Origin of the sequence: Halomonas sp. SL1, from assembly GCF_003030865.2 — a bacterium.
Taxonomy (GTDB): Bacteria; Pseudomonadota; Gammaproteobacteria; order Pseudomonadales; family Halomonadaceae; genus Halomonas; species Halomonas halophila.
The window spans coordinates 288,358-399,840 of sequence record NZ_PYUQ02000011.1; the positions used below are offsets into that span (position 1 = coordinate 288,358).

The following is a 111,483-nucleotide window of genomic DNA, read 5'->3' on the forward strand; positions in this document are numbered from 1 at the left end:
CCGTCGCTGACGCTGTCCTCGATGACGCGACCCTGGTCGTCCAGCCCGGCCACATGCACGGAGTAGCCGTCGCCAGCACGGCCACGGGTGCCGAAGCGTTGCCCCTCGACGCGCAGCACGTAGTCGCCGGGCGCCAGCCGCTGGCGCATCTCCAGGCCGCCGTTCTGGCCCAGCGCCTCGCCGCGAGCGATCACGTCACCGTTCTCGTCTTCCAGCACCGCGGCGATGCGGTAGTCGTTTGAGTAGCCGGAGGTCACCCGGCTGGTGAAGCGATAGTTCCCCGCCTCGGTGACTTCGAAGGCATGCTCGTTGGTACTACCGAACAGGAAGCTGCGGCTATGGGCATCGGTCTCGGCATTGAAGAAGCCCGTCAGGTCCATGCCCTTGCCTTCCTCGCGGAAGCGCTCTTCCATCTCGCTGGCAAGCGCCGTCCCGGCGGAGAGCGCCACGCCCAGCGCCAGCAGGCTCGCGGTCACGATCGGCCGTTTCATAACACCTCACTTGATGACTTGCTTTGCATTCAATGAAAAAAGCCGACCCCGGGGGATCGGCTTTCGATGTTCACACCCTAGTGCAGGGTAACCCTGCGCATGGGATCAGAACAGGTATACGACACCGGTACCGATGAAGTCACCGTCATCGCCAGAACGGTCGTAGACGCCGGCCTCACCGAAGACATACATGGCATCGGAGATGTTATAGGTCACGCCGCCCAGCACTTCGTTGAAGGAGTCATCACCTTCATACTGGCCGGACACCGGGTTGAAGCCATTGGGGTTGGCAACAACCCCCGCCAGATCGTCATCTGCCTCGACGCGCTGGTAGGCCAGGTAGACATCGCCGGGACCGTAACCGTAGCGAGCACCCAGGCCATAACGATCGATCTCACCAGACTCATCCATGAAGTCGATATCGGTGCGCTCATACTTGAAGGACAGGCGCAGTGCGTTCATGGAGTAGTTGGCAGCGAAGCTGTACGCATCAAAATCGGCAATGTCATTGCTACCGACCTCGACGCTATGAGTCTCGAGATCGTCATAGACGGCAGAAAGCTGCAGGTTGCCAACCGTATACTTCACGCCGCCGAAGAAGGAGGCATTACGCTCCATGCGACCGCTGGAGTCATACTTGAAGTTGGAGTTAACGTCTTCGCCATCGCCTTTATACTGAGTACCCAGGGCGAACTGCAGGCCATTGAACACCGGGGAAGTGTAGGTCAGCTTGTCGCCTTCACGATCACCGCCGTCAATACCCAGGAAATCGAAAGCGTTGCCCAGGTCAGTGGTCGAGTCTGACACATCGGCCAGTTCGTTGTTGGTGATCCAGTCCTGAGACCAGTCGTCGATCAGCGGATCGTAAGAACCAAGGCGAACGTCACCGAAGTTGCCCTTCAGACCAATATAAGCCTGGTCACCAGTATCACGACCGGTGATCTTCTTCTCGTCGGCCTGGAAGTCGTCGAACTCGAGCTTCAGGTAGCCGGTCAGACCGTCGTAGATCACGTGCTCGGCGGCGAAGCCGAAGGTCGAGCCGTTATCGAAGAGGGAGTCAGTGCTCTCGGAGCTCAGGTTACCAGCCTCATCACGCTCGGCCTCATCGAAGCTGGCCACAGCCAGCTGGATGTTGCCGTAGATGTCGAGCTTGGTGCCGTCCTGGTTGTAGACGGTGGCGGCCTGGGCGCCGGAGGCAGCCATGGCACCGGCGATGGCAGTCGCTAACAGTGTCTTTTTCATTGCGATAATCCTTTTGACTAGCTTGCTGTTTCGATCGATAGCCGCGCGCTCTTTTCGAGTCTTTGCGGCGGGTTTGCCGGTCTTGGTGCCGGTTCTCGTTGTTGCTCGCCTCCTCTCGGGAAGCGGCAGCAGCGAGCCTGACCACGGCGAAACCTTGTTATAGTCCAATGCTCGCAGAAGAAACTCTATACCGGGATTTGCAGGAGCGCAACAAGAAAAAAACACTGTTTTCCTTCGTCACATCCCCCGATCACCGTCAGTTCCCGCCACGATCGAGGCCGAGTCGCCTCACGGCGCCTCTCCGCCGCTACCGTTCGTCAAGCGCGGCAGGGCAACGGCACCTCGCCACGCTTCACCGTGTCCTAAAACAGCGTTCGGCAGCGATGAGCGGACTCATCATGCCCCGGGGATATGACGGTTTCAAGTCAGACGAACGATGAAACAAGGCCCACCGTCAACGCTGGCGGCCCCCTCTTCAACGCCCGTTATGGCGTGCCATCAGCTCACCGAGCTTGCGGTGAAGCCGGTCATCGGCGGGCTCGTCCTGGGGGGAAGGCTCGGCCGTCGCTCGAGCGGCGGCAGGCGAGGCAGCATCGGGCGCGCCGCTGGCTTCCTTCGGCTGAGAGGAAGGCTCGTCGGTACGCGACTGGCGAGGCTTGCGCGCCTTCGCCGGCTTGCCCTTGCGCTGACGCTCGGCCTGCAGGCGTTCCAGCTTCCGGTGAGCATGCTCGGCGGCACCGCGATCCACCACCCCCGCCGGCGACCCCTCGAGGTCGATCCGCTCGGCACCCTCACGCACCGATTTCAGGTAGCGCGGCAGGTTGACGTAGCAGGCCAGGGCGCGGCGTACCAGCTTCTCGGGCCAGGGCTCCAGGGCGCTCAGATCCTCGTGGATGCCGACCTTGAGCGGCCGGGTATGGCCCTTGAAGAAGGCGTCGCCGTAGCGCTGATACCACTGGGCGAGCAGGGCCTGGGGAGAAGGCGCCTCCTCGACGGGCAGCGCGGCCTGCTGTGGGGCATCGGACGAGGCGGAAACGGCGGCAGTCTCTTCGGCATCCGCCTCATCGGCCGCCGGCGCCGCGGCACGATGATGCCCCATCAGGGCGGAGAGCCCGAGGCCCTGGCGGTGCGTCGAAACGGGCGGCTCCGCCACGGTCTCGTCGAGCCGGGCCTGGAGCCGCTGGGCATGCGCCTCGAGTTCACGGCCCTGCTCATCGAGCTCGCGGTTCTCCTCGACGAGTTCCAGCCGCGCCGCCTCGGACTCGGCCAGCGTCGCCTCCAGCGCCTTGATGCGCCGCGCCAGCTCATCGCGCTGCTCCTGGGCCGCCACGGATCGCGCCTGCAGCTCGGCGTTGCGCGCTTCCAGGGCCTGACGGTTCTGCTCCAGTTCGCTCAGCCGGTTCTGCAGGGCCTGATGCTGCACCCGACCCTCGACGCGCGCCTCGAGCAATGCCTCGACGCGAGATTCCAGGGTCGCCATGAGACGACGGGGGCGTTCATCGATCAACTCCGGATCCTCCATGCATGCCCGGGGTAAGACGACTGGGGTCCATATGACGTCGCCTCAGGGCCGGCGGCGCCAGTCGTCAGTCTGTGTCACTCCGCGGCGTCTGGCAAACCCCGGCGCCGGTATTGCACGAAGTCATAGGCCGGCTGCCCCTCGGCGGGCTGGCCCGGCACGCGCTGCCGCTCTTCCCACTCGGCCTCGTCCAGTTCGGGGAAGCGGGCATCGCCCTCCACCTCGACGCCCACCTCGGTGAGATAGAGCCGGCTCGCCTTCGGCAGCGCCTGGGCATAGATCTGGCCGCCGCCCATCACCATGATCTCGTCGACGCCGTCGATGGTGGCCTGCCGGTCGGCCAGCGCCAGCGCTTCATCGAGGTCGTGGCAGACCCGCACGCCCTCGGGCTGGAAACCGGAATCACGCGTGACGACGATGTTGAGCCGCCCGGGCAGCGGCCGGCCGATGGACTCGAACGTCTTGCGCCCCATGACCAGCGGCTTGGACTGGGTCATGCGCTTGAAGAACTTCAGGTCCTCGGGCAGGTACCAGGGCAGCTGGTTGTCCACGCCGATGACCCGGTTCGCGGACATCGCGGCGATCATCGCCACCGGGACGAGCGTCTCGTCGTTCATACGGCCACCTCTGCCTTGATGTGGGGGTGCGGGTCGTAGCCCTCGATGGCGATGTGCTCGAAGTGGAAGTCGAACAGATCGGTCACGCTCGGGTCGAGCGCCAGTCGCGGCGCCGGGCGCGGGTCACGCGACAGCTGCTCCCGGGCCTGGTCCAGGTGATTCAGATAGAGATGGGCGTCGCCCAGGGTGTGCACGAAGTCGCCGGGCTCGAGGCCTGCCACCTGGGCGATCATCTGCGTCAGCAGCGCGTAGCTGGCGATATTGAAGGGCACGCCGAGGAAGATGTCGGCGCTGCGCTGGTAGAGCTGGCAGGAGAGCTTGCCGTCGGCCACGTAGAACTGGAACAGGCAGTGGCACGGCGGCAGCGCCATCTCGTCGACCAGCGCCGGATTCCAGGCCGAGACGATCAGCCGGCGCGAGCGCGGATTGGTCCGCAGCTGCTCCAGCAGATTGGCGATCTGGTCGACGTGCCCGCCGCGCGGGTCCGGCCAGCTACGCCACTGATAGCCATAGACCGGGCCCAGCTCGCCGTTCTCGTCGGCCCACTCGTCCCAGATGCGCACCCCGTTGTCCTTGAGGTAGGCGATGTTGGTATCGCCGGCCAGGAACCACAGCAGCTCGTGGATGATCGAGCGCAGGTGCAGCTTCTTGGTGGTGACGAGCGGGAAACCACGGGACAGGTCGAAGCGCATCTGGTGGCCGAACAGCGAGCGGGTGCCGACGCCGGTGCGGTCGTCGCGCTCCACGCCGTGATCGAGCACGGCGCGCATCAGGTCCAGATAGGGCTGTTCGAGGGCGGGAGGGGCGTTGGCGGTCACGGGCATGGTCGACGGCTGAAAATGGGCCACACATTCTACATGCCCGGGCGGTGGCCGCCCATAGCGGCCACCGCCCTGCTGCGCTCAGGCCGCAGCGTCGACCCTGGCATCCACTGGCCGGCCGCGGGACCAGGCCATCAGCGCCACGCCGGCGATGATCATCGGCAGCGACAGCAGCATGCCCATGGTCAGCCAGTCGAAGGCGATGAAGCCGAGCTGCGGGTCCGGGCGACGCACGAACTCCACGCCGAAGCGGAACACGCCGTAGAGCGTCAGGAACAGCCCCGACACCAGGCCGCGACGGCGCGGCGTGGCCGAGACCCACCACAGCACCGCGAACAGCACCGCCCCTTCCAGCACCGCCTCATACAGCGATGAAGGATGGCGCGGCTCGTTCCCCAGACCGGGGAACACCAGCCCCCAGGGCAGGTCGGTGACCCGGCCCGGCAGCTCGTGGTTGATGAAGTTGCCGATGCGCCCGGCTCCCAGGCCGATCGGCACCAGCGGGGCGACGAAATCGGTGAGGGTGAAGAACGCCAGCCGCTTCTTGCGAGCGAAGTAGAGCGAGGCCAGTAGCACGCCAATCATGCCGCCGTGGAAGCTCATGCCGCCGTCCCAGACGCGCAGGATCCAAAGCGGATCGCCCAGCCACTGGTCGAGGCCGTAGAACAGCGCATAGCCCAGCCGTCCGCCGAGCACCACGCCCAGGGCGGCATAGAAGATCAGGTCACCCACATCGTCGCCATTGAGGCCGATGCGAGCGGCGCGGCGGCGGCCCAGCCACCAGGCGGCGATGAAGCCGATGACGTACATCAGGCCATACCAGTGAACCTGGAGCGGACCAAGCGAGATGGCCACGGGGTCGATATCGGGATAGCGCAGCATGGGGGCCTCGAACGATGCGGGGAAGAAAGGTAAGGACAGGGGCAGACCGCGGTGGCGCCGCGGTCGGGATCATAGCAGCAAGCCGGGGGCGACCGTCACCGGCTGGCCGGCGAAGGAGAGGCACCGCTGGCGAACGGGAGGCGGCTCATGCGTCTTCCTCCCCCATCAGGCGCCCGGGCAACCAGTGTTGCACGCGATCCAGCAGGTCCTGGGGACGATAAGGCTTGGCCAGGTAGTCATCCATGCCGGCCTCGCGGAAGCGGCGGCGATCGCTTTCGCCGGCATTGGCGGTCAAGGCCACCAGCACGCTGCGCCCCCGATCGCCACGCTCGGCTTCCCGGGTCCGCCAGGCACGACAGGTCTCCACGCCGTCCAGGCCGGCCATGTAGATATCCAGGAAGACCATGTCGAAAGGCGACGCCTCCAGGCTGTCGAGGGCTTCCCGGCCGCTGGTGGCCGTGACCACCTCGAGCCCCCGCCCCTCCAGCACCTTGCGCGCCAGCATCAGGTTGACCGGACCATCGTCGACGACCAGCACCCGGGGGGCGGACGCTGTCGGCAGCGCTGCCTCCGTCGGTTCCGGGTCGCCAAGGTTCTCCAGCAGCACCGCGGTCTCCGCCAGCCGCTCCCGCAGCCCCGCCAGAGCGTTGCGCTCGGCGTCTCCGTCCGGGCGCTGAAAACGCTCGCCCTGCAACACCTCGGACACGGAAGCCATCAGCGGCTGCAGCATCTGTTGCAGGTGGCTGAGATAGCCGGACTTGAGCCGCGACTCCTCCTGGGCGCGCACGCGTCCGGTCTCGAGCCGAGCCAGGCGGCCCTGCTGGGCCTGAAGATCATCATTGAGGCGACGCTCCACGCCGCGCACGGCCTCCAGCTCGGCCCGCCAGCGTGCGCCGAGGGCATCGCAGCTCTCCGCCACGGCCTCGAGGCGTCGCTCGAGCGGCAGGCCGGCATCCTGGAGCCGTCCCGCCCCGGGGGCATCGTCGCCACCGATGGCGACCAGCCGCTCGTTGAGCCGGCCGAAGGCCGCCTCGACTCGGGCTTCCTCGGCGCGGAGGCGCTGGCGCAGCAGCATCAGGAAGGCCGTCACGTTGAGGCCGCTGCCGACCGCCAGCACCAGCAGCCACCAGAACGTATCGCCCCAGGAGACCGGGGACAGCACCGGCCAGCGGCCGCTCAGTCCTACCGCCAGCCACAGCCCCACCAGCACCACCTGGAGGGCCAGCAATGGCCAGAGAATCGGCGTGACCAGACGTGGCCAGGCTCGCTCCTTGCTTGTCTCGACACTCATTGTCATCCCTGTATCGCGTCGATTGTCGTCGGCAGAGTGTACGATGCCGGGCCGACCCTGTCATGACGGGGCTTTGCGCGTGCCGACGAGCGGGGTAGTCTGGCAGCCATGTGCCTGATTGCCCTCGCCCACCGGCCCGACGCCTCCGTCGTGCTGCGCCTGGTGGCCAACCGTGACGAGTTCCACGCCCGCCCCACCGCGCCGCTGGCGGCGTGGGACGACGCTCCCGGCATCGTCGGCGGCCGCGACCTGCAGGCCGGCGGCGGCTGGCTCGCCGTGCACCGGCGCGGACGCTTCTCCGCCGTGACCAACGTCCGCGACCCGGCGCTTTCGGCCCCCGAAGACGCCCCCAGCCGCGGCGACCTGGTGCGCTCGGCCCTGGAGGCCGATGATCTCGAAGGCTGGCTGGGCGCGCTCGCCGACGGCGACGCCCGACGCTACGCGGGTTTCAACCTGCTGGTCGGCGACGGCCGGCGACTGTGGTATCTCCATCGCGGCCGCGATCGTGTTCGGCTCGAGCGCCTCGCCCCCGGCCTGCACGGCCTCTCCAATGCCGAACGGGACACGCCCTGGCCGAAGCTGATGGCCGCGCGCCGCGGGCTTGCCGACAGCCTGGGCAACGGACGCTGGCCGGATGACGCCCTGGCGCCGCTCGCCGACGCTCGCGAGGCAGAGGACGCACGGCTGCCGGATACCGGCGTGGGCCAGGCACTCGAACGCCGCCTCTCGGCGGCGTTCATCGTCGGTGAAGACTACGGTACCCGGGCCACCAGCTGGCTGGAATGGCGCGCCGACGGCCGACTGACTCTCGGCGAACGGCGCTTCGGTCCGAACGGCACCTCACTCGGCGAGCATCGGCTGACGCTCGACACGCCACCGCCTGCCGGCGGCACTGGCGCCTGACCGAGCGTCAGGCATCCTTGGGCGGCAGCAGGTGGGCGAGCTGCCAATCGCTCATGCTCGCCTCCAGGCAGCGCCTGACGCCCAGCGGCGAGGATTCGGCCAGGGCGTCTTCCACCAGCGTCTGCGCCGACGTCAGGCTGACGCGGCGGATGGCGGCCCGCACCTTGGGCAGGCTCGGCGCGTTCATCGACAGCGCATCGAAGCCCATGCCCATCAGCAACAGCGCCCCGGCCGGATCGGCCGCCAGCTCGCCGCACACCGAGATCGGCACCTTCAGCGCCGTCGCCTCCCGCGCCAGACGCGCCATGGCCGACAGCACCGCCGGATGACAGGCGTCGTAGAGATCCGCCACCCGGGGGTTGTTGCGATCCACCGCCAGCAGGTACTGGGTCAGGTCGTTGCTGCCCACCGAGAAGAAGTCCACCCGCTCGGCCAGCGCATCGAGCTGATAGAGGGTCGCCGGCACCTCGATCATCGCCCCGACCTGAGGCCTGGCCACCTCGACGCCGTCCTCGCCGAGCTCGCGAATGGCCCGTTCCAGCAGCCGCAGGGCGTCGTCGACCTCGTCGACGTTGGTGATCATCGGCAGCAGGATCTGCAGGTTATCGAGCCCCTGTGACGCCCGCAGCATGGCCCGCAGCTGGACCATCAGCACCTCGGGGTGATCCAGGGTGACGCGGATGCCGCGCCAGCCGAGGAAGGGGTTGGCCTCCTCGATGGGGAAATAGGGCAGGTCCTTGTCGCCGCCGATGTCCAGGGTGCGCATCACCACCGGCAGCGGGGCGAAGCCCTCCAGCTGCTCGCGGTAGAGCCGGGTCTGCTCCTGCTCCCCGGGGAAACGTTCGGTGATCATGAACGGCACTTCGGTGCGATACAGCCCCACCCCGCCGATCCGCGACTTGAGCGATGCCATGGCGTCCACCGCGAGGCCGGTGTTGACCAGCAGCCGCACGTCGTGACCGTCCGGCGTGCGACTCGGCAGATCCTGTTCGTGCTCGAGCAGCTCCGAGAGCGCCCGCTCCTCCTCGATCAGGCCTTCGTAGTGGCTCTCGATATCGGGGCTCGGACGCACGAACAGCCGCCCGCGGTGGCCGTCGAGCACCAGTCTGGCGCCGTTGAGCCTGGGCAGCGGCAGATCGACCATGCCCAGCACGGTGGGAATACCCATGGCGCGGGCCACGATCGCCACATGGGACGTGCTGGAGCCGCGCACCGAGACGATGCCCGCCAGCTTGTCCCGCGGCACCTCGCCGAGCATCGCCACGCTGATCTCGTCGCTGACCAGCACGGTGCGCTCCGGATACACGTCGGGCGTCGCGGAGGTGTTTTCCTGCAGATGGGCCAGCACGCGCCGCCCCAGGTCGCGCACGTCCGCCGCCCGTTCGCGCAGGTAGTCGTCGCTCACTCGCTCCAGGTACTGCACGTGGCGACGCACCACGTCGGCCAGCGCCCCGGGGGCCCACTGTCCCTCGCGGATGCGCTTGACCACCTCCTGGAACAGCGCCTCCTCGCCGAGCATCTGCTGATAGACGTCGAACAGCGCCAGTTCCTGGGCGGAAATGCGGTTGGCCAGGCGCTCGCCGGCGGCGCGTATCTCGTCGCGAACCCGACCGATCGCCTCGCTGAGCCGCTCGATCTCGTACTCTTCGTCGGTGGGGATGAGGTCGGGCACGCTGTCGAGATCGGCGGGCGGCGCGATCACCACCGCCTCGCCGATGGCCATGCCCGGCGAGGCCGCGACCCCGGTGAAGGTGGCCTGACCGCCGGGCAGCGACGGCCGAGTCAGGCTGCCGGTGGCCAGCGCATGAGCCAGCACGCCGGCGAGCTGTGCGGCCATCGTGACCAGGAAGGCCTCGTCGGCCTCGTCGAAGCGACGCTTGTCGGCCTGCTGAACCACCAGCACGCCGAGCATGCGACGCTGATGGATGATCGGCACGCCGAGGAAGCTGGAATAGCGCTCCTCGCCGGTGGTCTCGAAGTAGCGGAAATAGGGATGGGCCCGGGCGTCCTCGAGATTGAGGGGTTCCTCCCGCTGGGCCACCAGCCCGACCAGGCCCTCGCCCACCGGCAGGCTCACATGGCCCACGGCCTGGGTGCGCAGGCCGATGGTCTCCATCAGCACCAGGCGGTCGAGCTGGGTATCGAAGAGGTAGAAGGAGCATACGTCGGTACGCATGGCCTTGCGGATGCGCCGCACCATGGTCGACAGGGCGGCCTCCAGATTGCGAGCCCCGTTGACCTCCAGGATGATGCGGCGCAGTACCTCGAGCATCGGCGTTTTACTGTCCATTGTCGTTATGCCTCGCTGAGGGTATAGCCGGGGCCGAGCCCGGCGCGTGTCGTGGCGTCAGCCATGCCCCAGCGCCAGGCGCTGGGCGCGCGGTGACAGCTCGCGCAGCGCGCGCCGGTAGACCTCGCGCTTGAAGGGCACCACCTGGCCCAGCGGGTACCAGTAGCTGACCCAGCGCCAGCCGTCGAACTCCGGTTTGGCCGCACCGCCATCCATGCTGATGCGGGTCTCGCCACAGCGGATCCTGAGCAGGAACCACTTCTGCTTCTGGCCGATGCACACCGGCCGGGAACGGGTTCTTACCATGCGGCGCGGTAGGCGGTAGCGCAACCAGCCTCGGGTACAGGCAAGCACCTCGACGTCATCGGCCGTCAGGCCGACCTCCTCGTAGAGTTCGCGAAACAGTGCCTGTTGCGGTGTCTCGTTCGCCTTGATGCCTCCCTGGGGAAACTGCCACGCATTCTGCCCTACCCGACGCGCCCATAGCAGTTGCCCTTCGTCGTTGGCGAGAATGATGCCAACGTTGGGGCGAAAGCCATCTGCGTCGATCACGGACTTCACCTTATGAATCCAGTCTTCACTGCATTCTTCCACAAGGCCGTGAAACGTATCAATACGCCAATGGGGCCATGCTCGTAGGGGCCGGGCGGTTCTGCCATAATCCCGGGCTCGACGCGACAACGATACCGACGCGCCCCAACCCGCGACGCGCGCCCGACAACCAAGAGGAAAGCCGTGAGCCTCGCCATCTTCGACCTGGACAACACCCTGCTCTCCATCGACAGCGACCACGCCTGGGGGGAGTTCCTGCTCGAGCAGGGCGCCGTGGACCCGGTGGCCTACAAGGAAGCCAACGACCGCTTCATGGCCGACTACGAGGCCGGCACCCTGGACATGAACGAATTCCTGGCGGTGGCGCTCAAGCCTCTGGCCGACAACTCTCCTGCACAGCTGGCGGCCTGGCACCAGCAGTTCATGGCCAGCAAGATCGAGCCGCACATCCTGCCCCGCGGCGAAGAGCTGATCGCCCGCCACCGGGCCAGCGGCGACACCCTGCTGATCGTTACCGCCACCAACCGTTTCATCACCGGCCCCATCGCCGAGCGCCTGGGCATCGACGAGCTGATCGCCGTGGAACCGGAGATGGTCGACGGGCGCTACACCGGCCGGGTCAGCGGCGTACCGAGCTTTCGTGAAGGCAAGGTGACGCGCCTGGAGCAGTGGCTCGAGCAACGCGAACTCTCCCTGCACGGCGCCTGGTTCTACAGCGATTCCCACAACGACCTGCCGCTGCTGGAGCTCGTCGACCACCCGGTGGCCGTGGACCCGGACGACTCGCTTCGCCAGGCCGCCGAGCAGCGCGACTGGCGGATCATCAGCCTGCGGGACTGAGCCGGCCCGGCTTCGCCGGGAGCTCGAAGCTCGAAGCTGGAAGAGCGGCGCTTCGCGCCTGGAAGAAAGACAAAAAACCCCGCACAGGCCATGCCGTGCGGGGTTTTCTTACAGCTTCAAGCTTCAAGCTTACGGCTGGCGTCAGCCCAGCAGATGCTCCACCGCGGCACGCTCTTCGCGCAGCTCGTTCTCGGTGGCGGTCATGCGCTCGCGGCTGAAGTCGTCGACCGCCAGGTCCTGCACGATCTCGTACTTGCCGTCCTTGCACACCACCGGGTAGGAATACATGATGCCCGGCTCGATGCCGTAGCTGCCGTCGGCCGGGATGCCCATGCTGACGATGCCGTCGCTGCCCAGCGCCCAGTCACGCATGTGGTCGATGGCCGCGGACGCCGCGGAGGCGGCGGAAGAGGCACCGCGGGCCTTGATGATGGCCGCGCCGCGCTGCTGCACGGTGGGGATGAAGTCGTTCTCGTACCAGTCGCGCTCGACCAGCTCCAGGGCCGGCTTGCCGTCGACCTTGCAGTGGGCCAGATCCGGATACTGGGTGGCGCTGTGGTTGCCCCACACGATCATCGACTCGACGTCGGTGCTGTGCTTGCCGGTCTTCTGGGCCAGCTGGGTCAGGGCGCGGTTGTGGTCCAGACGCATCATGGCGGTGAACTGGCCGGCATCGAGGTCCGGCGCGTTGCAGGACGCGATCAGGGCATTGGTGTTGGCCGGGTTGCCCACCACCAGCACACGGACGTCGCGGCTGGCGACGTCGTTCAGGGCCTTGCCCTGGGCAGAGAAGATGGCGGCGTTGGCTTCCAGCAGGTCCTTGCGCTCCATGCCCGGACCGCGCGGACGAGCGCCGACCAGCAGGGCGAAATCGGCATCCTTGAAGGCGACGTTGGGGTCGTCGGAGGCGACGATGTCCTGCACCAGCGGGAAGGCGCAGTCGTTGAGTTCCATCACCACACCGTTGAGCGCGTCCATGGCCGGCGTGATCTCGAGCAGCTGCAGGATGACCGGCTGGTCCTTGCCGAGCATGTCGCCGGAGGCGATGCGGAACGCCAGGGAGTAGCTGATCTGGCCGGCAGCGCCGGTAATGGCAATACGGACGGGGTCTTTCATCGTGGCTCCTTCGGTTGTCGCCGTGAGGATCGGCCGGGGCGCCTGAGCGGCCCGGCCAGGATCAAAACCGAGGGAAATGGTATGCCTGCGCTGCACAAAACTCAATTCGACGTGCGACGCACTCGCAGGAGGCCAGGATCAGGCGCCGCTGGAGGCGCGAACCTCGGGGGCGTGTGCCGCGTGCAGTCGGGCGATCAGGCGGTCCTCCAGGGAGAAGCGCTCGTCGAGCCCCTTGGACAGGCGATCCAGCCAGGCCGGCAGCCGCGTCAGATAATGCTGGCAGCGTACCGGCGTGGCGTAGTCCTCGTCGAAGGCCAGCACCAGCTCGGTGGACATCTCGAGACGCTCGAGCAGGCGATCGGCGAGTTCGAGGGCGCCGCCGTCCTCGAAGGCCTCGGCCTCGGCCTTGAGCTGGGGGTAGATCTCGAAGTGCCCGGCGCTGATGTAGTCCATCAGCAGCTCGCTGAAGGCATCGATGCGTGGCTTGGTGATCTCCTCCAGGTCGGCGTCACAGGCCGCCTTGAGCTCGTCGAAGTGCGCCAGTAGCGTGCGCCGCTCGCCGAGCCAGCGATCGATCAGCCTGTGAACGCCTCCCCAGCGCTCCTGCGCGCTCTTGCAGTCTTCCAGCATGGTGCTTCCCTCGCTCGATGAATCCGACCTCGGACACCCAACCGCCCGGTGGAGACTCAGAGTCCTCCCTGGGGCGGGCGCTGTCAATCCTGCGGCGCATCCTCCGACCAACGATAGCCGGTGCGCGACCGGCAGGCACGCCACAGCAGCCCCAGCGGCACCACCGCCAGCATCGCGAAGCCGATCAGCGTCCAGCCCGGCAGCGACAGCCCCAGGAAGCGCGCGCTGATCTCGGCACACTCGCCGGAGGCGTTGAGCACCATGGACACCACCTGCTGCAGGGGCAGCACCTCCATCATGTAGTCGAGGCCGGGGCCGCAGCTCGGCACCTCGTCGGCGGGCAGCGACTGCAGCCACAGGTGACGCCAGGCCAGGCCGATGCCGGTGCCCACCGCCCCCAGCGACAGCAACCCGTAGAGCGCCCCACCGAGGCGCCCTTTCGGGTCGTGCAGTGCCGCCACGGCGAACACCACACCGGCGGCGATCACCGCCACCCGCTGGAAGATGCACAGCGGGCAGGGCTCTAGCCCGCCGAGGTGCTCGAGGCCCAGGGCCACCGCCATCATCATCACGCAGAAGGCCAGGCCCACCAGGCTCCAGCCGCGCACGCGCGCCTCGCGCATCGCATCGATCATGCTGCCCCCCCCGAACGCAGCGGGCTGAAGGCGCGAGACTCACGCGCCCGGGCGAAGTAGTCGGCCAGGAAGTCGGCGAAGGGTTCGACGTCGGCGGCCTCGATGTCGCCCTGCTGCTGATGGGAGGTCTCCACCAGCTGGTCGAACAGCGCCTCGCGGGCGCGCTCGATGGGCTCCTCCCGCAGGCGCTCGCCCTGCTCGCCGGCCAGCGCCAGGATCGCCTCCACGAACTCCTCGCCGCCGGTTTCCAGGCGCTCGAGCATCCGCCCGGACGGCGTCAGCGACGGATCCTCGAGGCGTGGCGCCAGTGCCGCCAGGGCGGCGGCGTGGGGCGCACCCTCCTCGAGACGATCCAGCAGCGCGGCGATCTCGCCGAGCCCCTTGAAGATATCGCCGCCCCAGTCGGCGATGGAGCGCTTGGCGCCATGGTGATCGAGGCGCAGCTCGGGATCGCGCCCGCGGGACACCACCAGGCGGCGGTTGAAGTCCAGGTGCTCGCACTCCTCGTCGGAGATCCAGGGGCTCTCGGTGAGCAGGCACCACAGCAGGAAGACGTCGATGAAACGGCTCTGGTGGGCGTCGATGCCGAGCGGATCGAAGGGGTTGAGGTCGAGGCAGCGCACCTCGATGTACTCCACGCCGCGGGCCTCCAGCGCCTGGCTGGGCGTCTCGTCGTGGCGCGCCACCCGCTTGGGCCGAATGTCGCTGTAGTACTCGTTCTCGATCTGCAGGATGTTGGCATTGAGCTGGCGCCACTCGTCGTCCACGCGCACGCCGCGGGCCTCATAGTCCGGCCAGGGCGTGAAGATGGCGTGGCGCAGGGTGTTGACGTAGTTCGACAGCGAGTTGAAGCAGATCTTGAGCTGCTCCTGCACCTTGTTCTGGTAGCCCAGGTCGGACATGCGCAGGCTGGTGGCGTAGCGCGATACCAGCGTCTGGTCAGCGTGGGGCTCGAGCCCCTCCGGCACCCGACCGTCGGGCAGGAAGCTGCGGTCCACCGCCGGCGAGGCGCCGAACAGGTACAGCAGCAGCCAGCTGTGGCGGCGGAAGTTGCGGATCAGCGCGAAATAGCGCGCCGAGCGATAGTCCTGTATCGCCGTCTCGCCCTCGCCGTCGAGTTCGCGCAGCAGCGCGAACAGGTCGTCGGGCAGCGAGACGTTGTAGTGCACCCCGGCGATCGCCTGCATGATGCGCCCGTAGCGCACGTCCAGGCCGCGGCGATAGACGTGTTTCATGCGACCCACGTTGGAGTCGCCGTAGTCGGCGATCGGCACGCTGTCGTTGCCGTCGAGCCGGGCCGGCATGCTGGCCGGCCAGATCCGCTCCTCGCCCAGCTGGCGATAGCTGAAGCGATGCAGGTCGGCGAGGAAATCCAGGGCGTCTTCCGGGCGGCTGTAGACCGGGGTGATGTACTCCAGCAGCGCTTCGGAATAGTCGGTGGTGATGTGCGGATGGGTGAGCTTGGAGCCCAGCGCCCGGGGATGCGGGCTCTGAGCGATGCGCCCCGCGCCGTCGACGCGCAGCCCTTCCTTCTCGATACCGCGGCGCAGACGACCGAAACGCCCCTGGTCGGCCAGCCGGCCGAGGCGCTCGATGTGGGGGGAAAGCGATTCGGACAAGGTGATCACCCCGTGTCGGGGACGCCGATGCCGGCGTCCCGGTGGACGTTTCGGGCGCCGCGGCACCCGCAAAGACCTCAGATTATGGTGCCGAAACTCGGCGATTCAAGGTAAGCCGGCTAATCGATCGCCCGGCCTACTGCCCCTTCTTGGCCTTGAGCAGCGCCGCGCCCAGGGCACCGAGCTGGCCGTCGTTCTGGCCGCCGCCCTGCTGGCCCTTGCCGCCCTGGGCCTTGCTACCCTGACCTTGGCCTCGACCGCCGCCCTTGCGTGGGGCCTTCTGGCCCTGGCGCTCGCCGCCGCGCCGGGTCGGCTGGCCGTCTTCGCCGGGCTGGTCGTCGAGGCGCATGGAGAGCCCGACGCGGGCGCGCTCGAGATCCACGCTCATCACCTTGACCTTGACGATGTCGCCGGCCTTGACCACCGAGCGCGGATCCTCGACGAACGTGTCGGACAGCGCCGAGATGTGCACCAGGCCGTCCTGGTGCACGCCGATGTCGACGAAGGCGCCGAAGTGGGTGACGTTGGTGACGCTGCCCTCGAGCACCATCCCGGGCTCCAGGTCCTTGAGCGTCTCGACGCCCTCGCGGAACTCGGCCGCCTTGAACTCGGGACGCGGGTCGCGACCCGGCTTGTCGAGCTCCTTGAGGATATCGCTGACGGTGGGCACGCCGAAGCGCTCGTCGGCGAAGTCGGCGGGCTTGAGGGCCTTGAGGGTCGCGCTGTCGCCGATCAGCCCGCCCAGCTCGCGCTGGCTTTGCTTGGCGATGCGCTCGACCAGCGGGTAGGCCTCGGGGTGCACGGCACTGGCATCCAGCGGATTGTCGCCGCCCATGATGCGCAGGAAGCCGGCGCACTGCTCGAAGGTCTTCGGCCCCAGGCGGCTGACGTCGAGCAGCTGCTTGCGGCTGGCGAAGGCGCCCTCGGCGTCGCGACGGGCGACGATGTTCTCGGCCAGCCCCGCGTTGAGGCCGGCCACCCGCGACAGCAGCGCGCTGGAGGCGGTGTTGAGATCGACGCCCACGGCGTTGACGCAGTCCTCGATCACCGCCTCCAGGCTGCGCGACAGCTGCACCTGGGAGACGTCGTGCTGGTACTGACCGACGCCGATCGACTTGGGCTCGATCTTGACCAGCTCGGCCAGCGGGTCCTGCAGCCGACGGGCGATGGAGACCGCACCGCGGATGGTCACGTCGAGCTCGGGCAGCTCCCGGGCGGCGTATTCCGAGGCCGAGTACACCGAGGCGCCGGCTTCGCTGACCATCACCTTGGACAGCCGCTTCTGACTGGCCCCGGTGCTTGAAGAGAGGGCCTTGACCAGGTCGCCCGCCAGTTTGTCGGTCTCGCGGCTGGCGGTGCCGTTGCCCACCGCCACCAGGGTCACGTCGTGCTTGTTCACCAGCCGTGCCAGCACGGCCAGCGACTCGTCCCACTGGTTGCGCGGGGCATGGGGGAAGATGGTGGCGTGCTCGAGGAAACGCCCGGTGGCGTCGACCACCGCGACCTTGCAGCCGGTACGCAGGCCCGGGTCGATGGCCAGCGTCGCCTTCTGGCCCGCCGGTGCGGCCAGCAGCAGATCCTTGAGGTTGGCGGCGAACACCTCGATGGCCTCGAGCTCGGCGCGCTCGCGCAGCCGGCCCATCAGCTCGGTCTCGAGATGGGTGTAGAGCTTGACGCGCCAGGTCCAGCGCACCACCTCGGCCAGCCAGCGATCGGCGGGACGGCCGCGGTCGGCGATCTCGAAGTGCCTGGCGATCGCCACCTGGGCCGGATGCAGCGGGGCCTCGTCCTCGCCGGGCAGGCGCAGGGTCAGCGCCAGCACGCCCTCGTTGCGGCCGCGGAACATCGCCAGCGCCCGATGCGAGGGCACCTTGGCCAGCGGCTCGTCGTGCTCGAAGTAGTCGGAAAACTTGGCGCCCTCCTGCTCCTTGCCGGCGATCAGCCGCGAGGAGAGCTCGCCGTCGCTCCACAGCCGTTCGCGGAGACGGCCGACCAGCTCGGCCTCCTCGGCGAAGCGCTCCATCAGGATCTGCTTGGCGCCGTCCAGGGCGGCCTTGGCGTCCTCGATGGCCGGGATGTCGCCATCGGCGGCACGCAGGTAGCGGGCGGCTTCGGCCTCGGGGTCGAGCGTGGGATCGGCCAGCAGCTCATCCGCCAGCGGCTCAAGGCCGGCCTCGCGGGCGATCTGCGCCTTGGTGCGACGCTTCTTGCGATACGGCAGGTAGAGGTCTTCCAGACGCTGCTTGGTATCGGCGGCGCGAATGCTGGCGGTCAGCTCGGGCGTCAGCTTGCCCTGCTCGTCGATGCTGGCCAGCACCGCCTCGCGGCGCTCCTCCAGCTCGCGCAGATAGCCCAGCCGCTCGTGCAGCTGGCGCAGCTGGGTGTCATCCAGCCCGCCGGTGACTTCCTTGCGATAGCGGGCGATGAAGGGCACGGTGGCGCCGCCGTCGAGCAGTTCCACGGTGGCCGAAACCTGAGGGCCGCGAACGCCGAGTTCCTCGGCGAGACGATCGATGATCTTGGCTTGTGCGTCCATGTAATCCTTGGCAATCCGGGACAGACGATCGCGACAAGGTATCACACCCCCGGCGGCGCCGGGAGGCGCAGGCGCCTGTGGGCTGCCTAGCCGCTGGTGGCGGGCACGAAGCGCAGCGCCAGGCCGTTGTTGCACCAGCGCAGCCCGGTGGGCTCGGGACCGTCCTCGAACACGTGGCCCTGGTGGCCGCCGCAGCGGGCGCAGTGGTACTCGGTGCGCGGAATCAGCATCACCAGGTCGAGCTCGGTGAGCAGATGCCCTTCCACATGGGTGAAGAAGCTCGGCCAGCCGGTGCCGGAGTCGTACTTCATGTCGCTGGTGAACAGCAGCAGATCGCACCCGGCGCAGCGGTACTCGCCGTCACGGGTCTCCTTGTCCAGCGGGCTCGAGAAGGCCCGCTCGGTACCGGCCTCGCGCAGGATCTCGAAGCGCGCCTCGGACAGCCGCTCGCGCCACTCGGCCTCGCTGAGCGCGAGCGGCTCGATGCCCGGAGCACGCGCGAGATCGAGCTTGGGCCGCGCCGAGACCAGCCCCGGCATCGCGCCGGCCAGGCCGCCGATCCCCAGCAACCCGAGAAAGATGCGTCGTTTCATGATGCGCCTCCGTTGATGCGAGATGGCCCTTGGTCGGCCCCATCACGACATCCTTACCTTCCCGACGGATTCTCTGCCGAAAAAACGAGAGGGAGCCGCCGGATGGCGCCTCCCTCTGGGACCCGACACCGAGGCGCCGGTTCATCGAACGATCGGCCCGGCCTCGACGATCGCCGGGCTCACGCCCTCGAACTTGCGGAAGTTGTCGACGAAGCGCGCGGCCAGGTCGTCGCGGCGGCGGTCGTAGGCGGCCTTGTCGGCCCAGGTCTCGCGCGGGTCGAGCAGCGTGGCGTCCACGCCGGGCACGGCGGTGGGCACGTCGAGATTGAGACCCTCGAGTCGGCGGGTCTCCACGCCGCGCAGCGCCCCGCTCTGGATCGCCTCGACGATGGCCCGGGTGGTGGGAATCGAGAAGCGCTCGCCGCCCTCGCCGTAGGCGCCGCCGGTCCAGCCGGTGTTGACCAGGTAGACCTGAGCCTCCTGTTCGGCCACGCGCTTGACCAGCAGATCGGCGTAGACCCGGGCCGGCCGCGGGAAGAACGGCGCGCCGAAGCAGGTCGAGAAGGTCGCCTCCAGGCCCTCGGAGGCGCCCATCTCGGTGGAGCCCACCTTGGCGGTGTAGCCAGACAGGAAGTGGTAGGCCGCGGCCTCCTTGGAAAGCACCGAGACCGGCGGCAGCACGCCGCTCATGTCGCAGGTCAGGAAGACGATGGCGCTGGGCTCGCCGGCGCGGTTCTCGGCGACGCGCTTGTCGATGTGCTCGAGCGGATAGGCGGCGCGGGAGTTCTGGGTCAGGCGATCGTCGGTGTAGTCCGGCACGCGGTGCTCGTCGAGCACCACGTTCTCCAGCACGGTGCCGAAGCGGATGGCGTTCCAGATCACCGGCTCGTTCTTCGCCGAGAGGTCGATGCACTTGGCGTAGCAGCCGCCCTCGATGTTGAACACGGTGCCCGGTCCCCAGCCGTGCTCGTCGTCGCCGATCAGGTAGCGCGACGGGTCGGCGGAGAGGGTCGTCTTGCCGGTGCCGGAGAGGCCGAAGAACAGCGTGGTCTCGCCGTTCTCGCCGACGTTGGCACTGCAGTGCATGGGCAGCACGTCGGCCTCGGGCAGCAGGAAGTTCTGCACCGAGAACATGGCCTTCTTCATCTCGCCGGCGTAGCGCATGCCGGCGATCAGCACCCGCCGGCCGGCGAAGTCGAGAATCACGCAGCCTTCGGAGTTCGTGCCGTCCCGTGCCGGATCGCATTCGAAGCCAGGCGCATTGAGGATGCGCCACTCGGGCTTCGACGAGGGATTGAAGGCCTCGGGGCGCACGAACAGGGTACGGCCGAAGAGGTTGTGCCAGGCGGTCTCGGTGGTCACCCGAACCGGCTGGTAGTGAGCCGGATCACTGCCCACATGGAGCTCGGAGACGTAGCGCTCGCCGTCGGCCAGGAAGGCCTCGACGCGCGTCCACAGCGTCTCGAACCGCTCGGCGTCGAAGGGCCGGTTGACGCTGCCCCAGTCGATCTCGCCCCGGGTCGAGGGCTCGTCGACGATGAAGCGGTCACTGGGTGAACGTCCGGTGCGCGCGCCGGTATTGACCACCAGCGCCCCCTGGGCGGACAGGCGGCCCTCGCCGGCCGCCAGCGCCCGCTCGATCAGCTCGGCGCGGGACAGGTTGAGGTGGGTGGTCGCGTGTCGTGTCGTTGTCATGTGGCAGTTCCTGGGCCTCGAGGCCGTTCTCTCTCGTTTGCCGGGCGTCCGCGATGCGGTCTCGACCCATCCCCGGTGGCCGCATGCGGTTGACCGTCTTGTGAGGCGACGACCGGAACGCGGATGAGTCCGGGGAGTATGGCAAACAAGTCGAGCGGCAGGAAATGCCGTCAGATCAACGACTTTCTCGTAACTTTACTAGCGCACCGGCGCCGGGTCAGTGGACGGTGGGAGGCGGACCCTCGGGGTCCTCGAGCATCGCTTCCACCTCGGCGAGGGTGAACTCGTAGCGGGTGTGGCAGAAGTGGCACTGGGTGGCGATGCCACCCTGCTCGGCGAGGATGTCGCGCAGCTCGTCGCTGCCCAGCGACAGCAGGGCGCCGGCGATGCGTTCGCGGGAGCAGGTGCAGGCGAAACGCAGTGCCTTGGGGTCGAAGACCCGCACGGTCTCCTCGTGATAGAGGCGATGCAGCAGTTCGCGCTGCTCCACCTCGAGCAGCTCGGCGTCGGTGAGGGTCGAGGCCAGGTGAACGGTGCGCTCCCAGGCGTCATCGTCCTGATTCTGCGCCTCGTCGGGCAGGCGCTGGAGCAGCAGGCCGGCGGCGCGCTGACCGTCGTCGGCCAGCCACAGGCGAGTCGGCAGCTGCTCGGACTGGGCGAAGTAGTCCTCCAGGCAGCCGGCCAGGCTGTCGCGGGTCAGCGCCACGATGCCCTGGTAGCGATGGCCCTCGCGCGGGTCCAGGGTGATGGTCACCTTGCCCTCGCCGACCAGCTCGGTGAAGCTCGCGTCCTCGGCGGGGATCGCCGCCTCCTCGTCGAGCCGGGCGATGGCGCGCAGTTCGCCGCCCGGGTTGGACTCGGCCATCAACAGCGACAGCGGGCCGTCGCCGCGCACCTCGATGCTCATGGTGCCGTCGAGCTTGACGGTCTCGGTGAGCAGGGCCACCGCGGCCAGCAGTTCGCCCAGCTGGCGGGTCACCGCCGGCGGATACTCGTGGCGCTCCATGACCTCGGCGTGCGCCTCCTGGAGGGTGACGATCTCGCCGCGGACATTGGTCTCCTCGAAGAGGAAACGCTGAATCTGATCACTCATGATGCTTGCCTGATCGTAATGAAATCGGGAATACGGAATGAAGGTTGGACGGGGCACGACACTGGAGCGAAGAAGACGCGCCCTGCGCGTCTTCCCTCTCTGGCGACCCCGGTGTCTCGCGCCGCTCGGCTCAGTCGCCACGCATGAAGCGCTTGATCTCGCGTCGCTGCTTCTTGTCGGGGCGCTTGAGCGGATGCTGCATGGCCTGGTTGGCCTGGCGACGGCTCTCGGCTTCCTTAGTCCGGCGCGCCTGGCTCTCCGCGGTCTCCTGGTAGAGCTCGCGGGCCTCCGGGGCACCACGGCGCTGCTCGGACAGCGCCACCACCTCGACCTCCCAGGTATCCCAGCCCTGGGGCACGCGGATCAGGGCGCCGACTTCCACGGTCTTGCTGGTCTTGGCGCGGCCGCCGTTGTAATGGACCTTGCCACCCTCGATGGCCTTCTTGGCCAGCGCCCGGGTCTTGAAGAAGCGCGCCGCCCATAGCCACTTGTCGAGACGCACGCCGCTCATGCGTTCTCCTCGTCGTCGGGCCGCTCCTCGGGCAGGATGGCGGCGAAGCGGTCCAGGGCGATGAATTCCTCGAGCGCCTTCTCGGGTCGCCGGCTGTCGGGCTGCTTGATGCCCAGCAGGTGGCGGATGCCGTACTCGCGGGCGCTCTCCAGCACCGCCGCGTTGTCGTCGATGAACAGCGTGCGGGCCGGGTCGAAGGGCTCGACCTCCTGCAGCGAGAACCAGAATTCCTGGGCCTCCTTGGGCACGCCGAGGTCGGCGGAGGAGACGATGGCGTCCAGGTAGTCCTCGAGCCCGGTGAGCGGCAGCTTCAGCGCCAGGCTCTCGCGGTCGGCGTTGGTGGCCAGCACCACGCGCGGATGGGCGCGCTTCAGCCAGCGCAGGAAGTCCAGGGCGTCGCTGCGCAGGCCGATCAGGTGCTGAACCTCGCGCTTGAGCGCCAGGATGTCGACGTCCAGCTCGCGGCTCCAGTAGGCCAGGCTGTACCAGTTGAGCGTGCCCTGTTCGCGCAGGATCCGCGCGCGGATCGCCTCCTGGCTCGCCTCGTCGAGCCGATGCAGCTCCACGTAGCGGCGCGGAAGGTGCTCCAGCCAGAAGTGGCTGTCGAAGTGCAGGTCCAGCAGGGTGCCGTCCATGTCGAGAAGGACGGTATCGATGGCACGCCAGTCGATCATGGGACTCCTTAGGGATGGACGCCTTTCGGGCGGGTCGGCGGCGGTGCGGTGACGTCCGCCAGGGGAAAGACGTGGTAGTGTACCCAAACGATGCCGAGGACGCATTCCAGCGCCCGACCGCTCCGGGCTATCGCCCCGATTGGCGGGATTGATCGGACGCCCGCGACCGGCATCCCAAGGGCACGACAGACGCCGAACGACCGGAGATCCCATGACCGACGACCATGCCCCCCACAAGCCGCACGTCCTGGCCCGGCGCAGCGTCGCCCGCAGCCGGCTGTTCAACATCGAGGAGATGGAGCTGCGCTTTTCCAACGGCGCCGAGCGCACCTTCGAGCGGCTGGGCGGCACCGGACGCGGCGTCGGCGCGGTGATGATCGTGGCCATGCCCGATCCCGAGCACGTGCTGCTGATCCGCGAGTACGCCGCCGGCGTCGAGGACTACGCCCTGACCCTGCCCAAGGGGCTGGTGGATCCCGGCGAGGACATCGTCACCGCCGCCAATCGCGAGCTGATGGAGGAATGCGGCTTCGGCGCCCATCGCCTGGAGCCGCTGGTGGAACTGACCCTGGCGCCGAACTACATGCGTCACCGCATGCAGGTGATGCTGGCCACGGACCTCTACCCCAGGCGCCTGCCCGGCGACGAGCCGGAGCCGCTGATCGTCGAGACCCACGCCATCGACGAGATCGGCGCGCTGCTGACCCGGGAGGACTTCCACGAGGCCCGCGCCATCGCGGCCCTCTACATCGCCCGGGACAAGATGCGCGCCGAGAACGCCAGCCCCTCGATCTGGTAGGCCCGACCGAAAAACGCCGCTTCCCCGACCCACGGGGAAGCGGCGAGCATGTGAGCCCTGGTCGTGTCAGCCCCTGGCGTCTCAGCCCTTGGCGTGCAGCCGGCGCGGCAGGCTGCCACCCTCCTTGAGCTTGACCCAGCGCCCCTGGCGATAGCTGTCCAGCCCCGCCTCGAGCAGACTCATCACGTCCAGCGCCTCGTCGACGCTCACCGGCGGCGGCGTGCCGCGCAGCAGGGTACGGGCGATGGCGTCGTAGTAGGCACGGTAATCGCCCGGCACGGCCTCGACCTCGTGATGGACGAGCTCGACCGCGTCGCCCTCCCCTTCGTTCAGCGTCAGCCGTCCCGGCGACGGATCGACGCCCCAGGCCGGCTGCGGAATCTCGCCGGCCTTGAGCCAGTCCTCCTGCGGGTCCAGGCCGTACTTCACGAAACTGCCACGGGTGCCGTTGACCCGCCAGCGCGGCGTGGGCTCGGCCACCAGGGCACTGGCCTTGAGGGTCACCCGCAGCCGGTCGTATTCGAGCACCGCCTGGAAGTCATCGTCGATCTCGGCGCCGTCGCGCAGGCTGGCGAGTTCCAGCAGGATGGCCCGAGGCATGCCGAACAGCGACCGGGCCTGGTCGAGCAGGTGCGGGCCCAGGTCGAACCAGATGCCGCTGCCGGGACGATGCTGCTCGCGCCAGCGGTCGGGCACCGTCGGTCGGAAGCGGTCGAAGCGCGATTCCACCTCGACCACCCGACCCAGGCGTTGCTCGTCGAGCAAGCCCTTGAGGGTCAGGAGGTCGCTGTCCCAGCGACGGTTGTGGAAGACGCTGAGCAGGCGCTCGGCGCCGTCGGCCAGGCTCTTGAGCTGACGCGCCTCGGCCAGCGACACGGCGAAGGGCTTGTCGAGCACCACGTGCTTGCCCTTGGCCAGCGCCGCCTTGGCCAGTGGAAAGTGGGTCTCGTTGGGCGTGGCGATGACCACCAGGTCGATGTCGGGATCGGCGAACAGCGAGGCCGACTTGGCATGCACCGCCACTTCGGGATAGACCGCCTGGACCCGTTCCGCGTCGCTGGAGACCACGGCGGTGAGCTCGAGGCCCGGTGCGGTCTGGATCAAGGGCGCATGGAAGGTGCGTCCGGCCATGCCGAAACCGATCAGGCCGACGTTGAGGGTCTGGGTCTTCATTGCAAGGCTTCCCTGCTGGATCGAATCGTTATCTGGGTGATGGTCGCGCGTGGAAGGGAAATCGGCCCCGGCCGATGCCGGGGCCTTCGGCTCAGTCGAGCTTGGTCAGGTCGCGCACCGCACCCTTGTCGGCGGAGGTGGCCAGCAGCGCATAGGCCTTGAGCGCCGCCGAGACCTTGCGCACGCGCTGGATGCTCGGTTTCCAGGCATCGCGGCCGCGGGCTTCCTCGGCGCGGCGACGCTCGGCGAGCTCCTCGTCGGAGAGCTTCACGTCGATGGTCCGGTTGGGAATGTCGATGCGGATGATATCGCCGCTCCGGACCAGGCCGATGGCACCGCCGGCGGCGGCTTCCGGCGAGGCGTGGCCGATCGACAGGCCCGAGGTGCCGCCGGAAAAGCGGCCGTCGGTGAGCAGCGCGCAGGCCTTGCCCAGGCCCTTGGACTTCAGGTAGGAGGTCGGGTAGAGCATCTCCTGCATGCCCGGGCCGCCCTTCGGCCCCTCGTAGCGGATCACCACCACGTCGCCTTCCTTCACCTTGTCGCCGAGGATGTGCTCCACCGCCTGATCCTGGGATTCGACCACGTGGGCCGGCCCCTCGAAGACCAGGATCGACTCGTCGACGCCGGCGGACTTCACCACGCAGCCGTCGAGGGCGATATTGCCCTTGAGCACGGCCAGGCCGCCCTCACGGGAGAAGGCGTGTTCCAGGTCGCGGATGCAGCCGGTGGCGCGGTCGCCGTCGAGGCTCGGCCAGCGGGCGCTCTGGGAGAACGCGGTCTGGGTCGGGATGCCGCCGGGGCCGGCCTTGTAGAACTCGACCGTCTCGGCGCTCGGCGAGCGCATGATGTCCCATTCCTCGAGGGCCTGGGCCAGGCTGTCGCCGTAGACGGTGGGCACCCGGGTATCCAGCACGCCGGCGCGGTCCAGCTCGCCGAGGATCGCCATGATGCCGCCGGCGCGGTGCACGTCCTCGATGTGGTACTTCTGGGTGTTCGGCGCCACCTTGCACAGCTGCGGCACCTCGCGGGACAGGCGATCGATGTCGTCCATGTCGAAGTCGATGCCGGCTTCCTGGGCCGCGGCCAGCAGGTGCAGGATGGTGTTGGTGGAACCGCCCATGGCGATGTCCAGGGTCATGGCGTTCTTGAACGCCGGCTTGGCGCCGATGGCGCGCGGCAGCAGATGCGCCTCGTCGCCCTCGTAGTAGCGCTTGGCCAGCTCGACGATGCGATGGCCGGCGGTCTCGAACAGCCGGCGGCGGTCGCCGTGGGTGGCCAGCAGGGTGCCGTTGCCCGGCAGCGCCAGACCCAGCGCCTCGGTCAGGCAGTTCATGGAGTTGGCGGTGAACATGCCGGAGCAGCTGCCGCAGGTCGGACAGGCGCTGCGCTCGACCTCGCTCAGGGTCTCGTCGTCCACCGAGTCGTCGGCGGCCATGACCATGGCGTCGACCAGGTCGAGGCCGTGGTCCAAGAGCTTGGTCTTGCCGGCCTCCATGGGGCCGCCGGAGACGAATATCACCGGGATGTTGAGGCGCATGGCGGCCATCAGCATTCCGGGGGTGATCTTGTCGCAGTTGGAGATGCACACCAGGGCGTCGGCGCAGTGGCCGTTGACCATGTACTCGACGCTGTCGGCGATGATGTCGCGGCTCGGCAACGAGTAGAGCATGCCGTCATGGCCCATGGCGATGCCGTCGTCGACGGCGATGGTGTTGAATTCCTTGGCCACCCCGCCGGCCTTCTCGATCTCGCGAGCCACCAGCTGGCCCATGTCCTTGAGGTGGACGTGGCCGGGCACGAACTGGGTGAAGGAGTTGGCCACCGCGATGATCGGCTTGTGGAAGTCGTCGTCCTTCATGCCGGTGGCGCGCCACAGGGCGCGGGCACCGGCCATGTTGCGGCCGGCGGTGGTGGTGCGGGAGCGATACTCGGGCATGGTGTCCTCTTGATATGCTGCTGCCGTCCGTGGCCTCGCGCGCACGATCGCAATGAGCTCGCGCGACGCGTCGGCGAGGTCCCGGGCGGTCTTGATGTCCAGTGATCCGATTCTGTCATGCCCCCGGGCGACAGGCCAGCGCCACGCCCCTCCAGCCGGCCCCTGACGGCTAGTCGCCGACCGCCACCAGCCGCCCGCCTTCGAGCCGGCAGCGGCGGTCGGCCAGGGCCTCGATGTCGTCGCGGTCGTGGCTGACCAGCAGCACCGCCACGCCGGCCGCCTTCTGACGACGCACCAGCGCCCACAGCCCGCGCCGGGTGGCGTCGTCGAGCCCGGTGAAGGGCTCGTCGAGCAGCAGCAGCGGCGCGCCCCGCAGCAGCGCACGCAGCAGTGCCACCCGCTGGCGCTGGCCGCCGGAGAGCTCGTCGGGCAGCCGGTCGTGGAGCCCCTCGAGCCCGACCTCGGCCAGCCCCTCGCGGATGCGCCGTTTCTGCTCGCGAGTGAGCTTCATGTCCGGCGCCAGGCCGAGGCCCACGTTGAGCCACACCGGCAGGTGATCGAACAGGTTGTGCTCCTGGAAGACGGTGGTGATGCCGCGCTCCCAGGGCGGCCGCGCCAGCAGGTCCTCCCCCGTCCAGTCGAGCCGCCCGCCGCCGGGCTCGAGGAAGCCGGCCAGCAACGCCAGCAGCGTGCTCTTGCCGGACCCCGACGGCCCCTCCACCGACAGGCATTCCCCCGGCGCGAGCCGGAAGGCAAAGCGGAAGTCCGGCGTCTCGCCCGGATCGCAGCGCGTGTAGTGGAAGGTCAGGTCATGGCAGTCGAGCATCGGGGCGTCCTTGCGGCGAAGCGGCCCGCCAGCGGTGGCGCGGCGGGTGTCGGGTCAGGCGGTCGAGGGCGGCGAACACCAGCGCCACCAGGGCCAGCAGCAGCAGCGCGGTAGCCGCCGCGCCCTGCCAGCGGTAGCCGCCCAGCTGCTGGAACAGCAGCATCGGCAGGGTCGGCGCCGCGGGGCTGCCGAACAGCGCGATGACGCTGAAGTCGCCGAGCGACAGCGTCATCGCGTAGGCCAGCGCCAGGGCCAGCGGGCGGCGCAGCCGCGGCCACTGCAGCCAGCGCAGCCGGGCCATGCCGCGCACCCCGAGCTGGTCGGCCAGCCGCCGCTCCGGCGCCGAGAGGCCCGGCAGCGCACCGCGGATCACCTGCATGGCGAAGGGCAGCGCCATGAAGGCATTGACCAGCACCACCAGGGCATAGCCCTCCCAGCCGCTGCCGAGCCTCGGGCGCAGCAGCAGGAACAGGCCGGTGCCGAACACCAGCGCCGGAATCACCAGGATCAGCTGGCCGCCGCCCTCCATCAGCGCGGCGGCAAGCGGCCGCCGCCGGTCGCGCAGCCACTGGCGCCCGGCGAGCAGCGCCACGGCCAGCGCCAGCGAACCGAGCCCGGCGGCGAATGCCATCGAGAGACTGCGCAGCGCCGCCGGCCAGAGGCTCGCGCCGCGGGGCATCTCCGGCAGGCCGAGCACGCCGGCCACCAGCACCGCCACCAGCGGCGGCAACAGCAGCGCGGCCAGCCCGATGAGCCAGAAGGCATCGGTGAGGCGCGAGAGCCCCTGAGCGTCGCGGCGCCACCAGCGCCCGGCAGGCCGGCCGGGGCGCCCGCCCACCGCCAGCGACGGCGTGCCGCCGCGGGACAGCGCCACGAGCCACAGCGTCAGGCAGATCGCCAGCTGGGTCAGCGCCAGCAGCGCCGCCAGGGCCAGGTCATGGTCGAACTTCATGGCCTGGTAGAGCGCCACTTCCAGAGTCGAGGACGCCGGCCCGCCGCCCAGGGTCATGACGATGGCGAAGCTGGTGAAGCACAGCGTGAACACCAGCGCGGCGAGACGCGGCAGCAGCGGTGCCAGCCGCGGCCACTCCAGCGCCCGCCACAGCACGCCGCGAGACAGCCCCAGCTGGCCGGCCAGCCGCCACTGGGCCGGCGGCGCCTCCTCGAGCGCCTGCAGCATCAGCCGCGCGGCCAGCGGCAGGTTGTAGAAGACGTGGGCCAGCACGATGCCGGAGAGGCCGTAGAGATAGTCGTCGGGCAGCCCGCCCAGCCAATCGCTCAGCGGCGCCAGCCAGCCACGCCGGCCGTGAACGGCGACCAGCCCGAACAGCGCGATCAGGCTCGGGATCACCAGCGACAGCTCCATGGCCCGCAGCAGCAGGCGCCGGCCGAGGAAGCGCGGCCGCCGGGCCAGCGCCAGGGCCACGGGAATCGCCAGGCCGATCGACAGCAGCGTGGAGAGGCTGGCCTGCCACAGGGTGAAGCGCAGCACGGCGGCCAGCCACGGCTCCTGCCACAGCATCGCCGGATGCAGCTCGCGGGCCTGCCACAGGAGCGCGCCGAGGCTGCCGAGGCCTAACCCCGCCACCGCGACGAGCGCCACGATGCCGGCTCCCAGGGGCCAGCGCGAATGCGTGGCCCAGCGCGTGATCGGGCTCATCGGGCGGCGGCGTTGCGCCACTCGCGGATCCACTCGCGGCGATGGGCCTGCACCGCTTCGGGCGTGAAGGTCAGGCTCTCGGGGGCGATCAGCCGCTCATAGACCTCGGGCAGCTCATCGCCGAGGTCGATGGCCGGATGCATGACGTTGCCCAGCGGAATATGGCGCTGGAAGTCCGGCGTCAGCATGAAGGCCAGGAACTCGCGAGCGAGCGCGGGATGCTCGCTGGTCGCCACCCGGGCGGCCGTTTCCACCTGCAGGTAGTGGCCGTCGTCGAATTCGGCGGCCTGGTAGCGGTCGGTGCCCTCGACGGCCATGTGATAGGCCGGCGAGGTGGCGTAGGAGAGCACCATCGGCGCCTCGCCGTTCATGAACAGCGAGAAGTAGGCCTGGCTCCAGCCGCTGGTGACGGTCAGCACGCGCTCGTTGAGGCGCGCCCATATCTCCGGCGCCCGCTCGCCGTAGACCTTCTTGATCCACAGCAAGAGCCCCAGGCCGGTGACGCTGGTGCGCGGGTCCTGGAGGATCACCTTGACGTCGTCCGGGGCGTCGAGCAGTTCCTCGAAGCTCCCGGGCGGCGTCTCGAGCCGCTCGGTGTCGTAGACGAAGGCGAAGTGGCCCCAGTCGTAGGGCAGGAAGGTGTCGTCGCTCCAGTCGATGGGCAGGTCGAGGGCGCCGGTGTCGACGCCGTGGGGCGCCAGCAGGTCCAGCGCGCGGGCCTCGGCCATCAGGTTCATGTCCAGCCCCAGCACCACGTCGGCGGCGGTGTCCTGCCCCTCGAGACGCAGCCGCTGGAGGATGTCGACGCCGCCGGGCAAGGCGACGAACGCGAGATCGCAGCCGCAGCGGGCCTCGAAGGCCTCCTCGATGCCGGGCCCCGGCCCCCACTCGGAGACGAAGGAGTCGTAGGTATAGACGGTGAGGGTCTCGCCGGCCTGAACGGAGCCGGCGACCAGCAGCGCGGCCAGCGAGGCACCGACGACCTGAACCTTGGGAGCCATGGACATTCCTGTTGTTCGAGAAGTGGGAAGCGAAGAGTGAGGGGTCGGACACGAAAACGCGCCCGCCATTATGCCATCGGCGGGCGCGTTACGGAGGGATGGGGCGGTAGGTAATGCGATGCTTTCCTGACAATCGGGAAAGCGCCGATTTATGTCGCGAGCGAAGAGAGGCTGGCCGCCGCCGGAGCGCAGCTACCGGAGTGTAGCCTGCTACATGAGGATAGCGACGGTTCGACGCCTCGACACCGCCGGCGGCCAGGATATCGAGCGCAGCAATAAATCGGTGTTTTCCTCAGCCGAAAACGACCTTCGCCACATCCCGATAATGCCCCGCGAAGTGCACCGTGACGTCCTCCTTGAGGTAGTCCGGCAGCTCCTCGTAGTCGCGGCGGTTGGCCTCGGGCAGGATCACCTCGAAGATCTCGCTGCGCCGGGCGGCGATCACCTTCTCGCGGATGCCGCCCACCGGCAGCACGTGGCCGGTCAGGGTCAGCTCGCCGGTCATCGCCAGCGGCCGGTCGATGGGCCGGTGCTTGGCCAGCGACAGCAGCGCGGTGGTCATGGTCACGCCGGCCGAGGGGCCGTCCTTGGGCGTAGCGCCCTCCGGCACGTGCAGATGCACGAAGGCGGAGTCGAAGAAGTCCGGGTCGGCGCCGTACTCGCCGAGATGACCCAGCGCGTAGCTGTAGGCGATGTTGGCGGACTCCTTCATCACGTCGCCAAGCTGGCCGGTCAGCTTGAAGCCGCGATCCAGGGCGTGCACCTTGCCGGCCTCCACCGACAGGGTCGCGCCGCCCATGGCGGTCCAGGCCAGCCCCGTGACAACGCCCTCGCCCTTCATCACCTTCTCCTTGCGGAAGGTGGGCGCACCGAGGAACTCCTCGAGGTTCTTCACCGAGACCTTGACCGTCTGCTGGTCGTTCTCGAGCAGCTTGACCGCGGACTTGCGCACGATGCGGTGCAGCTGCTTCTCGAGCTGGCGTACCCCGGCCTCGCGGGCGTAGCCCTCGATCACCTGACGCAGCGCGGCGTCGGTGAGATTCAAGCGCTTCTTGGGGATGCGATCGCGCTCGAGCAGCTTGGGCCACAGGTGATGCTTGGCGATGGCCATCTTCTCCTGGGCGATGTAGCCGGAGAGGCGAATCTGCTCCATGCGGTCGAGCAGCGCCGCCGGGATCGAGTCCAGGGTATTGGCAGTGCACACGAACAGCACCTTGGACAGGTCCAGCCGCACGTCCAGGTAGTGGTCCAGGAAGTCGACGTTCTGCTCCGGGTCGAGCACCTCGAGCAGCGCCGAGGCCGGGTCGCCCTGGAACGACTGTCCGAGCTTGTCGATCTCGTCGAGCATGATCACCGGGTTCTCGACGCCGACCTCCTTGATCGCCTGCACCAGCTTACCGGGCATGGCGCCGACGTAGGTGCGGCGGTGGCCCTTGATCTCGGCTTCGTCGCGCATGCCGCCCACCGAGAAGCGATAGAACTCGCGGCCCAGCGCCTCGGCGATGGAGCGCCCCACGGAGGTCTTGCCGACGCCCGGCGGGCCCACCAGCAGCAGGATGGAGCCGCCGACGTCGCCCTTGAAGGTGCCCTCGGCGAGGAACTCGACGATGCGCTCCTTCACGTCCGTGAGGCCGTCGTGGTCGCGGTCGAGCACTTCCCGGGCGTGGCCCAGGTCGAGCTGGTCGTCGCTGGTCAGGCCCCAGGGCAGCGAGGTCAGCCAGTCCAGGTAGTGGCGGGTGGTGCCGTACTCCGGCGAGCCGGTCTCCAGCACCGAGAGCTTGTCGAGCTCGTCGTCGATGCGTTCCTGGACGCGCTCCGGTACCGTCTTGTCCTCGAGGCGGGCGCGGAAGGTATCGACGTCGTTCTCGCGATCGTCCTTGGAGATACCCAGCTCACGCTGGATGATCTTGAGCTGCTCGCGCAGGAAGAACTCCCGCTGGCGCTCCTGCATCTGGGCGTTGACCTGCTCGCTGATCTCGCTCTGCAGCCGGGCGACGTCGATCTCCTTGCGCAGCAGCGGCAGCACCTTCTGCATGCGCTCCATCACCGGCAGCGACTCCAGCACGTCCTGCAGCTCCGGCCCCTTGGCCGAGGTGATGGCGGCGGCGAAGTCGGTCAGCGGGCCCGGCTCGTGGGGGCTGAAGCGGTTGAGGTAGTGCTTGAGCTCCTCGCCGTAGAGCGGGTTGATCGGCAGCAGCTCCTTGATGCCGTTGATCAGCGCCATGGCGTAGGCGCGGGTCTCCTCGTCCTCGGCGTCCACCGGCTCGCGGGGATAGCTGACCTCGACCAGGTAGGGCGGCTCCTTGGACAGCCAGCGCTGGATGCGGAAGCGGCGCATGCCCTGGGCGATGAACTGCAGCTGGGAGTCCTCGCCCTGGAGCTTGTGCACCTTGACCGCGGTGCCCATCTCGGGGAAGTCGCCGGGGCTCAGGTCCTCGACGCCGGCCTCGCCGACGAAGGCCAGGCCCACCATGTGGTGCGGCGTGTTGCCGACCCGACCGATGGTGTCCTCCCAGCGCTCGCGGTTGATCACCAGGGGCTGGACCTGGGCGGGGAAGAAGGGACGATTGTGGATCGGCAGCAGGTAGAGCCGCTCGGGCAGGGTATCGCTGGCCGGCACCACCGCGTGGCCGGCGCCCTCGTCGAGGTCCAGCTCGTCATCCGTGTCGGCCTGGACCCATTCCAGGCCGTCCTGTTCGTAGCGCTGATCGTCTTCGCTCATGCGTACCTCATCCTGAAGGGACGGGACATCTCGACCCGTGATGTTTCCGCAATGCGGGCGACGACGCCGAACTTCAAGTCATCGCCAGCGTTCGAGCACCGGCGGCAGCGGGCGACCGTTGATCCTCACCGTGCCGCGCACCACGTCAACCTGCAGTTCCCGGGTGTCCAGCGGCAGCCCCAGCCCCAGGGCGATCACCGGCGGCAGGTGCTGCCACAGGAAGTCGCCGTCGACCCGCTCACGCCAGGCCGCGCGCTCCGCCTCGGACTCCAGCGCCATCGGGTCGAGGGCATCGAGGTCGCGGGCGTCGAAGACCAGCACGCCCTCGCCGTCGAGGGACAGCCCCAGCATGGGGCTCTCGAGGTCGGCCTCGAGGATATCCAGCCGCGGGGAATCGGACAGCAGCTCGCGCAGGGCCGGCGTCAGCATCTCGCCAAGGGAATGATCATCCGCCTCGGCATGGCCGAGTAACGCCTCGCGATGCAGCAGGGCCGACAGCGCGCGTAGCGCATCGGCATCCAGGCGCGACAGCTCGCCCGCCAGCTCGCCGGTCAGCAGCACCTCGTCGCCGGACAACACCTCGCCGACGTCGAGCCGGGCCTTCAGACGCAGCTCCTCGGCATCCAGCACGGTCCGGGTCTTCAGACTGAGTTCGGCGGCGTCGAAGGCCAGCTCCGGGGAGCGCCAGGCCAGGTTCTGGAGACGCCAGTGGTCGCCCTGATTGAAATGGAAGCCGTCCTGGGTATAGGCGAAGCGGCTCTCCAGCACCAGCGGGCCGGCACTCAGGCGGGTCTCGCCGTCGTCGAGGCGCAGCTCGGCGAGCCGCGCGCGCAGCCGCCAGTCGCCGACGTCGCCGTGGATCGCGACCCGGCCGCCCTGCAGGGTCAGGGTGCGCGCCTGCTGCTGAAAGACCAGGGGGGCGAGTTCCAGGGTGGCATCGAGGGTCGAGGAATAGGGGCGGAAATGGGCGTCCCAGCGGGGCGGCGCGGCGCCCACCGCCCGTTGGGCGGGCTCGATCTCCGGCGCGTGGGGGCGCAAGGTGCCGTCCAGCCGGGTCTCCAGCACGCCATGACGAGCGCGGTAGACCACGTCGAGATGCCAGGCGTTGCCGAACAGCGGCGCCAGATGGATCACGCCGTGGGAGGTCAGCCAGCCGCGTTCCACGTCGCTGCGCCGCACGCTCAGCTCGCCGCCCTGGCGAAGCTCGGCCACGAGCCGGGTGAGCTCGCGCTCGAACAGCAGGCCGGCGAGGGTCTGGGCCACCGCCCAGGCCAGGGCCAGCACCGCCAGCACCGGCACGATCAGGCGCTCCTTGCGCATCGCTCACTCCTTGTCGACGTGACGCCCTGCCCCGGGCCGAGGCGTCGACCTCAGTGGAGCCAGAACCACAGGTGCATGGTACACCAGGCGTAGGCGCTGGCCAGGACGTCATCGATCATGATGCCGAAGCCGCCGGCCACGCGGCGGTCGGCCCAGCGGATCGGCCAGGGCTTGAAGACGTCGAACACCCGGAAGACCACGAAGCCCCACAGGGCCGCCTCCCAGGAGAAGGGCACCGCCATCATGGTCAGCCAGTAGCCGACGAACTCGTCCCAGACGATGCCCGAGTGGTCGTGGACGCCGAGGTCGCGGGAGGTCTTCTCGCACAGCCAGACCCCCCACACGAAGGTGATGGCCACCACGAACAGGTACCAGCCCAGCGGCAGTTCCGACATCAGCCAGTAGAAGGGGATGGCCGCCAGGGTACCGACGGTGCCCGGGGCGAAGGGGACGGCGCCGCTGCCGAAGCCGAAGGCAAGGAAGTGGACCGGCCGGTGCCAGACGCTCTGGGGGGCGCGGTTCATGGCGTGTCTCCTGAGAAGTGCTGCCAGCCCGTGGCGCCGTCATCGGCGACGCCGGCGACCCCCGGGGTGTCGGTGACGCGGCCGATCGCGGTCAGCGCCAGCCCCTCGGCGGCCAGCCGCGCCCGGGCCGGCGCGAGGTGCGCCTCGGGCAGCGTCACCAGCAGTTCGTAGTCGTCGCCGCCGCGCAGGGCCGCGTCCATGACATCGTCGTCGCCGAGTGCCGCCACGAGCCCCTCGGCCAGCGGCAGTGCCTCGGGCGTCAGGGCGGCGCCCACGCCGGACGCCACGCAGAGATGACCGAGGTCGGCCAGCAGGCCGTCCGAGACGTCGATCGCCGCGGAGGCCAACTCGCGCAGCGCCAGGCCGGCGGCGAGACGCGGCTCGGGGCGAAGGTAGCGACGCAGCAGGGCATCGTCGGGATCGCGCTCACCGGCCTGCCAACGGGCCAGGCCGCCGGCACCGCCGCCCAGCGCGCCGGTCACCGCGATCACCTCGCCGGGCCGGGCGCCGGCGCGGGTCAGGGCCTCGCGCTCGGGCACCTCGCCCATCACCGTCACGCCCACCGCCAGCTGGCCGCGGGTGACGTCGCCGCCGGCCAGCGCCACGCCGCAAGCGTCGCACAGGGCATGAAAGCCGGCCGCAAACGCCGCGACCCAGGCGTCATCGGCCTCGGGCAGGGTCAGCGACATCAGGCACCAGCGCGCCTCGGCGCCCATGGCGGCCAGGTCGCTGAGGCTGACCGCCAGCGCCCGGTGGCCGATGGTGGAAGCCGGGGCATCGGCGGGAAAGTGCACGTCGGCCACCGAAGTGTCGACGCTCACCGCCAGCCGCGTGCCGGGCGTGGGCGCGAGCAGCGCGCAGTCGTCGCCGACACCGAGGCTCACCCCCGCGGCATCGGCCGCGGGGTCAGGAGCGAGATGACGGGCGATCAGCTCGAATTCGCTGGACATCGGTTCGAAGCCTTCAGCGACGACGCGCGGAGACCTCGGCGCCGCGCAGCTTGGCGGCGAGCTTGTCGAGGATGCCGTTGACGTACTTGTGCCCCTCGGTGGCGCCGAAGGACTTGGCCAGCTCGACGCCCTCGTTGATCACCGCGCGGTACGGCACCTCGGGACGCTTGGCGAGTTCGTAGGCCCCCAGGCGCAGGATCGCCAGTTCGATCAGATCGAGATCCTCGAGGCGACGGTCGAGCAGCGGCGCGATGGTGGCGTCAAGTTCGCGGCGGTGGCGCGCCACCTCGTGCAGCAGCTGGTGGAACAGCGCCAGGTCGGCGATGCCCATCACCTTGTGCCAGTTCTCGTGATCCTCCAGATCCTCGTCGGCGATCTGGCTGCGGAACTCGGCCTCGACGGCGGCGATCGGCTTCTCGGTCAGCTGCCACTGGTAGAGCCCCTGGACGGCCAGTTCACGGGCCGCATGACGGGCCAGCTGTGCCTTGGACGGTTCGCGACGCTGTTCGCTCATCGGGCGTTCTCCCCGTCGCCGAAGCGGCGCAGCAGCGAGACCATTTCCATGGCCGCCATGGCCGCCTCGGTGCCCTTGTTGCCGGCCTTGGTGCCGGCACGCTCGATGGCCTGCTCGATGGAGTTGACGGTCAGCACGCCGTTGGCCACCGGGGTGTCGAACTCCAGCTGAAGACGGTTCATGGCCGAGTTGCATTCGCCGGCCACGTGCTCGAAGTGCGGCGTGCCGCCGCGGATCACCGCGCCCAGGGCGATGACCGCATCGGGGCGGACCACCTGCAGCGCCCGCTTGATGGCCAGCGGCAGTTCCCAGGCCCCCGGGGTGTGCACGATGTCGATGTTCTCCTCATCGACGCCGTGACGCGTCAGGCTGTCCACGGCGCCCTCGACCAGGCTGTCCACCACATGATGATTGAAGCGGCCCACCACGATCACGTAGCGGCCATCGACGTTGACGAAGCTGCCTTCGACTTGGGAAATCGGTTGCATGGTCTCTTTCCTGCTGAACCCGATGAAAACGGAATCGCCGGGGCGCGCGACGGTCGGCGCCCCGGCGAGATGTCGGATGAAGGCGTCAGGCGCCGTCGTCACCCTCGGCGGCCGGCGTCTGGCCGGGCTCGACGCGTTCGATCACTTCCAGGTCGAAGCCTGAGAGCGCCGAGAACTTCCACGGCGAGCTGAGCAGGCGCATGCGGCCCACACCCAGCTCGCGCAGGATCTGCGACCCGGTACCGATGGTGAGGTAGTTGCCGGCGCCATCGGAATCGGTGGTGCGCGGCGCCCGGCGACGCTCCAGGAAGACCTCGAGCAGGTCGTGAAGATCCTGCTGCGGGCGACCGTCGTCGAGCAGCACGAACACCCCGTGCTCGGCGCTAGCAACCTCGGCGATCGCCTCGTGGGCGGTCCAGCTGTCGTGCTCGCCCTTCTGCAGCAGCAGCAGGTCGCGCATCACGTTGGACAGATGCACGCGCACCGTGGTCAGGTCCTCGGGATGCGGGCGCCCCTTGACCAGCGCCAGGTGATGGGCGCCCTGGATGCGATCGCGAAACACGTGCAGGGTCAGCTCGCCGTGGGGCGTCTGCACCGGCATCGACTCCAGCGACTCGACGGTCTGCTCGTTGTGGATGCGATAGTGAATCAGGTCGGCGATGGTGCCCATCTTCAGGCCGTGCTCGCGAGCGAAGGCCTCGAGCTCGGGGCGGCGCGCCATGCTGCCGTCCTCGTTCATCACCTCGCAGATCACGCCGCTGGGGTCCAGGCCGGCCAGGGCCGACAGGTCGCAGGCGGCCTCGGTGTGGCCGGCGCGGCGCAGCACGCCGCCGGGCTCGGCCATCAGCGGGAAGATGTGGCCGGGCTGGACGATGTCGGTCGGCTCGGCATCGCGGGCCACCGCCGCCTGGACGGTGCGCGCGCGATCGGCGGCGGAGATTCCGGTGCTGACGCCCTCGGCGGCCTCGATGGAGAGCGTGAACTTGGTGCCGAAGCCGGAGCCGTTGTCGCGCACCATCAGCGGCAGCTGCAGGCGCTCGCAGCGCTCGCGGGTCATCGGCAGGCAGATCAGGCCGCGGGCGTGACGCGCCATGAAGTTGATGTGCTCGGCCTCCACCTTCTCGGCGGCCATGATGATATCGCCCTCGTTCTCGCGATCCTCATCGTCCATCAGGATCACCATCCGCCCCTGGCGGATGTCCTCGATCAGTTCGGCGATGGGGGCCAGGCCCCCGGAGGAGGAGTGCTCCATGGAATCTCCATTGACTCTGCTGCGGTCGTCGCGACGCGACGACACCGAAGTCGCCGTCGGGCGTCGTCCGCTCGAAACCGCGTCAGGGTACCGTGGCGTGACCGCCGGCGCTAGTAGTGGCTCGCCCGACGGCGCCCATCGGGCGGCCGGGCGACGCCCTCGGAACGGCGCGGCGAGGAGGCGCGTCCTGCCGTCAGGCGGGGCGCGCGGTGATGCGCCAGTCGCGGCCCACGGCGCGGATGTCGAGGATCTCCAGCGGCTTCCGCTCGGCCATGGTCTCGAGGCCCGGCAGCGCGAACAGCGGCCGTGCCTCACCGCCGAGCAGGGTCGGGGCGACGAACAGCTGCATCTCGTCGACCAGCCCGGCATCGAGCATGGCGCCGGCCAGGGTCGCGCCGGTCTCGAGCAGCGCCTCGTTGACCGCCTCGCGCTCGGCGAGATGCCCCAGCAGCGCCGCCAGGTCGACGCGCCCGTCCTTCCCCGCGGGCAGCGCCAGCACCTCGGCGCCGGCGGCCTCGAGCCGAGCACGGCGCTCGGCGTCGTGGCCGTCGACGGTGGCCACCAGGGTACGGCCCGGCTCGCGCAGACAGGCCGCCGCCTCGGGCAGGCGCAGGCGCGAGTCGACCACCACCCGCAGCGGCTGGCGGGCGGCGATCGCCTCCGCATCGGGCAGCTCGAGCTGATCGGCGCGCAGGGTCAGCCGGGAGTTGTCGAAGATCACCGACTCGACGCCGGTGATCACCGCGCTGGAGCGGGCCCGCAGCCGCTGCACCTGGCAGCGCGCCCGGGGCCCGGTGATCCACTGGGACTCGCCGGAGCGCATGGCGGTGCGACCGTCGAGGCTCATCGCCATCTTCAGCCGCACGAAGGGCCGCCCCTCGGCCATGCGCGAGACGAAGCCGGGGTTCAGCGCCCGGGCCTGGGCCTCGAGCAGGCCGACCTCGACCTCGATGCCGGCCGCGCGCAGTCGGGCGATGCCGTTGCCGGCCACCAGCGGGTTGGGGTCGCGCATGGCCACCACCACCTTCGCCACGCCGGCCTCGACCAGCGCCTCGGCGCAGGGGCCGGTACGGCCGTGGTGGGAACAGGGCTCCAGGGTGACGTAGGCGGTGGCGCCGCGGGCGGCCTCGCCGGCGTCACGCAGGGCGTGAACCTCGGCGTGCGGCTCGCCGGCGCGCTGGTGCCAGCCCTCGCCGACCCGGCGGCCGTCGCTGACCAGCACGCAGCCCACCCGCGGGTTGGGGTCGGTGGTATAGAGGCCGCGCCGGGCCAGCACCAGGGCTCGGGCCATCCAGCTTTCGGGGGAACGGACCACGGCGCTCATGATTCACCGGACCCATCGGGCTGGAAGCTCGGCTCCTGGGCCAGGCGGTCGATCTCGGCGCGGAACTCGTCGATGTCCTGGAAGCGGCGATAGACCGAGGCGAAGCGGATGTAGGCCACCTGATCGAGGCGCTTCAGGGCATGCATGACCTCCTCGCCGACGTCCCGGGCGTGGATCTCGCGCTCGCCGCGGGCGCGCAGGGTCTGGCGGATGCGCTCCACCGCGGCCTCGATCGACTCGGCGCTCACCGGGCGCTTCTCCAGGGCGCGCAGCATGCCGGCGCGCAGCTTGGCCTCGTCGAACAGCTCCCGGGACCCGTCGCCCTTGATCACCCGCGGCATCACCAGTTCGGCGGTCTCGTAGGTGGTGAAGCGCTCGCCGCAGGCCGCGCACTGGCGCCGCCGCCGCACCTGATCGCCGTCGACGACCAGTCGGGAATCGGTCACGCGGGTGTCGGAGGCGCCGCAGAAGGGACAGTGCATAAGCAGGGTTCCGGGTCGAGGACGATTGTCGCCACATTGTAACGGTTTTGGCCCCGAAGCCCCAGCGAACCCCGGGAGCGCATCGCTGTCTGGAGAGGGTCACCCGTTCAAGGAGGATCGCCATGCGCGCCCTGCCCCGCCGCCTGCTGCCGGCCGCCCTGCTGCTGCCCCTCGTCGCGTCCGCCGACGAACTCCCCCCCCCGCTCCAGGCCCTCGAGGCCGAGGGTCTGACGATACACGGCCGCTTCGAGGCGCCCGACGGGCTGACCGGCTACGCCGCCAGCGCCGGGGGCCAGCCGATGACGATCTTCGTCACCGAAGGCGGCCAGCATGCGGTGATCGGCAACCTGATCGACGCCGAGGGCGAGAACCTCTCCCGGGCGCCGCTGGACCGCCTGGTGCGCGCGCCAAAGGACGCCGAGACCTGGGGCGAGCTCGAGCAGAGCGCCTGGATCGCCGACGGCCGCGACGACGCCGAGCGCATCGTCTACGTGTTCACCGACCCCAACTGCCCCTACTGCCGCCGGTTCTGGCAGGCCGCCCGCCCCTGGGTGGAGGCCGGCAAGGTCCAGCTGCGCCACGTGATGGTCGGCATCCTCGCCGCCGACAGCCCGCGCAAGGCGGTCTCGCTGCTGGCCGCCGACGATCCCGCCGCGGCGCTGGCCGACCACGAGCGCGGCGACACGGTCGAGATCCTCGACGCCCTGCCCCGCCCGCTGGAGCTGGCCCTGCAGGAGAACCACAACCTGATGGACGGCCTCGGCCTGGTCGCCACCCCGGGCATCGTCTATCGCCCGAACGACCCTCAGAGCAGCGGCCTGCTGAAGACCGCCCAGGGCATGCCCCAGGAAGACACGCTGGTCGAGATCCTCGGGCCACGGCCCTGAACGCGGCACCCTCGACGGCTATACCCGCCGGGCGATGAACCAGCCGACGACCATGGCCGCCAGCATGGCAGCCAGCGGCAGGGTGATGCCCGACACCGAGGCGAAGGCCGGCCCCGGGCAGTAGCCGGAGAGCCCCCAGCCGACGCCGAACAGCGCCGCGCCGCCGAGCAGCCGCCCGTCCAGGTCGCGCCGGGTCGGCAGCTGGAAGGCGCTGGCGAACAGCGGATGGGGGCGGCGCATGGCCAGCCGGTAGCCGACGAAGTGGGTCACCACGGCGCCGCCGAGCACAAACATCAGGGTCGGGTCCCAGTCGCCGGCGACGTCGAGGAAGCCGAGCACCCGCGCCGGGTCGGTCATGCCGGAGATCGCCAGCCCCAGCCCGAACAGCAGCCCGGCGATATAGGCCATCACGGATCTCATGCGCCACCTCCGATCACGTGCCGGACCACGAACACGGTGACGATCGCCACCGCCAGGAACACCAGGGTCGCCGCCATCGAGCGCGGCGACAGCCGGGCCAGGCCGCACACCCCGTGGCCGCTGGTGCAGCCGCTGCCGATGCCGGTACCCACGCCCACCAGCAGGCCGGCGACCAGCATGGTCGCCACCCCGCCGGCGGGAGCGCCGATCACCGCCCCGGCATGGCCCGCCACGTTGCCGAGCCCGCCGCCGGCCAGGATCACCAGCGCCGGCCCCGAGACCAGCCCCAGCAGGAAGGCCAGCCGCCAGCCGCTGTCGCCCCTGGGGCGCGCGGTGATCAGGGTGCCGAGGATGCCGCTGATCCCGGCGATGCGCCCCAGCGTGATCATCAGCCAGGTCGCCGAGAGGCCGATCAGCATCCCGCCGATCAGACCGTGAAGGCTTGCCGTCATGTCCACCGTCATGTCTCCTTTTCCGTCATCACGCCGGGCGACGCGTTCGCCGCGGCCTCGCCTTCATGCAGCGCCTGCCAGGCATCGAAGGTGCTCAGGAACACCCGGCCGCCGAGCTCGTGGCAGAAGTCGGTAGCCGCCAGGCGATCCATCACCGGCCCCTTGACCTCGGCCAGGTGCAGCGCCACCCCGGCGTCCTTCAGCCGCCGGTTGATCGCCTCCAGGCTCTCCAGCGCCGAGGCGTCGATGCCATTGACCGCCTGGCAGGCCAGCACGATGTGCTCGAGGCCCGGCTGGCGGGCCGCCAGCGCCATCACCGTGTCCTCCAGATAGCGGGCGTTGGCGAAGTAGAGGCTCTCGTCGACCCGCAGGATGGCGAGGCGCTCGTCGGTCTCCACCTCATCGTAGCGCTGCACGTTGCGAAAGTGCTCGCTGCCGGGCACCCGCCCCACCACGGCGCTGTGCGGCCGGCTGGTGCGGTAGAGATGCAGCCCCAGCGACAGCGCCACGCCGGCCAGGATGCCGCTCTCCACGCCGTGCACCAGGGTCAGCGTCAGGGTCGCCAGCATGGCCACGCCATCGGCCCGGGAGTAGGCCCAGGTGCGGCGGATGGCGGGCAGATCGATCAGGCTGCCCACGGCGACGATGATGGTGGCGGCCAGCGTGGCCTTCGGCAGGAAGGCCAGCGGCGCGGTCAGGGTCAGGGTCGCCACGGCGATGCCCAGCGCCGTGAAGGCGCCGGCCAGCGGCGTGGCGGCTCCGGCCTCGAAGTTGACCACCGAGCGCGAGAAGCCGCCGGAGACCGGCGAGCCGCCGCTGGCCCCGGCGCCGAGGTTGGCCAGGCCCAGGGCGATCAGCTCCTGATTCGGATCGATGCGCTGGCGGCGCTTGGCGGCCAGGGTCTGAGCCACCGATACCGACTCCACGAAGCCCACCAGGCTGATCAGCAGCGCCGGAGCGAGCAGGCTCGACCACAGCCCCGGCTCGAGGCTCGGCAGCGCCAGCGACGGCAGCCCGCCCGGCACCTCGCCGACCAGCGCCACGCCGCGCTCGCCGAGCCCCAGCGCCCAGGCCAGCAGAGTGGTGACGATCACCGCCGAGACCGGCGCGGCCTTGGCCACGAGGTCGGCGACCGTGGCCGACAGCCCCAGGCGTCGCAGCCCGCCCTTGAGATAGCGCCGACACAGCACCAGGAAACCCCAGACGCCGAGGCCGAGCACCAGCGTGATCGGATTGACCTCGCCCAGCGCGGCGACCAGCGCCATGACCCTCTCGACCAGGGTGTGGCCCGAGGCCTCGACGCCGAGCAGATGACGCAGCTGACTGGCGGCGATCAGGATCCCCGAGGCGGTGACGAAGCCCGAGATCACCGGATGGCTCAGGAAGTTGGCGAGAAAGCCCAGCCGCAGCAGCCCCATGGCCACCAGCATCGCCCCGGAGAGCGCCGCCAGCACCAGGGCACCGCCCACGTACTCGGCGCTGCCCGGCGGGGCGATGGCGGACAGCGCCGAGGCGGTCATCAGCGAGGCCACCGCCACCGGCCCCACCGCCAGGGTGGCGCTGGTGCCGAAGATCGCGTAGAGGACCAGCGGCAGCATGCTGGCATAGAGACCCACCTCCGGCGGCAGGCCGGCCAGCAGCGCATAGGCCAAGGCCTGGGGCACCAGCATCAGGGTGACGATCACCGCCGCCAGCAGGTCCCGGGCCAGGGTGTCGCGCCGGTAGCCGTGCATCCAGCCGATCAGCGGAATCCAGCGTGAGGGCATCATCGTGGTCTCGCGCTCATGACAGGGTCTCCCGACATCAGAAACGGTTGAGCGGCACCTTGAGGTAGACCTGGCCGTTGTCCTCGGCCGGCGGCATCTCGCCGGCGCGCATGTTGACCTGCACCGAGGGGATGATCAGCCGCGGCATGCCCAGGGTGGCGTCGCGCTCGGTGCGCAGGGTCACGAAGTCGTCCTCGCCGACGCCCTCGTGGACGTGGATGTTATGCGCGCGCTGCTCGGCCACGCTGGTCTCGTGCCGGAACGCCTCGCGATCCGGCGCCTTGTAGTCGTGGCACAGGAACAGCCGCGTCTCGGCAGGCAGCGCCAGCACCTTCTGGATGGAGCGATAGAGGGTGCGGGCATCGCCGCCGGGGAAGTCGCAGCGCGCGGTGCCGTAGTCGGGCATGAACAGGGTGTCGCCGACGAAGGCCGCGTCGCCGATCACGTAGGTCAGGCAGGCCGGCGTGTGGCCCGGGGTGTGCAGCACCCGGCCCTCGAGGCCGCCGATGGCGAAGGTGTCGCCCTCCTCGAACAGGCGGTCGAACTGGCTGCCGTCGCGGGCGAACTCGGTGCCGGCGTTGAAGGCCTTGCCGAAGATCTCCTGCACCTCGACGATGCGCGCGCCGATGCCGGTGCGGCCGCCGAGCTTCTGGTGCAGGTAGGGCGCCGCCGAGAGGTGGTCGGCGTGGACGTGGGTCTCGAGCACCCACTCCACGCTGAGCCCCTCGCGCGCGATGAAGGCGATGATGGCGTCGGCCGAGCGCACGTCGGTGTGCCCGGCGGCGTAGTCGAAGTCGAGCACCGAATCGAGGATGGCGCAGGACGTGGAGTCCGGGTCGCGGACCACGTAGCTGAAGGTGTTGGTGGGCTCGTCGAAGAAGGCCGTGACGATGGGCTGCTGGGACATGGGGTGCCTCCGTATGCAGCAGAGGGTGAAGAGCGACGGACGCGGCGCGTCCCGATGGCGGTTGGCGATAGCCGCAGCATAACAAGATATTTTGTTATAACGTTAGACTTATTTTTTATATATAGCGCGCCGGCAGATAGCACTGCGCCATAGGCCAGACGCAGCACCTGTGCGCCATGAAGGCAAGATGGGAGCCTGGCTGGAAAAGTCGGAGAGCAATCAGAGTTCGATGCGCTGGCGGTAGGTCGCGATCTCGGCCTCGATGCCGGCTTCGGCCAGCGCCGCCTGCAGCGCCCGCTGGGCCCCGGGCTCGCCGTGCACCAGGAAGAACCGGGGGCGATCGTGGAAGGCGCCCGCCCAGCCGATCAGCTCCTGCTGGCCGGCATGGGCCGAGAAGCCGCCCAGGGTGTGTACCCGGGCCTTGACCGCCAGATCCTCGCCCAGCACCCGCACCCGCTCGGCCCCCTCGACCAGCTGGCGCCCCAGCGTGCCCTCGGCCTGGAAGCCGACGATCACCAGGTGAGTGCTTTCACGTTCCAGGTTGTAGCGCAGGTGATGGACGATGCGCCCGCCGGTACACATGCCCGAGCCGGCGATGATGATGGCCCCGCCGTGGATGCGGTTGATGGCCATCGACTCCTCCACGTCGCGGGTCAGGCGCAGGTTCGGCAGGTACTGATCGGGGTCGCCGTGGGCGGCGACGTTGAGCACCTTCAGGTCCTCGGGGTCGAGCGCCTTGCGCTTGCGCCCATAGAGCTCGGTGACGCGGATCGCCATGGGGCTGTCGAGGAACACCAGCTGCTGGGGCAGGCGCCCCTTGTGGTAGAGCACGCTCAGGTGGTAGAGGATCTCCTGGGTGCGCCCCACCGCGAAGGCCGGGATCAGCACGTTGCCGCCGTCGACGTGGGCCTCCTCGAGCACCCGGCGGAATTCCTCGAGGGTGTCGTCGAGGGGGCGATGATCGCGATCGCCGTAGGTGCTCTCCATCAGCACCACATCGGCGTCATGGACCTTCTCCGGGTCCTTCATCAGCACCGAGTCGGGGTTGCCCAGGTCGCCGGAGAACACCAGCCGCCGCCGCTGGCCACCGGAGGGGATCGACAGCTCGACCACCGCCGAGCCGAGGATGTGGCCGGCATCGCGGAACACCAGGGTGACGCCGCCGGGCAACGCCACCGGCTGGCCGTAGCGGTGCGGCTCGCACTGGGCCAGGGTGCGGGCCACGTCGTCCTCGTCGTAGAGCGGCTCGATGGCGGACTTGCCGGCCCGCGCCCGCCAGCGGTTCTCCCACTCCACGTCCTTGGCCATCACGAAGGCGGCGTCGACCAGCATGATCTCGAGCAGCTCGGCGGTATCCGCGGTGCAGTGGATCGGCCCGCGATAGCCCTCGCGGACCAGCTTCGGCAGCAGCCCGGCATGGTCGAGATGGCCGTGGGAGAGCACCACCGACTCGAGCTCCTCGGCCAGACGTCCGAAGGGCACGGCATTGGCGCCTTCGGCCTCGCGTCCCCCCTGGTGCAGGCCGCATTCCAGCAGCAGCCGGTGAGGGCGGGGCTCGCCGTCCACCTCGAGCAGATAGCGAGAGCCGGTGACCTCGCCCACCGCCCCCAGAAAGGTCAAGCTCGACATGACCACCTCCCCTGCGCGCCCTGGGACTCTTCTTCGAGCATAACCAAGCCACGCCCGACGCGCCTTGGCTCAAGTCATCGTCGGCGCGGCCGATAGCGAACCGCAGACTCCGCCTCCTCGCCCGCCAGGGATCATCAGGTCACGCTCAAGGGAACCTCCCCACATGCACGCATCCGTCACCTCGCTGCTCCGCCCCGCCATCGCATTCGGCCTGGCCCTGGCCCTGACCGCCTGCGCCAGCCTGTCAGACACGCCGACGCCGCCGCCGAAACGGCTGGACGAGACGCTGGGAGCGGCGACCGCGGCCCTGGTCGAGGCTAACCCGATCCTGGCCGAATACGGCCCGCTGATTCCCACGACCATGGTCGACGTCGACGACCTGAACCGTTCCTCGACCCTGGGACGGCTGGCCAGCGAGATCGTTGCCGCCGAACTCACGCGGGCCGGGCTGCAGGTGCGCGAGGTCCGCCTGCGCGGCCGGCTCTACGTCGAGGAGCATACCGGGGAGCTGATGCTGTCGCGCCTGACGCCGCGCCTGGGCATCGACCAGGGCGCCCGCACGCTGATGGTGGGCACCTATGCCGTGGGTGAAGAGCGGCTCTACCTGACCCTGCGCATCGTGCGCGTCGGCGACGGCAACGCCCTGGCCGCCACCCAGCTCAGTCTGCCGCTGACCAACGATCTACGCGCCATGCTCGGGCGCTGGTAGCCCCGCGTCGATTAGCGCGCCTGGATGACCACCTCGACCCGGCGGTTGCGGGCGCGGCCCTCGGCGGTGTCATCGGAGGCCAGCGGACGGGTGTCGGCCAGCCCCACGGCGCGCAGCCGCGCGGGGTCGACGCCGTCCTCGATCAGCGCCTCGACGATGGCAATGGCCCGGGCGCTGGACAGCGACCAGTTGGAAGGGAAGCGCGGCGTCTGGATCGGCCGGCTGTCGGTATGCCCCTGCACCTCGACCTCGCCGGGCTGGCTGTCCACCACCTCGCGCAGCCGTTCGGCGATCAGCGCACGCCCCTCGTCGGTGAGATCGGCCTGGGCGGAGGGGAACAGCAGCCGATCCTCGACCCGCAGGCGCACCCCCTCCGGCACCCGGGACACCTCGACGCCATCGAGGTCCGGCAGATAGGGCGCGGCGGCCACCGCCTCGGCGACCTCGCGGGCGGCGAGGGTCAGCGTCTCGGCGGCCTCCGGGGCAGGCGCCACGCCGGCGGGCAGCCGGTCGGTGAGGATCACCATGTAGTCGGCCAGCGGCGCCTCACGGTCGAGGCCCTCGGGCAGTGCCAGCATCGGCAGCCACGGCATCGGCTCGGGCTCGGCGTCGGCTGATGCCTGATGCGCCAGCAGCGCGGGCGGTGCCGGCAGCGCGGCGCGGGATGGCAGGCCGGCCACGCCCAGCGCCGCCGAGATCACCGACGGTGCGAGGCCCGGTCGCCTCGCTGGCGCCGTCGGTTCGGCCAACGCCTGGCTCAGCGCCGCCGGCAGCGGCACGCCGAGACGACGCGACGCCCCGTCGGCCCCGGCCACCTCGGCGATCACCGTCTCGTCCGCGTCCGGCGCGGTGTCGTCGGTGCGATGCGTCAGCGCGATCATCAGCACGAACAGCGCGACCAGCAGGGTCATCACGTCGATATAGCTGACCATCCAGCCGTGACCGCTCTCGTCGTGGTGATGATCCGGCAGGAGGGACTCGTGGCGGGACAGGCCGCGGGGATGCTGCATGGCTCGACTCGGCAATGACGTGGCGGAGCGCCAAGCCTAACGCCTGCCCCGCCCCGCCGAAGCGTCGAACAGGCGGGATTCGCGACCGCCTATTGGGCCTGAAACGCCAGACGGCGAAGCCACAGACGCAAGGCGCCCCGCCCCGGAGAACCGGGACGGGGCGCACGCTTGCGCGTCAGACCTGGGTCAGGCGCTTAGCGATAGACCGGCAGACGGCCGCAGACGGCCTCGACTTTGCCCTTGACCTCGGCCTCGATGGCGGAGGTGTCCTCGCCCTTGGCCAGCACGTCGAGGATGTCGCAGATCCAGCCGGCCAGCTCGCCGCACTCGGACTCGCCGAAGCCGCGGGTGGTCACCGCCGGGGTACCGATGCGCAGACCGGAGGTCACGAACGGGCTCTGCGGGTCGTTCGGCACGGCGTTCTTGTTGACGGTGATGTGGGCGCGGCCCAGGGCGGCGTCCGCGTCCTTGCCGGTCACGCCCTGCTTGACCAGGGACAGCAGGAAGAGGTGGTCCTCGGTGCCGCCGGAGACGATGTCGAAGCCGCGCTCGATGAACACGCCGGCCATGGCCTTGGCGTTCTTCAGCACCTGCTCCTGATAGGTCTTGAACTCGGGCGCCATGGCTTCCTTGAAGCAGATCGCCTTGGCGGCGATGACGTGCTCCAGCGGACCGCCCTGGATGCCCGGGAAGACCGCGGCCTGCAGCTTCTTCTCGACCGCCTCGTCGCCCTCGCTGGAGAGGATCAGGCCGCCGCGCGGGCCGCGCAGGGTCTTGTGAGTGGTGGTGGTGACCACGTGGGCGTGGGGCAGCGGGCTCGGGTAGACCCCGGCGGCCACCAGGCCGGCGATGTGGGCCATGTCGACCAGCAGGTAGGCGCCCACTTCGTCGGCGATCTCGCGGAACTTGGCCCAGTCGATGATCTGTGAGTAGGCGGAGAAGCCGGCGATGATCATCTTCGGCTGGTGCTCGCGCGCCAGCTCGGCGACCTGGTCGTAGTCGATGCGGCCGTTCTCGTCGATGCCGTACTGCACGGCGTTGTAGTGCTTGCCGGAGAAGTTCGGCTTAGCGCCGTGGGTCAGGTGACCGCCGGCGTCCAGGCTCATGCCCAGCACGGTGTCGCCCGGGGTGACCAGCGCCTGGAAGACGGCGCCGTTGGCCTGGGAGCCGGAGTGCGGCTGGACGTTGGCGTAGGTGGCGCCAAACAGTTCCTTGGCGTAATCGATGGCCAGCTGCTCGACCACGTCGACGTACTCGCAGCCGCCGTAGTAGCGCTTGCCGGGATAGCCTTCCGCGTACTTGTTGGTCAGCTGGCTGCCCTGGGCCTCCATGACGCGGGGGCTGGCATAGTTCTCGGAAGCGATCAGCTCGATGTGCGCTTCCTGACGCGTGCTTTCCTTCTGCATCGCATCGAACAGGGCATCATCGAAACCGGCAATCTGCATGTCACGGCTGAACATCGGCGGGAAACCTCGCATCAACGGGGAAATCGAAGGCCGCCATCATACCCCAGCGTATGGCGGCTTTCACATGAAACCCCGTCATGCGGCGCCCCATGATTTCTCATGTGCGCTTCAGTAATTCTGAAGGCTCCCGCGCCGCGCGGCTCAGCGCGTCTCCACGGCCATCGAGAGCTTGCTCGGCAGGCCCAGCGGGTCGGCGGCGAGCACGTCCGCGTCGCTCTCCGGCGGCAGGGTCAGCGCCACCTCGAGCTCGCTGGCCCGGCCCTCCATCATGTCCACCAGGCCGTCCAGCAGCTGGCCGAATTCCGCCCCGAGCATGGTGCCGAAGCCCCTGGCCTGGGTTCGCGCCTGATCGAGGAATTCGGCCTCGCTCACGCCGCGGCTGGCGGCCATCACCGCCGGCACGCGCCCGAACAGCCCCAGGTCGCCGAGGGTGGTCTCGATGCGCCCGCCGAGCAGGGTCACCCCGCTCAGGTCGGTCATCTCGGCCAGATAGGCGGCCGGCTCCACGCCTTCGGGAAGGCGCACCGGCAGCTCGCTGTCGAACGCCCAGCGGAAGGCGTCGGCGGCGGTGATCGTGCCGTCGCCGGAGAGCAGGCTCTTCTGGCCCAGCGCCTCCCAGCGGCCGTCGAACTCGGCGTCCAGCCGCAGCTGCCCGCTGCCGCCGGTGAGCACGTTGCTGGCCAGACGCAGCCGGGTGCGCTCCTCGGCCGGGGCCAACTCGATCATCCGCGCCAGGTCCAGCTCGAGGGCCTCGAGCCGGGCACGGCCCTCGCCGTCGTGCATGTCGCCGTCGACGCTCAAGCGTGCCAGATCGGCCACCAGATGATCGGCGACGATCGACATGTCGTTCAGCTCGAAGCGATCCAGGGTCGCCGCCTCGGGATCGCCCGGTGGGTGGCTCAGGCCCTCGAGGCTCAGCGAGGCCAGGGTGAGGTCTCCCGCCCCCAGATCCTCCAGCCCCTCGGCGTGGCCCTCGATGCCGCTCATCTCCAGGCGGCCGACGCCGGTCGCCGTGAGCCCCTCGGCCTCGAGCCGCTGCGCCGTCAGCCAGCCGCTCGTCGACACCTGCGGGCTCAGGGTCTTCTTGCCGTCGGCGGAGGTGATCAGCCCCGACTCGAGCGCCAGGCGCAGCCCTTCGGCGCTCAGAGCGTCGGCCTCGAAGGCCGCATCGCCCAGCCGGCCCTCGTTCCAGGGCAGCGGCCCGCCGGGGCCGTCGAGGCGCAGCCGGTCGGCGGTCAGCACGCCCGCATCGCGGCCAGTGCGCTCGAGCCGCAGGCCCTCCATCACGATCGCCTCGGGGTCCTCGTAGTCGCCCTCGACCACGTAGCGGGCCACGTCCAGTCGCGAGCCGTCGACGTCGACCAGGCTCAGGTCCTCGGCGCGGGTCTCGCCGCCGAGCAGGCTGTCGGAGACCTCGCCGATCGAGAACTCGCCGGCGGCGGCAAAGCGCTCGCGCAGGTCGGCCTCGAGGCGCTCGGCATCGGCCTGGGCCAGGCCGCAGGGCAGCACGGCGAGAAACGCGGCGAGCACGGCGCCTCGTGACGGAGCCTGACGTATCAGGGACTTGCGCATCAGGACGTTACGCATCAAGGACTTGCGCATGGGGGTTCACCTCCCTGGTGATCGCGCCTGGGGGGCGTCAGCGCGGTTCGGCGAGACGCGCCTCGAGCAGGCGGTTGACGTGGTCCAGCACCGCCAGCCGGGCGCGGCGCTTGTCATTGGCGTCGATCAGGGCCCAGCCCCCGTCGACGTCATGAGTATGCACAAAGATGTCGTCGATCGCCCGCCGGTAGTCGTCCCAGCGCTCGCGATTGCGCCAGTCCTCCTCGGTCAGCTTGTGGCGCTTGTGGGGCGTCTCGGCGCGCGCACGGAAGCGGCGCAGCTGCTCGTCCTTGTCGACCGCCAGGAACAGCTTGCCGAGTACCGCGCCATGGGCCAGCAGCTGGCGCTCGAAGCGGCGGATCTCGTCATAGCCGCGGCGCCAGGCGGCCGGCTCGGCCAGGCCCTCGACGCGTTCCACCAGCACCCGGCCGTACCAGGAGCGATCGAAGATCGCCACCCGGCCATCCAGCGGCAACCGCTGCCAGAAGCGCCAGGCCCAGGGGTGGGCGCGCTCCTCCTCGCTGGGCGCGGCGATGCGATGGACGCGATACTGGCGAGCGTCGAGCGCCGAGGTCAGGCGATGGATACAGCCGCCCTTGCCGGCGGCGTCCTGGCCCTCGAAGGCCAGTACCACGGGAATCCGCCGACGCTGGATCTCGCGGGCGTTGCCGGCCAATCGGGCCTGGGCCTCCTTGAGGCGTTCCCGATAGGTGGCCTTGTCCATGGCCTCGGGCGACGCGGCGTCGAGGTCCGACAGCCGCGGCGGCGCCCCGATGCCCGCCGTGGGCGTGGTGAGCGGCGACTCGACATCGGGCAGCGGGCCGGCCATGGCCGCCACCAGCCTCTGGGCCAGGGCCTTGATCGGCGTCTCCTCGGGGCCCCCGGCCAGGCGGAGCCAGGGCGCATGATCGGCCTCGGTGGCCTCGCGCATCTCGCGGCCCAGGGCATCCAGAGCGTGGTACTGGAGATGGCGCTGCCAGTCGTGATCCTTGACCTGCCAGGCCCGCTCGGGGTCGTGCCACAGCGCCTTCAGGTGGCGCCCCTGGACGTCGCGGTCGATGTCCAGCCACAGCTTGACGATCGCCACGTTCTCGGCGGCCAGCTCGGCCTCGAAGGCACGGATCTCGGCCAGGCGGTCGTGGAAGGCGCCCTCCCCCAGGCGCTGCTCGGTACGGGCGAACAGCGCATCGCCGTACCAGCCGTGGACGAACACGCCGACCCGCCCGCGGGCCGGCAGGCGACGCCAGTAGCGCCACCAGTAGGGACGCTCGCGCTCCTCGCTGCTCGGCGCCAGGGCGTGCACCTCGGTCAGGCGATTCTCGAGGCGATGGTTGAGCTCGTTGATCAGCGCCGTCTTGCCGGCGGCGGCGTGGCCGGTGACCACCAGCACCACCGAGCGCGAGGCCTGGCGGGCCAGCTCCAGCTGGGCCTCGAGCAGTGCATAGCGCAGAGATTCCTTCATTCCGTCATCCTCATGCTTCGCCCAGCAGCCCCAGACTCTCGGCGGGCGCCCGGCGCCGGATGCCCCGCGACAGCCACTGGCCGATGGCGCCGACCAGCAGCGCCCCGCCCAGCGGCAGCGCCAGCCACAGCGCCGGATGCCAGCGCGGCGTCAGGTCGAGCCAGCCGCCGTAGAGCCCGGCCGCGGACAGCTCGGTCAGCGCCGCGGCCAGCAGGCCGCTGGCCAGCCCCAGCAGCGCGAACTCGGCGCCCTGCACCCGGCGCAGCAGCCGGTCGCCGGCGCCGAACACCCGCAGCAGCCCGGCCTCATGGGCGCGCACCGGCAGGCTGGCGGCCAGGGCGGCGTGCAGCACGCTGATCCCGGCCAGCAGCACCAGCACCAGCACCAGTTCCACGGCCCGGGTGACCTGCGACAGCACCTCGCGGACCCGCTCGAGGATCGCCTCCACGTCGAGCAGGGTGACGCCGGGGAAGTCGCGCACCAGCCGGCCCGGCAGCGCGCGCTCGTCGGGCGCCAGATGGAAGGCGGTGATATAGCTGTGGCCGAAGCGCTCCAGCACGCCCGGCGGGAAGATCACGTAGAAATTGGGCCGGAAGCTGTCCCAGTCCAGGTCGCGCAGGCTGGTGATCTCGCCGTCGATGGTGGCGCTGCCGACGGTGAAGGTCAGCACGTCGCCGAGCTCGAGCCCCAGCCGTCCGGCCAGCCCGCTCTCCAGCGAGATCGGCACCGGCGTCGCGGCCTCGCCGCCCGTCGCCGCCTCGGCGTCGAACCACTCCCCCGCCACCAGCCGGTTGCCCTCCGGCGGGTCGGCGCGCCAGGTCAGGTTGAGCTCGCGGCGCAGCGCGTTGTCGCCGCGCGCCTCCGCCGGCACCGCCTCGCGGGGCTCGGCACCGTCGATGGCGGTGAGCCGGCCGCGCACCATGGGGTAAAGATCGCTGCGCGATTCGGCGCCCTCGTTCAGGGCCGCGGCGAAGGCGTCGCGCTCGCCGGGCTGGATGTTGATGGCGAACTGGTTGGGCGTGTTCTCGGGCAGCTGCTCGCGCCAGGCGTCGAGCAGGTCGCCGCGCACCAGGGCGATCATCGCCATGGCGAACAGCGCCACCGAGAACGCCAGCAGCTGGCCGAGGCTGGCGGCGCGGCGCCGGGCCAGCTGGCGCCCGCCCAGGCGCAGCGCCTGCAGGTATCCGGCCCCGCCGCGCGCCGGCAGCCGCGAGCACAGCGCCAGCACGCCGCCGAGCAGCAGCCCACCCAGGCCCCACAGCACCGCCAGCGCCAGGCCGCCGCCGAGCAGCAAGGACAGCGACAGGATCGGATCGCCGGAGTAGAGCCACAGCAGCGCGCCGAACACCAGCGCCGCCGCCCCCACCACCCACCAGGCGGAGGCCGGCAGCGGGTCCAGCTCGCGGCGCAGCACCTTGAGCGCGCTGACCCGCCGCAGGCGCAGCAGGGTCGGCCCGGCGAAGCCGGCCAGCACCGCCAGCGCGGTCAGCACGCCGAGCGCCAGCGGCATCGGTCCCGGCGGTGGCAGCTCCACCGCCAGCAGCCGGCCGAGCAGCGCCAGCAGCAGCGCCTGGCCGGCCAGCCCCAGCAGCGCGCCCAGTGCCGAGGCCGCCAGCGCCAGCCACAGCAGCTGCAGGGCGAACAGCCGCACCAGCTCGGCCTGGCGGGCCCCGAAGCAGCGCAGCAGCGCCGCAGTGTCCAGGTGGCGTTCCACGTAGCGCCGGGTGGCCATGGCCACCGCCACGCCGGCCAGCAGCACCGCAGCGAGCCCGGCCAGGCTCAGGTAACGGTCGGCCCGGGACAGCGCGCTGCCGAGCCGCGGCCGGTCGCGGCGCACGTCCTGCACCTCCACGCCCTCGGCGCGCAGGCGCTCGAGCCGAGGCGTGATCGCCTCCACCGCCTCGGGCGGGCCGGCGGCCAGCAGCTCGTACTCGATGCGCGAGCCGGGCTGGATCAGCCCGGTGGCCTCGAGATCGTCGACGTGCACCATCAGCCGCGGGTTGAAGCTGGAGAAGCCGGCCGAGGGATCGGCCTCGCGCTCGATCACCCCGCTCACCTCGAGCTCGGCCTGGCCCAGGCGCAGGGTGTCGCCGAGCTCGAGGTCGAGCAGCTGCGCCAGGCGCGGGGCGACCCAGGCGCCGCCGCGCTCGGGCCCGCGGGGCAGCGCCTCAGGGCCCGAGCCGCGGTCGACCACGGACTCGCCGTAGTGGGGGTAGGCATCGTCGACCGCCTTCACGCCCACCGGCTGGAAGGCCTCGCCGGCGCTGACCATCGACACCATGTCGACCTGATCGGAGAGCGCGAGGCCGGTGTCCTCGAAGGCGCGGCGCAGCTCGGGATCGAAGGGCCGCGACTGCTCGAGCACCACGTCGCCGCCCAGCAGCTGGCCGGCCTGGCGGGTCAGGCCGCGCTCCAGGCGGTCGAGGAAGAAGCCGATCATGGTGGCGGCGGCCACCGCCAGGGTCAGCGCCAGGAACAGCGCGCGCACGTCGCCGGCCCGCAGGTCGCGCCTGAGGCCCCTCCACGATAGTGCTACGGCGTGGCGCATCATGCCTCGGCCTCCTCGCGCGCGATCGCCTCGAGTCGCCCGTCGACGAGCCGCAGGCAGCGATCGCAGCGCCGCGCCAGGGCCAGATCGTGGGTGACCAGCACCAGGGTGGTACCGGCCTCGCGATTGAGAGCGAACAGGCTGTCGATGATGCGCTCGCCGGTGGCGGGGTCGAGGTTGCCGGTGGGCTCGTCGGCGAACACCAGCTCGGCGCCGGTGACGAAGGCGCGGGCCAGGGCCACGCGCTGCTGCTCGCCGCCGGAAAGCTGCTTGGGCAGGTGATCGAGGCGCTCGCCGAGCCCCACCCGGCCGAGCCATTCGCGGGCGCGGGCCTCGGCGTCGCCGTCCGGGGCCAGCTCCAGCGGCAGCAGCACGTTCTCCAGCGCGGTCAGCGTCGGCAGCAGCTGGAAGTTCTGGAACACGAAGCCGACCCGTCCGGCGCGAAGCCCGGCGCGGCCGTCCTCGTCAAGCTCGCCGAGGGATTCGCCGAACAGCTCGAGCTCGCCGCCGCTCGGTGCGTCGAGCCCGGCCAGCAGGCCGAGCAGGGTCGACTTGCCCGCCCCGCTCTGGCCGAGGATGGCCAGCGTCTCGCCGGGGAACACCTCGAGGGCAAGATCACTCAGAATGGTCAGCGAACGCTCGCCGCTCTCCACCCGCTTGGTCAGGTGGGCGGCGCGTAGCATAGGATGAAGGTTTGCTGGCGAGGAGTCGGACATGAGGTCGGTCATGAGAAAGCGCATCCCTGTTGGTCGAGCCCAAGGCGTCCTGACGGCGTGCCTGCTGTGGACGCTGCTGGTGCTGGTGGCCGTCCCGGCGGCGGCCGCCGAGCGCCCGCGGGTGCTGGTGATGGGCGACAGCCTGAGCGCCGCCTACGGCATCGAGCGCGAGGCCGGTTGGGTCAGTTTGCTGGCCCGGCGGCTGGAGGGAAAGGCCCGGGTGATCAACGCCAGCATCAGCGGCGAGACCAGCGGCGGCGGCGCGACGCGGCTGCCGGCGCTGCTCGAGGAGCACGCCCCCGACCTGGTGGTGCTGGAACTGGGCGGCAACGACGGCCTGCGCGGCCTGCCGCCGCAGCAGATGCGCGCCAACCTGGCCGGCATGATCGAGCAGAGCCGGGCCGCCGACGCCGAGGTGCTGCTGCTCGGCATCGACATTCCGCCCAACTACGGGCCGGCCTACCGCGACGCCTTCACCGGGGTCTACGACGAGCTCGCCGACCGCTTCGAGGTGGCGCTGGTGCCCTTCCTGCTGGAGGGCGTGGCGCTGGACGACTCGCTGATGCAGGACGACGGCATCCATCCCACGGCGGCCGCCCAGCCCGCGCTGCTCGACAACGTCTGGCCGGCGCTGGCGCCGCTGCTGGAAGAGGAAGGCGTGGCGCTGGCCGTACGGAGAGACTAGGCGTCGCCCGGCGCAGCCGGCGCCTTCTGCCACTGCTGCAGCGCCAGTCCGCCGAGGATCAGCACCAGCCCCACCAGGGTCGAGGGCAGGATCGGCTCGCCGACGACCAGGTAGAGCAGCATCAGCGACACCGGCGGCGACAGGAAGATCAGGTTGGAGACCTTGGCGGTGCGCGACACCGTGCCCACCGCCAGCTGCCACAGCACGAAGGCGATGCCCATCTCGAACAGGCCCACGTAGACCCCGGCGGCGAGCCCGTCGAGGCCGTGCCACCGGAAACCCGGCCCGAACAGCAACAGCCCGGTCAGTACCGGCACCCCGACGCTGAAGTTCTGCCACTGGGCCACCAGCGGCGGGCGCCGGTCGCGCACGTTGAGCAGCCAGTAGAGCGCCCAGATCAGCGTCGAGACCAGCGCCAGCCCCACGCCCAGCGGGTCGGCGAAGGCCACGTCGAGCACCGCGCCACGGGTGGCGATCACCCACACCCCCGAATAGGCCACCAGCCCGGCCAGCGCGTCCACGAGCGTAAGCCGCTGGCCGAGGATCGGCACCGCCAGCAGCGCCATGGCCAGCGCCCAGGTGTAGTTCAGCGCCATCGCCTCCTGCCCCGGCAGACGGTCATAGGCGGCGAACAGCACCAGGTAATAGGCCACCGGATTCATCAGCCCCGCCCAGGCCGCGGTGCGCCAGCCGCGCTTCAGCGCCTCGCCGAGCAGGCCCCGGCGCACCACCAGCGCGCCGATCAGCGCCCAGGACACCAGCGCCGCGAGCCACATCAGCTCCAGCGGCGTCATCCGCTCGAGCGCCACCTTGAAGGCGGTGGCCACCGTGGACCAGAGCGCCACGGCGCCCAGCCCGTAGAGCATGGCGCGACGATCCGTTGTCATAAGCTCTCCCTGCTAGGTATCGAGCCGGCAGACGGCCGACTCAGCGATCGATGTGTCCCAGCTCCCGCGTCGGGTCGAGGCGGTCGCGCACGCGCTGCTTCAGCGTCTTGCTGTCGGGGAAACCGCCATCTCGCTTGCGCTCCCACAGGCTCTGCTCGTCGCAGAAGATCTCGAAGTAGCCGCCGTGGGACGGCACCAGGCTGACCTCCTCGAGGTCCTCACCGAAGGTCGAGAGCAGCTCCTGGGCGTACCAGGCACTGCGCAGCAGCCATTGGCACTGGGTACAGTAGTGAATGCGAATACGTGACACGATGCCCTTCCTGTCGCAACAATGAGCGCTTCATCCTACCAGCGAGGAGCCACCATGGCCGCCCCCGAGATCAGCCAGACCCGCCTCTACGAGCGGCTGACCGGCGACGAGGACAGCCGGATGTGCAAGGACATCCCCGACGAGGCCTGCCAGGAGCAGCCGCGCAACTTCTTCCTGCATCTGGCGGCATCGCTGGGCAACAAGCTCGCCGACGAGCTGGCCAGTGCCCGGCTGGTACTGCCCTGGCTGCTCGGCGCCATCGGCGCGCCGATCTGGATGGTCGGTCTGCTGGTGCCGATCCGCGAGGCCGGCGCCCTGCTGCCCCAGGTGTTCGTGGCCGGCGTCATCCGCGGCCGCCCCGAGCGCAAGGGCGTATGGGTGGCCGGCGCCCTGCTCCAGGCGCTGGCCGCGGCCGCCCTGGCCCTGCTGGCGCTGTTCGGCCGGGGCGGGCTAGGCGGCGCCCTGGTGCTCGCCGTGCTGGTGGTGCTGTCACTGGCCCGGGGCCTGTCGTCGATCGCCACCAAGGACGTGCTGGGCAAGACCATCGCCAAGCAGCGCCGGGGCACCCTGATGGGCTGGAGCGGCAGCCTGGCCGGCGCCGCCACCCTGGCCGCCGGCGTGGTGCTGATGGCCTTCGGTGACCGCCCCGGCGAGCTCGCCCTGGCCGCGCTGCTGGGGGTGGCCGCCCTGGGCTGGGCCGTGAATGCGCTGTGCGCCGTGCGCATCCACGAGGTGCCCGGCGCCTCGGAAGGCGGCGACAGCATCGCTTCGACGCTGCGCGAGGGCCTGCGCCTGCTGCGCCAGGACCGTGCCTTCCGCCACTTCAACCTGTCCCGGGCGCTGCTGCTGTCGAGCGCCCTGGCACTGCCCTACGTCGCCCTGCTGGGCCAGCGCCAGAGCGGCGACGAACTCGGCGACCTGGGCGTGCTGGTGATCGTCTCCGGCCTCGCCGGCATGCTGGCCAGCCCGATCTGGGGCAAGCGCGCCGACGACTCCAGCCGCCGGGTGATGCGTCTCGCCGCCCTCGGCACCGCCGTGTGCTGCGCGGCCGGCGCGCTGCTGGCCTGGCTGCCCCAGGCCTGGACCACCAGCGTCTGGCCCTACGCCGGGCTCTACGCGCTGCTGGTGATCGTCCACGCCGGGGCCCGGCTGGGACGCAAGACCTACGTCGTCGACCTGGCCGGCGCCGAGGATCGCGCGCTCTACGTGGCACTCTCCAACACCCTGACCGGCGTACTGATGCTGATCGTCGGCGGGCTGGTCGGCGCCCTGGCCCAGTGGCTCGGCAGCGGCGCCCTGCTGCTGGCGCTGGCCGCGACCGCGCTGGCCGCGGCGGCCAGCACTCAGCGCCTGCCGGAGGTCGAATGAGGGTAGCCGGCGTTGAAATCCGGCCGGCGGCTGGCCATGATACTTCGCAACGGGACCGCGCACGCGGCGCGGTCCATCACGATCTCGCGACAGGAATGCCTCGATGAAACGCCCCGCCATGATCAGCCCCGACCTGCTCGAACGCATGGTCGATGCCTCCGAGGACGGCATCGTCGTCGCCGAACAGGAAGGCGACGAGAACATCCTGATCTACGTCAACCAGGGCTTCGAGCGCCTGACCGGCTACAGCGCCGACGAGATCCTCTACCGCGACTGCCGCTTCCTGCAGAACGACGATCGCGACCAGCCGGGGCTGGCGGAGATCCGTCAGGCGCTCGCCGAGGGCCGCCCCTGCCGCGAGGTGCTGCGCAACTACAAGAAGGACGGCACCCTGTTCTACAACGAGCTGTCGATCACCCCGGTGTTCGACGAGCAGGACAACCTCACCTACTTCATCGGCGTGCAGAAGGACGTCACCGCCCGCGTCGAGGCCCAGCACGAGCTGGCCCGTCTCAAGGCCGAACACGGCCTGTCCTGAACCGCCGAACGCTCTCTCGGTTCCCCTTCCCGCCCCGCGCGACACGCCATGTCGCGCGGGGGACTTGCATCGCCTCCCGTCTCGCCTTATATAGCCGTCAGGTGCCCGCAACGGCGCCCTGGGGCCTCGCGCAACGCGGGGTTCGGATCCGTTTCGCCGCCCTTCGCGGCCGGCCATGGGAGGACCTCGCATGCGCCAGAACAGCTATCACGAAGCACCCCTTCACGACGACGCCTATGACGACGCCCCCGACGAGGCCGTCAACGATGACGACGATCGCCGTGCCCGACCGGCGAGCCGTGCCGAACAGCTGCAGGCCAGACGCCGGCTGGAGGCGCTGCTGGAGGAGCGCCGCCTGAGGCGCACCATCGACGACGACTGGGACCTCGACGAGGAGGAGTGAGGGTCGAGGGGCGGCGACAGAAAGACGATGGCCAAGGACATGCGCCAAGGGGTTCCTCGCACCTTTCGTCTCGCCCCTCGCCCCTCGCACCGTTCCCCTCACACCTAGCCATTACTCCGCCCGGGCTCTATCATCGTGGTCCAGCGGATTCTGCTATCAGAACCTCCAACCCGCACTCCGCATCCTGCTTTTCAAAACATTAGTGAGCTTCCATGGCGCAATACGTCTACACCATGAATCGGGTGGGCAAGGTCGTTCCGCCCAAGAAACAGATTCTCAAGGACATCTCGCTGTCCTTTTTCCCCGGCGCCAAGATCGGCGTGCTCGGCCTCAACGGCGCGGGCAAGTCGACCCTGCTGCGCATCATGGCCGGCGTCGACACCGAGTTCGAGGGCGAGGCCCGCCCGATGCCGGGCATCAACGTCGGCTACCTGCCCCAGGAGCCGGAACTCGACGACGAGAAGAACGTCCGCGAGACCGTGGAAGAGGCACTGGGCGCCATCAAGGAGGCCCAGGAGAAGCTCGACGGCGTCTATGCCGCCTACGCCGAGCCGGACGCCGACTTCGACGCCCTGGCCGCCGAACAGGCCCGCCTCGAGAACATCATCGAGGCCGCCGACGCCCATAACCTGGAGCGCAAGCTCGAGGTGGCCGCCGAGGCCCTGCGCCTGCCGCCCTGGGAGGCCCAGGTAGGTCACCTCTCCGGTGGCGAGCGTCGCCGCGTGGCGCTGTGCCGCCTGCTGCTCTCCAGCCCCGACATGCTGCTGCTCGACGAGCCGACCAACCACTTGGACGCCGAGTCCGTGGCCTGGCTCGAGCGCTTCCTGCACGACTACAGCGGCACCGTGGTAGCGATCACCCACGACCGCTACTTCCTCGACAACGTGGCCGGCTGGATCCTCGAGCTCGACCGCGGCGAGGGCATCCCCTTCGAAGGCAACTACTCCCAGTGGCTCGAGGCCAAGGAGCAGCGCCTGGAGCGGGAAGCCAAGCAGGAAGCCTCGCGCCAGAAGGCCATCAAGCACGAGCTCGAGTGGGTGCGCTCCAACGCCAAGGGCCGTCAGGCCAAGAGCAAGGCACGCCTCAACCGCTTCGAGGAGATGCAGTCCGGCGACTTCCAGCAGCGCAACGAGACCAACGAGATCTACATTCCGCCCGGTCCGCGCCTGGGCGACAAGGTCATCGAGTTCCACGGCGTGTCCAAGGCCTTCGATGACAAGCTGCTGTACGAGAACCTGGACTTCGCGATTCCGCCCGGCGCCATCGTCGGCATCGTCGGCGGCAACGGCGCCGGCAAGTCGACCCTGTTCAAGCTGATCAACGGCACCGAGCAGCCGGACACCGGCGAGGTGGTCAAGGGCGATACCGTCGACATCGCCTACGTCGAGCAGCTGCGCGACGCCCTGGACAACAAGCAGACGGTCTGGGAAGCGGTGTCCGACGGCCAGGACATCCTCAACATCAACGGCTACGAGGTGTCCTCGCGGGCCTACGTCGGCCGCTTCAACTTCAAGGGCAACGACCAGCAGAAGCGCCTGTCGGACCTGTCCGGCGGTGAGCGCGGTCGCCTGCAGCTGGCCCAGACGCTGAAGCAGGGCGCCAACGTGCTGCTGCTCGATGAGCCGTCCAACGACCTGGACATCGAGACCCTGCGTGCCCTGGAAGAAGCCCTGCTGGCCTTCCCCGGCTGCGCCCTGGTGATCTCCCACGACCGCTGGTTCCTCGACCGCATCGCCACGCACATCCTCGCCTTCGAGGGCGAGTCGCACGTGGAGTTCTTCGAGGGCAACTACACCGAGTACGAGGCGGATCACAAGAAGCGCGTCGGCGACGAGACCCCGCATCGCATGAAGTACAAAAGGATTGATGCCTAAGCTGACAGCCTAGCGCTGGAAGCGGGACGACAACCCCACGGCCGACTGGTCGTGGGGTTTTTGCGTTGGCCCCGGCCGCTGGACAGCGGCGGCCTAAGCCGCCATAAGAAGATGTGGCGGAGCGCGGCGCCGCGAATGCCGTCATCCTGGCCGCGCGAGGACCGGCCATGTCACCGACGCTTCTGCTTCACCCCGTTCAGCTGTTCCGGCGCTTCGCCAGCAGCATCGCCTACCTGCCGACCCTGGCCGCCGCGAGCTACGGCCTGCTGGGCCTCATGATCCTGCTCAGCACCACCCTCGACGTCGGCTTTCCCGATGGCCTCGAAGCCTGGATTCCGCCGCTGCCCGACGGCGCCCGCGGGCTGATGACCGCGCTGCTCGGCGGCATGATCTCGCTGATGGTGTTCAGCTTCTCCATGGTCATGTCGATCCTCTCCCAGGCCGGCGGCAACTTCTCCCACAAGCTGGTGTTCGGGCTGATCAGCGAGCGTCGCCACCAGTGGGTACTGGGCCACTACCTCGGCACCATCCTGCTGCTGCTCCTGCTGCTGATGGCCCCGGACGACGCCCGGGGCTGGATGGCGCCCGCCGTCTATCTGGCCTGCATCCTGGTCGTACACTGCCTGGGGTTGTTCGTCTATTTCATCCACAACGCCTCGCAATCGGTCCAGATCGACGCCGTGATCCGTGATCTGCATGACACCACGCTCCGGGCCATGCATCGCCAGCAGGCGCGTCAGCGGGGAGAGCGCTGGCGATGCATGGACGCGCGACCGCTGCCGCGACCGCCCTGCCACGAGATCCGGATGCGCCAGGAAGGCTATGTCCAGAGTGCCGATCTCGCCGCCATGGCGAGGCTGGCGGCAGGCGTGAACGGCCGGCTGCACCTGAGCTTTCGCTTCGGCGACTATCTGATCGAGGGCGCCCCCGTGGCCATGCTGGAGGCCGAGGAGGCACCGGACGCGGCCTGGGAGGAGGCGCTGCAGGAGTGCCTGGTACGGCTGGACGGCGAGTCGGTGAGCGAACACTACGTGCACGGCATGACGCAGCTGATGGAGGTGGCGATCAAGGCCCTGTCGCCGGGCATCAACGACCCGGGCACGGCGCGGCTGTGCCTGCATCGCCTGACCGACCTGCTGCGCCATCATCTGGCCTGGCAGCCGACCAACGCCCTGCTCGACGAGCAGCAACGGCTGCGGGTGACCTGGCCGCTGGAAGGCCTCGACAGCCTGCTGCATCGACTGTTCGTGCCGCTGCTGCACTACGGCGGCGACGATCAGAGCGTGCTGCTGGGGCTGCTCAAGGCGCTGAAGGTGCTGTCACTCGAGGCCGACGGCACGCGGCTCAGCGCCCTGCAGGCCATGGCCGAGCGCGTCGTGGCACGGCTCGAGCGCATCTCCGACCATCCCATGGACCGGGCCTTCGTCGGCGACCGGCTGACCCGGGGACGACACCGGCTGGCGCTGCCCCGCGAGCTGCCGCCGAAGGGTGGCGCGGGTCAGTAGAGCTTCGGCTCGCCCCTGGGACGGGTCTTGAAGCGGCGGTGCAGCCACAGGTACTGCTCGGGATGACGGCGGATGGCGGCCTCGATGACGGCGTTGACCTGGGTGGCGTCGGCCACTTCGTCGCCGCTGGGGAAGCCTTCCAGCGCCGGCAGGTACTCCAGGGTATAGGTGTGGTCGTCGGGATTGCGGTGGAAGACCAGCGGCATGACCGGCGCCCCGGTCATGCGAGCGATCTTGGCGGTCAGCTTGACGGTCGCCGCCTCGACGCCGAAGAAGGGCGCGAAGACGCTGGCGTCGCGGCCGAAGTCCTGATCCGGCGAATACCAGACGTTGTGGCCGGCCTTGAGCCGGCGCACCACGCCGCGCAGGTCGTGGCGGTCGATGGCGCGGCCGAAGATCCGCGAGCGGGCGCGGGTCATGAAGCGCTCGAACAGCGGATTGTCGTGGGGACGATAGACCGCGTCGGCGGAGAAGAACAGCGAATGCAGGGCCCCGCCCAGATCCAGGGTCGAGAAGTGGATGCCGATGATCAGCACGCCCTTGCCCTGGGCCTGGGCGCGCGCCATGTGCTCCTGCCCCTTGAAGGTCACGCGGTGGCGCAGGTGCTCGGGATCGCGACACCAGCCGGTGGCCGTCTCCAGGATGCCGATGCCATTGGCGATGAAGGCCTCGCGCACCAGACGAGCACGCTGGTCCTCGTCCAGCTCCGGGAAGCACAGTCGGATGTTGGTCTCGGTGATGTGCCGCCGCCGACCGGCAAAGCGCCAGGCGGCCTGGCCGATGGCCCGGCCGATCCACAGCTTGAGTCGCCAGGGTAGCCAGGCGGCGACACGCATGGCACCGATGGACAGCCAGGTCGGCCAGTAACGGGGATGGGCGAAGGAGGTCGGTGTGACGGTCTCGTCCTTGGACATGGGGCGCTCTTACTCGGGTTCAGCCCCCATGATAGCGCCTCGGCACCCGGGGCAGCACCCCGGTGAGCAGCGTATAGCTGATGGTGTCGCAGTGGCGGGCCACTTCGTCCACCGACAGCACCTCGCCGTTCGACGCCCGCCCCCACAGCACCACCTCGCTGCCGATATCGGCCTCGGGCAGCTCGGTCAGGTCGACGATCAGCATGTCCATGGACACCTTGCCGGCGATGGCGGCGCGGCGGCCGTCGACCAGCACCGGCGTGCCGTCCACGGCGTGGCGGTCGTAGCCGTCGCCATAGCCGCAGGCCACGACGCCGACGCGCGAGGGCCGCGGCGCCGTCCAGCGGCCGCCGTAGCCCACCGGCTCGCCCGCCTCGAGCTCGCGCACGGCGATGATCTCCGAATGCAGGGTCATCACCGGGCGAAGCCGCCGGCTGGCGGCGTTGGCCGCCTCGAGGGGGTCGCTGCCGTAGAGCATCACGCCGGGGCGATTCCAGGCGCCGTGGGCCTCGGCGCGGGCCAGGGTCGCCGGGGAATTGGCCAGGCAGGTGGGCGCGCCGAGCCGCTCGGCAAGCTCGGCCAGCAGCGCCGACTGGCGGCGAAAGTAGGCGGTATCGACGGCATCGGCGGTGGCGAAGTGGCTCATCAGGTGCAGGTCGGTGACGCACTCGGGGGCTTCGCTGAGGCGTCGCCAGGCCGCCTCGGCCCGCTCGGGAGGGAAGCCCAGCCGGTGCATGCCGGAATCCACCTTCAGCCACACCGGGGTGGGCCGCGCCGGGCGACGCGCCAGCAGGGCGTCCAGCTGCCAGTCGCTGTGCACCGCCACCCACAGGCCCAGGGCCTCGACGCGCTCGAGCTCGCTGGTCTCGAAGATGCCCTCCAGCAGCACCACGGGCGCCGTGATACCGCCCTCTCGCAGAGCCTCGGCCTCCTCGATGCAGGCCACGGCGAAGGCCGGTGCCAGCCCCTCCAGGGCCCGCGCGCAGGCGATCAGGCCATGACCGTAGGCATCGGCCTTGAGCACCGCCACGGCCTGGCTGTGAGGTGCCAGCTCGCGGGCCAGGCGGTAGTTGTGACGCAGGGCGTCCAGGTCGATATCGGCGCGTAGCGGTCTTGCCATGCGAGGCGTCTCCGGGAAGGGCAAAACCTCCATTATTTTGCAAACCGGCGCCGTTTTCACGGCCACAAACACCGAATTAATGCAAAAATCCAGCAAAAATCAATGCTTATCAACACAATGGCAGTTGATATGACTATCGACATGTCATAACGAAGAAAGCCAGGACGCGGGTCCTGGCTTTCGGCTCGAGGGGTGGCTCACTCGAAGATGGCGTCGAGGTCGAGCCCCTGCTTGTCGAGCATGCGGCGCAGCTTCTTCAACGCTTCGACCTGGATCTGGCGCACCCGCTCACGGGTCAGGCCGATCTCCTCGCCGACCTGCTCGAGGGTCGAGGCCTCGTGACCGCGCAACCCGAAGCGGCGCACCACCACCTCGCACTGCTTGTCGGTGAGCTCGGCCAGCCAGTCGTCGACGTGCTGCTTGACGTCGCCGTCCACCAGATTCGATTCCGGCCCCAGCTCGTTGTCGTCGGTCAGCGTCTCGATCAGCGGCTTGTCGCTCTCCGCCCCCACGGGATAGTCCACCGACGAGACACGCTCGTTGAGCCCCATCATCTTCTTGACGGTCTCCACCGGCTTGTCGAGGTGTTCGGCGATCTCCTCGGCGGTGGCCTCGTGGTCGAGCTTCTGGGTCAGCTCGCGGGCCGCCCGCAGGTAGATGTTGAGCTCCTTGACCACGTGGATCGGCAGGCGGATCGTGCGGGTCTGGTTCATCAGCGCCCGCTCGATGGTCTGGCGAATCCACCAGGTGGCGTAGGTGGAGAAGCGGAAGCCGCGTTCGGGGTCGAACTTCTCCACGGCGCGGATCAGCCCCAGGTTACCCTCCTCGATCAGGTCGAGCAGGGTCAGGCCGCGATTCAGGTAGCGCCGTGCGATCTTGACCACCAGGCGCAGGTTGGACTCGATCATCCGCGAGCGGCCGGCGGGGTCGCCCTTGCGGGCGAGGCGGCCGTAGAAGACCTCCTCCTCCGGCGTCAGCAGCGGCGAGAAGCCGATCTCGTTGAGGTAGATCTGGGTAGCATCGAGGCTGTGGTGATAGTGGCGGTCTTCGCGGCTCAGCGCCTTCTCAAAGGCCGCGTCCGCATCATCGGGCGCGGCGGTCTCGAGTTCGACCTCCTGCTCACCGGCCTCCTCTGCCGACTCCATGTCCACCTCGTTCAGGTCCCGTTCAAGCATGCTCATCGATTGTTACCCCATGGTTGTATCGAGCACCGTGTCATGCTCGAAACGATCGATGTCAGAGGTTGTCATTGTATTGTGTTGCTTTGCTGACACGAGCGGCTTGGCGACCCTTTTCATTCAACGCTTGGGCAGAAACTCCAGCGGATCCTGAGGCTGGCCGTCCTTGCGCACCTCGAAGTGCAGCCTGACATCCTCGGCGTCGCTGTCGCCCATGGTGGCGATCACCTCGCCGGTCTCGACAACGTCGTTTTCCTTGACCCTCAGGCTGTCGTTGTGGGCATAGGCGCTCAGGAACTCATCGTTGTGCTTGAGCAGGATCAGGTTGCCGTACCCGCGTACGCCACTGCCCGCGTAGACCACGATGCCTGGCCCGGCCGCCTTGACAGGTTGCCCCTTTTGCCCATCGATATCAATGCCGGCGGTGATGCTGTCTCCCTCGCCGAAGGTCCCGACCACCTCGCCGTCGACGGGCCACTGCCAGGGCACCTCATCCACCGGCGTGTAGCTGCGCGACTCGCGGGATTCGGCCTCCGGATCGCCGGCCACCCGGGTGCCGGCATCGGCCTGCGACTCGGCCTCGGACTCGCTCTCGGCGGTCTGGGTCGCCCCGGCGTCGGAAGCGGCCTGGGCCTCGCCTTCCGCCGTCGCCTGCTCACGCTCCTCGCGGCTGCGGCGCTCGGCCTGGTCGCTCTCGCTCAGGGTACCGTCGGCGCCCGGGCTCTCGGGATCGTAAACCGGCCCCGGACCGTCACTGCCCGCCTCGTCTCCGGCGGCGGCCTCCCCGGCCTGCGCCTGGTCGCCGCTGCGCTCGGTGCTGCCGTCAGGCAACAGCCAGTCCAGCGACCCGTCGTCCTGGCTCTCGCCGCCGAGGCCGGTCGCCACGGCGCCGCCGGCCGCCGCGGCGCTGACCGCCCCGCCGGATGCACTGGCGCTGCTGCTACCGGCGCTGGCGCTGCCGCCCAGCGTCAGCTGCTGGCCCGGCTGGATGTTGTAGGGCGGCTCGATGCGGTTGAGACGCGCCAGATCGCGGTAGTCCATGTCGTGGCGCCAGGCGATACCGTAGAGGGTATCGCCGGCCTCGACGGTATAGCTGGCCGGGCGCTCGGCCGACCGGCTGGACGACAGGTCCTGGACCTGCACCGGCGGCGGGGCTTCCTGGGAGGCGGCGCAGCCCGCCAGGGTCAGGGCCAGCCCTGAAATGAGCAAAACCTTATGCATCGGAACCTTCCTCCTTGTTCTCGTGTCGCCCGCCCGGGGCAACGGTCTGATCGCCATTCTGGGTCCTGCCGATGCTCCACACCAGGGCGGCGCCGGCCAGCATCAGCGCCGCCACTCCCAGCAGTTGAGCGGGATCGCCGGTCACTTCGGTGAACGCCGACGGCGTCAGGTAACGGTAGTCGAGGGGAATCATCTGGCCGTCCGGTCCGAGCTGGTAGCTCACCAGCTCGCGCCAGGGCCACAGCACCGGCAGCGAGCCGAGGATGAACCCCACCAGCAGCTGCAGGGTGGCGGTGTGAAAGCGCAGCAGCAACCAGCACAGCAGCCGCGAGAAGGCGAACAGCCCGATCAGGCAGCCGCCGCCGAACAGCAGGATCGCCCCCAGGTCGACATCGCGGATCGCATCCATCACCTTGCCATACAGACCCATGGTCAGCAGCAGGAAACTGCCCGAGACCCCGGGCAGCAGCATGGCGCTGATGGCGATGGCACCGCCGACCACCAGCATGAGCTCGGGGCTGCCGAGCCGCCCGATCAGCGGCATCAGCGCCGGCAGCAGCTGGGCCAGCAGCAGCCCGATGGCCAGCGGCAGCAGGTGCCAGAATCGCCAGTCGGCGGGATGCCGGCCGACCACCAGCGCGGAGGCCGCCACCAGGCCGAAGAAGAAGCCGTTGAGCAGCAGCGGGTGATCCTCCATCAGCCACACCACCAGGTGGGCGACGCTGATCAGGCTGGCGGCGATGCCGGCCAGCAGCGGCACCAGGAAGCCGAGGTTGAGATGGGCGATCAGCCCGGCCATGCCGCCCTGGCGCCAGGCGCCGAAGGCGCTTGGGCCGAAGCGACGCACGGTCAGCAGCAGCTCCTCGTAGATGCCGGTGATAAAGGCGATGGTGCCGCCGGAGACACCGGGCACCGCATCGGCGGCGCCCATGCCGGCGCCCCTGAACAAGAGACCTAGTTGACGCTTCAAGAACCTGTTACTCCCTGAGAAAACACTGATATATGGCGACTCACCGTGAACGCTCACGACATAGATCAGCGCTTTCGCGGCCCCGACGCCTTCCCTGGCGCCTGCCGACCCGATCCGGGCCTAGCGGATCACTCCTTCCAGCAGCGGCACGAAGCGCACCGGCTCCAGGCGCTCCTTCTCGAAGCGCTCCCCCTGACGGCGTACCCGCACCAGCCACTGCCGGCCGTCACGCTCGGCCAGCGGTGCGATCATCACCCCACCGTCGCCCAGCTGGGCCAGCAGCGGCTCGGGCAGCGAGCCGGCGCAGGCAGTCAGCAGGATGACCTCGAAAGGCGCGGCCTCGGGCCAGCCGTGGCCGCCGTCGGCCAGCCGCAGGTGGGCGTTGTGCACGCTCAGCAGCCGCAGCCGCTCGCCGGCGCGACGATGCAGGGCATTGATCCGCTCCACCGACCAGAGTTCCGTCACCAGCCGCGCCAGTATCAGGGTCTGATAGCCGGAGCCGGTACCGACCTCCAGCACCCTCGTCGGCGCCTCCTCGCGCACCAGCTCGGTCATACGCGCCACGATCCACGGCTGCGACAGCGTCTGGCCGTGGCCGATGGGCAGCGAGGTGTCCTCGTAGGCGCGGTGAGACAGCGCCTCGTCGAGGAACAGGTGGCGCGGTTCCTCGGCCATGGTCTCCAGCACCCGCCGGTCGGCGATGCCCTGGCGGGCCAGACGCTCGACCATGCGGTCGCGGGTGCGCTGCGAGGTCATGCCGACGCCCTTCAACAGCTCCGGACGCAGCCGGCGGCGAGAGTCAGGTGAGTGCATCCAGCCATTCCTGCACGTCGTCGCGCGCCGCATGCCGGGTCAGATCGAGCTGCAGCGGCGTGATGGACACGAAGCCGGCCTCCACGGCGGCGAAATCGGTATCCGGACCGTCGTCGGCGCTCTCGCCCGCGGCGGCGATCCAGTAGCGCTTGCGCCCGCGCGGGTCGAGCACCTCCAGCGGCTCGGCCGCCGGGCCCCGGTAGCCCTGGCGCGTCACCTTGAGGCCGCGGATCTCCTCCCAGGGCAGGTCCGGCACGTTGACGTTGAGCAGGCTGCGCGGCGGCAGCGAGAGCCGGTCGGCGGCCCCGACCAGGCTCGCCGCCACCCGGCCGGCGGTCTCGAAGTAGCGGTGGCCGACCAGCGACATGGCGATCGCCGACATGCCCAGGTTGCGGCCCTCCATGGCGGCGGCCACGGTGCCCGAATAGAGCACGTCGTCGCCCAGGTTGCCGCCGTGGTTGATGCCCGAGATCACCAGGTCCGGGCGTTCCTCCCAGACCCCGTTGACGCCCAGGTAGACGCAGTCCGCCGGGGTGCCGTCGACGCTGTAGAAGCCGTTGTCCAGGGTCGACAGCGCCAGGGGGCGAGTCAGGGTCAGGGAATTGCTGGCACCGCTCTTGTCGCGGTCGGGGGCCACCACGCGCAGCCGCGCGTGGGGGGCCAGGGCGTCATGCAGGGCACGCAGGCCCGGGGCATGCACCCCGTCATCATTGGACAGCAGCAGTCGACGCATCCGCGGCTCCTTGCTCGGGCCCCTGACGGGGCGGGTGGAAACTCAGGGTCGGGTGGGCGATCAGCTCGCGCAGCACGGCGGTGGCGAAGGCCCCCCGGGGCAGCGTGAAGGAGAACCAGGCCTCACCCTCGCCGGGCGCCAGTCGCGGGGCGGCCAGGCGCAGGCGCAGCGGCCGGCGGGCGGTCTTCACCCCGGCGCGCACGAGGCCGTCGCACAGCGCGGGATGCGCCTCGGCCAGCGCCTGCTCGCGGGCCAGGGCCTCGCCCTGGGCCACCGAACGGCCCTGCCCCCAGAGCACGCCGCTGGGGTGCAGGTCGAGCCGCTCGGCGCGCGCGATCAGCGAGTCGTCGACGGTCTCGGCCACGAACTGGCTCGACGAGCCGTCGAGAATCACCGCCTCGCCGGGCAGCGGCGTCGCCCAGTCGCCCGCCTCGATGCGCGCGGCCAGCAGCTCGTTGAACAGGTAGCTGCGCGCCGCGGAGAGCAGCATGCCCTCGCGGTCGTCGCGCTTGCGCCAGCCCCGGGCCAGCACGCCGGCCGCGCGGTGGATATTGCGCCCGTCGGCGCCGAAGCGCTGCGGGCCGAAGTAGTTGGCCGCGCCGTGGTGGCACAGCCAGGCCCAGCGCTCGGCGAGGTGCGGGTCGGTCAGCGCCTCGCCGGTGACGCGCAGCCGGAAGCGGTTGGCGGCGTGTACCCCGCGCTTGAGCTTGCGCGGATGCCGGGTCACCTCGAGCAGCGTCAGTGGCAGGTCGGCCAGCCGCGCCTCGAGATCGTCCGGCGCCTCGCGGCCGGGCAGGTGCACCGAGAACCACTGGCGGGTCACCGCATGGCGATCCTTCATGCCGGCGTAGCCGACATCGCGCTGGGTGACCTCGCAGGCCCTGGCCAGGCGGCGAGCGACCATGGCGGTGGTCAGGTCGCGCTTCTCGAGCCACAGCCACAGGTGCTCGCCCTGCCCTTCCGGCTCGAAGCCGAGCTGCTCCTCGACCTGGAAGTCCTCCGGCGTGGCGCGGTAGCCGCCGGGGCGCGGCGCGCCGAAGTGCGCGTCCAGTACCCGCGGCCAGCTAGGCGGCCAGACGATCGCCGCCGCCTGCTGTGGGGACGTCGCCTCGTGCGTTCCCTCAGACATCGGCGCTCTCTCCCGTCAGCAGCACCACCGCCTCGGCGGCGATGCCCTCGCCGCGGCCGGTGAAGCCTAACCGCTCGGTGGTGGTCGCCTTGACGTTGACGGCGCCGCGCGCCACCGCCAGGTCGGCGGCGATGGCCTCGGCCATGGCCTCGACGTGGGGCGAGAGCTTGGGCGCCTGGGCCATCACCGTGGCGTCCAGGTTGCCGACCCGGTAGCCCGCCGCGCGCACCTGCGCCACCACCCGGCGCAGCAGTTCGCGGCTGTCGGCGCCGGCCCAGGCCGGATCGGTGTCGGGGAAGTGGCGGCCGATGTCGCCCAGCGCGCAGGCGCCGAGCAGGGCATCGCAGATCGCATGCAGCAGCACGTCGCCGTCGGAGTGGGCGACGAAGCCGCGGTCGAAGGGAATGGCGACGCCGCCGATCCGCAGGTGGTCGCCCTCGCCGAAGCGGTGGACGTCGAAGCCGTGGCCGATTCGCATCATGCGCAGTCGTTCCTGTCGGCGGAGGGAGCAGGCGCTTTCTGGGCGGCGAGGATGGCCTCGGCCAGCGCCAGATCCTCCGGATGGGTGATCTTGAGATTGTCGCGGCGCCCGCTGACCAGGCGCGGCGAGAGGCCCAGCGCCTCCACCGCGGAGGCCTCGTCGGTGACGGCGACGCCGCGTTCGGCGGCCTCGGCAAGCGCTCGGCGCAGCAGCCCGTAGCCGAAGCCCTGGGGCGTCAGGGCGTGCCACAGGCCGTCACGGGGCTCGGTGCCGCCGACCCGGCCGGTGCCGTCGTCGCGCTTCATGGTGTCGGCCACCGGCGCGGCCAGCAGCCCGCCCACCGCGTCGTCGGCCACCGCCGACGCCAGCCGACGCAGGTCCTCGGCCCGCACGCAGGGCCGGGCCACGTCATGGACCAGCACCGTATCGTCCGCGCCGGCCTCGCCGGCGATAGCGGCCAGGGCGTTGGTCACCGAGTCGACGCGCTCGGCGCCGCCGGGCACCCGCCGCCAGTCGGCGAAGGGCACTGCGGCCGGGTCGAAGCGTTCGTCATCAGGGTCCAGGCACAGGCAAAGCCGCGCCTCGGGGAAGGCCTCGTGGAGCCGCGCCAGGGTACGGGCCAGCACGGTGAGGCCGGCCAGGGGCAGATACTGCTTGGGCAGGGCGGCGCCCATGCGCCGGCCGCGGCCCGCGGCGGGCACCACCAGCCAGAGGCGCTCGCTCACGGCGCCTCCCCGGCCGGCTCGGCGTCGGGCACCCAGAAGAACTGCTCGTCGCGGCGCACCATGCCGATATCGCTGCGCGCGCGCTCCTCGATGGCATCGAGGCCGTTCTTGAGATCGACCACCTCGGCGGCGAGGCGCTCGTTGCGCGCCCGCAGCGGCGCATTCTCGGCCTCCAGGCGGTCCACTCGCTGGCGCACCTCGGCCAGCTCGCGCAGTCCGCCTTCGCCGAGCCACAGGCGATACTGCAACAGCGCCTGCAGGGCGATGAGCACGATGGCCAGCCACTTGAGCATGTAGAGGGTCCGTCACCAGGGAATTCGAGGGCGTAGTATGCCATCTTCCCCGGGCCGCCTCATCCATCAAAGCCCCGGCATCTGACGGGCGTCAGCCGCCGTCGTCGAGGCGGAACGGCAGCGCCCGCTCGGCGGCCGCGACGTAAGCCGCCACGTGCTCGGCCTCCTCGGCGCAGAAGCGCGCCACCCCGGCACGCAGCCGCGGATCGGCGACATGATGCAGCGAGGTCAGACGCCGCGGCGCGAAGCCCCGGGCCAGCTTGTGTTCGCCCTGGGTGCCGGGGTCGAAGCGAATCAGCCCCCGGGCCAGGCAATGCTCGAGGCCCTGGTAGTAGCAGGCCTCGAAGTGCAGGCCGTCGGCCTCGATCTCGCTGCCCCAGTAGCGGCCATAGAGCGTGCGGTTTCCCTGCAGGCACAGGGCCGCAGCCACCGGCCGCCCCTCGAGACGCGCCTGGATCAGCACCAGCGCCTCGGGCAGGTCGCGGCGCAGCCGCATGAAGAAGTCGCGGTTGAGATAGCCCTGCTGGCCGCGTTCCAGGTAGGTGATCTGGTAGCAGCGGTAGAAGTGCGCCAGATCGGCCTCGCCGATTGCCTCGCCCTCAAGCCGATGCAGGGTCAGCCCCTGCTCGGCGACCCGGCGACGCTCGCGGCGAATGGCCTTGCGCCGCTTGGAGGTCAGGGCGGCGAGGAAACCCTCGAAGTCGCCATAGCCCCGGTCCTGCCACTGGAACTGCACCCCGGCACGGGCGATCAGCTCGGGCCGTGCCTCGCGCCAGGCGGCGACCTCGCCCTCCTCGGCGAACAGCAGGTGCCAGCTCAACAGCGTCGATGCTTCCCAGCGCTCGGCCAGGCGTCGACGCGCCTCGAGCGGGTCGACGTCGTCGGCCAGCGCCAGCCGCGGCCCCGGTGCCGGGGTGAACGGAATCGCGCTGAGCCCCTTGGGATAGTAGCGCCCGCCGGCCCGCTCCCAGGCGTCCGCCCAGGCCCAGTCGAAGACGTACTCCCCATAGGAATGATGCTTGTGGTAGTGCGGCAGCAGCCCGACCAGCGCCTCGTCGCGCCACAGCGTCAGATGCCGCGGCGACCAGCCGCTCGCCTCGCTCGCCGCACCGCTGGCCTCCAGGGCGTGCAGGAACTCGTGGCGCAGGAAGGGGTGATCGTCGCCCACCAGGGCGTTCCAGTCACCGGCCGGCACTTCCGCCACGGCGGCTTGTTCGACGACACGCAATCGACTCATGAACTCTCCGGGCCGGCTGACGATGGCCGGCGCAGCACCTACCCTAGATGACATCCTGACAGCACGCCGGACGCCCTGTCTTTTCCCTCACGACGAGGGCGCCTTCACACGCTCGTCATGGTAAATTAATTACAACTATAGCCGTATACCCCGGTCCGCCCCCGGCTTTTGGGCGATACTTTTGTTAAACTTACGAAATCACACCCCTTTCGTTGCCGAGGTGCTCCATGGCTCAAGCTTCCACGCCACTCAACGCCACCGTCCAGCAGGTCACCCAGCGCATCCGTGAGCGCAGCGCCGAGCGCCGCGCCCTCTACGAGCAGCGCATGGCCGATCAGCACCGGCGCGGCGTCCACCGCGGCGAGCTGTCCTGCGGCAACCTGGCCCACGGCTTTGCCGCCTGCGGCAGCCAGGACAAGAATTCGCTGAAGCTGATGAACGCGGCGAACCTGGGCATCATCTCGGCCTACAATGACATGCTCTCGGCCCATCAGCCGTTCGAGACCTTCCCCGAGACCATCAAGGCCGCGGCCCGCGACATGGGCTCCACCGCCCAGTTCGCCGGCGGCGTGCCGGCCATGTGCGACGGCGTCACCCAAGGCCAGCCGGGCATGGAGCTGTCGCTGTTCTCCCGCGACGTGATCGCCATGGCCACCGCCGTGGGGCTGTCGCACAACATGTTCGACGCCGCGCTCTATCTGGGCGTGTGCGACAAGATCGTGCCGGGGCTGTTCATCGCCGCGGCGCGCTTCGGCCACCTGCCGGCCATGTTCGTGCCCGCCGGCCCCATGCCGAGCGGCCTTCCCAACAAGGAAAAGGCCCGCGTGCGCCAGCTGTTCGCCGAGGGCAAGGCCAGCCGCGAGGACCTGCTGCAGGCGGAGTCCGAGTCCTACCACAGCCCGGGCACCTGCACCTTCTACGGCACCGCCAACTCCAACCAGCTGATGATGGAGATGATGGGCCTGCACCTGCCGGGCACCTCCTTCGTCAACCCGGGCACCGAGATGCGCGAGGCGCTGACCCGCTTCGCCACCGAGCAGGCGATCCGCAACACCGAGCCCGGCGGCAGCTACCGCCCCTTCTATCAGCAGATCGACGAGCGCGCCATCGTCAACGCCGTGGTCGGCCTGCTGGCCTCCGGCGGCTCCACCAACCACACCATGCACCTGGTGGCCATGGCCGCCGCGGCCGGCATCACCCTGACCTGGGACGACTTCACCGACCTCTCCGCGGTGACGCCGAGCCTGATGAAGGTCTACCCCAACGGCCAGGCGGACATCAACCACTTCCAGGCCGCCGGCGGCATGAGCTACCTGTTCCGCGAGCTGATCAATGCCGGCCTGATCCACAGCGACATCCCCACCGCCTTCGGCACCGACATGACCGCCTACACCCAGGAGCCGTTCCTGGAAGACGGCAAGCTGGTGTGGCGCGAGGGCCCCGAGGCCAGCCTCGACACCGAGGTCCTGCGCGGCGTGGCCGAGCCCTTCGCGCCCACCGGCGGCCTCACCGTGCTCGACGGCAACCTGGGCCGCGGCGTGATCAAGGTCTCCGCGGTGCAGGAAGAGCATCGCCTGATCGAGGCCCCGGCGCGCATCTTCGAGGATCAGAACGAACTCAAGGCGGCCTTCGACGCCGGCGAGCTGGACCGCGACGTGGTCGCCGTGGTGCGTTTCCAGGGCCCCAAGGCCAACGGCATGCCGGAACTGCACAAGCTGACCCCCTTCCTCGGCGTGCTCCAGGACCGCGGCCACAAGGTGGCGCTGGTCACCGACGGGCGCATGTCCGGCGCCTCCGGCAAGGTCCCGGCCGCCATCCACATCAGCCCCGAGGCGCTGGACGGCGGCCCGCTGTCCAGGCTGCGCGATGGTGATATCGTGCGCCTCGACGCCAACGCCGGCACCCTCGAGGCCAAGGTCGACGCCGCGACCTGGGCCGACCGCGAGCAGCGCGTGGCCGAGCTGGACCACTACCACGTCGGCCTGGGCCGCGAGCTGTTCGGCGGCTTCCGCCACCTGGCCATGCGCGGCGAGGAAGGCGCCGGGGTGTTTGGCGGCTTCGAGGCCGACGACCTGGCCCGCCAGGCCGGCCAGATCCACGACGAGGACGCCTGAGGAGCTGCCAGAGCAGCGATATCGCCGTTGCGCATAGCGAGAAGCGCCGGGGACTGGTCGTAGAGGGGGTCCTACGCCATGGATGGCGTCGGTAGCGCCCAGGGAGGGGTTCACAGCGCCCCCTCGTAGACCTGTCGCCGGAGCAGCTGCGAGCGATTCACCATCTGCAACAGCCCTGACGGCCAGAAGGGACAAATTAAAGATGACCCGACCCGCACTGATCGGTGTGGCTATCGAGAGCGTGGCACCCGCCCCGACCGGCATGACTGATTGAGAGACGAATCGACGATGACCCGACCCGCACTGATCGGTGTGACTATCGAGAGCGGAGGCACCCGCCCCGACCGGCATGACTGATTGTAGAGACGAATCGACGATGACCCGACCCGCACTGATCGGCGATATCGGGGGCACCAACGCCCGCTTCGCCCTGGTGACCCCGGGGGGCTTCGAGCCCCACGACATCCTGAGCCTGCCCTGCGCCGACTACCCCGGCCTGGTCGAGGCCATACGCGACTACCTGGAACGGGTCGGCGCCACGGGCGACGACGCCCCGCGCGAGGCCTGCCTGGCCTTCGCTTGCCCGACCCACGGCGAGCGGATCAAGATGACCAACAATCCCTGGTCATTCACCCGCGCCGAGGTGAAGGACGCCTTGGGGCTCGAGCTGTTCAAGCCGATCAACGACTTCACCGCCCAGGCCCTGGGCGTGCCCCACGTGGCCGAGGACGAGCTGGTCGAGGTGCAGCCCGGCGAGGCAGTGCCCCACGCCGCCCGGCTGGTGATCGGCCCCGGCACCGGGCTCGGCGTGGCCGGCGTCTTCCCCGGTCGTCACGCCTGGATTCCGCTGCCCACCGAGGGCGGCCACGTGACCTTCGCGCCCACCGACGAGCGCGAGCAGAACCTGCTGCGCCACTTCCGCAACCGCTACGGCCGCATCTCCGTGGAACGGCTGCTGTGCGGCCAGGGACTGCTCGACCTCTATCTGGCCCACTGCTCGCTGAAGGGCGCCAACCCGGCCTGCGACTCACCCGCCGAGGTCACCGAGGCGGCCGCGAGCGGAGACGCCGTGGCGCGTGATACCCTGCTGCGCTTTCTGAAGATCCTCGGCGACGTCAGCGGCGACGCCGCGCTCACCCTCGGTGCCCGGGGCGGGGTCTACCTGTGCGGCGGCATCCTGCCGCGGCTGCTCGACTGGCTGCCGCAGAGCCGCTTCCGCGAGGCCTTCGCCGACAAGGGCCGCATGAACGGCTACAACGCCGACATTCCGGTCCAGGTGGTCACCGCGCCCTGGACGGGACTGCTGGGCGCCGCCGAGGCCCTGCACAATGAAGAGGTCGAATAGCTCGACGCAGAGGCGTCGATCGGCCCGTATGGAGGAGATCGCATGATTCCCGCATCCCTGCGCGCCCTGCTGGACGCCACCGACGGACAGCGCCGCGCCGAATGGGCCGGCCGCGAGGTGTGGCTGGCCAATGAGGCCTGGGGTGAGCTCGTGGTGTCGCTTCAGGGCGCCCAGGTGCTTCACTTTTTACCCGCGCCCGAAGACGCGACCGCTGAAGGCTCGACTTCTAATGCGCCCGACGACGCGCAAGCCGCAGGCGCTTCCGCATCGCCGGACGCTACGAGCGGCGAAGACGAGGAAGCCCTGGTGGCCGGCGGCTGGCTGTGGGTCACGCCCACGCCCCAGGCGCTGCCCGGGGCCATCCGCGGCGGCATTCCGCTGTGCTGGCCGTGGTTTGCCGACGAGAACACCGCCGACGAGTCCGAGGACCGTTCCGGCCCGATGCACGGCCCGGCGCGCAAGGCCGACTGGCGCCTCGACGCCGTGGACGAGCACGAGGAAGGCGTCGAGCTGCACCTCTCGCCGCTGGAGCGACTGCACTCCCAGCTGGTGCCGCGGGCGGTGATCCAGGCCAACGCCAATCGCCTGCACGTGGAGCTGATCACCGAGCACCGCGGCGAGACCCCGGTCAAGATCACCGGCGCCCTGCACAGCTATCTGGCGGTGGCCGACGTGCAGGCCTGCCGCGTCGAGGGGCTGGCCGGCGCCCGCTACCTGGACAAGCTCGCCGACTTCGCCGAGCGCGAGCAGCAGGGCGAGCTGGGCGTGCGCGGCGGCCTCGACCGCATCTACCACACCAACGCCGAGCTGACGCTGGACGACGGCCACCGCCGCCTGCGCATCGCCCGCCAGGGCAGCGACTCCGCGGTGATCTGGCATCCCGGCGACGAACGCCCGGCCGATACCTCCGCCGCCGCGGCCGGCCACTTCCTGTGCGTCGAGTCGGCCAACACCCGGCTCGACCCGGTGTGGCTGGTGCCCGGCGCCCAGCACCTGCTGGGCACCACCCTCTCGCTCGAGACCGACGCATGAGCCACGCCGCGACCTTCGAGGCACCCTTCGCCCTGGGCATGATGAACCTGCACCAGGCGCCGGAGCTGCACGCCGCCGAACAACTGGCCGACTGGATCGAGGCGCGCCTCGATCAGGGCCTGACCTGGTTCGACCATGCCGACATCTACGGCGACCGCGCCGGCGAGCGCCTGTTCGGCGACGCGCTGCGCGCCCGCCCCGGGCTCACCCGCCAAGTGCGGGTGGTGACCAAGACCGATATCGTCACGCCCGAGCGCGACGGCTCGACGTTCGCCGTCAAGCACTACGACAGCTCGCCGGCCTACGTGACCCGGGCCATCGACGCCTCCCTCGAGCGGCTGGGCGTGGAGCGGCTGGACCACTTCCTGCTGCATCGCCCCGACCCGCTGATGGACGCCGAGGCCACCGGTCGCGCCCTGGACGACGCCATCGCGGCCGGCAAGATCGGCGCCGCCGGCGTCTCCAACTTCCTGCCGGAGGCCTGGCGCCGGCTGCAGGCCGGCATGCACGGTCGCCTGTCGGCCCACCAGCTGCAGCTGTCGCTCGACCATAGCGCGCCGCTGTTCAACGGCCTCTACGATGCCGTGATCGGCGACGGCCAGGCCCCCATGGCCTGGTCGCCGCTGGGCGGCGGCCGAGCGCTGGACGGCCCGGCGGCCGCGCTGCTGCGTTCCCAGGCCGAGGCCCACGGCGTCAGCCCCGCCGGACTGGCCCTGGCCTGGCTGCGCGCCCTGCCCGGGCGGCCACTGCCGGTGATCGGCAGCCTCAAGCCCGAGCGCATCGAGACGCTGTACCGGGACGCCTCGCTCGAGCTGTCGCGTCCGGCCTGGTTCGCCCTGCTCGAGGCCGTCCGCGGTCACGAGGTGGCCTGAGCCCGCCCCCTTCATCACAAGGATCCTTACCATGCTGCCCGTTATCGCCTTCGGTGAAGCCCTCGTCGACATGCTCTCCAGCCGCCTGGGCGACGCCGACGACCGCACGCCTGAGACCTTCACGCCCTACGCCGGCGGCGCTCCGGCCAACGTCGCCGTGGCCTGCGCCCGGCTCGGCGTGCCCAGCCGCTTCCTCGGCATGCTCGGCGACGACCACTTCGGCGACTTCCTCGCCGCCGAGCTCTCCGCCCAGGGCGTCGACGTCTCCGGCGTGACGCGCACCCGCGAGGCGCGCACCGCGCTGGCCTTCGTCTCCCGCGACGCCGAGGGCGAACGCACCTTCGACTTCTACCGGCCGCCCGCCGCCGACCTGCTCTATCGCCTGGAGCACCTGCCGGCCGGCGTGTTCGCCGAACCGGCGATCCTGCACCTGTGCAGCAACAGCCTGACCGACCCGGAGATCGCCGAGACCACCCTGGCGATGGCCGAGATGGCGGCCCGGGCCGGCTGCCTGGTCAGCGTCGACGCCAACCTGCGCCACAACCTCTGGGCCGAGGGCCACGCCGACAGCGCCCTGGTCACCCGGCTGCTCGACAGCGCCGACCTGCTCAAGCTGTCCCGCGAGGAGGTCGACGACCTGCGCGGCGATCATCCCGAGGACGACTGGCTGGCCGAGCGCCTGGCGGCCGGGGTCAAGCTCGCGGTGATCACCGACGGCGGCGGCCCGGTGCGCGCCCTGAGCGCGGAGCAGACGCTCGCGGTCACCCCGCCGAAGGTCAATCCCGTCGACACGACGGCGGGAGGAGACGCCTTTATCGGCGGGCTGCTGGCCGCACTGTCCGAGCAGGGCTTCGCCGAGGGCTGGCACCAGGACAACGAACGCCTGGAAAGCGCGCTGGCCTTCGCCTGCCGCTGCGGCGCTCACGCCGTCACCCGCCCGGGCAGCTATGTTGCCCTGCCGACCCGGGACGACCTCGCCTCGGCCTGATCGCGTCGCCGCCTCCTCAGGAGGCGGCGCTCTCCCCCGCTTCTCCCGCGCGCCAGCGCATCCGCCGCGGCACCGCCCGCCGGCCCGGGGCCCCCTCGCCTCGGGCGGCCGCCAGCGCGCTCTCAAGCGTCGCCTCGGCCATGCGGTCGTGGTCCTGCTCGGCGGAGTTGACCGCCACCGGCAGGAACTCCAGCAGCCGGCTGTCGCCGAAGGTCGCCAGGCGCAGCGAGTCCGGCAGCCCGCCGGCCTCGAGCAGGGTGTCGAGCACGCCGTCGAACAGCGAATAGGATGCCGTGACCAGCGCCTCCGGCAGGCCGTGCTCGTCGAGCACCCGGCGCATCAGCCGGGCGCCCTCGGCGCGGTCGTAGCGCTCGCCGGAGAGGATGAGGGCCGCCGCCTCGCGGCCCGCCAAGGCCCGCTGGAAGCCGCCACGCCGCTCCCGGGTGATCGACAGCCAAGGCACCGCATCCAGCCACACCGCCCGCGACGTCTCGGGCGACAGCACCGAGGCGGCGAGCCGCTCGGCGGCCTCGGCGTCGTTGCTGACCACGCTGGCGAAGCGCTCGGCGTCGAAGCCGCGGTCGACGGCCACCACCGGCAGCCCCTCGGCCTGCAGCTCGGCGTAGAAGGGATCGTCCATGGGCAGGCTACTGGCGGTGATCAGCACCTCGCAGCGCCGCGCGCGCAGCGCCAGCGCCAGGTCGCGCTCGACCTCCGGCCGGTCGTCGGAGCCGGCGATGAGCAGCTGGTAGCCCGCCTCCCGGGCGCCGCGCTCCAGCCGCTTGGCCAGCCGCGCGTAGGTCACGTTCTCCAGGTCCGGCACGATCAGCCCCAGGGTTCGGCTGGAGCCGCGGCGCAGCGCGGCCGCCTGGGGATCGACCCGATAGCGATGGTGTTCGACCACCGCCATCACCCGGTCGACGGTGTCCTGGCTGATGCGCCGTTTCTCGGCCTGGCCGTTGATGACATAGCTGGCCGTGGTGCGTGACACGCCGGCCAGACGAGCGATTTCCGCGAGCGTCATGGATTCCCCCTAGACTGGACGAGGCATTCTACGCGGGAGTGCCGCGCCACCATCCCCTGCCAAAGTCGTAGACATCTGGACTTGCCAAGCCGGATGAAGCGTTCCAGCATTCGTGTCATCGAAGGTGACACGATTCACCTTGCCCGCACAAGCCACCGCAACGCCCCGGGAACCATGGAATGGCCCGGCGTCGCTCCCGACGAACCGGAGACATCGATGTTGACCCTACGCCAGGATGACGTCCTGCTCGGCTGTCGCGCCGAGCACTGGCGCGACGCGCTGGATCAGGCCGCCGAATCGCTGCACGCCGCCGGCCTGGTCGCCCCCGAGTATCGCGACGGCCTCCATGCCCGGGAGGCCCAGTCCTCGACCTTCCTCGGCAACGCCATCGCCATTCCCCACGGCACCCCGGAGAGCCGCGAGCACGTGCGCGCCACCGGCGTGCGCGTGCTGCAGTTCCCCGAGGGCATCGAGTGGCACGACGGCCAGCGCGTCCACGTGCTGGTGACCATCGCCGCCCAGAGCGACGAGCACCTCGACATCCTGCGCCAGCTGACCCACGTGCTGGATCAGGACGACATCGCCAAACGCCTGGCCGGCGCCGAGCGCGCCGCCGAGATCGCCGAGCTACTGTCCAAGGCGGTGGTCGAGGCCCGGCTGGACGCCGACACCCTGTGCCTGGGCTTCCCCGCCCGCGACCATGGCGAGCTGGCGCTGGCCGGCGCCGCCCGCCTGCGCCAGGCCGAGTGCGTCGACGCCGCCTTCGTCGCCGCCGTGGCCGAGACCGCCCCGCGCGCCCTGGGCCGCGGCCTGTGGCTGGTGACCAGCGAGCGCGGCGTCGGCGTGCCGGCGCTGGCGCTGGCCACCCCGGCCGAGCCGCTGCAGGCCGACGGCGCCCCGGTACAGGGCGTGTTCTGCCTCGCGGCCCAGGGCCAGGCCCACCGCGGCCTGCTCGAGCGCATCCTCGCACTGCTCGAGAGCGACGCCCCCGAGACCCTGCACCGCCTCGACGCCGACGCCCTGCTGGCGCGGCTGGCCGGCGAATCCGCCGCCGCCCGCCAGCGCCTGGTCACGGTGCTCAACGCCCACGGCCTGCACGCCCGCCCGGCCAAGCAGCTGATCCAGGTCGCCCGCGCCCAGGGCATCGCGGTGCGCGTGCGCTTGGCCGAGGGCGGCAGCGAGGCCGTCTCGGCCGCCAGCCTGACCAAGGTCATCAACCTCGGCGCCCGCCGCGGCCAGCAGCTGATCTTCACCGCCGAGGGCGACGGCGCCGAGGCCGCGCTGGACGCCGTCTGCCGGGCCGTGGAAGACGGCCTCGGCGAACACGTCGAGCCCTTCGACGCCTATCGCGAGCCGGTGGCGACAGAGCCCGAGGATGCCCCGGCGCTGGAGCCGCTGGCCGACGACGTCGCCCACCCCGCGGTGGCCGCCTCGCCGGGCCTGGCCATCGCCCCGGCCTTCGTGCTGACCACACCGAGCTTCGACTACCCGGCCCGCGCCGCCGACCCCGCCGCCGAGCGCCGTCGGCTCGACGACGCCATCCGCGAGGGCGGCGAGCAGCTCGAGGCGCTGATCGGCCAGGCCCGCGGCGGCGAGGTGTCGCAGATCCTGTCGATGCACGAGGAGATGCTCGGCGATCCCGAGCTCCACCAGGCCGCCCGCGAGGGCATCGACGAGGGCGCCTCCGCCGAGGCCGCCTGGTGGGAGGCCATCGACACCGCCGCCCAGGCCCAGGAGCGCCTGGCCGACAAGCTGCTCGCCGAACGCGCCGCCGACCTGCGCGACGTGGGCCGCCGCGTGCTGGGCATCCTGTGCCGGGTCGAGATGCCCGAGCCGCCGGATCATCCCTACATCCTGGTCACCGACGACATCGGCCCGTCCGACGTGGCTCGCCTCGACACCAGCCGCGTGCGCGGCCTGCTGACCGCCCGCGGCGGCGCCACCGCCCACAGCGCCATCCTGGCCCGGGCGCTGGGCATCCCCGCCGTGGTCGGCGCCGGCGAGCGCATCCTGACGCTTGCCAGCGGCACCGAGCTGATCCTCGACGGCGAACGCGGCCGCGTGACCCCGGCCCCCGCCGCCGAGCGCCGCCAGGCCGCCGAACAGCGCCTGGCCGAGCGCCGCCGCCGCGAGGCCGAGGCCTGGGAGGCCCGCTTCGAGCCGGCCCGGACCCGCGACGGCCATCGCGTCGAGGTGGCCTCGAACCTCGGCAACACCGCCCACGCCGCCGATGCCGTGGAGCGCGGCGCCGAGGGCGTCGGCCTGCTGCGCACCGAGTTCGTGTTCATGGCCCACGCCGAGATGCCCGGCCTGGAGACCCAGATCGGCGAATACCGCGAGGCTCTCGACGCCCTCGACGGCCGCCCGCTGGTGGCCCGCACCCTGGACGTGGGCGGCGACAAGCCGCTGCCCTACTGGCCGGTGCCCCAGGAGAGCAACCCCTTCCTCGGCCTGCGCGGCATTCGCCTGGCGTTGACCAAACCCGAGGTGCTCGAGACCCAGCTCAAGGCACTGCTGATGGCCGCCGCGCCCTCGGCCGAGCCGAAACGCGACGCCCGGCCGCTGCGCATCATGCTGCCGATGGTCAAGGACGTGGCCGAGTTCCGCGCCGCCCGCGCCATCCTCGACCGGCTGTTCGAGGAGATCCCCGCCGGCGAGCGCAGCGACGACGTCCAGCTCGGGGTGATGATCGAGGTCCCCTCCAGCGCCCTGCTGGCGTCGACCCTGGCCGCCGAGGTCGACTTCTTCTCGGTCGGGACCAACGACCTGACCCAGTACACCCTGGCCATCGACCGCGACCATCCCGAGCTCTCGGCCCAGGCCGACGGCCTGCACCCGTCGGTGCTCAGGCTGATCGAGATGACCGTGGCCGCGGCCCACGCCGAGGGCAAGTGGGTCGGGGTGTGCGGCGAGCTGGCCAGTGATGCCACCGCGGTGCCGGTGCTGGTCGGCCTCGGCGTCGACGAGCTCTCGGTCAGCGCCCGCCAGGTGCCGCTGGTCAAGGCACGGCTGCGCGAGTTCGACCTCGAGGAGGCCCGCGCCCAGGCCACGCTGGCGCTGGCCCAGGCCACCGGCGAGGCGGTCCGCGACGCCCTGGAGGCCCGCTGATGGCTCGCCTGCTGACCCTGACCCTGAATCCCGCCCTGGACCTCTCGGTGTCGCTGGAGCGGCTGGCGCCCGGCGAGGTCAACCGCACGACCGCGACCCAACTGGAAGCTGCCGGCAAGGGCGTCAACGTGGCCCGGGTGCTTTCCGCCCTCGGCCACGACGTCCGCGTCTCGGGCTTCCTCGGCGCCGACAACGACGGCCCCTTCCTGCGCGCCTTCGAGGTCGAGGGGCTCGAGGATGCCTTCCTGCGCGTGCCCGGCGAGACCCGCATCAACGCCAAGCTGGCCGAGGCCGACGGCCGGGTCACCGACGTCAACGGCCCGGGGCCGACCATCGACGAGGCCGCCTGGCAGGCCCTGCTCGACCGCCTCGAGGCACTGGCCGCCGATGACGCCCGCTGCCCCGAGGCGGTGGTGATCGCCGGCAGCCTGCCGCCCGGCGTCACGCCCGAGGCGCTGGCCGAGCTGATCGCGCGGCTGCGCGGCGCCGGCCTGCCGGTGTGGGTCGATACCAGCGGCCCGGCCCTCGAGGCCGCCATCGCCGCCGGCCCCACCGCGGTCAAGCCCAACGAGCAGGAGCTCGCCGCCTGGGCCGGCATGCCCCTCGACAGCGAGGCGGCTCGCCTCGACGCCGCCCGCCGGCTGCATGCGGCCGGCATCGAGGAGGCGGTGCTCTCCGCCGGCGCCGAGGGCGTGCTGTGGGTCAGCCGCCGCGGCGCCTGGCAGGCGCTGCCGCCGGCCATGACCGTGGCCAGCACCGTGTGCGCCGGCGACACCCTGCTGGCCGCGCTGCTGCACGGCGTGCTCGAAGGGCACGCGCCCGACGCGGCACTGCGCCTGGCCACCGCGCTGTCCGCCGAGGCGGTCCGCCATGTCGGCGTGGGCGACGCCCGCGCCGCCGATTTCCCGTCACTCCAACAACAGACGCGCGTCCACCGCCTTGGCGGCGACGACGCCGGGGGAGCCCTCGCATGAACGCCATCCTCATCACCGCCTGCCCCAGCGGCATGGCCACCACCTTCCTCGCCGCCCGGCGCCTCGAGCAGGCCGCCGAGCGGCTGGGCTGGCAGACCACCGTGGAGATGCACGGCGAGCTGGAGCCGGTGCGGCCGGTATCCGCCGAAGCCATCGAAGCCGCCGACCTGGTCGTCGTCGCCGCCGACCACGTGCCGGACCCGCAGCGCTTCAAGGGCAAGCCGCTGTTCCGCGCGACCATCGACCAGGCGCTGCCCGACCCGGGCGGCTTCCTCGAGCGCGCCCGGCGCGAGGCCGAGGCCTTCGTGCCCGGCGGCGAGACCCATGCCACTCTGGCGCCCGAGACCGGCGCGCCCGTCGGCCGGCCGATCGTCGCCGTCACCGCCTGCCCCACCGGGGTCGCGCATACCTTCATGGCGGCGGAGGCCCTGGCCGAGGCCGGCAAGGCGCTGGGCCATCCCATCCGCGTCGAGACCCAGGGCTCGGTAGGCGCCCAGGACCAGCTGACCGAGGCGGAGATCCGTGACGCCGAGGTGGTGATCCTGGCCTGCGACATCGAGGTCGACCCGACCCGCTTCGCCGGCAAGCGGATCTATCGCACCTCCACCGGCAGCGCGCTGAAGCAGCCGAGGCCGACCATCGAGGCGGCGCTGGCCGAGGCCACGGTGGAAGACGGCAGCGCCCCGGCGGCAGGCGGCGAGGCCAGGAAGAGCCTCAAGGAGAAGGGCGTCTACAAGCACCTGCTGACCGGGGTGTCCTTCATGCTGCCGATGGTGGTCGCCGGAGGCCTGCTGATCGCGCTGTCGTTCGTGTTCGGCATCGAGGCCTTCCAGGAGGAAGGCACCCTGCCCGCGGCGCTGATGCAGATCGGCGGCGGCACGGCCTTCGCGCTGATGGTGCCGGTGCTGGCCGGCTATATCGCCTACTCCATCGCCGACCGCCCCGGCATCGCCCCGGGCATGATCGGCGGCATGCTGGCCTCCGAGATCGGCGCCGGCTTCATCGGCGGCATCCTGGCCGGCTTCCTGGCCGGCTACGTGGCCAAGGCGGTGACCCGCTACGTCAAGCTGCCGGCCAGCGTCGAGTCGCTCAAGCCGATCCTGATCATTCCGCTGGTGGCGAGCCTGGTGACCGGCCTTGTGATGATCTACGTGGTCGGCGAGCCGGTGGCGGCGATCCTCTCCGGGCTGACCACCTTCCTCGAGAACATGGGCTCCACCAACGCCCTGCTGCTCGGCGGGCTGCTGGGCGCCATGATGTGCTTCGACATGGGCGGGCCGGTGAACAAGGCCGCCTACACCTTCGGCGTCGGCCTGCTGGCCTCCGAGACCTACGCGCCCATGGCGGCGATCATGGCCGCGGGCATGGTGCCGGCGATCGGCATGGGAATCTCGAGCTTCGTGGCCAAGTCGAAGTTCTCCGAGCCGGAGCGCGAGGCGGGCAAGGCATCGTTCGTGCTGGGCTTCTGCTTCATCAGCGAGGGCGCCATTCCCTTCGCCGCCAAGGACCCGCTGCGGGTGATCCCGGTCAGCATGGTCGGCGGCGCGGTGACCGGCGCGCTGTCGATGCTGTTCGGCGCCAAGCTGATGGCCCCCCACGGCGGCATCTTCGTGCTGCTGATCCCCAACGCCATCACGCCGGTGCTGCTATACCTGGCGGCGATCGTCATCGGCTCGCTGATCACCGGCCTGGGCTACGCGGCGATCAAGCGCGGCGGCCAGTCGGTGGCGGTCGAAGCCAGCGCCTGACGCGACGCCCCCACCAACGACGGACGCCCCGGCAGGTCTTCCCTGCCGGGGCGTCCTCGTTCGGGCGAGAGGCGACTACTTCACGTGGACCGAGAGACACTCGCGCAGCTGGCTGCACTCCTGCTGCTTGTGGCGGGCGAAGGCCAGCAGGGCCGTCTCGAGCTCCGGCGTGGCGTTGGTGTCCAGCAGCAGGCGCGACAGCCGGCTGGCCTCGTCGGCGGCGTCCAGTGCCTCCTTCAGCGCCTTGTCGATGCCCATGGCCTCGACCGGGGGAATCGCAGGCGTCTCGTCGCGGCTGACGCAGGCGGTCAGCTCCATGCGCTCGGCGGCCTCGGTCAGGGCCTCGAGCTGCTGCTCGCATTCGGCGCCGAGATCGGCCACCACGCGGCTGATGTCGGCGTGGCGCTTGGCCAGCGCCCGGGCGAGGCGGCGGTAGCGCTCGAGATCCCGACTCTCGAGGCCACTGGCCAGCGTCAGCCGATCCTGGGCGAGCAGGGTAAGCGGGGCGATATCGTTCATGGGTCGCTTCCTCGTGTTGTCGAAGGGACGGGCGCCGCGACGCAAGCGACGTCACCCAGACCAAGCAAGCGGCGGGCCAACTTTTTCCAACTTCTCCATCACGCTGATTTCACGTGACCAAGACGTATGTCGATACCCCGGGAGCACGAGCAGCGCACCGCCGTGGACGCGGCACGCCCGCTCCTGATCGTCCGTGGTGCAGGCCACAAAAAAGCCCCGGCCATGAAGGCCGGGGCGCAAGGACAGCCAACGGCTGTCGAGAGAGAACCCGATGGGTCGATCGAAAGAATCAGTGGTGGAAGCGCTCCGCGGCCTCCTGGGCCAGCCGGCGGATGGCGTTCCAGTCCTCGGCCTCGACCAGCGACTTCGGCGTCAGCCAGGAGCCGCCCACGCACATCACGTTGGGCTGGGACAGGTAGTCGCCGGCGTTGTCCAGGCTGATGCCGCCGGTCGGGCAGAAGCGCGCCTCGGGGATCGGACCGGCGAAGGCCTTGAGCGCCTTGACGCCGCCGCTGGCCTCGGCGGGGAAGAACTTGAAGCGGCGATAGCCATACTGCCAGCCGATCATCAGCTCGGAGACGGTGGCCACGCCGGGCAGCATCGGCACCGGGCTTTCCACGCCGTAGCGATAGAGCGCCTCGGTGGTGCCCGGGGTCACTACGAAGTCGGCGCCGACCTGCTCGGCCTGGCGATACTGCGCCGGGGTCAGCACGGTACCGATGCCGACGCTGGCCTGGGGCAGCGCCTCCTTGATGCGGCGGGTGGCCTCCAGCGCGCAGTCGGTGCGCAGGGTCACCTCGAGCACGCTGAGGCCGCCTTCGACCAGGGCGGTGGCCAGCGGCACGGCATCTTCCACACGCTGGATGGCGAGCACCGGGATCACCTCGGCCTTGAGGCAGATGCTGTCGATCTCGGTGGTGCGGGTGGAAGGCAGCTGTTTGTCGATGGTCATGGTCATGGCTCCAGAAAGGGGTCCGGGGCTCAGGGCGCCCAGTAGATGCCGAGCGGGCCGGCCAGGAAGGCGCGGATCGGCAGCGCCCGGGTGTCGTCGCCGGCCAGGGCACGGCCGAGCACCGTGCGCTTCTCCTCGCCGGTGATGTGCAGGAAGTGACGCGGGCAGCGGTGCAACCGATCGGCGCTCAGGGTGATGCGCAGCTGGGGCTGGCTCGGCGTGCGCACCGCCACCACCGAATCGGCGGTGGACAGCGCCAGGCCGAGCTCCTGGCTGTCCGGGAACAGCGAGGCGGTGTGACCGTCGCCGCCCATGCCCAGGATCACCACGCTGGCCGGCCAGGTCAGCGCCGCGAGGCGCTCGCTGACCTCGGCCACGCCCTCCTCGGGGGTAGCGGCGGCGCTGGTCAGCGGCACGAAGGTGGCCGCGGCGGCCGGCCCCTGCATCAGGTGGGCGCGCACCAGGCGGGCGTTGCTGTCGTCGGCGTCCTCGGCGACCCAGCGCTCGTCGGCCAGGGTCACGTCGACCCGGGACCAGGGCAGGTCCATGGCGGCCAGGGCCTCGAAGAACGGCACCGGGGTGGAGCCGCCGGACACCACCAGCAGGGCGCGCTCGCGCTCGGCCAGGTCGGCCCGAAGGGCCTCGGCCACGGCCTCGGCGAGCTGCCGGGCCAGTTGCTCACGGGATTGGCTCATCTCAATCGTCCTCGTTCCTGCCGGTCTCAGTAGTCTTCATACCAGCTGCGGCCGTCCTGGGTGATCATGGCGATGGAGGCCACCGGGCCCCAGGAGCCGGCCGGATAGCGGCGCGGTGCCTCGGCGCGGTCGTTCCAGGCCTCGATCAGGCTGTCGCACCACTGCCAGGCATGCTCGACCTCGTCGCGGCGCACGAACAGGTACTGCTGGCCCTTCATCACCTCGAGCAGCAGACGCTCGTAGGCGTCCGGAATCCGCGCCTTGGGGAAGGCACTGTTGAAGTCCAGGTGCAGCGGGCCGCGGCGCAGACGCATGCCCTTGTCCAGGCCGCTGTCCTTGGTCAGCACCTCCAGCGCGATGCCCTCCTCCGGCTGCAGCCGGATCACCAGCTTGTTGGCGGCCAGGTCGCGCTGGTCCGGATCGAAGATGTAGTGCGGCTGCTGACGGAAGTGGATGACGATCTGCGACATCTTGGCCGGCATGCGCTTGCCGGTGCGGATGTAGAACGGCACGCCCGCCCAGCGCCAGTTGGCCACCTCGGTCTTCATGGCCACGAAGGTCTCGGTGTGGCTCGAGGTGTTGGCGCCTTCCTCGTCGAGGTAGCCCGGCACGGTCTGGCCGTCGATGGTGCCGCCGATGTACTGGCCGCGGACCACGTCGCGCCCCAGCATCTCGTCGGTGAACGGCTTGAGCGCCTTGAGCACCTTGACCTTCTCGTCGCGGATGGCGTCGGCGTCGAGGTTGGCCGGCGGGTCCATGGCGATCAGGCAGACCAGCTGCAGCAGGTGGTTCTGCACCATGTCGCGCAGCTGGCCGGCCTCGTCGAAGTAGCCCCAGCGCCCCTCGATGCCGACCTTCTCGGCCACCGTGATCTCCACGTGGGAGATATGGTTCTGGTTCCACTGGGTGCCGAACAGCGGGTTGGCGAAGCGCAGCGCGATCAGGTTCTGGACCGTTTCCTTGCCCAGATAGTGGTCGATGCGGTAGATGCTCGACTCGGGAAACACCGAACCGATGGCATCGTTGACCTCGGCCGAGGATTCCAGGTCGTAGCCGATCGGCTTCTCCACCACCACGCGGCTCGAGGCGTCGAGGCTGCCGCTGGCGTCCAGGTTGCGGCAGATGTCACCGTAGATCTTGGCGCCCACCGACAGGTAGATCACCATCGGCTGCTCGGCGCCCTGGCGCCACTCGCGGATGGCGGCGTAGCCTTCGGGCTGGGTGAAGTCGAGCTGCAGGAAGTCGAGCCGTGCCATGAAGCGTCCCAGCACCTCGCGATCGAGTTCCTCGGCCTTGACGTAGGTCTTCAAGGACTTCTCGACCCGCGCCTTGAAGGCGTCGACATCCAGTTCCTGTCGGGCCAGCCCCAACAGCCGCGTGGAAGGATCGAGCAGCCCCTCGCGCTCCAGGTGGAAGAGCGCCGGGAAGAGCTTGCGCTGGGCCAGATCGCCCAGCGCGCCGAACAGGGCCAGATCGATTGCCGTGCCGAGGTCGCCGAAGGAGCGTCCTTCCTGGGGCCGCTTGTGTTGGCTCATGACCACCCTCATCTGGTTAAATTAACAAAATAATAGCCTATTGCGCCGACCATCTCCAAAAACTTCTGTAAATTTACTACTAAATATGGAGAGGTCCGAGCGGTCACGGCTGGCCGTTACCCGCCCGCGCGCGCTAGGATAGTGGACATAATGTAGTTAAATCACCACATCATATCGACACACCGGCGGCGAACGACGCCGCAACCGCCTCACGGAGACTCCCCCGCGCATGGTCAGTCACGATCTGCTGGACCGCATTCGCCGTCGCCTCGATGAGCTCAACCGATCCGAACGCAAGGTCGCCGACGTCATCCTCGCCGACCCGACCGCCGCCACCAGCATGAGCATCGCCAGCCTGGCCCATGCGGCCTCGGTCAGCGAGCCCACGGTCAACCGCTTCTGCCGCAGCTTCGACGCCAAGGGCTATCCGGACTTCAAGATCAAGCTGGCACAGAGTCTGGCCGGCGGCACGCCCTATGTCAGCCAGGCGGTGGAACCCGGCGACGCGGCGGGCGAGTACACCGGCAAGATCTTCGGCGCCACCATCGCCGCCCTGGACGTCGCCCGACGCGAGATCGACCCGGCCCGGGTCGAGCGCGTGGTCGACTATCTGACCCAGGCCAAGCAGCTGCACTTCTTCGGCCTGGGCGCCTCGGGCGCCGTGGCCCAGGACGCCCAGCACAAGTTCTTCCGCTTCAACATCCCGGTGTCGGCCTATATCGACGTGCTGATGCAGCGCATGATCGCCGCCGCCTGCCACACCGGCGACGTGGTGGTGATCCTGTCCTACACCGGGCGCACCCGCGAGCTGGTCGACATCGCCCAGCTCGCACGCAACAACGGCGCCGTGGTGCTGGGCATCACCGCGCCGGACTCGCCGCTGGCCGACGAGTGCACCGAGACCCTGGCGGTCTCGGCGCCGGAGGACACCGACCACTACATGCCGATGACCTCGCGCATGATCCAGCTGGCGCTGATCGACGTGCTGGCCACCGGCGTGACCCTGCGCCGCGGCGAGGACTTCCTGCCCCATCTGAAGAAGATCAAGGACAGCCTGCGCGAGACCCGCTATCCGATGGGCGACGCAGGCTGAGAGGGCTCAGCCGAGCCGCAGCGTCGGCTCGGCGAGCCCCCGCACCGCAAGCTCGGCGACGAACAGGTCGCCGGCCCCGGGCTCGCGGGCCCGCTGCTCGGCGCTCATGCCCTCGCGGGCGGTGGTGATGTAGAGCGAGGCCAGCCCCGGGCCGCCGAAGGCCGGGCAGGAGGGCTGGGAGGTAGGAAGGACAATGGCGCCGATCTCGCGGCCCTCGCGGTCCAGGCGCACCACCTTGCCGGCGCCCCACAGCGCCAGCCACATGGCACCTTCGGCGTCGATCACCGCGCCGTCGGGATTGCCCTCGCGCTGAGTGAAGTCCACCCAGGGCTCGGGCTCGCCGACCGGCCAGCCTTCGGCGTCCAGCGCCCAACGATAGACGATGCCGCGGGCCGTGTCGGCGAAGTGGGCGTGCTCGCCCCGGGGCGAGAAGCAGATCGCGTTGGGAATCGTCAGCCCGCTCCTGAGCCGCGAAAGCTCGCCGCGATGCAGCCGGTAGAGGCTGCCGGCGCCGCTTTCGGCGCCCTTGCCCATGCTCGACAGCCACAGGCTGCCGTGACGATCCACCCGCGCGTCGTTGCTGCGGGTGACGGCGTTGTCGCCCTCGAAGCCCATCAGCCGCTCGATCGCGCCGCTAGCGAGATCCAGGCGGCTCAGGCGATCCTCGCCCACCACCAGCATTCCGCCGTCGTCCAGCGGCGCGGCCAGCGAGGCCATGTGATCGAGCTCGATCGTGCCGGTCTCGCCGCTTTCCACCTCCAGCCAGTGCAGCCGCTGGCCGAGGATGTCGCACCACACCAGGCGGCCGGACGCCGCGTGCCACTGGGGCCCCTCGCCCAGCTCGCAGCCGCTGGCCACCGCCACACGCGCCACATTACTCATGCCGTCGGATCCGCGGCCTGCCAGGCCTCGACCAGCTTGCGCGCCCGCTCGCCGACCTCTTCGGCGCCGAGGCCGGGCTGGTAGAGAGCGCTGCCGAGCCCGGCGCCGTCGACGCCGGCGGCCCGCCACTGGGCGAAGTTGTCGACGCCGATGCCGCCCACGGCATAGAGCTCGGTCCCCGCCGGCAGCACCGCGCGCACCGCCTTCATCCCTTCGAGGCCGACCTGCACCGCCGGGAACAGCTTGAGCGCCGTGGCGCCCGCATCCAGGGCATCGAAGGCCTCGGAAGGCGTGACGATGCCGGGATAGGACGCCATGCCCAGCCGGCGGGTCTCCTCGATCACCGCTGGGCGGCAGTTGGGCGACACGATCAGCCGGCCGCCGACGGCATGCACATCATGCACCTGCTCGGGCGTCAGCACGGTGCCGGCGCCCACAGCGGCGCGATCGCCCAGCGCCTGCACCAGGCGGCGGATGCTCTCCAGCGGCTCGGGGGAGTTCAGCGGCACCTCGAGGCGGTCGAGGCCGGCGGCGAGCAGCGCCTCGCCGACCTCGACCACCTCGTCGGGGGTGATGCCGCGCAGGATACCGATCAGCGGAAGGGACATGGGACAAGACTCCTGTTCAGTCATGGTCAAGGGCATCGTGCGCGAGGGCGGCGTGAGCCAGCCCGAGGCCGGCCAGCACCGCGCGCCGGTTGGCGATGATCTCGCTTGAGTGGCCCAGTGCCGAGAGCGCCAGGGCGTAGCGGCGGCACAGCGCCTCGCCGCCGATCAGCCGCACGCTCTGGCCTGCGGCCAGCTCGCCACAGGCGCCGGCCAGCTCCAGGCCGATGGCGAGCCCGGAGAGCCGGGCCGCCAGCACGGCGCCGCGGGCCTCGCCGCTCGGCAGGGCATCGTCGAGCAGGTCCATGGCGCGCAGCCCGAACAGCGTCCGGGTGAAGGCCTCCGGTGCGGCGGCGGCCTCGGCCACCGCGGCGCTGAAGGCCTCGCGGCAGGCCGAGTCCTCGAGGTCGTCCTCGGAGAGCGAGTGGGCCAGCACGGAGCGTTCGGCCAGCAGGCGATAGAGCTCGCCGGTCATGTAGGTATGGAAACGCTCGACCCGGCCGCTGTCGAGGGTCGCCCACTTGGCGTGGGTGCCGGGCAGGCAAACGAGGCCGGAGACGCCGGACTCGAGGGCCGCCAGGCCGGCGAGCTGGGTCTCCTCGCCGCGCATCACGTCGAAGCCGCCGGCGTCCGCGCCCTGGCACAGACCGGGCAGCAGACGCACGTCGAGGCGAGAATCGTCGACGGCCGGGCTCACCGCGCCCTCGGCCAGGGCATCGAGCGCGGTGGGTACCGGCCGGTACGGCGCCTCGCGCCAGCCCTGGCGGGCGCCGGCCATGCCACACACCAGCACCGTGATGCGGCCCTCGGCCGGCAGCCAGTCGCCGATGGCGGCCAGCAGCGCCGGCTCATAGTCGGCCGGGGCCAGGCCCAGCATGCCTCGGGCGGCCTCGGCCTCGGCCAGCACCTCACCGCCCGCGTCCATGGCCCAGGCGCGCAGGTTGCTGGAGCCCCAGTCGACGGCGACCCAGGCCAGCCGTGCGGAAATCGCTTGAGTCATCTCGGCCTCGCTTACCATTCGGCGATGGAGCCGTCATCGTGGGTCCACACCGGGTTGCGCCAGCGATGGCCCACCTTGGCGCGCTCCTCGACGAAGGCCTCGTCGATCTCCACGCCCAGCCCCGGCCCCTGGGGAATGGCGCAGAAGCCGTCCTCGATGCTGAGCGCCGACTTGTCGACCAGGTAGTCGAGCACGTCGTTGTCCTTGTTGTAGTGGATGCCCATGCTCTGTTCCTGGATGAAGGCGTTGTGGCTGACCGCATCCACGTGCAGCGAGGTGGCCAGCGTCAGCGGGCCGAGCGGGCAGTGCGGGGCCATGGCCACGTCGTGGGCGGAGGCCAGGGCGGCGATCTTCAGGCCCTCGCTGATGCCGCCGCAGTGCGAGAGATCGGGCTGGACGATGTCGATCATGCCGTCGGCCAGCAGATCGCGGAACTCGAAGCGGGTATGCAGGCGCTCGCCGGTGGCCAGCGGATAGCCGAGCCCGCCGGCGATGTGCTTGAGGCTGGGCAGGTGCTCGGGGGCCACCGGCTCCTCGACGAACATCGGGTGGAAGGGCTCCAGCTCGCGCAGCAGCGCCTTGGCCATGGGCCGGTGCACGCGGCCGTGGAAGTCGATGCCGATGCCGACGTCCGGACCCACCGCCTCGCGGGCCTCGGAGACCCGCGCCACGGCCTCGTCGACCTTGCGATGGCTGTCGACGATCTGCAGCTCCGGGGTGCCGTTCATCTTGAAGGCGGTGAAGCCCTGATCGACCAGCGCCTTGGCGCCCTCGCCCACGTCACTCGGCCGGTCGCCGCCGGTCCAGGCGTACATGCGCATCTTGTCGCGCACGGCGCCGCCCAGCAGCTGGTGCACGGGCACGCCCAGGTCGCGGCCCTTGAGGTCCCACAGCGCCTGGTCGATGCCGGCGATGGCGCTCATCAGGATCGGCCCGCCGCGGTAGAAACCGGCGCGGTACATGGTGTTCCACAGGTGCTCGATGCGGTGCGGGTCCTGGCCGATCAGATAGTCGGACAGCTCGTGGACCGCGGCCTCGACGGTGGCGGCGCGCCCCTCGATGACCGGCTCGCCCCAGCCGTAGACGCCCTCGTCGGTCTCGATCTTGAGAAACAGCCAGCGCGGCGGCACCTGCCAGGTCTTGAGTCGGGTGATCTTCATGGATGGCTCCTTTCTGAAAGCATGAACGGTCAAGCGTGAACGGCCGCCGCAGGGCGACCGCGGATAATCCGTCGACTCAGTCGGCGCGGGCGCCGGTCTCGGTGTCGACGCCCAGGTCGCGGGCGGTGCGGCCCAGCACCTCGCGGGCGGCCCGGGCAGCGCGCGGCCCGTCGCCGCCCTTGATCGCCTCGAGCACCGCGCCGTGGCGTTCCAGGCTGTCGCCGAGGCCGTCGTCGCCGCGGGCGGGACGCTGGGAGTGCTGGACCAGGGCCAGGATCGACGGCCGCAGCAGGTGGCCCATCTGACGCCAGATCAGGTTGTGGCTGGCCTCGTAGATGGCCTCGTGGAAGGCCACGTCGTACTCCACGTGCTGGCCGGCCTGCTCCGAGGCGTCGGCGGTCGCCGTCATGCCGCGGAAGGCCGCCTCGAGGCGGGCCAGATCGTCGGCATCGGCGGCGCGGGCGGCCAGCTCCGCCACCACCGGCTCCGCGGAATAGCGAAAGGCAAGCAGCTCGCGCACCAGCTGCGGCTGGGGATGCGCCAGGCCGACCAGCCAGTCGCTCATCTGCGGATCGAGCAGATGCCAGTCGCCGACCTCGCGCACCCGAGTGCCGCGCCCGGCAGTGCGCTCGAGCAGCCCGGCGGCGGTCAGGCTGGCCAGGGCATTGCGCACCAGGTTGCGGCTGACGGCGCAGCGGGCGGCGATGTCCAGCTCCTTGGGGAAGACGTCGCCGGGCTGCCAGTCGCCGCCCAGCAGCGCCCGGGCCAGTCGCCGCGCCAGCGCATCGGCATCGCCCTGATGCGGGCCCAGTGCCTCGAGACTCATCGATCGCTCCCCATGGCTGAGTGACGTCAGCACAAAATGTCTGACATTTATCGCCAGAGTGTAAGCCCAACCACACCTCCGCGTCATGCGCCTTTGGTCCAATGGTTACCTGACGACAGGCTTGCCATGCCCGCCACCAGCCACAACAATAACCCCCTTCCGCTTCCTTCCAGGAGACCGCCCATGCGCTGGATCGCCGCTTCCGCCGCCGCCCTCGCCCTGTTCGCCCAGGGTGCGGCCGCCGATACCTTCCGCTTCACCGCCATCCCCGACGAGGACCAGTCGCGCCTGGTCGAGCGCTTCTCCCAGGTCGCCGACTACCTCGAGGAGCGGCTCGACGTCGAGGTGGAATACGTGCCGGTGAAGTCCTACGGCGCGGCGGTCACCGCCTTCCGCAACGACCAGGTCCAGCTGGCCTGGTTCGGCGGCCTCTCCGGCGTCCAGGCGCGCCGCCTGGTGCCGGGCTCCCAGGCCATCGCCCAGGGCGCCGAGGACGCGGCCTTCGAGACCTACTTCATCGCCCACCAGTCGACGGGGCTGGAAGAAGGGGACGAGCTGCCCGACGCGATCGAGGACATGAGCTTCACCTTCGGCTCCAAGACCTCCACCTCCGGGCGCCTGATGCCCGAGCACTACCTGCGTCAGCGCTTCGGCGAGGCGCCGGACGAGCTGTTCTCGCGGGTCGGCTTCTCCGGCGATCACTCGCGCACCATCGCCCTGGTCGAGGCCGGCACCTACGAACTGGGCGCGGTCAACTACGCGGTGTGGGACGCCGCCGTGGAGGACGGCCGCGTCGACACCGACCAGGTGCAGGTGATCTGGACCACGCCGAGCTATCCGGACTACCAGTGGACCCTGCGCGGCGACGCCGACGAGCGCTACGGCGAGGGCTTCTCCGACCGGGTCCGCGAGGCGCTGCTCGAGATGGACGACCCCGAGCTGCTCGACAGCTTCCCGCGTTCGGCCTTCATCCCCGCCGACAATGCCATGTACGCGCCGATCGAGGACGTGGCGGAAGAGCTCGGCCTGCTGCGCTGATGGCGCCGACAGAACACACGAACGAGCCACTGCTGACGCTCGACGGCGTCGATCTGGGCCACGGCGAGCGGGTGGTGCTGCCCCGGGTGCATCTGCGGCTGGCGCGCGGCGAGCGCGTCGCCCTGCTTGGCCCCAGCGGGGCCGGCAAGTCCACGCTGCTGGCGGCCCTGCGCACGCGGCTCGGCGATACGGTCGCCTGGTGCCCGCAGCACCACGGCCTGGTGCCGGGGCTGGCGGTCTATCACAACGTCTACATGGGCCGGCTCGCCGAGCATTCGGCGCTGGCCAATCTGTGGAACCTGGTGCGGCCGCTGCGCGGCCCCTGGGGCGAGGTGGCCGCGCTGTGCACGCTGGTCGGCCTGGACGGGCTGATGCGCCGCCCCGTGGGGCAGCTGTCCGGCGGCCAGCGCCAGCGCACCGCCATCGCCCGGGCGCTCTACCAGCAGCGTGAGGTGTTCCTGGGCGACGAGCCGGTGGCCAGCGTCGATCCCCACCAGGCCCACCGCCTGCTGGGACTGATCGAGGAACGCCACGCCACCAGCGTGATCGCCCTGCACCAGCGCGAACTGGCGCTGACCCGCTTCGACCGCGTCTGGGGCCTGCGCGACGGCCGGCTGGTGATCGACGCCCCGGCGTCGACGCTGAGCCTGGCCGACCTCGACGCCCTCTATCCGGACGCCGACGATACCGCCCCGTCCGGGGAGCCCCCCGAACCCGCGGCGCCCTCGCCGGCGTCCCTGCCCTGCTCCCGGGGGCGTGCATGAGCGAGGCCACCCTGCCGCGTCGGCCGTCCTGGCTGGCCGGCCGCGCCACGGGCCCGCGCCTGGCCCGCCACACCCTGACGCTGATCGCCCTGGCGCTGCTGCTGCTGCCGCTGGCCGATCTGTCGGTGGTCACCCGCGACCCGTGGACGGAACTCGGGCGGATGCTCCAGGGCCTGGCCTGGCCGGACTTCGCCGGCATCGAGTCGCCCTTCCATGCCCTGGGGCTGACCGTCTCGGTGGCACTGTGGGGCACGCTGGCCGGCGTGGTGCTGGGCTTCCCGCTGGCGCTGCTGTTCGCCCGTTCGCGGCTGGTGCGTGCCGGCTGCGCCTTCGTGCGCGCCATCCACGAGCTGTTCTGGGCGCTGCTGTTCCTGCAGGTGTTCGGGCTCTCGGCGCTGACCGCCCTGGCGGCACTGGCGATTCCCTACGCCGGCATCTTCGCCAAGGTGTTCGCCGAGATCCTCGAACAGACCCCGCGCGCGCCGGCCGACGCCCTGCCGCCCGGCGTCGGGCGGCTGTCGCGCTTCCTCTATGCCGAGCTGCCGCTGGCCTGGACCCAGCTCGCCGCCTACACCCGCTACCGCTTCGAGTGCGGCCTGCGCGCCAGCGTGCTGCTGGGCTTCGTCGGCCTGCCGACGCTGGGCTTCCAGCTCGAGACCGCCTTCCGCGAGGGACGCTATCCCGAGGCCGGCGCCCTGCTGTGGTGCTTCTACCTGCTGATCGCCACCCTGCCCTGGTGGAGCCACCGGCGGCTGGTGCCGCTGCTGCTGGTCGGCGGCGTCTTCCTGCTCGGCCCCTGGCCGGCGGTGGACGGCGGGCTCTTGTGGCGCTTCGTCAGCCAGGACCTGTGGCCCGCGCCGCTGCTGGCGAGCGACTGGGCGGGGCTGGTCGACTGGTTCGCGAGCATCCCCAAGCTCGGCCCGGCCATCGGCAACACCCTGCTGCTGGCGCTGCTCGGCACCGTCGGCGCGCTGCTGGTGGCGATGGCGCTGTGGCCGCTGGCCAGCCGCCACTTCGGCCATCCGGCGACCCGGCTGGCCGGCCGCGGGCTGCTGGTGCTGCTGCGCTCGACGCCGGAACTGATGCTGGCCTTCGTCTTCCTGCTGCTGCTCGGCCCCTCGCTGCTGCCCGCCTGGCTGGCGCTGGCGCTGCACAACGGCGCGTTGATCGCCTTCCTCGCCGCCCGCCACGCCGACGGCCTGGAGCCCGGCATGCCGGGGCTGCCCGCCTCGGGCCGGCTGGCCTACGAGCTGCTGCCGCGGGTCTATCCGAGCCTGCTGGCGCTGCTCTACTACCGCGCCGAGGTGATCCTGCGCGAGACGGCGATCCTCGGCATGCTGGGGGTGGCGACGCTGGGCTACTACATCGACGAGAACTTCCAGTACCTGATGTTCGACACCGCGGCCTTCCTGCTGCTGGTCACCGCCGGGCTCAACATCGCCGTGGATGCCCTCTCGCGCCGGCTCAGGCCCCGGGAGGTGCCGCTCGAAGACCCCTGCCTGCGCTGAACCGATCGTCAGGCAGTGACGCCAACGAAAAAGGCCGACGCATGATGCGTCGGCCTTTTAGCATTTCATGGCCGCTCGCTCAGGAAGCGGCTGCTCGAACGCCGGCTCAGGCGTCCTTTACCAGGGCGGTGACGGTGACCTCGACCCGGAGCTCGTCGGCCGGCAGCGGCGCGCAAACGCAGGTCCGCGCCGGGGCGTGGCCCTCGGGCACCCAGGCGTCCCACACGGCGTTCATGGCCGCGACGTCGTTGCCGTCCTTGAGGTAGACGGTGGCGGTCAGCAGGTGCTCGCGGTCGGAGCCGATCTCGGCCAGCAGGCCATCGACGCGGGCCAGCATGCTCTCGGTCTGCTCGGTGATGTCGCCCTGGCGGGCCTCGGGGCCGGCCACCTGGCCGCACAGGTAGGCCACGCCGTTGTGGATCACGGCCCGGCTCATGCGGGCCTTGGTGTCATGGCGCTGGAGGGTCATGGCATCGCTCCTGAAGTCGATAAAAAAAGGCCCTCGATCTTACCGCAGTGCAAGGCTTAGCGACCCGTCATGCCTACCAAAGTTTTTCACATATATAGCAATATCAACCAATCTTCGAAACTAAAGCAGAAATATCATCCAAATGAATGATGAGGCATTCATGCTTCCTCTGCCTTCAGCGGCATGAACATCGTCGTGCGATTGTCGCGCTGTAAGTCTTTCCCCATCGCCACGACAGAGCAGGGCGTATCAGGCGAATCGCCACGAGGCGCACCCGACGACCCAGAAGGAGAGATCCCATGAAGCGTTCCACCATGCTGGCTGCCGTGTTCACCACCGCCATCGCCCAGGCGGGCGCCATGAGCGCCGCCCAGGCCCAGGACGACGAAGCCATGGAGAAGTGCTACGGCGTGGCCCTGGCCGGCCAGAACGACTGCAAGGCGGGCCCGGGCACCACCTGCGCCGGCACCTCCACCGTGGACTACCAGGGCAACGCCTGGACGCTGGTGCCGGAAGGCACCTGCACCAGCATCGAGACGCCCCACGGTATGGGCAGCCTGAGCGAGATCGAGCGTCCCTGATGGCCATGCCGGCCCGCCACGCGGCGGGCCGGCGCTGACAAGGAGATCGCCATGTCACCGTCCCTGACGCCGAATGCCGTGGGCATCGGCTTCAAGCCGCAGCATGCACAGGCGCTGCTCGCCGCCCCCCGGACGGCGGATTTCCTGGAGCTGCATGCCGAGAACCACATGAGCGCGGGTGGTCCCGCCCGCGAGGAGCTCCTTGAACTGGCCGAGCGCTATCCGCTCTCGGTACACGGCGTGGGGCTGTCGCTGGGCGGCGCCGAGCGCCCCGACCCGGCGCACCTCGCCCGGCTGGTCGAGCTGGTGAATCGGCTATCGCCGGCGCTGGTCTCGGAGCACCTGGCCTGGAGCCGGCTCGACGGCGACTGCTACAACGACCTGCTGCCGGTGCCGCTCACCGAGGAGAGCCTGACGCTGCTCGCCCGCAATATCGACATCGTCCAGCAGGCGCTGGGGCGCCGGCTGCTGATCGAGAACCCCAGCCTCTACGTGACGATCCCGATCAACACGCTCGACGAGGCCGACTTCCTCACCGAGCTGGTGGCCCGCACCGGCTGCGGGCTACTGCTGGACCTCAACAATGCCTATATCTGCGCCCATAACCTGGGGCGCGACCTCGACGCCTACCTGGCCGCCCTGCCCTGGCAGGCCGTGGGTGAGATGCACCTGGCCGGCCATAGCCTCGACACCGCCGTCGAGCCGCCGCTGCGCATCGACGACCACGGCGGCCCGGTCACCGAGGCCGTCTGGTCGCTGTATCGCCGCTGGGCGCCCGCCGCCCCCGAGGCGCCGACCCTGATCGAGTGGGACGCCAACGTGCCGACGCTCGATCGCTGGCTCGAGGAGGCCGAGCTGGCCCGTGCCCATCGCGCCACCGCCCTGCCGGGCGAGGCGTCACGGGACAAGGCGCCGAGGAGGATGCCGGCATGATCGCCCTGGCCGACTGGCAGCGACGCTTCGCCGCCGCCCTGCGCGCCCCCGGTGTCGAGACGCCCGCCGAACTGGGCACGCGCGCGGGACTCGACGTGTATCGCAACAACGTCCGTCAGAGCCTGATCGAGGCCCTGGCCAGCGCCTTTCCCCATACCCGAACCCTGCTCGGCCCGCGCTACTTCGCCGCCGCGGCCGGCGACTACGCCCGCGATCACCTGCCCCGGGAGCCGCGGTTATCTCGCTACGGCGCCGGCTTCGCCGACTTCCTGGACGACCTGCCGCCGCTGGCCGGCCATCGCTACGCGAGCGACGTCTGCCGGCTGGAGCGCGCCCGGCTCGACGTCGGCCATGCCGCCGAGGCGCCGGCCCTGGACGCCACCCGGCTGGCCGAGCATCCCGACCCGGCACGCCTGTGCGTGACGCCGCGGCCGGCCACGCGGCGAGTGCGCTGTCGCTTCGCGGTGGGCACGCTGTGGCAGCGACTGGAGCAGGACGAGGCGACGGACGACCCCGTCGTCGCCGGCGAGGAGGACTGGCTAGCGGTGCGCCGCGGCGAGCGCGTGCTGCTGACGCCAATCGACGCCGTCACCGCCACGCTGTATCGCAGGCTTCGGGAGCATCCCGGCGCGGCCCTGGGCGACGCGCTGGCGACGGTCGCCGAGGCCCACGGCGAGACGGCGGCCGGCGAGGCACTGGGCACCCTGCTCGGCCTCGGCGCGCTGTGCGAGCGCCATGCCGCGCCCAGTGATGACGAGCCGAACGAGGAGGCCGCCCCATGAACGTGCTGCTGATGCCACTGCGCCTCTACTATCGCCGCCTCGAGCCGGCCCTCGACCGGCTGCCCTTCGATCTCGTGACCCTGCTGGCGCGCATCGTGCTCGGTAGCGTCTTCTTCCGTTCGGCGCTGACCAAGGTCGACGGCTTCTCGATCGCCCAGAGCACCTTCTTCCTGTTCGAGCACGAGTACGCCCTGCCGCTGATCTCGCCGGTGCTCGCCGCCTGGCTGGCGACGCTGGCCGAGTTCGGGCTGTCGCTGCTGCTGTGGGCGGGCCTGGCGACCCGCCTGGCCGCCCTGGGCCTGCTGCTCATGACGCTGGTGATCCAGACGTTCGTCTATCCCGATGCCTGGGTCACCCACGGCCTCTGGGCCACGGGGCTGCTGACCCTGCTGCTGCGCGGCCCCGGCGCGCTGTCGCTGGATCGCCTGTTAAGCCGCCTGCTGGGCCGTCAGGTATCGGCGGCCTGACGCAGCACGCCCTGGGCCAGGCACCAGCCGCCGACCAACAGCGCCAGCATGCCGGCCAGCACCAGCGAGAAGGACGCCCCCAGATCCAGCGCCACGCCGAGCACCGCCGGGGCGATGCCGGTGGAGAAGACCATGGCCGCGCTCAGCGTGGCCCGTACCCGCCCCAGATGTTCGGCGCCCCACAGCCGCACCAGCAGGCTGGTGGCGATGGATTCCTGAGACCCCATGGCGAGCCCGCCGCCGACCATCAGCGCCCAGATCGCCAGATGGCCGCCCAGGGTGAGCGCCAGCATCAGCCCCAGCGCGAAGGGCAGCAGATAGAGCCTGGCCAGGCGCACCGCGCCCAGCCGATCCACCCAGTGCCCGCCGAGCAGCGCGCCGGGCAGCTTGGCGAGCCCCATGCCGGTCAGCGCCAGGGAATAGATCGCCAGCGAGCTGCCCATCGACGAGGTCAGCTGCGCCTGATAGATGAACAGCCCGGTCATGGCCACCGGCAGGGTCATCAGCAGCGGCAGCAGGCGCCAGAAGCGTGCATCGCGAAACGGCCTCGGCCCCTGCGCCGCCGCGGCCCTGTCGGGGCGTGCGCCGGGCGCCTCGGGCCAGGGCGCCCGCATCAGCACGAGTACCCACAGCGCCGCCAGCACCGCGGCCAGCCCCCACCACAGCTCGCGCCAGCCGAGCCACACCAGCAGCCCCGCCACCAGCGGCGGCAGCAGGGTCTCGCCGAGCATCAGCCCCATGCCGGCGAGCCCCAGGGCCCGACCGCGCAGTCCCTCGAACTCGCGCCCGGCCAGGGTGTTGCCGAGGTGGCTCATCATGCCCTGGCCGCACAGGCGCACCAGCCCCAGGCCAAGCAGCCCCAGCGGCCACCAGGGCGAGGCGGTCAGCAGCAGGATGCCGATGCCCAGCGCCGCCAGGATGGCCAGCGCGAAGCGGCGCGGCGCCACCCAGTCGATGGCGGGCCCCAGGCGCAGCATGGCGAAGCCGGCGGCCAGGGTGACCAGCGAATAGGCGGTGCCGAACTCGCCGGCGGAGAAGCCCAGCCGTTCGGCGATGGGCGCCTGGAACAGGCCGACGAAGAAGCTCTGCCCCAGGCTCGACGAGAACATCGCCAGCACGGCGATGCCCATCAGCCCCCGATGGTCCCTCAGCAGGGTGCGATAGCTCATGGTGTTCTCCCGGCGCCCTGACACATCACGGTAACAGGCGCGATGACACGAAAAGGCCCCGCCATGGCGGGGCCCTGAAGCGCGACGAAGCGGCTCAGCGCAGCAGCAGCACCGGCACGCTGGCGTGGCGCAGCATGGCGGTGGTGGTGCTGCCCACCAGCAGGTGGCGGATGCGGGAATGGCCGTAGGCCCCCATCACCACCAGGTCGATGTCGTGCTCGTCCTTGTAGGCACGCAGGGTCTCCTCGACCTCGCCGGCGCGGATCGCGCCCTCGGCCTCGTGGCCGGCCTCGCGCAGGGTGGCGAGCGCCCAGTCGAGCTGGGAGCGGTTGTCGCCGGTCTCGGCGCCGACGATCACCACGTGGCAGGCGATGCCGGCGAACAGCGGGCTCTTCGCCAGCAGCTCGACGCCCTTGCGGGTGGTATTGCTGCCGTCGAAGGCGATCATCACCTTCTCGGGGCGCTTGAAGGCCTGAGGCACCACCAGGATCGGGCGATGCTGGCCGCGCACCACCCGCTCGAGGTTGGAGCCCAGGTGCTCGCTGTCCTGGTGGGCGCTGCCGCCGCGCTTGCCCACCACCAGCAGGCGGATCTCGCCCTCCAGCTCGGCGAGGGTCTCGACCAGGGTGCCGTTGCGCTGGCGGCTGCCGGGCTCCGCCACGCCGTCCTCGACGGCGCGCTCCTGGGCCGCCTTGAGCATCAGCCGGCCCTGCTCCTGGGCCACCTTGGCGCGCTGCTCGTCGAGCTGAGAGAGTTCCTCGAGCAGGTGCTCGCGGGAGCCCAGCCCGATGTTGCCGGAGAGATCCGCCTCGGCGGTCTGGGGGTGGTTGTCGACCACGTGCAGGAAGGTCAGCGGCGCCTCCAGCGCCTGACTGGCCCAGGCGGCGTAGTCGCAGACGCCCTCGGAAAACTGCGAGCCGTCGATGGCGGCCATCACCTGTTCTGTCATCTGTCTGTCCTGAAGCCGGCGTGTGTCGTTGTCGCTGCCCTGAGTTCTACCCCATCGGCGGCGACCTGCATAGGGCCGGGCGCTGCCTGACGCCCGGCAGGCGGGCTCAACGCTTCGGCGCGTCGAAGTCCTGGGGCTCGTCGGTGTAGACGCAGACGTTGGCGTCGGCCACATCGCCGTCCTCGGCCTCGACCTGGGTGGCGAAGAAGTGCTGGATCTCACGGCGGTTGCAGTGCGCCTCGAAGGCCTCGCGGCTGGCCCAGATCTCGTGGAACACGATCGGGTAGCTCGTGCCCGGGGCGTTGGGGTGATCGACGTGGCGCGTCACCGTGTACTGGAGGCAGCCGTCCTCGCGATGGGCGTTGGGCTCCAGCGCCTGCAGCGCGGCGAACACCGCCGCCTCGCGGCCGGGCTTGGGCTGGAACTGGGCGATGCAGTAGACCTTCTGTGACATGTCGTCATTCCTTGTCATGGTGGGGCGGGCCGGCGGTCGCGCCGGCCCGTGCGGCCGAATGCCTGACGCGACTCAGTGGCCGCCCATCAGCTTCTCGACGGCTTCCGGATCGTCATGGATGGCGTAGCGATCGACGATGGTGGCGCTGGCCTCGTTGAGGCCGACCAGCTCGACCTCGGTGCCCTCGCGGCGGAACTTGATCACCACCCGATCCAGCGCCTGCACGGCGGTGATGTCCCAGAAGTGTGCCCGGGACAGGTCGATGGTGACCTTCTCCACGCTCTCCTTGAAGTCGAAGGCGCGGCCGAAGCGCTCGGAGGAGGCGAAGAACACCTGGCCCACCACCCGATAGACCCGGTGACGACCCGCCTCGGCCTCCTCGACGCCGATGTAGAGGATGTTGCCGACCTTGTTGGCGAAGAACAACGCCGCCAGCAGCACGCCGACGAACACGCCCATGGCCAGGTTGTGGGTGCCCACGGTGACCGCCACGGTGGCCAGCATCACCAGGTTGGAGGACATCGGGTGCTGCTTGAGGTCGCGGATCGAGGTCCAGCTGAAGGTGCCGATGGAGACCATGATCATCACCGCCACCAGCGCCGCCATGGGAATCTGCGACACCCAGTCGGCGAGGAACACCACCATGATCAGCAGCATCACGCCGGCGAACAGGGTGGAAAGACGACCGCGGCCGCCGGATTTGATGTTGATCACCGACTGCCCGATCATCGCGCAGCCCGCCATGCCGCCGAGCAGACCGGTACCGATGTTGGCGATGCCCTGGCCCTTGCACTCGCGGTTCTTGTCGCTCTCGGTGTCGGTCAGGTCATCGACGATGGTGGCGGTCATCATCGACTCCAGCAGGCCCACCACGGTGAGCATGATGGCGTAGGGGAAGATGATCGACAGGGTCTCGAGGTTGAGCGGCACATCGGGCCACAGGAACACCGGCAGGGTGTCGGGCAGTTCGCCCATGTCGCCCACGGTGCGGATGTCGAGGCCCATGACCATGGCCACGCCGGTCAGCACCAGGATGCACACCAGCGGCGACGGCAGCGTCTTGCCGATCACCGGCAGGTAGGGGAAGAGATAGATGATGCCCAGACCCGCCGCGGTCATGGCATAGACGTGCCAGGTGACGTTGGTCAGCTCCGGCAGCTGCGCCATGAAGATCAGGATCGCCAGGGCGTTGACGAAGCCGGTCACCACCGAGCGCGAGACGAAGCGCATCAGGTCGGCCAGGCGCAGGTAGCCGGCGACGATCTGCAGCGCGCCGGTGAGCAGGGTCGCGGCCAGCAGGTACTCGAGCCCGTGCTCCTTGACCAGCGTGACCATCAGCAGCGCCATGGCGCCGGTGGCCGCCGAGATCATGCCCGGCCGGCCGCCGGCGAAGGCGATGATCACCGCCATGGAGAAGGAAGCGTAGAGGCCGATCTTGGGATCGACGCCGGCGATGATCGAGAAGGCGATGGCCTCGGGAATCAGCGCCAGGGCGACGACGATGCCCGACAGGAGATCGCCCTTGATGTTGGAGAACCAGTCTTGCTTGAGGGATCGAGTCATGCTGCGGTCCAGTCGAGGGTGGAGGTGGATGCCATGAAGGCGTCAGGGTCGTGTCGTGCGCAGCCCTTCCCGGCCTCGCGAGAAGGCCGATGCCGTGGCGCCGGTCATGCGCCGAGGCACATGGAACGCATCGTGGCGCTGCGGGAGAGAGGCTGACGGTGCAAGGCGGGCGCGGGGCGCCCAGGACATCGAGACGATGCCCGGCCACGATGACATCGTGACGACGTCATCGCGGCCCGAATTCGGGAGGGAAAGGCTAGGGCGGCGTGGCCAGCCCGGAACGAGAGGGCATCACGGTATGTCGGTTCCCTTGCGTTGGATCGACGAGACAACGGGCAGATCCGGCTACCCCGTCAGGAGCGCGGGAGTCTACCAGACACGCCGGATCGCTGCATCCGGCGAGACCCGAAGATCGACGAGGGGCACCGGGGACACGATGGCGGTTCATGCTCCCGCCATCACGGATTCCCCTTGTCGTTGTCGTTGCCGCCAGCGCCGGCGCCGGTCATCGACTTGAAGGCCTCCACCAGGTCGATGGGCAGCGGCACCACGATGGTCGAGGCGTTCTTGTTGCTCATGTCGCTCATGGTCTGCAGGTAGCGAAGCTGCAGCGACGTCGGGTTGCCGGACATGACGTTGGCGGCCTCGAGCAGCTTCTGCGAGGCCTGCAGCTCGCCCTCGGCGTGGATCACCTTGGCGCGCCGCTCACGCTCGGCCTCGGCCTGGCGGGCGATGGCGCGGATCATGCTGTCGTCCAGGTCGACGTGCTTGATCTCCACGTTGGCCACCTTGATGCCCCAGCTCTCCGCCGAGGCGTCGATGATCTCCTGGATGTCGTCGTTGAGCCGGTCGCGCTCGGAAAGCATCTCGTCCAGGTCGTGCTTGCCGAGCACCGAACGCAGCGTGGTCTGGGCCAGCTGGCTGGTGGCGCTGACGAAGTGCTCGACCTGGATGATCGCCTTCTCCGGGTCGACCACCCGGAAGTAGAGCACCGCGTTGACCTTCACCGTGACGTTGTCCTGGGAGATCACGTCCTGCTCGGGCACGTCCATGGTGATCACCCTGAGGTCGACCACCTCCATCTTCTGGATGCCCGGGATGATGATGAACAGCCCCGGGCCCTTCACCGCCTGGAAGCGCCCCAGGAAGAACACCACGCCGCGCTTGTACTCCGGCAGGATGCGGATCGAGGCCGCGATCAGCATCAGCACCAGCACCAGCGGCACGAGATAGGAAATCAGCATGTCGGCTCTCCTTTCGGTCTCAAGGGCAGATCGGTTTCAAGGGCGTATCGCTTTTCAAGGGCTTACCGGTCTCGGGGGTGATCGATCTCGGGGTCGAAACGTCGGGCGCTATCAGCGCTCGGCGGCCGATGCCTGAAGCGGCTCGACGTCGACGGTAAGCCCGTCGATGGCGACCACCCGCACCGTCTGTCCGCGGCGCAGCGCCTGCTCGCTGCGGGCGTTCCAGCGTTCGCCGTGCAGGCGCACGTGACCCTCGCCCTGGAAGTCTTCCAGCGCCTCGGCCTCGAGGCCCACCAGCTCCTCCTGCCCGGTGCGCGGCGAGCGCCGGCGCAGCCCGATGAAGCGGGTCATCACCCACAGCATCAGGCCCGCCGCCACCAGGGCCACGCCGCCGATCAGCGGCAGCGAAATATTCAGGGTATCCGCGTCCATGAGCATCACCGATCCGATCACGAAGGCCACGATGCCGCCGATCCCCAGGATGCCGAAGCTGGGCATCAGCGCCTCGCCGACGATCAGCCCCAGCCCCACCAGGATCAGCGCCAGGCCGGCATAGTTGACGGGCAGCACCTGGAAGGCGAACAGTGCCAGCAGCAGGCAGATGATGCCGATGGTGCCCGGCACCAGGCTGCCGGGATTGGAGAGTTCGAAGATCAGGCCGTAGAAGCCGATGATCATCAGGAAATAGGCTACGTTGGGGTTGGTGATCACCTCCAGCAGCCGGGTGCGCCAGTCGGGATCGAAGCGCTCGACGACGAGATCCGTGGTCTGCAGGGTGAGCGTGCCGTCCTCCATCACCACCTCGCGGCCGTCGATCTGGGCGAAGAGGTCGTCGAGATCGGTGGCCAGCACGTCGATGACGTTCTCTTCAAGCGCCTCCCGGGCGGTGAGGTTGACCGCCTCGCGCACCGCCGCCTCGGCCCAGTCGGCGTTGCGGCCGTGGCGATCGGCCAGCGAGCGGATATAGGCCACGGCGTCCTCCAGCACCTTGCGCTCCATGGCGGTCTCGCCGCGGCGCTTGGGCACGGCCTCCTCATCGTCCGCCGCCGTGTCGTCGCCCGCCCCGGCCGAGGTCTCGACTGCCTCGTCGCCCTCGGCCGACGACGCCGGCGCGGCGGCCGACTTGTCCTTGCCACCGGACGACGGCTCCGAATCCTGCGCGCCTGCATCGTCCGGCGCTTCCGGCTCGCCGATGCCGGGCAGCCCGCCCCCGCCGCCGATCTGCACCGGCGTGGCCGAGCCCAGATGCGTGGCCGGCGCCATGGCCGCCACGTGGCTGGCATAGAGCAGGTAGGTGCCGGCGCTGGCCGCCCGGGCGCCGCCGGGCGAGACGTAGAACGCGACCGGAATCTCCGAGGACAGCATCGCCGAGATCATGTCGCGCATGGAGGCGTCGAGCCCCCCGGGCGTGTCCAGCTGCACCACCACCAGACGTGCCTCGCGCTCGGCGGCGATGTCCAGGCCGCGCAGGAAGTAGTCGCCGGTGGCCGGGCCGATGGCGCCGTCGAGGGTCATCACCAGCGCCGTGCCGCGCTGCTGCTGCGCCGCGGCGTGCCAGGCGGCGAGCCCGCCCATCAGCAGGCAGGCCAGGCTAAACCAGAACAGCACGCGATGCGGCAGGGACGACCGGGACATCATGGCAACCTCGCCTCGATCTCGGGATGGGTACAGGCCATAGCGTCGGAACGCATTAGGGCCTGCCGATCAGTGTAGACGCCGTGACCACGGACGAGGGCCCAGCGTTTACCATCGACCCGAGAGGGCAACGCCCTCGCCGCGCTATGCTGGTGGCGCCGTAAGGAAAACGGCGCGGCCACGACACAACCGAAGCCGCCTCACGCCACTCTCATCGTTTCTTTCCATCGCCAAGGACGCCTCGATGCCCTCACGCCGCTCGCCGACACGCTCGCTCCCTTTCCTGCCGCTGCTGCTGGGCGCGGCCCTGTCGCTCGCCGGCGTGCTGACCGCTCCGCCGACCCGAGCCCAGGACGCGCCGTCGGCCGAGCGCTGGGCCGACATCGAGGCCGAGGCCCGGGGCCAGACCGTGTACTGGAACGCCTGGGGCGGCGACGCCACCATCAATCGCTACATCGACTGGGTCGCCGAGCGGATGGACGAGCGCTTCGACATGGAGGTGGTGCACGTCAAGCTCGATGACGCCGCCGCCGCGGTGTCGCGGGTGATCGCCGAGAAGTCGGCCGGCAACGTCGACGACGGCGCCATCGACCTGGTGTGGATCAACGGCGAGAACTTCGCCGCCATGAAGCGCCACGGTCTGCTGTACGGCCCCTTCGCCTCGCGGCTGCCGAACTTCGCACTGACCGCCCCGGCGGCCAACCCCGAGGTCGTCACCGACTTCACCCTGCCCACCGAGGGCTTCGAGTCGCCCTGGGGCAAGGCCCAGCTGACCTTCTACTTCGATGCCGCGCGGGTCGAGGCGCCGCCGGGCAGCATGGCCGAGCTTCTCGACTGGGCCCGCGCCCATCCCGGGCGCTTCACCTACCCGCTGGTGCCGGACTTCCTGGGCAGCACCTTCCTCAAGCAGGCGCTGATCGAGCTGACCGAGAACCCGAGCGTGCTGGCCGAGCCGGCCTCGGCCCACGACGTGGCGGCGGTGACCGCCCCGCTGTGGGACTTCCTCGACGCCCTGCACCCGCACCTGTGGCGCGAGGGCCGCGACTTCCCCAGCGGCGGCCCCGAGCTCAAGCGACTGATGGGCGACGGCGAGCTGTCGCTGACCTTCACCTTCAACCCCTCCGAGCCCGCCGCCGCGGTGGCCGCCCATCGGCTGCCGCCGAGCACCCGCAGCTACGTGCTCGACGGCGGCACCCTGGGCAACGTGCACTTCGTGGCGATCCCCTTCAACGCCGCCCACGAGGCCGGGGCCATGGTGCTGGCCAACTTCCTGCTCTCGCCCGAGGCCCAGGCCCGCAAGCAGGACATCGACGTCTGGGGCGATCCCACGGTGCTCGACATGGACGCCCTCACGCCCGAGCAGCGCGCGGCCTTCGACGTCGACGACGCCTCCCCCGCCCGGCTGCCGCCCGAGGCGCTGGGACGCCTGCTGCCGGAGCCCCACCCCAGCTGGGTGGAGGCGCTGGAGGCGGGCTGGCAGGCGCGCCATGGCGACGGCTGAGTCGGCAGACGCCTTCCGGATCTCGCGCTGGGGCCGGGGCCGATGACGCCGTTCGAGCGGGCGATCCGCCCCTTCCCGACCCTGACCCTGGCGCTGCTGAGCCTGCCGGTGGCGGCGGGGCTCGTCGGTGTGGTGGCGCCGGCCTTCGGCTGGCTGCCGGCGCTGGGCGGCGAGACCCTGACGCTGGCGCCCTGGCGCGATCTGCTCCAGGCACCGGGCCTCGCCGACATGCTGCGCCTGAGCCTGGTCACCGGGCTCGCCAGCAGCCTGATCGCGCTGACCATCGTGGTGCTGTTCCTCGGCGCCTTTCTCGGCACCCGCCCCTTGCGCTGGGTACAGCGCCTGCTGGCGCCGCTGCTGGCGGTGCCTCACGCCGCCGCGGCCATCGGCCTGGCCTTCCTGCTCGCGCCCTCGGGGCTCGCCAGCCGGCTGGTCTCGCCCTGGGCGAGCGGCTGGCAGCAGCCGCCGGACTACC

The 111,483-nt window shown here is 70.2% G+C and carries 104 protein-coding genes (2 of these 104 cut by a window edge); 29 read left to right on the plus strand and 75 right to left on the minus strand.

Features of this window, described 5'->3' with window-relative positions; translation table 11 throughout:
- The 7 genes from C9J49_RS05405 to C9J49_RS05435 form a co-directional block, all read right to left on the minus strand.
- Positions 1-491, minus strand: partial view of a hypothetical protein gene (locus C9J49_RS05405; protein ID WP_107182271.1) — the 5' end (the start) only. It extends 526 nt beyond the left edge of the window; the window shows 491 of its 1,017 coding nt (coding positions 1-491); the start codon lies at positions 489-491; the stop codon falls past the left edge of the window.
- A gap of 105 nt (positions 492-596) precedes the next feature.
- Positions 597-1,733 (minus strand): porin, encoded by a 1,137-nt coding sequence (locus C9J49_RS05410; protein ID WP_046079197.1) that lies wholly within the window; start codon positions 1,731-1,733, stop codon positions 597-599.
- A gap of 475 nt (positions 1,734-2,208) precedes the next feature.
- Positions 2,209-3,240, minus strand: a complete 1,032-nt coding sequence (locus tag C9J49_RS17315) for a ProQ/FINO family protein (RefSeq protein WP_237022352.1) — start codon at positions 3,238-3,240, stop codon at positions 2,209-2,211.
- Between the two features lie 89 nt (positions 3,241-3,329).
- On the minus strand, positions 3,330-3,869 hold the full coding sequence (locus C9J49_RS05420; protein ID WP_046079198.1) for a dihydrofolate reductase: 540 nt from the start codon (positions 3,867-3,869) through the stop codon (positions 3,330-3,332).
- Positions 3,866-4,693, minus strand: coding sequence for a thymidylate synthase (locus C9J49_RS05425; protein ID WP_107182270.1), 828 nt, complete (start codon positions 4,691-4,693; stop codon positions 3,866-3,868). Before C9J49_RS05425 ends, C9J49_RS05420 begins: the two co-directional genes overlap by 4 nt.
- 78 nt (positions 4,694-4,771) lie before the next feature.
- Positions 4,772-5,572 (minus strand): prolipoprotein diacylglyceryl transferase, encoded by an 801-nt coding sequence (gene lgt / locus C9J49_RS05430; protein ID WP_107182269.1) that lies wholly within the window; start codon positions 5,570-5,572, stop codon positions 4,772-4,774.
- 145 nt (positions 5,573-5,717) lie between these two features.
- Positions 5,718-6,863: a response regulator gene (locus C9J49_RS05435; protein WP_046079200.1), complete on the minus strand. Its 1,146-nt coding sequence runs from the start codon at positions 6,861-6,863 to the stop codon at positions 5,718-5,720.
- A 108-nt stretch (positions 6,864-6,971) separates the two neighbouring features.
- On the opposite strand from C9J49_RS05435, the gene C9J49_RS05440 reads away from it, so the two are divergent.
- Positions 6,972-7,766: an NRDE family protein gene (locus C9J49_RS05440; RefSeq protein ID WP_107182268.1), complete on the plus strand. Its 795-nt coding sequence runs from the start codon at positions 6,972-6,974 to the stop codon at positions 7,764-7,766.
- A gap of 7 nt (positions 7,767-7,773) precedes the next feature.
- Here the strand turns inward: C9J49_RS05440 and ptsP (C9J49_RS05445) are convergent, their stop codons facing one another.
- A complete protein-coding gene (gene ptsP, locus C9J49_RS05445) occupies positions 7,774-10,038 on the minus strand; it encodes a phosphoenolpyruvate--protein phosphotransferase (protein WP_046079202.1) in 2,265 nt (754 codons plus the stop codon).
- A 75-nt stretch (positions 10,039-10,113) separates the two neighbouring features.
- The gene (locus tag C9J49_RS05450) at positions 10,114-10,608 is read right to left on the minus strand and encodes an RNA pyrophosphohydrolase (protein ID WP_035594262.1); all 495 of its coding nucleotides are present in this window, start codon (positions 10,606-10,608) and stop codon (positions 10,114-10,116) included.
- 183 nt (positions 10,609-10,791) lie between these two features.
- Here C9J49_RS05450 and C9J49_RS05455 point away from each other — a divergent pair, with 183 nt between their 5' ends.
- Positions 10,792-11,448, plus strand: coding sequence for an HAD family phosphatase (locus C9J49_RS05455; protein WP_035594203.1), 657 nt, complete (start codon positions 10,792-10,794; stop codon positions 11,446-11,448).
- A gap of 141 nt (positions 11,449-11,589) precedes the next feature.
- On the opposite strand, the gene C9J49_RS05460 is transcribed toward C9J49_RS05455, so the two are convergent.
- The 10 genes from C9J49_RS05460 to yrfG form a co-directional block, all read right to left on the minus strand.
- The gene (locus tag C9J49_RS05460; RefSeq protein ID WP_046079203.1) at positions 11,590-12,564 is read right to left on the minus strand and encodes a malate dehydrogenase; all 975 of its coding nucleotides are present in this window, start codon (positions 12,562-12,564) and stop codon (positions 11,590-11,592) included.
- A gap of 138 nt (positions 12,565-12,702) precedes the next feature.
- Complete coding sequence (gene rsd / locus C9J49_RS05465; protein ID WP_107182267.1) at positions 12,703-13,194, minus strand: sigma D regulator; 492 nt, start codon at positions 13,192-13,194, stop codon at positions 12,703-12,705.
- An 83-nt stretch (positions 13,195-13,277) separates the two neighbouring features.
- Positions 13,278-13,829 carry a disulfide bond formation protein B gene (locus C9J49_RS05470; protein WP_107182266.1) on the minus strand — a complete coding sequence of 184 codons (552 nt, stop codon included), beginning with the start codon at positions 13,827-13,829 and terminating at the stop codon, positions 13,278-13,280.
- The gene (gene gshA, locus C9J49_RS05475; RefSeq protein ID WP_046079205.1) at positions 13,826-15,457 is read right to left on the minus strand and encodes a glutamate--cysteine ligase; all 1,632 of its coding nucleotides are present in this window, start codon (positions 15,455-15,457) and stop codon (positions 13,826-13,828) included. The genes C9J49_RS05470 and gshA overlap by 4 nt, the downstream gene beginning before the upstream one ends.
- Positions 15,458-15,584: 127 nt before the next feature.
- Positions 15,585-17,984 carry a Tex family protein gene (locus tag C9J49_RS05480; RefSeq protein WP_107182265.1) on the minus strand — a complete coding sequence of 800 codons (2,400 nt, stop codon included), beginning with the start codon at positions 17,982-17,984 and terminating at the stop codon, positions 15,585-15,587.
- An 86-nt stretch (positions 17,985-18,070) separates the two neighbouring features.
- Positions 18,071-18,577: a peptide-methionine (R)-S-oxide reductase MsrB gene (msrB, locus tag C9J49_RS05485; RefSeq protein WP_046079207.1), complete on the minus strand. Its 507-nt coding sequence runs from the start codon at positions 18,575-18,577 to the stop codon at positions 18,071-18,073.
- 141 nt (positions 18,578-18,718) lie between these two features.
- Positions 18,719-20,272: a phosphoenolpyruvate carboxykinase gene (locus C9J49_RS05490; RefSeq protein ID WP_107182264.1), complete on the minus strand. Its 1,554-nt coding sequence runs from the start codon at positions 20,270-20,272 to the stop codon at positions 18,719-18,721.
- A gap of 217 nt (positions 20,273-20,489) precedes the next feature.
- Positions 20,490-21,365 (minus strand): Hsp33 family molecular chaperone HslO, encoded by an 876-nt coding sequence (gene hslO / locus C9J49_RS05495; protein ID WP_107182263.1) that lies wholly within the window; start codon positions 21,363-21,365, stop codon positions 20,490-20,492.
- Between the two features lie 130 nt (positions 21,366-21,495).
- Positions 21,496-21,876 (minus strand): ribosome-associated heat shock protein Hsp15, encoded by a 381-nt coding sequence (gene hslR / locus C9J49_RS05500; protein WP_035594179.1) that lies wholly within the window; start codon positions 21,874-21,876, stop codon positions 21,496-21,498.
- Positions 21,873-22,550, minus strand: coding sequence for a GMP/IMP nucleotidase (yrfG, locus tag C9J49_RS05505; protein WP_046079210.1), 678 nt, complete (start codon positions 22,548-22,550; stop codon positions 21,873-21,875). Before yrfG ends, hslR begins: the two co-directional genes overlap by 4 nt.
- A gap of 211 nt (positions 22,551-22,761) precedes the next feature.
- On the opposite strand from yrfG, the gene nudE reads away from it, so the two are divergent.
- Complete coding sequence (nudE, locus tag C9J49_RS05510; RefSeq protein ID WP_046079211.1) at positions 22,762-23,349, plus strand: ADP compounds hydrolase NudE; 588 nt, start codon at positions 22,762-22,764, stop codon at positions 23,347-23,349.
- A gap of 81 nt (positions 23,350-23,430) precedes the next feature.
- On the opposite strand, the gene C9J49_RS05515 is transcribed toward nudE, so the two are convergent.
- The 14 genes from C9J49_RS05515 to nrdR form a co-directional block, all read right to left on the minus strand.
- Positions 23,431-24,522: an oxidoreductase gene (locus C9J49_RS05515; RefSeq protein WP_046079212.1), complete on the minus strand. Its 1,092-nt coding sequence runs from the start codon at positions 24,520-24,522 to the stop codon at positions 23,431-23,433.
- Positions 24,523-24,613: 91 nt separating this feature from the next.
- Positions 24,614-26,458, minus strand: a complete 1,845-nt coding sequence (gene ilvD / locus C9J49_RS05520; protein ID WP_107182262.1) for a dihydroxy-acid dehydratase — start codon at positions 26,456-26,458, stop codon at positions 24,614-24,616.
- A gap of 169 nt (positions 26,459-26,627) precedes the next feature.
- Positions 26,628-27,284 (minus strand): ATP-binding cassette domain-containing protein, encoded by a 657-nt coding sequence (locus C9J49_RS05525; RefSeq protein ID WP_046079214.1) that lies wholly within the window; start codon positions 27,282-27,284, stop codon positions 26,628-26,630.
- Entirely contained in the window at positions 27,268-28,887 is a 1,620-nt protein-coding gene (gene thiP, locus C9J49_RS05530; protein WP_220084848.1) for a thiamine/thiamine pyrophosphate ABC transporter permease, read from the minus strand. The genes C9J49_RS05525 and thiP overlap by 17 nt, the downstream gene beginning before the upstream one ends.
- 53 nt (positions 28,888-28,940) lie before the next feature.
- Positions 28,941-29,945 (minus strand): thiamine ABC transporter substrate binding subunit, encoded by a 1,005-nt coding sequence (gene thiB, locus C9J49_RS05535; RefSeq protein WP_046079215.1) that lies wholly within the window; start codon positions 29,943-29,945, stop codon positions 28,941-28,943.
- Between the two features lie 292 nt (positions 29,946-30,237).
- Positions 30,238-32,667 (minus strand): endopeptidase La, encoded by a 2,430-nt coding sequence (gene lon / locus C9J49_RS05540; protein WP_107182261.1) that lies wholly within the window; start codon positions 32,665-32,667, stop codon positions 30,238-30,240.
- A 78-nt stretch (positions 32,668-32,745) separates the two neighbouring features.
- Positions 32,746-33,987 carry a DUF945 family protein gene (locus tag C9J49_RS05545; protein ID WP_107182260.1) on the minus strand — a complete coding sequence of 414 codons (1,242 nt, stop codon included), beginning with the start codon at positions 33,985-33,987 and terminating at the stop codon, positions 32,746-32,748.
- 50 nt (positions 33,988-34,037) lie between these two features.
- On the minus strand, positions 34,038-34,511 hold the full coding sequence (locus C9J49_RS05550) for a phosphatidylglycerophosphatase A (RefSeq protein WP_035597758.1): 474 nt from the start codon (positions 34,509-34,511) through the stop codon (positions 34,038-34,040).
- The gene (thiL, locus tag C9J49_RS05555; protein WP_107182259.1) at positions 34,508-35,461 is read right to left on the minus strand and encodes a thiamine-phosphate kinase; all 954 of its coding nucleotides are present in this window, start codon (positions 35,459-35,461) and stop codon (positions 34,508-34,510) included. The genes C9J49_RS05550 and thiL overlap by 4 nt, the downstream gene beginning before the upstream one ends.
- A gap of 13 nt (positions 35,462-35,474) precedes the next feature.
- Positions 35,475-35,975: a transcription antitermination factor NusB gene (nusB, locus tag C9J49_RS05560; protein ID WP_046079220.1), complete on the minus strand. Its 501-nt coding sequence runs from the start codon at positions 35,973-35,975 to the stop codon at positions 35,475-35,477.
- The gene (gene ribE, locus C9J49_RS05565; protein WP_046079221.1) at positions 35,972-36,463 is read right to left on the minus strand and encodes a 6,7-dimethyl-8-ribityllumazine synthase; all 492 of its coding nucleotides are present in this window, start codon (positions 36,461-36,463) and stop codon (positions 35,972-35,974) included. The genes nusB and ribE overlap by 4 nt, the downstream gene beginning before the upstream one ends.
- A gap of 85 nt (positions 36,464-36,548) precedes the next feature.
- The gene (gene ribBA / locus C9J49_RS05570; RefSeq protein WP_035597745.1) at positions 36,549-37,715 is read right to left on the minus strand and encodes a bifunctional 3,4-dihydroxy-2-butanone-4-phosphate synthase/GTP cyclohydrolase II; all 1,167 of its coding nucleotides are present in this window, start codon (positions 37,713-37,715) and stop codon (positions 36,549-36,551) included.
- A gap of 193 nt (positions 37,716-37,908) precedes the next feature.
- Entirely contained in the window at positions 37,909-39,039 is a 1,131-nt protein-coding gene (ribD, locus tag C9J49_RS05575) for a bifunctional diaminohydroxyphosphoribosylaminopyrimidine deaminase/5-amino-6-(5-phosphoribosylamino)uracil reductase RibD (RefSeq protein WP_107182258.1), read from the minus strand.
- Positions 39,036-39,521: a transcriptional regulator NrdR gene (gene nrdR, locus C9J49_RS05580; protein WP_016856619.1), complete on the minus strand. Its 486-nt coding sequence runs from the start codon at positions 39,519-39,521 to the stop codon at positions 39,036-39,038. The genes ribD and nrdR overlap by 4 nt, the downstream gene beginning before the upstream one ends.
- 122 nt (positions 39,522-39,643) lie before the next feature.
- Between nrdR and dsbG the strand changes: the two genes are divergently transcribed.
- Positions 39,644-40,408 (plus strand): thiol:disulfide interchange protein DsbG, encoded by a 765-nt coding sequence (gene dsbG, locus C9J49_RS05585; RefSeq protein ID WP_107182257.1) that lies wholly within the window; start codon positions 39,644-39,646, stop codon positions 40,406-40,408.
- A gap of 18 nt (positions 40,409-40,426) precedes the next feature.
- On the opposite strand, the gene C9J49_RS05590 is transcribed toward dsbG, so the two are convergent.
- From C9J49_RS05590 to C9J49_RS05610, 5 genes are all read right to left on the minus strand, one after another.
- Positions 40,427-40,828: a DUF6691 family protein gene (locus tag C9J49_RS05590; protein ID WP_046079223.1), complete on the minus strand. Its 402-nt coding sequence runs from the start codon at positions 40,826-40,828 to the stop codon at positions 40,427-40,429.
- The gene (locus tag C9J49_RS05595) at positions 40,825-41,286 is read right to left on the minus strand and encodes a YeeE/YedE family protein (protein ID WP_107182256.1); all 462 of its coding nucleotides are present in this window, start codon (positions 41,284-41,286) and stop codon (positions 40,825-40,827) included. The genes C9J49_RS05590 and C9J49_RS05595 overlap by 4 nt, the downstream gene beginning before the upstream one ends.
- Before the next feature lie 2 nt (positions 41,287-41,288).
- On the minus strand, positions 41,289-43,049 hold the full coding sequence (locus C9J49_RS05600) for a SulP family inorganic anion transporter (RefSeq protein ID WP_107182255.1): 1,761 nt from the start codon (positions 43,047-43,049) through the stop codon (positions 41,289-41,291).
- 34 nt (positions 43,050-43,083) lie between these two features.
- On the minus strand, positions 43,084-43,953 hold the full coding sequence (locus tag C9J49_RS05605) for an MBL fold metallo-hydrolase (RefSeq protein ID WP_046079226.1): 870 nt from the start codon (positions 43,951-43,953) through the stop codon (positions 43,084-43,086).
- A gap of 219 nt (positions 43,954-44,172) precedes the next feature.
- Positions 44,173-45,582: an MBL fold metallo-hydrolase RNA specificity domain-containing protein gene (locus C9J49_RS05610; protein WP_107182254.1), complete on the minus strand. Its 1,410-nt coding sequence runs from the start codon at positions 45,580-45,582 to the stop codon at positions 44,173-44,175.
- A gap of 163 nt (positions 45,583-45,745) precedes the next feature.
- Here C9J49_RS05610 and C9J49_RS05615 point away from each other — a divergent pair, with 163 nt between their 5' ends.
- Positions 45,746-46,291 carry a FlgO family outer membrane protein gene (locus C9J49_RS05615; protein ID WP_107182253.1) on the plus strand — a complete coding sequence of 182 codons (546 nt, stop codon included), beginning with the start codon at positions 45,746-45,748 and terminating at the stop codon, positions 46,289-46,291.
- A gap of 11 nt (positions 46,292-46,302) precedes the next feature.
- Here the strand turns inward: C9J49_RS05615 and C9J49_RS05620 are convergent, their stop codons facing one another.
- From C9J49_RS05620 to C9J49_RS05645, 6 genes are all read right to left on the minus strand, one after another.
- On the minus strand, positions 46,303-47,301 hold the full coding sequence (locus C9J49_RS05620) for a flagellar motor protein MotB (RefSeq protein ID WP_107182252.1): 999 nt from the start codon (positions 47,299-47,301) through the stop codon (positions 46,303-46,305).
- A 194-nt stretch (positions 47,302-47,495) separates the two neighbouring features.
- The gene (gene glyA / locus C9J49_RS05625; protein ID WP_107182251.1) at positions 47,496-48,761 is read right to left on the minus strand and encodes a serine hydroxymethyltransferase; all 1,266 of its coding nucleotides are present in this window, start codon (positions 48,759-48,761) and stop codon (positions 47,496-47,498) included.
- A 147-nt stretch (positions 48,762-48,908) separates the two neighbouring features.
- On the minus strand, positions 48,909-50,369 hold the full coding sequence (locus C9J49_RS05630) for a hypothetical protein (RefSeq protein ID WP_107182250.1): 1,461 nt from the start codon (positions 50,367-50,369) through the stop codon (positions 48,909-48,911).
- Between the two features lie 37 nt (positions 50,370-50,406).
- Positions 50,407-51,831 (minus strand): hypothetical protein, encoded by a 1,425-nt coding sequence (locus tag C9J49_RS05635; RefSeq protein WP_046079232.1) that lies wholly within the window; start codon positions 51,829-51,831, stop codon positions 50,407-50,409.
- A gap of 10 nt (positions 51,832-51,841) precedes the next feature.
- Complete coding sequence (locus tag C9J49_RS05640) at positions 51,842-54,379, minus strand: FtsX-like permease family protein (protein WP_181454252.1); 2,538 nt, start codon at positions 54,377-54,379, stop codon at positions 51,842-51,844.
- Positions 54,379-55,095: an ABC transporter ATP-binding protein gene (locus C9J49_RS05645; protein ID WP_046080394.1), complete on the minus strand. Its 717-nt coding sequence runs from the start codon at positions 55,093-55,095 to the stop codon at positions 54,379-54,381. Before C9J49_RS05645 ends, C9J49_RS05640 begins: the two co-directional genes overlap by 1 nt.
- 10 nt (positions 55,096-55,105) lie before the next feature.
- Here C9J49_RS05645 and C9J49_RS05650 point away from each other — a divergent pair, with 10 nt between their 5' ends.
- A complete protein-coding gene (locus tag C9J49_RS05650; RefSeq protein WP_181454245.1) occupies positions 55,106-55,780 on the plus strand; it encodes an arylesterase in 675 nt (224 codons plus the stop codon).
- Here C9J49_RS05650 and C9J49_RS05655 read toward each other — a convergent pair.
- Positions 55,777-56,667, minus strand: coding sequence for a DMT family transporter (locus C9J49_RS05655; protein WP_107182247.1), 891 nt, complete (start codon positions 56,665-56,667; stop codon positions 55,777-55,779). The two genes, C9J49_RS05650 and C9J49_RS05655, sit on opposite strands and share 4 nt — an antisense overlap.
- A 40-nt stretch (positions 56,668-56,707) precedes the next feature.
- A complete protein-coding gene (locus tag C9J49_RS05660; RefSeq protein WP_035598998.1) occupies positions 56,708-56,977 on the minus strand; it encodes a SelT/SelW/SelH family protein in 270 nt (89 codons plus the stop codon).
- Positions 56,978-57,031: 54 nt separating this feature from the next.
- Here C9J49_RS05660 and C9J49_RS05665 point away from each other — a divergent pair, with 54 nt between their 5' ends.
- The 5 genes from C9J49_RS05665 to C9J49_RS05685 all read left to right on the plus strand — a co-directional run bounded on the left by C9J49_RS05665 (position 57,032) and on the right by C9J49_RS05685 (position 62,665).
- On the plus strand, positions 57,032-58,345 hold the full coding sequence (locus C9J49_RS05665; RefSeq protein ID WP_107182246.1) for an MFS transporter: 1,314 nt from the start codon (positions 57,032-57,034) through the stop codon (positions 58,343-58,345).
- A 103-nt stretch (positions 58,346-58,448) separates the two neighbouring features.
- The gene (locus C9J49_RS05670) at positions 58,449-58,883 is read left to right on the plus strand and encodes a PAS domain-containing protein (protein WP_107182245.1); all 435 of its coding nucleotides are present in this window, start codon (positions 58,449-58,451) and stop codon (positions 58,881-58,883) included.
- 190 nt (positions 58,884-59,073) lie between these two features.
- Positions 59,074-59,286: a PA3496 family putative envelope integrity protein gene (locus C9J49_RS05675; RefSeq protein WP_046079237.1), complete on the plus strand. Its 213-nt coding sequence runs from the start codon at positions 59,074-59,076 to the stop codon at positions 59,284-59,286.
- A gap of 212 nt (positions 59,287-59,498) precedes the next feature.
- Positions 59,499-61,160, plus strand: a complete 1,662-nt coding sequence (ettA, locus tag C9J49_RS05680) for an energy-dependent translational throttle protein EttA (RefSeq protein WP_046079238.1) — start codon at positions 59,499-59,501, stop codon at positions 61,158-61,160.
- A gap of 167 nt (positions 61,161-61,327) precedes the next feature.
- Positions 61,328-62,665 (plus strand): DUF2254 domain-containing protein, encoded by a 1,338-nt coding sequence (locus tag C9J49_RS05685; RefSeq protein ID WP_046079239.1) that lies wholly within the window; start codon positions 61,328-61,330, stop codon positions 62,663-62,665.
- Here C9J49_RS05685 and lpxL read toward each other — a convergent pair.
- The 12 genes from lpxL to C9J49_RS05745 form a co-directional block, all read right to left on the minus strand.
- A complete protein-coding gene (lpxL, locus tag C9J49_RS05690) occupies positions 62,659-63,579 on the minus strand; it encodes an LpxL/LpxP family Kdo(2)-lipid IV(A) lauroyl/palmitoleoyl acyltransferase (RefSeq protein WP_107182244.1) in 921 nt (306 codons plus the stop codon). The genes C9J49_RS05685 and lpxL overlap by 7 nt on opposite strands.
- A gap of 19 nt (positions 63,580-63,598) precedes the next feature.
- A complete protein-coding gene (alr, locus tag C9J49_RS05695; protein WP_107182243.1) occupies positions 63,599-64,699 on the minus strand; it encodes an alanine racemase in 1,101 nt (366 codons plus the stop codon).
- A 197-nt stretch (positions 64,700-64,896) separates the two neighbouring features.
- Entirely contained in the window at positions 64,897-65,880 is a 984-nt protein-coding gene (rpoS, locus tag C9J49_RS05700; RefSeq protein WP_035598977.1) for an RNA polymerase sigma factor RpoS, read from the minus strand.
- A gap of 117 nt (positions 65,881-65,997) precedes the next feature.
- Entirely contained in the window at positions 65,998-67,098 is a 1,101-nt protein-coding gene (locus C9J49_RS05705; RefSeq protein ID WP_107182242.1) for a peptidoglycan DD-metalloendopeptidase family protein, read from the minus strand.
- The gene (locus tag C9J49_RS05710; protein WP_046079243.1) at positions 67,091-68,068 is read right to left on the minus strand and encodes a DUF368 domain-containing protein; all 978 of its coding nucleotides are present in this window, start codon (positions 68,066-68,068) and stop codon (positions 67,091-67,093) included. The genes C9J49_RS05705 and C9J49_RS05710 overlap by 8 nt, the downstream gene beginning before the upstream one ends.
- A gap of 120 nt (positions 68,069-68,188) precedes the next feature.
- A complete protein-coding gene (locus C9J49_RS05715; RefSeq protein WP_107182240.1) occupies positions 68,189-68,881 on the minus strand; it encodes a protein-L-isoaspartate(D-aspartate) O-methyltransferase in 693 nt (230 codons plus the stop codon).
- Positions 68,868-69,614, minus strand: coding sequence for a 5'/3'-nucleotidase SurE (surE, locus tag C9J49_RS05720; RefSeq protein ID WP_046079245.1), 747 nt, complete (start codon positions 69,612-69,614; stop codon positions 68,868-68,870). Before surE ends, C9J49_RS05715 begins: the two co-directional genes overlap by 14 nt.
- Entirely contained in the window at positions 69,589-70,743 is a 1,155-nt protein-coding gene (gene truD / locus C9J49_RS05725) for a tRNA pseudouridine(13) synthase TruD (protein ID WP_046079246.1), read from the minus strand. Before truD ends, surE begins: the two co-directional genes overlap by 26 nt.
- A complete protein-coding gene (ispF, locus tag C9J49_RS05730) occupies positions 70,736-71,221 on the minus strand; it encodes a 2-C-methyl-D-erythritol 2,4-cyclodiphosphate synthase (RefSeq protein WP_046080395.1) in 486 nt (161 codons plus the stop codon). Before ispF ends, truD begins: the two co-directional genes overlap by 8 nt.
- On the minus strand, positions 71,221-71,949 hold the full coding sequence (gene ispD / locus C9J49_RS05735) for a 2-C-methyl-D-erythritol 4-phosphate cytidylyltransferase (RefSeq protein ID WP_082090899.1): 729 nt from the start codon (positions 71,947-71,949) through the stop codon (positions 71,221-71,223). Before ispD ends, ispF begins: the two co-directional genes overlap by 1 nt.
- Positions 71,946-72,242, minus strand: coding sequence for a cell division protein FtsB (ftsB, locus tag C9J49_RS05740; protein WP_035598959.1), 297 nt, complete (start codon positions 72,240-72,242; stop codon positions 71,946-71,948). The genes ispD and ftsB overlap by 4 nt, the downstream gene beginning before the upstream one ends.
- A 91-nt stretch (positions 72,243-72,333) precedes the next feature.
- The gene (locus C9J49_RS05745; RefSeq protein ID WP_107182239.1) at positions 72,334-73,479 is read right to left on the minus strand and encodes a GNAT family N-acetyltransferase; all 1,146 of its coding nucleotides are present in this window, start codon (positions 73,477-73,479) and stop codon (positions 72,334-72,336) included.
- A 227-nt stretch (positions 73,480-73,706) separates the two neighbouring features.
- On the opposite strand from C9J49_RS05745, the gene edd reads away from it, so the two are divergent.
- The 5 genes from edd (at position 73,707) to C9J49_RS05770 (ending at position 79,830) form a co-directional block, all read left to right on the plus strand.
- Entirely contained in the window at positions 73,707-75,593 is a 1,887-nt protein-coding gene (edd, locus tag C9J49_RS05750; protein WP_107182238.1) for a phosphogluconate dehydratase, read from the plus strand.
- A gap of 376 nt (positions 75,594-75,969) precedes the next feature.
- A complete protein-coding gene (gene glk / locus C9J49_RS05755; RefSeq protein ID WP_107182237.1) occupies positions 75,970-76,938 on the plus strand; it encodes a glucokinase in 969 nt (322 codons plus the stop codon).
- Positions 76,939-76,980: 42 nt separating this feature from the next.
- Complete coding sequence (locus tag C9J49_RS05760; protein ID WP_107182236.1) at positions 76,981-77,970, plus strand: D-hexose-6-phosphate mutarotase; 990 nt, start codon at positions 76,981-76,983, stop codon at positions 77,968-77,970.
- The gene (locus C9J49_RS05765) at positions 77,967-78,842 is read left to right on the plus strand and encodes an aldo/keto reductase (RefSeq protein WP_046079251.1); all 876 of its coding nucleotides are present in this window, start codon (positions 77,967-77,969) and stop codon (positions 78,840-78,842) included. The genes C9J49_RS05760 and C9J49_RS05765 overlap by 4 nt, the downstream gene beginning before the upstream one ends.
- A 31-nt stretch (positions 78,843-78,873) precedes the next feature.
- Complete coding sequence (locus tag C9J49_RS05770) at positions 78,874-79,830, plus strand: carbohydrate kinase (RefSeq protein ID WP_107182235.1); 957 nt, start codon at positions 78,874-78,876, stop codon at positions 79,828-79,830.
- 16 nt (positions 79,831-79,846) lie between these two features.
- On the opposite strand, the gene cra is transcribed toward C9J49_RS05770, so the two are convergent.
- Positions 79,847-80,854: a catabolite repressor/activator gene (cra, locus tag C9J49_RS05775; protein ID WP_046079253.1), complete on the minus strand. Its 1,008-nt coding sequence runs from the start codon at positions 80,852-80,854 to the stop codon at positions 79,847-79,849.
- Positions 80,855-81,070: 216 nt separating this feature from the next.
- Between cra and ptsP (C9J49_RS05780) the strand changes: the two genes are divergently transcribed.
- The 3 genes from ptsP (C9J49_RS05780) to C9J49_RS05790 are packed head-to-tail and all read left to right on the plus strand — an operon-like array spanning position 81,071 to position 86,684.
- Positions 81,071-83,962, plus strand: coding sequence for a phosphoenolpyruvate--protein phosphotransferase (ptsP, locus tag C9J49_RS05780; protein WP_107182234.1), 2,892 nt, complete (start codon positions 81,071-81,073; stop codon positions 83,960-83,962).
- The gene (pfkB, locus tag C9J49_RS05785) at positions 83,962-84,936 is read left to right on the plus strand and encodes a 1-phosphofructokinase (RefSeq protein ID WP_107182233.1); all 975 of its coding nucleotides are present in this window, start codon (positions 83,962-83,964) and stop codon (positions 84,934-84,936) included. Before ptsP (C9J49_RS05780) ends, pfkB begins: the two co-directional genes overlap by 1 nt.
- On the plus strand, positions 84,933-86,684 hold the full coding sequence (locus C9J49_RS05790; RefSeq protein WP_107182232.1) for a PTS fructose-like transporter subunit IIB: 1,752 nt from the start codon (positions 84,933-84,935) through the stop codon (positions 86,682-86,684). Before pfkB ends, C9J49_RS05790 begins: the two co-directional genes overlap by 4 nt.
- Positions 86,685-86,759: 75 nt before the next feature.
- On the opposite strand, the gene C9J49_RS05795 is transcribed toward C9J49_RS05790, so the two are convergent.
- The 4 genes from C9J49_RS05795 to zwf all read right to left on the minus strand — a co-directional run bounded on the left by C9J49_RS05795 (position 86,760) and on the right by zwf (position 90,385).
- Positions 86,760-87,203: a hypothetical protein gene (locus C9J49_RS05795; protein WP_107182231.1), complete on the minus strand. Its 444-nt coding sequence runs from the start codon at positions 87,201-87,203 to the stop codon at positions 86,760-86,762.
- A gap of 289 nt (positions 87,204-87,492) precedes the next feature.
- Positions 87,493-88,155: a bifunctional 4-hydroxy-2-oxoglutarate aldolase/2-dehydro-3-deoxy-phosphogluconate aldolase gene (locus C9J49_RS05800; RefSeq protein ID WP_026068526.1), complete on the minus strand. Its 663-nt coding sequence runs from the start codon at positions 88,153-88,155 to the stop codon at positions 87,493-87,495.
- Positions 88,156-88,184: 29 nt separating this feature from the next.
- The gene (gene pgl / locus C9J49_RS05805; RefSeq protein WP_107182230.1) at positions 88,185-88,850 is read right to left on the minus strand and encodes a 6-phosphogluconolactonase; all 666 of its coding nucleotides are present in this window, start codon (positions 88,848-88,850) and stop codon (positions 88,185-88,187) included.
- A 26-nt stretch (positions 88,851-88,876) separates the two neighbouring features.
- A complete protein-coding gene (zwf, locus tag C9J49_RS05810) occupies positions 88,877-90,385 on the minus strand; it encodes a glucose-6-phosphate dehydrogenase (RefSeq protein WP_107182229.1) in 1,509 nt (502 codons plus the stop codon).
- A 229-nt stretch (positions 90,386-90,614) separates the two neighbouring features.
- Between zwf and C9J49_RS05815 the strand changes: the two genes are divergently transcribed.
- Entirely contained in the window at positions 90,615-91,478 is an 864-nt protein-coding gene (locus C9J49_RS05815) for a MurR/RpiR family transcriptional regulator (protein ID WP_046079261.1), read from the plus strand.
- 6 nt (positions 91,479-91,484) lie between these two features.
- Here C9J49_RS05815 and C9J49_RS05820 read toward each other — a convergent pair whose 3' ends face one another.
- From C9J49_RS05820 to C9J49_RS05840, 5 genes are all read right to left on the minus strand, one after another.
- Positions 91,485-92,360, minus strand: coding sequence for an SMP-30/gluconolactonase/LRE family protein (locus C9J49_RS05820; protein WP_181454246.1), 876 nt, complete (start codon positions 92,358-92,360; stop codon positions 91,485-91,487).
- Complete coding sequence (locus C9J49_RS05825; protein WP_046079263.1) at positions 92,357-92,968, minus strand: 2-dehydro-3-deoxy-6-phosphogalactonate aldolase; 612 nt, start codon at positions 92,966-92,968, stop codon at positions 92,357-92,359. Before C9J49_RS05825 ends, C9J49_RS05820 begins: the two co-directional genes overlap by 4 nt.
- 16 nt (positions 92,969-92,984) lie before the next feature.
- The gene (locus tag C9J49_RS05830; protein ID WP_046079264.1) at positions 92,985-93,965 is read right to left on the minus strand and encodes a 2-dehydro-3-deoxygalactonokinase; all 981 of its coding nucleotides are present in this window, start codon (positions 93,963-93,965) and stop codon (positions 92,985-92,987) included.
- Between the two features lie 11 nt (positions 93,966-93,976).
- Positions 93,977-95,125, minus strand: coding sequence for a galactonate dehydratase (gene dgoD, locus C9J49_RS05835; RefSeq protein ID WP_046079265.1), 1,149 nt, complete (start codon positions 95,123-95,125; stop codon positions 93,977-93,979).
- Positions 95,126-95,201: 76 nt separating this feature from the next.
- On the minus strand, positions 95,202-95,951 hold the full coding sequence (locus C9J49_RS05840; protein WP_107182227.1) for a FadR/GntR family transcriptional regulator: 750 nt from the start codon (positions 95,949-95,951) through the stop codon (positions 95,202-95,204).
- A gap of 183 nt (positions 95,952-96,134) precedes the next feature.
- Here C9J49_RS05840 and C9J49_RS05845 point away from each other — a divergent pair, with 183 nt between their 5' ends.
- From C9J49_RS05845 to C9J49_RS05855, 3 genes are read left to right on the plus strand one after another with little or no spacing between them, the layout of a single operon-like run.
- Entirely contained in the window at positions 96,135-96,989 is an 855-nt protein-coding gene (locus tag C9J49_RS05845) for a putative selenate ABC transporter substrate-binding protein (RefSeq protein ID WP_107182226.1), read from the plus strand.
- Positions 96,989-97,753 carry an ATP-binding cassette domain-containing protein gene (locus C9J49_RS05850; RefSeq protein WP_107182225.1) on the plus strand — a complete coding sequence of 255 codons (765 nt, stop codon included), beginning with the start codon at positions 96,989-96,991 and terminating at the stop codon, positions 97,751-97,753. Before C9J49_RS05845 ends, C9J49_RS05850 begins: the two co-directional genes overlap by 1 nt.
- Positions 97,750-99,261 carry an ABC transporter permease gene (locus C9J49_RS05855; RefSeq protein WP_181454247.1) on the plus strand — a complete coding sequence of 504 codons (1,512 nt, stop codon included), beginning with the start codon at positions 97,750-97,752 and terminating at the stop codon, positions 99,259-99,261. Before C9J49_RS05850 ends, C9J49_RS05855 begins: the two co-directional genes overlap by 4 nt.
- A 106-nt stretch (positions 99,262-99,367) precedes the next feature.
- On the opposite strand, the gene C9J49_RS05860 is transcribed toward C9J49_RS05855, so the two are convergent.
- Positions 99,368-99,730 (minus strand): RidA family protein, encoded by a 363-nt coding sequence (locus C9J49_RS05860; RefSeq protein ID WP_107182224.1) that lies wholly within the window; start codon positions 99,728-99,730, stop codon positions 99,368-99,370.
- A gap of 299 nt (positions 99,731-100,029) precedes the next feature.
- Here C9J49_RS05860 and C9J49_RS05865 point away from each other — a divergent pair, with 299 nt between their 5' ends.
- Genes C9J49_RS05865 through C9J49_RS05880 form a run of 4 tightly spaced genes read left to right on the plus strand, consistent with a single transcriptional unit; the run spans position 100,030 to position 102,493 of the window.
- Positions 100,030-100,311, plus strand: a complete 282-nt coding sequence (locus C9J49_RS05865; RefSeq protein WP_046079270.1) for a DUF2282 domain-containing protein — start codon at positions 100,030-100,032, stop codon at positions 100,309-100,311.
- Positions 100,312-100,362: 51 nt separating this feature from the next.
- Positions 100,363-101,244 (plus strand): DUF692 family multinuclear iron-containing protein, encoded by an 882-nt coding sequence (locus C9J49_RS05870; protein ID WP_246124629.1) that lies wholly within the window; start codon positions 100,363-100,365, stop codon positions 101,242-101,244.
- Positions 101,241-102,026 (plus strand): DNA-binding domain-containing protein, encoded by a 786-nt coding sequence (locus tag C9J49_RS05875; RefSeq protein ID WP_107182222.1) that lies wholly within the window; start codon positions 101,241-101,243, stop codon positions 102,024-102,026. Before C9J49_RS05870 ends, C9J49_RS05875 begins: the two co-directional genes overlap by 4 nt.
- A complete protein-coding gene (locus C9J49_RS05880) occupies positions 102,023-102,493 on the plus strand; it encodes a DoxX family protein (RefSeq protein WP_107182221.1) in 471 nt (156 codons plus the stop codon). The genes C9J49_RS05875 and C9J49_RS05880 overlap by 4 nt, the downstream gene beginning before the upstream one ends.
- Here C9J49_RS05880 and C9J49_RS05885 read toward each other — a convergent pair.
- The 6 genes from C9J49_RS05885 to C9J49_RS05910 form a co-directional block, all read right to left on the minus strand.
- Complete coding sequence (locus C9J49_RS05885) at positions 102,475-103,662, minus strand: MFS transporter (RefSeq protein WP_107182220.1); 1,188 nt, start codon at positions 103,660-103,662, stop codon at positions 102,475-102,477. The two genes, C9J49_RS05880 and C9J49_RS05885, sit on opposite strands and share 19 nt — an antisense overlap.
- Positions 103,663-103,756: 94 nt before the next feature.
- Positions 103,757-104,611 carry a universal stress protein gene (locus tag C9J49_RS05890; protein WP_107182219.1) on the minus strand — a complete coding sequence of 285 codons (855 nt, stop codon included), beginning with the start codon at positions 104,609-104,611 and terminating at the stop codon, positions 103,757-103,759.
- A gap of 106 nt (positions 104,612-104,717) precedes the next feature.
- Positions 104,718-105,065, minus strand: coding sequence for a putative quinol monooxygenase (locus tag C9J49_RS05895; RefSeq protein WP_035596534.1), 348 nt, complete (start codon positions 105,063-105,065; stop codon positions 104,718-104,720).
- A 72-nt stretch (positions 105,066-105,137) separates the two neighbouring features.
- Complete coding sequence (locus tag C9J49_RS05900) at positions 105,138-106,628, minus strand: SulP family inorganic anion transporter (RefSeq protein ID WP_035596529.1); 1,491 nt, start codon at positions 106,626-106,628, stop codon at positions 105,138-105,140.
- A 458-nt stretch (positions 106,629-107,086) separates the two neighbouring features.
- Positions 107,087-107,872, minus strand: coding sequence for a slipin family protein (locus tag C9J49_RS05905; protein WP_107182218.1), 786 nt, complete (start codon positions 107,870-107,872; stop codon positions 107,087-107,089).
- Positions 107,873-107,983: 111 nt separating this feature from the next.
- Positions 107,984-109,510 (minus strand): nodulation protein NfeD, encoded by a 1,527-nt coding sequence (locus C9J49_RS05910; protein ID WP_107182217.1) that lies wholly within the window; start codon positions 109,508-109,510, stop codon positions 107,984-107,986.
- A 241-nt stretch (positions 109,511-109,751) separates the two neighbouring features.
- On the opposite strand from C9J49_RS05910, the gene C9J49_RS05915 reads away from it, so the two are divergent.
- Both C9J49_RS05915 and C9J49_RS05920 read left to right on the plus strand, forming a co-directional pair.
- Complete coding sequence (locus C9J49_RS05915) at positions 109,752-111,008, plus strand: ABC transporter substrate-binding protein (RefSeq protein WP_107182216.1); 1,257 nt, start codon at positions 109,752-109,754, stop codon at positions 111,006-111,008.
- Between the two features lie 42 nt (positions 111,009-111,050).
- A protein-coding gene (locus tag C9J49_RS05920) for an ABC transporter permease (RefSeq protein ID WP_107182215.1) crosses the window boundary here: on the plus strand, positions 111,051-111,483 show its start. Its footprint extends 1,268 nt past the window's final position; 433 of the gene's 1,701 nt are visible here — the first part of the coding sequence; the start codon lies at positions 111,051-111,053; the stop codon falls past the right edge of the window.

Excerpts from the sequence above, each read along its gene's own strand:
- C9J49_RS05410 (WP_046079197.1), bottom strand. The coding sequence starts at position 1,733 with ATGAAAAAGACACTGTTAGCGACTGCCATCGCCGGTGCCATGGCTGCC.
- C9J49_RS05420 (WP_046079198.1), bottom strand. The coding sequence starts at position 3,869 with ATGAACGACGAGACGCTCGTCCCGGTGGCGATGATCGCCGCGATGTCC.
- C9J49_RS05425 (WP_107182270.1), bottom strand. The coding sequence starts at position 4,693 with ATGCCCGTGACCGCCAACGCCCCTCCCGCCCTCGAACAGCCCTATCTG.
- lgt (WP_107182269.1), bottom strand. The coding sequence starts at position 5,572 with ATGCTGCGCTATCCCGATATCGACCCCGTGGCCATCTCGCTTGGTCCG.
- C9J49_RS05435 (WP_046079200.1), bottom strand. The coding sequence starts at position 6,863 with ATGAGTGTCGAGACAAGCAAGGAGCGAGCCTGGCCACGTCTGGTCACG.
- C9J49_RS05440 (WP_107182268.1), top strand. The coding sequence starts at position 6,972 with ATGTGCCTGATTGCCCTCGCCCACCGGCCCGACGCCTCCGTCGTGCTG.
- ptsP (WP_046079202.1), bottom strand. The coding sequence starts at position 10,038 with ATGCTCGAGGTACTGCGCCGCATCATCCTGGAGGTCAACGGGGCTCGC.
- C9J49_RS05460 (WP_046079203.1), bottom strand. The coding sequence starts at position 12,564 with ATGAAAGACCCCGTCCGTATTGCCATTACCGGCGCTGCCGGCCAGATC.
- rsd (WP_107182267.1), bottom strand. The coding sequence starts at position 13,194 with ATGCTGGAAGACTGCAAGAGCGCGCAGGAGCGCTGGGGAGGCGTTCAC.
- C9J49_RS05470 (WP_107182266.1), bottom strand. The coding sequence starts at position 13,829 with ATGATCGATGCGATGCGCGAGGCGCGCGTGCGCGGCTGGAGCCTGGTG.
- C9J49_RS05480 (WP_107182265.1), bottom strand. The coding sequence starts at position 17,984 with ATGGACGCACAAGCCAAGATCATCGATCGTCTCGCCGAGGAACTCGGC.
- msrB (WP_046079207.1), bottom strand. The coding sequence starts at position 18,577 with ATGAAACGACGCATCTTTCTCGGGTTGCTGGGGATCGGCGGCCTGGCC.
- C9J49_RS05490 (WP_107182264.1), bottom strand. The coding sequence starts at position 20,272 with ATGACAACGACACGACACGCGACCACCCACCTCAACCTGTCCCGCGCC.
- hslO (WP_107182263.1), bottom strand. The coding sequence starts at position 21,365 with ATGAGTGATCAGATTCAGCGTTTCCTCTTCGAGGAGACCAATGTCCGC.
- hslR (WP_035594179.1), bottom strand. The coding sequence starts at position 21,876 with ATGAGCGGCGTGCGTCTCGACAAGTGGCTATGGGCGGCGCGCTTCTTC.
- yrfG (WP_046079210.1), bottom strand. The coding sequence starts at position 22,550 with ATGATCGACTGGCGTGCCATCGATACCGTCCTTCTCGACATGGACGGC.
- nudE (WP_046079211.1), top strand. The coding sequence starts at position 22,762 with ATGACCGACGACCATGCCCCCCACAAGCCGCACGTCCTGGCCCGGCGC.
- C9J49_RS05515 (WP_046079212.1), bottom strand. The coding sequence starts at position 24,522 with ATGAAGACCCAGACCCTCAACGTCGGCCTGATCGGTTTCGGCATGGCC.
- ilvD (WP_107182262.1), bottom strand. The coding sequence starts at position 26,458 with ATGCCCGAGTATCGCTCCCGCACCACCACCGCCGGCCGCAACATGGCC.
- C9J49_RS05525 (WP_046079214.1), bottom strand. The coding sequence starts at position 27,284 with ATGCTCGACTGCCATGACCTGACCTTCCACTACACGCGCTGCGATCCG.
- thiB (WP_046079215.1), bottom strand. The coding sequence starts at position 29,945 with ATGGCTCCCAAGGTTCAGGTCGTCGGTGCCTCGCTGGCCGCGCTGCTG.
- lon (WP_107182261.1), bottom strand. The coding sequence starts at position 32,667 with ATGAGCGAAGACGATCAGCGCTACGAACAGGACGGCCTGGAATGGGTC.
- C9J49_RS05545 (WP_107182260.1), bottom strand. The coding sequence starts at position 33,987 with ATGCGCAAGGAGCGCCTGATCGTGCCGGTGCTGGCGGTGCTGGCCCTG.
- C9J49_RS05550 (WP_035597758.1), bottom strand. The coding sequence starts at position 34,511 with ATGAACCGCGCCCCCCAGAGCGTCTGGCACCGGCCGGTCCACTTCCTT.
- thiL (WP_107182259.1), bottom strand. The coding sequence starts at position 35,461 with ATGTCCAGCGAATTCGAGCTGATCGCCCGTCATCTCGCTCCTGACCCC.
- nusB (WP_046079220.1), bottom strand. The coding sequence starts at position 35,975 with ATGAGCGAACAGCGTCGCGAACCGTCCAAGGCACAGCTGGCCCGTCAT.
- ribE (WP_046079221.1), bottom strand. The coding sequence starts at position 36,463 with ATGCAACCGATTTCCCAAGTCGAAGGCAGCTTCGTCAACGTCGATGGC.
- ribBA (WP_035597745.1), bottom strand. The coding sequence starts at position 37,715 with ATGGAGCACTCCTCCTCCGGGGGCCTGGCCCCCATCGCCGAACTGATC.
- ribD (WP_107182258.1), bottom strand. The coding sequence starts at position 39,039 with ATGAGCGCCGTGGTCCGTTCCCCCGAAAGCTGGATGGCCCGAGCCCTG.
- nrdR (WP_016856619.1), bottom strand. The coding sequence starts at position 39,521 with ATGCACTGTCCCTTCTGCGGCGCCTCCGACACCCGCGTGACCGATTCC.
- dsbG (WP_107182257.1), top strand. The coding sequence starts at position 39,644 with ATGCGCGCCCTGCCCCGCCGCCTGCTGCCGGCCGCCCTGCTGCTGCCC.
- C9J49_RS05590 (WP_046079223.1), bottom strand. The coding sequence starts at position 40,828 with ATGAGATCCGTGATGGCCTATATCGCCGGGCTGCTGTTCGGGCTGGGG.
- C9J49_RS05600 (WP_107182255.1), bottom strand. The coding sequence starts at position 43,049 with ATGATGCCCTCACGCTGGATTCCGCTGATCGGCTGGATGCACGGCTAC.
- C9J49_RS05605 (WP_046079226.1), bottom strand. The coding sequence starts at position 43,953 with ATGTCCCAGCAGCCCATCGTCACGGCCTTCTTCGACGAGCCCACCAAC.
- C9J49_RS05610 (WP_107182254.1), bottom strand. The coding sequence starts at position 45,582 with ATGTCGAGCTTGACCTTTCTGGGGGCGGTGGGCGAGGTCACCGGCTCT.
- C9J49_RS05615 (WP_107182253.1), top strand. The coding sequence starts at position 45,746 with ATGCACGCATCCGTCACCTCGCTGCTCCGCCCCGCCATCGCATTCGGC.
- C9J49_RS05620 (WP_107182252.1), bottom strand. The coding sequence starts at position 47,301 with ATGCAGCATCCCCGCGGCCTGTCCCGCCACGAGTCCCTCCTGCCGGAT.
- glyA (WP_107182251.1), bottom strand. The coding sequence starts at position 48,761 with ATGTTCAGCCGTGACATGCAGATTGCCGGTTTCGATGATGCCCTGTTC.
- C9J49_RS05630 (WP_107182250.1), bottom strand. The coding sequence starts at position 50,369 with ATGCGCAAGTCCTTGATGCGTAACGTCCTGATGCGCAAGTCCCTGATA.
- C9J49_RS05635 (WP_046079232.1), bottom strand. The coding sequence starts at position 51,831 with ATGAAGGAATCTCTGCGCTATGCACTGCTCGAGGCCCAGCTGGAGCTG.
- C9J49_RS05640 (WP_181454252.1), bottom strand. The coding sequence starts at position 54,379 with ATGCGCCACGCCGTAGCACTATCGTGGAGGGGCCTCAGGCGCGACCTG.
- C9J49_RS05645 (WP_046080394.1), bottom strand. The coding sequence starts at position 55,095 with ATGTCCGACTCCTCGCCAGCAAACCTTCATCCTATGCTACGCGCCGCC.
- C9J49_RS05650 (WP_181454245.1), top strand. The coding sequence starts at position 55,106 with ATGAGAAAGCGCATCCCTGTTGGTCGAGCCCAAGGCGTCCTGACGGCG.
- C9J49_RS05655 (WP_107182247.1), bottom strand. The coding sequence starts at position 56,667 with ATGACAACGGATCGTCGCGCCATGCTCTACGGGCTGGGCGCCGTGGCG.
- C9J49_RS05665 (WP_107182246.1), top strand. The coding sequence starts at position 57,032 with ATGGCCGCCCCCGAGATCAGCCAGACCCGCCTCTACGAGCGGCTGACC.
- C9J49_RS05670 (WP_107182245.1), top strand. The coding sequence starts at position 58,449 with ATGAAACGCCCCGCCATGATCAGCCCCGACCTGCTCGAACGCATGGTC.
- C9J49_RS05675 (WP_046079237.1), top strand. The coding sequence starts at position 59,074 with ATGCGCCAGAACAGCTATCACGAAGCACCCCTTCACGACGACGCCTAT.
- ettA (WP_046079238.1), top strand. The coding sequence starts at position 59,499 with ATGGCGCAATACGTCTACACCATGAATCGGGTGGGCAAGGTCGTTCCG.
- C9J49_RS05685 (WP_046079239.1), top strand. The coding sequence starts at position 61,328 with ATGTCACCGACGCTTCTGCTTCACCCCGTTCAGCTGTTCCGGCGCTTC.
- lpxL (WP_107182244.1), bottom strand. The coding sequence starts at position 63,579 with ATGTCCAAGGACGAGACCGTCACACCGACCTCCTTCGCCCATCCCCGT.
- alr (WP_107182243.1), bottom strand. The coding sequence starts at position 64,699 with ATGGCAAGACCGCTACGCGCCGATATCGACCTGGACGCCCTGCGTCAC.
- rpoS (WP_035598977.1), bottom strand. The coding sequence starts at position 65,880 with ATGAGCATGCTTGAACGGGACCTGAACGAGGTGGACATGGAGTCGGCA.
- C9J49_RS05705 (WP_107182242.1), bottom strand. The coding sequence starts at position 67,098 with ATGCATAAGGTTTTGCTCATTTCAGGGCTGGCCCTGACCCTGGCGGGC.
- C9J49_RS05715 (WP_107182240.1), bottom strand. The coding sequence starts at position 68,881 with ATGCACTCACCTGACTCTCGCCGCCGGCTGCGTCCGGAGCTGTTGAAG.
- surE (WP_046079245.1), bottom strand. The coding sequence starts at position 69,614 with ATGCGTCGACTGCTGCTGTCCAATGATGACGGGGTGCATGCCCCGGGC.
- truD (WP_046079246.1), bottom strand. The coding sequence starts at position 70,743 with ATGTCTGAGGGAACGCACGAGGCGACGTCCCCACAGCAGGCGGCGGCG.
- ispF (WP_046080395.1), bottom strand. The coding sequence starts at position 71,221 with ATGCGAATCGGCCACGGCTTCGACGTCCACCGCTTCGGCGAGGGCGAC.
- ftsB (WP_035598959.1), bottom strand. The coding sequence starts at position 72,242 with ATGCTCAAGTGGCTGGCCATCGTGCTCATCGCCCTGCAGGCGCTGTTG.
- C9J49_RS05745 (WP_107182239.1), bottom strand. The coding sequence starts at position 73,479 with ATGAGTCGATTGCGTGTCGTCGAACAAGCCGCCGTGGCGGAAGTGCCG.
- edd (WP_107182238.1), top strand. The coding sequence starts at position 73,707 with ATGGCTCAAGCTTCCACGCCACTCAACGCCACCGTCCAGCAGGTCACC.
- glk (WP_107182237.1), top strand. The coding sequence starts at position 75,970 with ATGACCCGACCCGCACTGATCGGCGATATCGGGGGCACCAACGCCCGC.
- C9J49_RS05760 (WP_107182236.1), top strand. The coding sequence starts at position 76,981 with ATGATTCCCGCATCCCTGCGCGCCCTGCTGGACGCCACCGACGGACAG.
- C9J49_RS05765 (WP_046079251.1), top strand. The coding sequence starts at position 77,967 with ATGAGCCACGCCGCGACCTTCGAGGCACCCTTCGCCCTGGGCATGATG.
- C9J49_RS05770 (WP_107182235.1), top strand. The coding sequence starts at position 78,874 with ATGCTGCCCGTTATCGCCTTCGGTGAAGCCCTCGTCGACATGCTCTCC.
- cra (WP_046079253.1), bottom strand. The coding sequence starts at position 80,854 with ATGACGCTCGCGGAAATCGCTCGTCTGGCCGGCGTGTCACGCACCACG.
- ptsP (WP_107182234.1), top strand. The coding sequence starts at position 81,071 with ATGTTGACCCTACGCCAGGATGACGTCCTGCTCGGCTGTCGCGCCGAG.
- pfkB (WP_107182233.1), top strand. The coding sequence starts at position 83,962 with ATGGCTCGCCTGCTGACCCTGACCCTGAATCCCGCCCTGGACCTCTCG.
- C9J49_RS05790 (WP_107182232.1), top strand. The coding sequence starts at position 84,933 with ATGAACGCCATCCTCATCACCGCCTGCCCCAGCGGCATGGCCACCACC.
- C9J49_RS05795 (WP_107182231.1), bottom strand. The coding sequence starts at position 87,203 with ATGAACGATATCGCCCCGCTTACCCTGCTCGCCCAGGATCGGCTGACG.
- C9J49_RS05800 (WP_026068526.1), bottom strand. The coding sequence starts at position 88,155 with ATGACCATCGACAAACAGCTGCCTTCCACCCGCACCACCGAGATCGAC.
- pgl (WP_107182230.1), bottom strand. The coding sequence starts at position 88,850 with ATGAGCCAATCCCGTGAGCAACTGGCCCGGCAGCTCGCCGAGGCCGTG.
- zwf (WP_107182229.1), bottom strand. The coding sequence starts at position 90,385 with ATGAGCCAACACAAGCGGCCCCAGGAAGGACGCTCCTTCGGCGACCTC.
- C9J49_RS05815 (WP_046079261.1), top strand. The coding sequence starts at position 90,615 with ATGGTCAGTCACGATCTGCTGGACCGCATTCGCCGTCGCCTCGATGAG.
- C9J49_RS05820 (WP_181454246.1), bottom strand. The coding sequence starts at position 92,360 with ATGAGTAATGTGGCGCGTGTGGCGGTGGCCAGCGGCTGCGAGCTGGGC.
- C9J49_RS05825 (WP_046079263.1), bottom strand. The coding sequence starts at position 92,968 with ATGTCCCTTCCGCTGATCGGTATCCTGCGCGGCATCACCCCCGACGAG.
- C9J49_RS05830 (WP_046079264.1), bottom strand. The coding sequence starts at position 93,965 with ATGACTCAAGCGATTTCCGCACGGCTGGCCTGGGTCGCCGTCGACTGG.
- dgoD (WP_046079265.1), bottom strand. The coding sequence starts at position 95,125 with ATGAAGATCACCCGACTCAAGACCTGGCAGGTGCCGCCGCGCTGGCTG.
- C9J49_RS05840 (WP_107182227.1), bottom strand. The coding sequence starts at position 95,951 with ATGAGTCTCGAGGCACTGGGCCCGCATCAGGGCGATGCCGATGCGCTG.
- C9J49_RS05845 (WP_107182226.1), top strand. The coding sequence starts at position 96,135 with ATGCGCTGGATCGCCGCTTCCGCCGCCGCCCTCGCCCTGTTCGCCCAG.
- C9J49_RS05850 (WP_107182225.1), top strand. The coding sequence starts at position 96,989 with ATGGCGCCGACAGAACACACGAACGAGCCACTGCTGACGCTCGACGGC.
- C9J49_RS05855 (WP_181454247.1), top strand. The coding sequence starts at position 97,750 with ATGAGCGAGGCCACCCTGCCGCGTCGGCCGTCCTGGCTGGCCGGCCGC.
- C9J49_RS05860 (WP_107182224.1), bottom strand. The coding sequence starts at position 99,730 with ATGACCCTCCAGCGCCATGACACCAAGGCCCGCATGAGCCGGGCCGTG.
- C9J49_RS05865 (WP_046079270.1), top strand. The coding sequence starts at position 100,030 with ATGAAGCGTTCCACCATGCTGGCTGCCGTGTTCACCACCGCCATCGCC.
- C9J49_RS05870 (WP_246124629.1), top strand. The coding sequence starts at position 100,363 with ATGTCACCGTCCCTGACGCCGAATGCCGTGGGCATCGGCTTCAAGCCG.
- C9J49_RS05875 (WP_107182222.1), top strand. The coding sequence starts at position 101,241 with ATGATCGCCCTGGCCGACTGGCAGCGACGCTTCGCCGCCGCCCTGCGC.
- C9J49_RS05880 (WP_107182221.1), top strand. The coding sequence starts at position 102,023 with ATGAACGTGCTGCTGATGCCACTGCGCCTCTACTATCGCCGCCTCGAG.
- C9J49_RS05885 (WP_107182220.1), bottom strand. The coding sequence starts at position 103,662 with ATGAGCTATCGCACCCTGCTGAGGGACCATCGGGGGCTGATGGGCATC.
- C9J49_RS05890 (WP_107182219.1), bottom strand. The coding sequence starts at position 104,611 with ATGACAGAACAGGTGATGGCCGCCATCGACGGCTCGCAGTTTTCCGAG.
- C9J49_RS05895 (WP_035596534.1), bottom strand. The coding sequence starts at position 105,065 with ATGTCACAGAAGGTCTACTGCATCGCCCAGTTCCAGCCCAAGCCCGGC.
- C9J49_RS05900 (WP_035596529.1), bottom strand. The coding sequence starts at position 106,628 with ATGACTCGATCCCTCAAGCAAGACTGGTTCTCCAACATCAAGGGCGAT.
- C9J49_RS05905 (WP_107182218.1), bottom strand. The coding sequence starts at position 107,872 with ATGCTGATTTCCTATCTCGTGCCGCTGGTGCTGGTGCTGATGCTGATC.
- C9J49_RS05910 (WP_107182217.1), bottom strand. The coding sequence starts at position 109,510 with ATGATGTCCCGGTCGTCCCTGCCGCATCGCGTGCTGTTCTGGTTTAGC.
- C9J49_RS05915 (WP_107182216.1), top strand. The coding sequence starts at position 109,752 with ATGCCCTCACGCCGCTCGCCGACACGCTCGCTCCCTTTCCTGCCGCTG.